This window comes from Spirosoma foliorum (assembly GCF_014117325.1).
GTDB classification, from domain to species: domain Bacteria; phylum Bacteroidota; class Bacteroidia; order Cytophagales; family Spirosomataceae; genus Spirosoma; species Spirosoma foliorum.
The window spans coordinates 6,858,716-6,974,058 of sequence record NZ_CP059732.1 but is presented as its reverse complement, the minus strand read 5'-3'; the positions used below and the strand labels follow the sequence as shown (position 1 = coordinate 6,974,058).

The following is a 115,343-nucleotide window of genomic DNA, read 5'->3' as shown; positions in this document are numbered from 1 at the left end:
TGTTGATTATCAACAATTACACCCGGTTTACTGGCAAGCGAAATGGTTGGCGTAGCTGGTACAATTGGAGTTTGTACATCAATAGCGGGTGATAAATAAGTATTGCCTACCTTATCTTTTAACACCGCCCGGTAAACACCTGGTTGATTAATAGTAATCGTTTGTGTCGATTGACCAGAATTCCAGGTATAAGATTTATATGAATTAGGCAAACTAAGTGTCAGATTACCGTTTGTAGCGCCACATGTAACGGCAATAGCTGGTTGTGGTAGAGGAGGTAATGGCCTGGAACTGGCAAAAAAGACCGAGTTTAGACTGGAAAACCAGGCTTGTGCCAAATCATTAAGTCCTTTATCGCCTGGATTATTGGTCGGACGGTTGCCAAAGTGAACAGCGTCAAAGCGAGGAATTTGAATATTGTCCGTAAAAGGACCCGCAAAAACGTTGTTATTGTAGGTATTAATAACATCGTTCTGTGCCTGAATAATATCCTGGCTTACCTGGCCGTCATTGTAAGATGATCTTGCCAGAACCCAGGCCGGATAACGCTCTGTATCAGCCCGTGTTTTATTGATAATATACTGCATATTATCTGAATAGTCTTTTCGGGTAGAATGTAGCGGAACGTTATCGGTTTCGCCCTGTTGCCACAATACGGCCCGCAAACCCTGAAGTGAGCAGTAATAACGAAGAGCAATTACTAAATTGGCGTAGGGCATGCCTGTAGGATAATTTTCATCAGGAGTACCGAGGGCAAAAATGTTTTTAGCCTGTACGCCATCAGCGCTGTCATGCCAGTTTTTAATCACTGTTCCGGCCCAAGCAGTATTAATAAATAGAACAGGAACACCATACTGCTTTACAATCAGATCACCTAGGGCTCCCCAACACCATGCACTTTGACCTCGTGGGCCAATAATTGATGTGGCACTAAGTTGTTGAAAAGATGGGGTTGGTGGATCTGCCAGCGAATTTGTGGTTATATTATTATAGGTTATGCAATTAACCCGATCGTCGCCGGCACCCAAAGCCCCATAGTCTTGAAAACCCTGTGCGTTTGATTGGCCCGTAATAATGAACACTTCACCAATACCAACTTTACGAACAACGTCAGAACTAACAATTACTCCCTTAACGAAGGCTTGGACTTCTAAGCGATACCAACCTCCTTTAGCCCGTATGGAGCCTTGAAAAAAGCCGCCCTGTGGATTTCGTTGAATTGTAGCCCAATCAGTATTTAGGCCTTGGCCAGTTTCTTCGGCCTGTACACGAGCTTGAATACTATCGACGGGCTGATAAAGGCTACCCGACAAATAGATGGTACTTGTGTTATCGTTTTCACGTTGAAATACAGCCCTACTCTCTGGATAGGTAATTTTTAGCACTTGACTGTTAGTCTGGGCTGTTACCTCCAGACTTAGTATAGTCAGTACTAACAGTATCAGATATACTGAAAAATAAATTTTGTTCATTTGATATCTATCAATAACCCGTTCTATGCCTAAAATGTCAATTAGTATGCATTATAGGTCAATCAATAGATGGTGCAAAAATCAGACCGCTCTAAAGTTGAGCACACTTTATTTACCAGAAGGCCTTCCCGGTAAAATGCAAATTTAAGGCTACTTTCTATGATTGAACGGTCATGACAGCATTAATATTACAATCCAAGGATAATTCGCTTGGAAACATCAAAGTCAGAAGCCTGAACGCGTAAAATATAAGAGCCTGACGGCATGCCTGTTAAGGTAAGCCGTTGCCGGTCTACAAAGGAGGGAACGTTGGTTGATAAAACCTGTTGACCTGTGAGGGTATAAACCGTAACGGTAGCGTTTGTTAGATTCTCCAAGGTCTCAATGGTTAGAATTTTATCGGGGTTTGGGTTTGGATAAACGCTTAGTCCTTTATTATTCGCATCAATCGAAAACGAAATTGGGGTTGATGGAATTGAATAACAGACCAACGTTTGGGAATAAACAGCGGATGAACGTGCTGTATAATTGCCTGATTTATTCGCTTTAATGATCGCTGTTTGAGTGGTTAATGAATCACTATCACGGCGCCAGCGAAATAGCGTTCCATTTGACGAGCTAACAGCCTCCAATGTATAAGTCCCAACAATATTCACCGTTGGCGGAGCTGGAAGTGCTCTTAATTCAACGGTTGTTGATCCCGATTGTGCCGATATACAACCATTTGCATCGCGCACCTTAGCTGTATAAATGCCCGCTTTCGAGGTTATGATTCGTTGAGTAGAATCGCCAGTACTCCAGAAAACAGTATAATTACCATCCACACGTAATGTAACCTGGTCTCCTTCACAAATGACAGGCGATGGACTCGCTAAAATGGTAGGAGTAGCTGGTAATGGATTAGCTTTTACCGTAATAGAAGAAGAATAGGGCGATAAGCAGCCATTAACATCAACAGCTTGGGCTGCATAATTCCCCGAGGTACCAATTGTAATTGCTTTATTCTGTTGTCCACTTGACCAGATAACATCGTATGGGCTATCGGCAACTAAAGACACCTGATTTCCATCGCAAAAGGTAGTCGCTCCGATTGCAGAGATAGACGGTATAGCTGGTAAAGGATTTACTTTGATTGTAAGGACATCAGATTGTTCGGATGTACAACCATATTGGTTCCGGGTGCGGACAGAGAAAGTACCTGATTGATTTAGCGTGATGCTTTGAGTTGTCTGGCCATTCGTCCATTGATAAGCCGTTTCTTGTGGAGCCGTTAAGGTAATTGTACGATCGGCACAAAAGGTCGTTGGTCCATTGGTTGTAATCACAGGCTTTGCAGGAACAGGATTTGCGGTTACAATAATCGTATTTGACGTTGCCGACGTACAGCCATTCTGATCAGTTACCGTCAGAAAATAAGAACCTGATGAGCCAATATTGACGATTTTATTTTTTTGACCATCACTCCAATTATACTGAACATTATCACTACTAGCCCGTAGTGCTGTATTGTCGCCAAAGCAAAAGGTAGTGGATTTGTCATTTGTAATTGTAGGCGTAGCAGGAAGAGGGTTTACGGTTACGTTAAGGACATTAGAGGTAAAGTCGCAACCACTAACATCTCGATAACGGACGTAATAATTGCCCGCTGAAGTGGTAGAGAGAGCCCGTGTTGTAGCAACAGTTGCATTGGTTGACTGATTTAACCAGGTTACATTATCATAACTACTAGTTAACGCTAAACTACTGCCAATACATACCGACGGTAAACGATTGTCGACAACTGAAGCCACTGGAGCATCCGATACATGTATTTGCCCCGAGAAGAATGTATTCCCCAGATTGTCTTTAATTTTAGCTTTGTATGTACCTGCTCCTTTTGTAATTGTATTGCCGGATTCTCCTGACTCCCACTGCACTGTTGAATAGTTACCATTAACAGTCAATTTTAAGGTATTATTACCCGCACAGGCCACTGATACCGTAGGCGCTAACGCTGCGCTAACAGGCGTCGCATTCTGAAAAAATGAGTCAGTTAAACTTGCATTCCAGGCATTAGCTACATCGACAAGCCCATTATAATCGAAATGTAGTCCTTCTGGATCATTCAGCGGATCACGTTTGCGCGGCACCTGAATGACATCCGTATTAGGGCCTGCATATACATTTGGTGTTGAACTAATAACCTGGTTCTGTGCCGCAATAATAGACGAATTTACACCAATCATATCGCCGTAACTAACACGGGCTACCACCCAGGCCATATTTCTATTATAATCCTGGCGAGCCTGATTAATGACAAATTTTAAATCATTGACGTATGAACTGGTGGGTGTACTGAAAATGTTATCCGTCTCTCCCTGATGCCAAAGGACAGAACGTACACCCAACATGTTTGCGTAAAATTGAAGTGCAATTTTAAGGTTAATATAAGGCTGTCGTGGGGGGTAAGCATCCCCATTATAAAGGCCATAAGCTGTTCCGCCATCAGGTGCACTTTCGCGCCAGTTTCTAACTGCTGTACCCGAAAATGCGGTATTAAAAAATAGGACAGGCACATTCAAGCGTTTAACTAAAATATCTCCTAACTGGCCCCAGCACCAACTTCCAACTCCCAAAGGCGCGATTGTGAAGCCTTGGGTGTTGTCCAACATTGTAAAAACAGGGGTTGGGGGGTCATTGGGAAAACCATCTTTTGGATACTGATAATTTACGCAGTTGACTCGGTCATTCTGAGGATTAGGGGCGTTCTGGTGAACACCCTGCGCGTTAGATTGGCCCGCTACAATGAACACTTCACCTATTCCGACGCGCTCAACGGTAGTTATATTTCCTACCTGTTGATCGCCATTCATCCCTCGAACATCAAGATTGTACCAACCACCGATTCCTGTTAAATCACCAGTAAATACACCCCCTGATGGCGCGGTCTGGATTGCCTGCCAATCTGTTGATGTACCCTGTCCATCTCTTGCTTGTAAGCGGGCTTCAATGCGCGTGACCACCGACGTGTAGTAGCCTGTAATTCGAATAGTCGCCTGATTTGAATTATTTCGCTGAAGAACGGCTCGGGTTGTAGGAAATGAAACCTGAATTTGTGCGTTTATTCCAAAAGATATAAACAGCAGAAACGCCGTACCACAAATCTTAAGAAAAGAGTTCATAATAATTAAAAACAGCCAAACTGATGGGTACAGATGGGCCGATCATGGAGTATCAGACTGGTTCAACAGTCGTCAGATTGTGCCAAATAAGATCTTTCAATTCATCCAAGCCTCGTTGACTAACCGAGGATATATAAGCTACAGGGACTTTTTTAGGAACATTGTTTTTGATTCTTTCCAGTGCTTCATCGTCAACCAAATCGGTTTTGGTGATGGCCAGAATCCGAGTTTTATCCATCAATTCAGGATTAAACTCGCGCAGTTCATTCAATAAGGTATTGTACTCCTGACGAACGTCTTCAGTATTAGACGGAATTAAGAAAAGAAGTATCGAGTTTCGTTCAATATGACGCAGAAACCGTAGCCCCAGTCCTTTCCCTTGAGAGGCACCTTCAATGATACCTGGAATATCAGCCATTACAAATGACTTATAATCTCTATACGCTACGACCCCCAAATTGGGGACAAGGGTTGTAAACGGGTAATCGGCAATTTCAGGTTTAGCCGCTGATAAGACAGATAAGAGAGTCGATTTACCTGCGTTAGGAAAACCAACTAAGCCAACATCAGCTAATAATTTTAACTCCAGTATAACCCACTCTTCTCGTCCTGGCTCTCCTGTTTGCGCATGATAAGGTGCCTGTTGAGTAGATGATTTAAAATGATCGTTACCAAGGCCACCTCGCCCTCCTGCAAACAGAATAATTTCCTGCCCATCTTCTGTAATTTCGGCCAGCTTTTCACTCGATTCTGGATCTCGGGCAATAGTACCCAGGGGTACCTCCAGAATTACATCTTCTCCTTCGGCCCCAGTTCTTCGACCACCCTCACCTGCTACACCGTTTCCTGCTTTAACGTGTTTACGGTATTTTAGGTGTAATAAGGTCCATAGCTGAGCATTTCCCCGAAGAATTATGTGGCCTCCCCGTCCTCCATCGCCCCCATCAGGTCCACCTTTGGGTACGTGTTTTTCCCGGCGAAAATGGACTGATCCAGCTCCGCCGGCACCTGAACGACAGTTTATTTTTACGTAATCAATAAAGTTTGATGAAGCCATAATATGCTGTTACCTCACGGTCGACTCTCTTCTATTTTTTGGCATATTGACTGGAAAATATCCTCAATATTACCGATTCCATCTATGGCCGCAAATTTTCCCTGTTGACTATAGTAGTCAGCAACGGGCATAGTTTCTTTATTATACACACTTACCCGTCGGCGGGCGGTGGTTTCGTCTTGATCGTCAGGTCGGCCAGATGTTTCGCCCCGCTTTAACAAGCGACGAATCAGCTCTTCATCATCAACGACCAGAGCAATCATTGTTGTTATGGGCGTTTGATAGTGACTCAACAATTCATCAAGTGCTTCGGCCTGGAGTACAGTACGCGGAAAGCCATCGAAAATAAAACCTGGAGCCGATTGATTCTCACGTAATTTATTTTCGATCATGCCAATTACTACCTCATTGGGTACTAAAAGGCCTTGATCCATTAATTGTTTGGCTCGTAAACCCAGTTCTGTGCCAGCAGCAATCTGCGAACGCAATAAATCACCGGTCGACAAATGAACTAAATTATACTTCTGAATTAACTTTTCGCTTTGGGTACCTTTTCCGGCTCCCGGCGGGCCAAACAGTACAAGGTTAAGCATCGGCGTTTTGGGGTAGTGTCGTGTAGTCAAAAAATTGCGCCCGCAAAGTTACGATACGCTCTGAAAAATAATAGCTATATTCATTGATAGTCATACTCTTTATGCTTGAAAATAAAAAAAGCGCAGGTTTTAAACCTACGCTTTTTTTATTTTCAAGCCAGAATATTCATTATTTACCGGCGACTTTCTTTTTTACAGGAGCTTTAGGGGCAGCTGGAGTAGCTGGTGCTGGAGCCGGTTTGGGCCCTTCCAGTGCCTTTTTCACATCGGCATCATTGGGGTCGAGCGCCAGAACTTTATCAAAATACTCCTTCGCTTTAGGTTCGTCTTTCTTTAAAATACTGAAGCCAGCCAGAGCTTTGTAAGAGGTAATTAAATATTTCTTATAGTCTGTTTTATCTGCTGGGTCTGGAGCTGTAGCCTGCTCAATGAATTTTTCATAGAGCGGTGTGGCTAAAGTGGCTCCTTTTTCTTTGTCGTTAGGATAAGCGTAGTAGTTAGAACCCGCACGGTAATAGTAAGCTAATGGATACTTCTTGCCGTCAGCTTCAATACGTTGTGCCATCTGGGCAAATGCTGAATCAGCCCGTAGGTAGTATTGTTGTTTTACCTGGCGAATCTGTGCTGTATCTGTTGCTGCTATTACGCTATCCCGACCAACGCGTGGTGCATATTGATAGCTGGAAAGACCTAACCATAAGAAGTCGTTGTTTTGCGGCTTTTTATCGGTTGCAATAGTCTTAGCGTAGTAAGTCGCAGCTTTGTCATAGCGTTTCGTTTTGTAATAACGCTCTCCAATTTCCCGATACAGGTTTTCGGTTGTATCCATTGGAGCCGCCTTTTCTAAATTAGCAATGCTAAGCGAATCACCTTCTGGTGTTCCTAATTGAGCATAAGCACGACCCAAATACTTATAGTCGTCAGACATTACCTTTTGAGGAGCAGTCGAGATAAACCGATTTAACGCTTCTACCGATTCGGTATTTTTGCCTAGAGCCGAATAAGCCCAGCCATACATCCGATCAATAATTGGATTATTGATTTTACCTTTCAGCTGATCCAGGTAAGAAATCGCACCCTGGTAATCTTGAGCCAGGAATTTATACCGAGCTACGTCAAGCAACAATTCAGGATCGGTAGTACCGCTTTTCTGAATGTATAACTCATAGTTTGTTGCAGCTGCTTTATAAGCCCGCGAATTCGCTAATGCATCAGCGTAAGCACGGTAAGTAGGAGCAAACTCAGCATCATTCTGAATGGCTAGTTTAAAATACTCCTGAGCTTTTGCGTAGTTTTTACCACGTAAGTACAAGCGACCAATTTTATAATTAGCCTCTGCTAGACTTGGTTTAGCAGCCAGCGCATTTTCGTACTTCGTAATAGCGTTGCCACCATCATTTTTCAAAAAGTAAGCATCACCCATGAGCATTTCAATCTCATCTTTTTGCTCACCTTTTTTGTCTTTTTCCTGAGCCAATGTCAACAATCGCAATGCTTCAGCTGGATCGTTTGTTTGGTCAGATAAGGTATACATCTCTCCGGCACGAATCAGAACAGCCTGATCTTTGCTCTTGGTTTGTGCAACGGCATTGTCAATCAGTGTTTTAGCTGCACTGCGGTCTTTTTTAGCTAGCGCTACGCCAGCAAGGCCAACGTTATTCAGTTGGTTTTTGGCATCGGCAGCAGCTCCTTTCTCAAAAACTGCTTTCGCCTTGTCAGGTTGACCGCTTCTGAGGAAATAATAACCGAGGTAAAACTGATTTTCAGCCGTAGGCGAACTGGTTGCTAATTTTGTTAGCTCTTGCTCTGCCTTAGTATATCGCTCAGCCTCGATATCCTGCAAGGCTGTTTTGAGATCCTGTGCCACTAAAGGAGTCGTTATGGTCGCCCCAACGAACAGGAAGGTCAATAGCGACTGCTTCTGGTTGTTCATCATGTACTTCAAGTTGGAAATGGAAAAAAGGTTATTGCTGATTAAACATTTGACAAAACTAAAAAATTGCGGTTAAACCAAAAAAACTTCCTCATTTTGTCAGGTTTATGACCCGATCGTATGGTATTCTAGGCCAAAGCCCCAATTTACGAATGATTAACGAGCCTGCATCCCGAGCTATATAATTTATCAACCCACCGCCTAAACCTGGGTGTGTTTCGCGGCTCAAGATATACACGGGTCTCCGTAATGGATAACGCTGCATACCTAAATCTTCCTGAAAGGGCTGAAAATAATCATCCCGTTTCGTCGGATTTGGTTTGGCTGATACGCCCATGACCCGAAGATCGCGAGCAAGATCAACAGAGAGCGGTTCATCACTATCACTAATCCAATTAACACCAATAAAACCAAGAGCTGATGGGTTTTTACGAACAAAGTCGATAACCTCCCGATTGGAATGCGTTGTGAAAATGCGTAACCCTGTAACGTCCTTGATGTTAAAAGTTTTTAATACAAACTCTAAATTACTAGAATTGTTATTATCAAACACCAGTGTAATCGGGCTATTTTGATTCCCACCACTTAGCTGTCCCCATTGTTTTACCTGCCCACTGAAAATACGTTGTAATTCAGACATGGTAATCAGGCTATCTGTATTGGCCTTGTTGATGATAAGCGCAACCCCATCAGTAGCAATTTTTTCGGCTGCTCCTTTTATTTTTCGTTGGTCAAGTACAGCCCGTTCATTTGGCTTTAGTTCTCTTGTCGTGAAAACGATTCGAGCACTATCCTGAAGCATCATATTGATGGCTTCCTGCTCAGGCTTGAAAACCACCTTGAAATGGGTATTGGGGTTAATTCCGGCATAAGCTTCGGTCAACTGAGTGACCAAAGGTTGAAATGATTCGTCGGCAGCAACAACGATACTACCGTTAGAGGGATTATCTAAGGGCGGTTTACCATTTCCGCAGCTCATTAATCCGAACAGCAACTCCTATAAATAGCAAAATTCGGTTAGTCATTTCCCTGAAAGCGTTGATAAGCACGATAGCCCCGGAAAGCGCCATAAATCAGCAGGAGAGCACCTAACCCGTAACGAAATGGGCCGGGTTCAGGTAACATCCCAAAAGACTGAGAGGAGGCAATCAGTCCGATGCCTCCTCCCATATATGCCAGCGAAGCCAATACTGAAATGTACAGCGTTAACTGCGCTGGGCCACTATTTTGTCTGCGCATAGACGAAATTATTCCAGCGTAAAGTTAATAGGCAGGTTGTACTTCACCCGAACTGGACGACCTGATTGTTTACCAGGGCGCCATTTAGGCATGCCTTTTACTACACGTTGTGCTTCTTCATCTGTACCGAATCCAAGACCTTTCAACACTTGAACGTCCTGAATACTACCGTCCGTATTTACTACGAAGCTCACAAATACACGACCTGAAACGTTTGCCCGTTGTGCAGCAGCTGGGTACCGTAGGTTTTTGCTTAGGTATTGGCCAAGAGCAGCCATACCACCACTAAATTCAGGCTGTTGTTCTACCACCGTAAAGATTTCCTCTTCTTTCGGAGCAGCTTCAACAGCAACCTCTACCTTGGTTGGAGCAGCTGTAGCTTCAGGAGCAGCAATAACTTCTTCAGCGTTAGGATCACCTTCCTGCGTTTTTTCAGCAGCTACGGCTTCCTTCAGTTCTTCAACAGCCGGTGGTGGCGTTTCTTCGGGTACTTCCTCATCCGGTTTTACTTCCGGTGGAAGGAATTTCACCGTGTTCACCTTTGGTAATTCTACCGGTGGTGGTGGCGGTGGTGGTGGCTCGTTCGGATCAATAGGTGGTGGTGGAAGTTTCATCAAGTCTACTTCTACCATCGCTTGCTCTTGTTTCTCCGGAGTTAAGGCACTGATGATTGTTGGAGAAAGTACGCCTAAGGTGAACAACACACCACCAATAATGAGGGCACGCGTTACCGCTTTAGGATACGATTTCCGCAGATCATATGCACCATACGCTTTATTCCGGTGGGCAAACACGATATCATCGAGTGTTGCCTGTGAATTAGTTTCTGCCATGGTGTTATGCGTCTAATTTTACTTTTTCTTTGAGAAGCTTTTTCTCATCTGGAGTCAGCACATCCACAAGGGCGTACCGCTTTAGTTTAGTAATGGCCATCTCATCCAGAACGTCAACCATGTTTTTATAGGTCGATTCTTTCGTTGGTTTGATAACGACTACAAACTTTTCGCCACCTACTTTTTTGGCATTTTCCATGAGAGCCTGACGAAACTCGTAGCCATAGCCAACCGTTTTCACTTCAGGATCCTCATTGGCGGCTTTTCCGAAAATGTAATGAGCCTTATTATCTTTCCCTAGAAAGATGGTCATTACATTGGATGCCTTGATAGGTTCCGTTTCCTCAGTTTTTGTTTTATCCGGCACGTTGAGCGTCATCGAGGATGGCTTGCTCAAGGTAGTGGCCAGAATGAAGAAGGTAATCAGGAGAAATCCCAGGTCAACCATGGGCGTCATATCCACACGGGTCGACGCTTTCTTGGAACGAACCTTACCACCATCATGCTTACCACCACCACCGCCAGTATTAATTTCTGCCATGTTTTCTTAACAGATTCGCGTGGTGAAAATCAAATTTAGTTGCAATCGCGTTAGCGCTCAATCAGGCTTCCAACCAGCTGGGGGAGCTTCCGTTCCCGTGATCAGGTTGAATTTGTTGATATTCTGCGCTTGCAGCGTAGCCAAAACGTTCTTGAATTCGGGGAATTTGGCGAGGTTATCACCTTTCAGCGCAATTCGAAGATTGTTATTAGCCTTACGGGCGTTGTAAACCCATTCTTTCAATTCATTCGTTGGACCTGCACCCGTCGTATCAGTTGGAATACCAGGTTGTTTTACTTTCGCCTGTTGCTCTTTCGGCATGTTCAGGTACGATTTCAGCTGATTGATTGGTAATCCAAAGTTCGACATCAGAGAGAATTCCTTCTTTTCGTTATTCGAGAAGGTAAGCCCTTTAGCGGCTGCAATGTTATCCAGCATAGCAATGCGGTTTTGCGCATTGTCAATACCGAAGTAAACTTTGCCGTCCCGACCAAGACCGATGGTCATGATGTCGCTATCAGGAACTTTAATTCCAGAGATGGACGAAGGGGTTTCGATAGCTGCGGCATCCTGCGACCGGAAATTGGCTGTTAGGATGAAGAACGTCAGCAATAGAAATGCCACGTCGCACATCGCCGTCATATCCACTGATGAACTAGCGCGTTTAATTTTAACTGCTGGCATGAGTTATTTTGTTTCTTCCTGCCCGATATAAACTCGGGCAGGTTGGTTAATGGACATCAACTGTGCTATCTCGGCTTAGTAGTGAGCCGCAAAGTTTTGCTGAATGCTCAGACCGATTTCATCGATGTTGTAGGTCAACACGTCGATACGGCTGGTGAAGTAGCTATACATGATCGTTGCAATAGCAGCTGTACCGATACCTAAAGCCGTGTTTACAAGAGCCTCAGAGATACCAGTCGACAGAGCACCTGTGTCAGGCTGTCCAGTTGCACCCATAGCTGCGAAAGCCCGGATCATACCAAGTACCGTTCCAAGCAGGGCGATCAGCGTCGAAACCGAAGCCAGCGTAGCAATGATGGTCAGGTTCTTTTCCAGCATTGGCAATTCAAGTGTCGTCGCTTCTTCTACTTCTTTCTGCAGGGCAACCAGTTTTTGTTCTTTGTTCAGTTCTGTGTCGGTAGCCAATTGTTGGTATTTTACCAGAGCAGTTTTAACAACATTACCGATCGAACCTTTCTGACGGTCGCACTCTTGGATGGCTGCAGCTACTTCGTTACGGTCAAGTTGGCTTTTGATTTTCCGAACGAAATCGTCAATTGAACCTGAACCATTAGCCCGGCCAATCGTGATGAACCGTTCGATTGAGAATACCAGTACTGTCAGAAAGCAAGTGAACAGAATTGGTACGATAAATCCACCTTTGTACACGGTACCGAAGTAATCGCCTGGAAGTGGTTCTTTCGTGTTGTCACCTTCCTGAAAGTGGCTTCCATCACCGAAGACAAACATGTACGTCAGGATACCGATGATCAGTAATACCGGTAAAACAAACGCAGGGTTTAAGCCACCTGATGAGGTCTTCTTTGGTGCCGGTGCTTTGGCAGGTGCTGGAGAGGGAGTTTGTGTTTTCATTGGAACTGGACTGTAGGGTTAAAATTAAAAGTTGGTTTACCCGGTAAAAAAAGTGAAAAATTTAGACTCTTTCGGTTCGTCCAGCTAAAAATTTAGTAGAAATACCGTCGAACCTCCACAAAAATATGTGTTTTCCGGCAAAAACCACACAATCCTATATGTCAAATCTTTCAATCGTATTGTAATACACCAATAAAGACTTGCACATATCCATTCTAGCAACTTTATTTTTTTGAGAAGCCAACCTGCTAAATCCTTATTTCTCAGAAATCGCCTATTAAGAGCGATCTGATTGCCTGGATTGAGGGCGTTTAGTATGGGGGAGCGTTGATCATAAAATAATTGTTAAGATTATAAAAAGGCCTCAGCAAGCGTTGTTGTGCCCTGTTTTATTATGGATGCAAGCGCTGGAGCAATTCCATAATTCTCTTAACAAAAATTAAGAAAAATTTTGTGCTAGCAGCCTGATGCAGTTGACACTTCATCCAGGGAAGCGGCCAAAAAAGAATTCCAGCGATTTGGGAGATGATAGGTAGGTAAAAGAAAAAGGAGACGCATTAGATACGTCTCCTTTTTTAGTCTGTCGGGAAGGCGGGATTCGAACCCACGACCTCTTGCACCCCATGCAAGCACGCTACCGGACTGCGCTACATCCCGAATTGGTGTGCAAAAGTAATGAATAATGGATAATGTACAATGAATAATGCTGAACCTCCGTCATTATTCGTTGTACATTATCCATTATTCACAGCTTATTTAATTCCTACCTGTACCTTGCCTAGCCGGTGGGGGAGTTGCTCCTCGTTGCTGTTGCATCGGGTTAGGGCCCTGTGGACCAAACCGTTGCTGCTGCTTAAACAACTGGAAACGTGTTGGAGCGGCAACACGTGGGAATGAATTATTTTCGGCGTCGATATCCGCGATTTCCTGGTAAGGATCAAGTGTCCACTGTGTTACTTTTTTGTTTGTGGTAATCACTTTCTTAATCGCTACGTCGTTGAAACGCCAGATTTCGGCTGGATAGCGCGCTACTGAATCGGTCCCATCTTCGAATTGCATCCGAATAATAACGGGCATCGGTACACCACCTTTATTTTTCAGCGACAACGTGTAGAAGTTTTGTTTGTCAGCTGTCTCGATAGCTTTCCGTTCATCGGCACTCAACGTGGCTAGGTAATCCTGATACTTTTTCTTGTCGGCCTCGGTAACGGCGTAAGGATCATAGCTGTTGTAAAAATCCTTCATGGTCGAATCTTTTGCCACAACTGTCTCACCTTTAGTAGCCGCATCGCGTTGTTTGCTGATGGTACCAGCCCGACGTTGTGCCTCGGCCCGTGCCGCTGCTTTGGTTATTTCAGGATTACCCGAATCGATCTGGAACCAGTCAACTTCTACTAAATCCTGGTCAACAGGCTCGACGCCATAGAACCAGCCTTTCCAGAACCAATCCAGATCAACACCAGATGCATCTTCTAAGGTACGGAAGAAATCGGCTGGCTCAGGCGATTTAAAGGCCCAACGACGTGCGTATTCTTTAAAAGCGTAATCGAAGAGGTCACGACCCATAACCGTTTCACGAAGAATGTTAAGCGCGGTGGCTGGTTTTGCATACGCATTAGGCCCAAGGCTAATTACGTTGTCGGACGAAGTCATGATGGGTGATAATACCGACTTATCCGACTTCATGTAATCAACAATGTACTGAGGTTCTCCCCGGCGACTCGGGAAGTTGTAATCCCATTCTTTCTCGGCCAAATATTGGCAGAAGGTATTCAAGCCTTCGTCCATCCAGGTCCATTGACGCTCGTCAGAGTTAACAATCATTGGAAAGAAGTTATGACCAACTTCATGAATGATTACCCCAATCATACCTGCTTTAACCTGATCTGTATAGGTGCCATCGGCTTCTGGGCGACCGCCATTGAACGAAATCATCGGGTACTCCATACCGCCACCAGCTGTAGCATGACAAGAAATAGCAACTGGATAAGGATATTTAATGGTCCGGTTACCGTACGATTTCAGCGTATGTTCTACAACGCGGGTTGAATACTGTCCCCAGAGTGGGTTGCCTTCTTTCGCATAGAATGACATCGACCAGATTTTGTGTCCGTCGCCGTAAACGTCGGTCTGCATGGCATCCCAGATAAAACGGCGGCTGCTGGTAAATGCGAAGTCGCGCACGTTTGAAGCAGAATACACCCACGTTTTCTTAGCTACTTTATCCGTTGGTTTAGTTTTCAGCGCAGCTTCAGCCTCGTCCTGGGTTACAATAACGACTGGCGTTTTGGATGTTGCGGCCTGAGCCAGACGCTTTTGCTGCGTCGCCGATAATACTTGCTTGTAGTTCTGGCACTCACCTGTGGCACCAACAATGTGGTCGGCAGGAGCAGTAATGGCAACTTTATAATTCCCGAAAATGAGCGTGAATTCGCCCTGGCCCAGGAACTGCTTGTTCTGCCAGCCATTTACGTCGTTATAGGCGCATAGGCGTGGAAACCAGTGAGCAATGAAATAGTTGTAGTTACCATCTTTCGGAAAAAACTCCAAACCGCTACGACCGTAGTACTCCGTGACGAAGTAATTCCAATCGATGTTGAACGAATAGCTGCCACCGGGTTTCAAACCTGCTGGAAGGTCGATCCGCATCATGGTCTGATTAATGGTGTATTTGAGCGCGGTACCTGTTTTGGTATCCTTTACCGATGTGATATGGTAACCAAACTTATCGGAAGCCTGCTGGCTGTTGCGCTCGCGAACCGAGGTGAGGTTTTGTAACTGAGCGAAACTCATGCCGCTTTCGTTAACACCACCAGTGCGGGTTACGCTGCCGATAGAGCCTTTCGCAAACAGATTCTGGTCGAGTTGGAGCCAGATGAAAGGGAGCTCATCGGTTGAATTGTTATGGTACGTAACGGTTTCCGAACCAATGATTTTCTGATTGGCATCATCAAGCTCGACTTTTATGTCGTAGTCGGCCCGGTTCTGGAAATAATCTTTACCAGGGGCACCAGAAGCCGTCCGGAAAGTATTCGGCGTAGGTAGCGTGGGGCCGAGCTGCTCAAAACGCGTATTAGCATTTTGCGTTGGAGCTTGCGGAGCCTGAGCTAATAAAACGGCTGACCATAAGCTAAGGCCAGTCATTAATACTATTTTTTTCATTGGCTGTTGTAGGTTAATAGAGATTGTTAGTTTCGGCCAGTACCTTGTCTGGCTGGTTGAGAAGTCGCTCCTCGTTGTTGTTGCATCGGATTAGGTCCTTGTGGTCCAAAGCGCTGCTGTTGTTTAAATAACTGAAAGCGCGTAGGCTGAGAAACGGGTGGAAACGAGTTGTCTTCTGTGTTGATATCCGCGATCTCGTAATAGGGGTCGAGCGTCCATTGCTTTACTTTCTTATTGGTCGCAATTACTTTTCGGATCGATACATCATTGAAACGCCAGATTTCGGCGGGGAAACGAGCCACCGAATCAGTCCCATCTTCAAATTCCATCCGTAGAATGACTGGCATTGGAATGCCGCCTTTGTTCTTGAGCGACAACGTATAAAAATTCGTACCGGCTTCGGCCAGTAAGCGCTCTTCGGCGGTTAAGGAAGCCAGATAGTCCTGATATTTCTTTTTGTCGGCTTCAGTAACTGCGTAAGGGTCGTATTGATTGTAGAAATCACGCATGGTGCTGTCCTGTGCCACCACGGTTTCATCTTTGCTTAAGGCGTCGCGTTGTTTGCTGATCGTATTCAACCGCTTTTGGGCAGCAGCGCGAGCTTCGGCTTTGGTGATATCAGGATTTTGTGAGCTGGCCTGAAACCAGTCAACTTTTACCAATGATTGGTCAACGGGTTGAACGCTGTAGAACCACCCTTTCCAGAAGAAGTCCAGATCAACACCCGATGCATCTTCCATCGTGCGGAAAAAGTCAGCGGGCTCGGGTGTTTTGAACGCCCATCGACGCGCGTACTCTTTGAAGGCGTAATCAAACAACTCACGGCCCATAATGGTCTCGCGCAAAATATTGAGTCCTGTGGCGGGTTTGCTGTAGGCGTTTGGTCCGAAAGTATTTCTGGGAATATTATCGGAACTGCTCATGATAGGGACTTGCAGCGTAGAATCCATTCGCATATAAGGCACAATCGATTGCGGATCGATGCCTCGTGCCGGGTAGTTGGCATCCCATTCCAGACAGGCCAAGCCTTCCAGGAAGCTGTTCAAACCTTCATCCATCCAGGACCATTGACGCTCGTCGGAATTGACGATCATTGGAAAGAAATTGTGGCCAACTTCGTGAATGATTACCCCAATAAGCCCATTTTTCGTACCAACAGAATACGTCCCATCCGCTTCGGGGCGGGCACCGTTAAAGCTAATCATTGGATATTCCATGCCACCAACGGGTCCGTGAACCGAGTAAGCTACTGGATATGGGTAAGCAATTGTCCGGCGCGAATAGGATTTTAAGGTGTGCGCAACAAGCCGGGTCGAATATTGGCCCCAGAGAGGATTACCTTCTTTTGGATACAAAGACATGGCCCAAACACGCTTGCCTTCTACATTCGGTTGCAGGGCATCCCAAATGAACTTGCGGCTACTCGCAAATGAAAAATCACGGACATTATCTGCTTTAAATATCCAGGTTTTTGTGCTCGTTGGTTTGCCTTTCTCGGCAGCTTCGGCTTCGGCCTGGGTGACAATAACCACTGGATTTTCACCAGGCTTATCACCTTTCCCTTTGGCTTCATTCCAACGCTTTATCTGGGTTGGTGTTAATACCTGAGCTGCATTCTGTAGCTCGCCTGTGGCTCCAACGATGTGGTCATTCGGGACGGTTAAGGCTAGTTTGTAGTTGCCGAAGATCAGGGTGAATTCGCCCTGCCCATAAAATTGCTTGTTCTGCCAACCCGTTACGTCGCTGTAAGCACACAGACGAGGAAACCACTGGGCTATTTCGTAGATGTAGTTACCATCTTTCGGGAAAAATTCATAACCACCCCGAGCGCCTGTACTTCTAACATCGACGATATTGAAATTCCAGTCGACCGAAAAGACTACGGATTTACCTGGGCTAACTGGCTGCGGTAAATCAATCCGCATCATCGTCTGGTTGATGGTGTATTTGAGGGGCTTGCCAGCCTGGTCGCGTACCGCCGTGATTTTATCGCCGTAATCTTTAGCCGCTAGTGTTGTGTTTGCAGTGAGTTGCTGGATACTGGCACCCTGTTCGGCGTTAATACTACTCGTCTGCGATGTTCTACCATCTACATCGGCCCGAAATGTGTTCTGGTCCAACTGGAGCCAGACATAAGGCAATACGTCTCCTGAATTATTGTGATACGTAATCGTCTCAGAACCGGTTAGTTTTTGCTTGGTATCATCAAGCGTAGCTTTGATGTCATAATCCGCACGGTTCTGGAAATAGTCTTTTCCAGGTGCTCCAGAGGCTGTCCGAAACGTGTTCGGGGTAGGTAAAATAGGCCCGAGTTGCTCAAAACGGGTATTGGCACGTTGGGTTGACGGTGGAGGGGCTTGCGCCTGGGCTGACCATGCAGGAATGGCTAAACCCGTCAGTAGCAAAATTATCTTTTGCATAAATTGGTTTATAGTTGTTGACGAGGAAGTAAAAATACGAAAAAAGAGGTTATCTAATTTGTATTGTGATAAGTGGAGCGTGGTAACCGCAAGAAAATGAGCTTACTGGAGTAATTTGCCCAAATACTCGTTGTTGATAATGAGCGATAGCGCCATGCCGGCTACAATACCGGATACAACGAGCGTCCAGCGTAGTTGGCTGGTACGGATGATATTAATAAGTATATATGCCAGCCCAAGAACAAGGCTAACGATAACCAGCTGCCCAATTTCCAGACCGAGGTTAAAGGCCAGCAATGGTGTCACAATGTCGGCCTCGTTGCCTAAGAGGCTGCGGAGGTAATTGGAAAAGCCCATGCCATGAATAAGGCCGAAGCTCAAAGCCAGCCCATAACGCCAGTAACGATTTGGTTGCTGAGCTGTGGATAAACGCGACTTGGATTTGGGTTCCCGAAAAAAGAAGTTCGTGATGGCCGTAATCAGAATGGTTATGGGAATGAGCAACTCAATCAGATCCGTTTTGTAATGAATGAGCTGGAGGGTTGCCAGTGCCAGGGTAATTGAATGACCAATCGTGAAAGCCGTTACCAGGATCAGGACTTGTTTCCATTGCTGGACCGTGTAGACGGCGCACAGGGCTATAACAAACAGAATGTGGTCGTACCCGCCAGGGTCGGTAATATGGTCAAAACCTAAGCGTAGATAAATCAGAAAATCATCCATGAAGTTTGATGAAGGGCAATATACTAAACGAAATAAATACGAGACTTACTGCACGAAAAAGAGAATGAATAATGGTGATTGACTAATTGATAATGGTTAATGAACAATGTATAATTGTATATAGATAGAAATTATACATTGTTCATTAACCATTATTCATTCTTTAAACCAATCGGCATACATGACGTAATTATTGGCCGTTCGGGCAAATACTTCGGCTTGTTCCGGCGAGACTGCTTTCAGGAATTTGGCGGGGTTGCCCGCGTAAATGGAACCAGGCGGAACGATGGTATTTTGGGTAACAATTGCCCCGGCGGCAATGATACTACCAGTGCCAATAACTGCCCCATCCATCACAATGGCTCCCATGCCAATCAAGACATTATCTTCTATGGTGCACCCATGAACAATGGCGTTGTGAGCAATGGAAACGTAGTTACCAATGATGGTCTTCGTTCGCTTATACGTACAGTGAATGACGGCTCCATCCTGAATATTGGTGCGATCGCCGATGGTGATCGAGTTGACGTCTCCCCGAATAACCGCGTTGAACCAAACGGTACAATCGCGACCCATGGTTACTTCGCCAACAATAGTGGCGTTATCTGCATACCAGCAGTTCTCGCCAAATACGGGGTGGATTCCCCGGACAGATTTAATCAGTGCCATACCGCAAAGATAGTTTGACGATTGGCGTTTATGGTTACCCCTAAGCACAGCAAATAAGGGACTGATTCACAGAACCAGTCCCTTTGTTATGCCAAAAATGGCTATTTACTTTTTGTCAACCTTATCAGCGGCTTTATCTAGCGAATCGCTAATGTCGTCAACAAGCTTATTGGCCTCTTTTTTCGCTTTATCAAAATCATCGGCGCTGGACCGTTGCACTTTATAGTATGCATCGGCTAGCTGGCGACGTTTGTCCTGCAAATCATTGATACGGTCTTCTCTTTTTTTGCGTTCCTTACGGCTTTCGTTTTTTACATCAGCTTTAGCGTCATCGATCTGATCGTCCAGCTTATCCATTTGTGCTGAAATGCGGTCCGTTAAGTCGCGACGGTCGCGATCTGATGCCCCGTTGCCAGATTGATCGTTATTCCGGCTATCGCTCCGGTCATCCCGACGCATGTCGTTGTTGTTATCAGTGCTTCGGTTATCGCGATTGTCAGAGTTGCTCTGATTGTTCCGATTATCCTGGTTTTGGTCAGAATTCCGGCGGTTATCCCGATCGTCGTTATTGTTCCGACGGTCGTCTGAGCGACGATTATCCCGGTCGTCGTAACGGCTATCAGTATTAGTCCGATTATCATCCCGACGGTCGTTATAATTATTCCGGCTGTCGCGGTCGTCGCGCCGATCTGAATTATTGTCGCTGTTCCGATCGTCTCGACGATTATCGCGATCCCGGTCCGACATCATTCGGTCATTATTGTTGTACGAATCCCGATTATCGGAGCGATTATTAGACGAATTCCGGTCATCGTATCGGCGGTCGTTGTACGAGTTATTATCGTTTCGATACCGATAGTTGTCATTATCTGACCGGCTGCTGTACGAATTCCGGTTATCGTCGCGCCGATTATCCCGGTCATCGTACCGATTGTTGTCATTGTAGCGATCATTCCGATTATCATACGAGCGGTCTCGGTCATTATACGAATCTCGGTTATCGTCGCGCCGATTATCCCGGTCATCATACCGATCGCGGTCGTCGCGACGGTTATCCCGATCATTGTAATCGTTGTAGCGGTTGTTGTAGGAGCTACCCGACATACGGCTAGGACGGTCGCTGTCATTATCGCGATAACTCATCCGGCTATCCTGCTCATCAGAAGACCGGTAAGGGTTTCGGTATGAGCTGCTGTTCCGCGAGTCAGAACTGCTCATTTGATCCTCGTCGTATGTCCGACCTTGTGAATCTCGATTATTGCGGGAGTTGCCTCTACGATCGCGCTGCACAAGATCTTCCCGACTGTTTTCTGAATTACCGTAAAGCCAGCGCTCCGTCGAAGCGCAGGACGATAAACCGACCATGGCTGTCAGCATGACGCCTACGACCCATATTTTCCTTTTCATAACGTTGTAGCCTTAATATTAATAACGTTGATTATTGATTGTGACTCGTATAACCAATGAAGTAAGGTAAATGTTGGCATTTAATTGTACCCACGGGTCCAGCCCGTGAATAACCCAGTAGACGTAAAACACGGACTAAAGCCTGTGGGTACAGTCTATTACAAACGAGCCATAATGACCGTGATGGCTTATACTGATAGGAATGGAAAGCTGCTCTCCTGATGGTTTGATCACTAGCAAGGCAGGAATGCCATTCTGATCTTTTTGTAGGTAGCTGTTGGCAGGAGGAATCGCTAAATAGTCGACACAATATTGCTGGATGTCTTCCTGAATTCGAGCGTTTTGATGCTGATAGGTGGAGTTACTGAACTGAATAATTTCCTGATGGAAAGTGAGTTCGGTATTCGCTAAAATGGCAACGGTAGCGATATGTTGAGGGCTAATGGATGATTTTGTCTGATAAGCCTTCTGATAAAAAACGGTCCCTTCGACCGTTTCCTCACTGAGTGATGTTATGCTGCAGATTAGTTTTTTTGGTGCAAACGCACGCTTTCCCGTTTCGCGAACGCTTACTTTATAAGCACTCTCTTTCATGCTCCAAAGCGTCCAGACCAGGCGCTCGGGATTGGAGGCTGACAGAATAAGGCCTTGTTCGTGAGTTGTAAATAGTTTCTCCAGAAAGCCCCTGCGCTGCCAGTTGCTTTCTCGTTTTGCTTGTGCTGTATCGACAATGTCATTGCCGATCATTTTTCGGCTAGCTTTTTCGTAATGATTTCGATGGCTGAACCAACGGTAAGCATTTGCTCCATCGACTCGTTGTCAATCTCGATATCGTAGGCTTCTTCAACATCCAGCGCAATATCGACCAGGTTGGCCGAATTGATTTTTAGATCCTTAATAAAGTCGGTGTCTTCAGTAATGTGCTCAAATGCCTGTTCATCCTGAACATAGGGCTTCACAATTTTTTTGAGTGTTTCGATTAATTCGTCTTTCGTTTGCATAGTTTGGTCAGGATTGAAATTTCTTTAAAATGACACATGCATTCACATCGCCGAAACCGAAGTTCGCCTTTGCAACTACCTGAATATCTTTATGAATGAGCTGTTGTGGAATTTTTTCAGGATTAATCAATGCCGAACTATCCGGATGTGGATCTTCTGAATTGAGCGATGGGTAAATAAACCCGTGATGCAATTCCAGAACAGCCCCCACGCATTCGATGCTTCCGGCGGCACTCAGGCAATGACCAACCATCGACTTCAGGGAATTAATCATGGGGAAATCATCTCCTCGTCGATTCAGGGCTTCACACCAGGCGCTTACTTCGGCAGAATCTTTTATGGTAGCTGTTAAATGCCCGTCGATCACGTCAATCTCTTTAGGCCGAACATTGGCCTGTTCAAGTGCTTTCTGGATACACCGTTTTACGGCAGCCGCGTTGGGCGCAGTCATAGAACCACCACCCCGCTGGCCACCTGAGTTGACATGCCCGCCAAGTACTTCGGCGTAAATGGTCGCATTTCGTTCCTGCGCACTAGCCAGCGATTCGAGTACCAAAGCTCCTGCACCACTGGCCGGTACAAAGCCGCTGGCGGTGGCACTCAAAGGTCTCGATGCTTTTTCTGGGGTGTTGTTATATTGATAGGGAAGCACGCGCATGGCATCGAACCCGCCCCAAATGTAAGGGCCATGATCATTGCAGCTACCCGCCAGCATCCGCTTAGCATGACCGTTGACGATTCGGTCGTAGGCCAGCCAAAGGGCTTCGGTACCGGTAGCACAAGCTGATGAATTGGCTGTAATTTGATTACCGAGCCCCAGCATGCCGCTCAGGTACGCACTAACCCCACTGGTCATGGTTTGCACTACAGCCGTGCTACCCAATCGCCGAACTTGCCCCTGGTCAACTTTATAGATGGACTCCCTGAGTTTGTCGATGCCTAAAATGCCAGTTCCAAAGACAATGCCACTTTCCCAATCGGGTTCATCGGTAGGCATGCTGAGGCCCGCGTTTTGCCAGGCTTCCATTCCCGCAATAACCCCATAAACGACCCCGCTGCTATTGAGTTGATGAAGTTGTAAGTCCGAAAAATACTGATGCTTGTGTGCGTCGGTTACGGGTGGAATTCCACCAACCTGACAGGAGAATTTCAGGTCGGCTAATTCCTGATGAAACGTGATGCCGCTTCGCCCTTGTTGAATGGCTTCCAGAAACAAAGGGACACCCACGGCATTAGGAGCAACGACCCCCAATCCCGTAATAACGACTCGATTACGCATACGTTTTCGGTTTCATCATACCTGAAATAGCGCCCCGGCAAACCAATTCGCCAGCGCTGTTTACCATTTCTACTTTACACTTCAACTTATGAAATCGAAAATAGTCTTTTGTGGACCGAACAGTAACCGTTTCGGTAGGGAGAACGGGTTTGTAAAAATCAATCTGGGTGGATGTCAAAGCAATATCGATATCGCTTTGCTGGGTTTCGGTCAACAAAAAAATACCCAGACAAACGACGCCTATCTGGGCCATTACTTCCGTCAAAATAACGCCCGGTGTAATCGGTTTATCAGCAAAATGCCCTTTGTAAAAATAGGCATCACTAGGAAACGTATAGCTGCCCTCAGCCCCGTTCTCGTCAATTGAATGCAGGTGATCGACAAACAGAAACGGTTTGCTATAAGGTAATTTCGAAAGGATATGGCCGAAGTTCTGCAATGGATATCGTTATTGAAGGTGTTCACCGCCGTTTACCGGAATCACCGCGCCGTTAATCCAGGCGGCTTCATCTTTGCATAGCAAATACGCTACATTGGCCACATCGGTTGCCTGAGTCAATCGAGAAAAAGGATTTCGTTGCTTGCTCATCGTAAGCAGCGCGTCAGAATCGGGAATCATGCGTAACGACGCCGTATTGGTAACGCCCGCCATAATGCAGTTGGCCCGAATCCCATACGGGGCCATCTCCAGCGCAATGCTCCTTGAAATGGCTTCAAGAGCCGCCTTGGCTGCTGAAACGGCCGCATAGTTTTTCCAGGCTTTGGTGCTGCCTTCGCTGGTAAAACTAAGGATACGGGCATCGGGAGCAAATAACGACCCGACCAGCAAGTCTTTCGTCCAATCGTATAAACTGATCGCCATTGCCTCGATCGTTAACTGGAAATCGTCGTGCTGAAGTTGCCGTTGATCATCGGAAAGCATAGGTTTCAGGTTTCCTTTGGCAATGCTGTGGATTAAGGCACGGACTTTTCCCTGTTCGCCCAGATGCGTCCGTAACTCAGCGATTAGAGTGCTTCGCTTTTCGGGATTGGTGGCATCGATATTGTATTGTTTGAGTAAAACGCCCTGGCTTTCAATACGGTTAAATTCGGCTTCTACAGCCGCCAAATCCGCTTTTCGGGTTCGATGGACAATGCAGATATTCATGCCGTGTTGGGCGAGTTTTTGAGCTGTTGCCAGTCCTAATCCAGAGCTGCCACCTAAAATAACCGCCCAATAGTTTTGATCGCCAAACTCTCTTACCATTTCAGTAAAACACGTTGCGCGGAAAAACCAGGACCAAAACTTAACATGAGTCCGTATGAATCTTTTGCTGGCTGTTTATCCATAAATCGCTCCAGTACATAGAGAACCGTAGCGCTCGACATGTTGCCATACAGACGTAATACCTCCTTCGTTTCATTAATATTCTTGCCCATCCGGCCGAAAATTTCCTGCACCACTTCCACAATTTTCCGACCACCCGGATGGAATATCAAGTGCGAAATTTCCTCAATAGTCAAGTGATTTTTCTCCAGAAATGGGTAGATGATGTCTGGAAAATGAGCGGCAATTGTATCTGTGACGGATTTATCCAACACCATTTGTAAACCCGTATTCGTCAAATCGAAGCCCATTAAATGGGTGGCTTCGTAGAAATGATACATCTCTTCGGCGACAACTTCTGGTCCTGTATCGGCATCGTCGGAAGAAAGCAATACGCAGGCGGCTCCATCTCCAAAAATAGCCGCACTGACAATATTGGCCATTGAGAAATCATCTAGTTGGAACGTGGCCGTTGGCGATTCGACCGCAATGAGGGCTGCCCTTTTTCCGGGATTCGCTTTTAGGAAATTCTTCGCGTAAATGATGCCTGAAACCCCAGCCGCACAACCCATTTCAGTAACGGGAAGCCGAACCACATCCTGCCGCATCTGGAGATTATTGATCAAATACGCATCCAGCGAAGGAATCATAATACCGGTGCAACTTACGGTAATCAGATAATCAATATCCGTGACGTTCCAGGTCGTTTTTTCGAGCGCATTTTTCAGCGCGATTTCAGCTAATTTTATTGACTCCCGACTATAAATAGCGTTTTTCTCAGCGAAGGAAGTTGTTGAAAAAACTTCATCAGGCCCCATTATCGAATAGCGCCGATCGACAGCCGCATTTTCAAATATCTTCTTTACTTTTCGCTGGAAACGCGTATCCTGGTCAACCAGCCAGGCGTCCAGAAATGGTAAAATGTCTTTTGTATCTCGCCAATGTTGAGGTAATGCTTTTGCTACAGACGTAATTTTTACAGGCATAGGTTTTTAATAATCCATTGATAGCGAAAAGCCCACTTCCAGGTAATACGGTATTCTCTTAGATACAGTTGCTTCGAGAATTTTTCTAAATCCTGTCTTTTAAAGCCGCGAAGAATAGAGGTAAGTCCATCCTCTCTGGACATATCGTTCAACTGAAAGACAAAACAAATGAGTTGAAAAAGTCGGTAAGCTAAAGCGCTTCGCTGTAAGTCATTGATAACTATGCCGAGTTTTGCTTTGTTTGTCAGCAGCGTCATTAATGAGACAATTTCCTGATCGGCAAAATGATGTAACGTTAAGGTACATACGGCAATGTCGTAGTTCAGATCTGCAAAGTCGCTATCGAATATATTCAGAACCGCATAGGTAATATCTGGATACGATTGGGAGAGCGTTTGAGCATGATTGATTGTGTATGCATTGGCATCGATACCCAGAATAGTAACGTTAAGTCCTTCTTTATGAGCGAAATCAGCAACGGCCCGACACATATCGCCGTTGCCACAACCGATGTCTATGATGGAAAGCGGCTTTCCTTTGGGCCAGTCTTTGGTTAGTTTTTTTAGACCGTCGAGCGTAATTTTATTGCCTCCCAGCCACTGATTGATCAGCGCAATTTTATCCAGCGCATCGCTTAATTCATGCCCAGTCAACGCAAAATCATCCATTATTTCTTCTTTGGCTGTGCGTTGAGAAGTATCTACTGGCATTGGCTTTCCTAAATTTGGTAAGTGACTGTTTTTGTGAATTCTGGTCAATTAACGGCTAATAAACTTCCATGTGTTTGTTTAATAATGAGCGGTAAAATAGCTGGCGTTAACTGAAGCCCATTCAAAAGAACTGATGCTGCCGTTGCATTTTGTAAGACAGATTGTAGTAATCGTCCTGCGGTTAATCTTGTTGTAAACTCCTTGTTCCAGGCATGAATATAGTATTTTTCTAAAGTAGCTCTGGTCATTTCGGGAGTATGCAAATAAGTGATCACTAATTCGGAACAGATTTTTGCACTATGAATGGCCATCGCCATGCCGTTGCCACACAATGGGTGAATAACGCCAGCGGTATCGCCACACATTAACAGGTGATTTTCTATAGGCTGCTTTTTAGAAAATGAAATCTGACTAATCGTTAATGGCTTATTGAATAAAGGGGTGGCCTTCGAAAAAAAATCCTTCAAAAAAGGGTTTTGGTTCATAACCTCATGCTGAAAACTATCAATGCTTTTATACTTTTTAAAACTGCTGTAATTAACCAGATAGCAAGCATTGACAATCCCATTTTCTACCTGACATAGCCCACAATATCCCCCCTGAAAATTATGAAGTGACACCAAATCTGACGGAAACTCGGCTCGATAATGAGCCTTTACGCCCATCCACGGAGATTCTTTCTCGATGAATGCTCGGTGCAAACGTTTATCGAGCGACGAGCGCTTGCCGTAAGCGCCAATAACCAGTTGCGCTGTATAGCTTTTGTCATCGGAAGTGGTAACTACAAAGGAGTCATTTGTGAACTGAACATCAACAACCTGTGCCTGGATACCCGTAACGCCCGATTCCAGCGCTTTTTTATAAAGCAGATTATCGAACGTATAGCGACTCAGCCCGAAGCCGCCCAATGGCAAGTTACTTTCGATGGTTTTTCCAGAAGCGGTACTGAATAGAAAGCGACTTAGCTGAGAAGGGTTGAACTCATTGACCGAAACGCCGAGCTGTTGCAGGTAGGGCAGTACTTCGTTAGAGACATACTCACCGCAAACTTTGTGCTGCGGATAGGCATGTTTTTCAATAAGTATCACGCGCACATTGGCCTGGGCAAGATGAATGCCTGCCGTTAACCCTGCCAAACCACCACCAATAATAAGTACGTCGGCATCGTAAGGCATAGGTAGACGATTTTGTGAAAGTTGATAAAGCTATTTGAATTAGAGAAAGCCCCACTAGGGGCGGCCTGTCAATAGCTTAGCAAAATCATGATTTAGTTAAAGCGCCGTAGGTGCGACCTATTTTTGCTTTTAGGTCGCACCTACGGCGCTTTAGCCAAGAAACTCATTATTTCTCTATTGACAGGTCGGGCCTAAGGCCCTAAATCAATTAGCTTCAAAGTCTTATTGATAACCATTGTATAGAGTAACATGTTTCGCTGAAATTACTTTACCACCACAACCCCTGCGCCGTTGTAACTACGATAATCGCTGCTGTACATTGCATCAGCCGAGACAGGGCCAACCACGAAGCGACCTTTGGATACCGCTCTGGTTAAATAATAAAATGTTCGCGTGGTGCCGGTGGCCGTGGTGTAAAAGTTAATCCGGTCGTCGCGCAGGTCGAAATAATCGGGGGCATCAGGCTTCTGAATCCAGGGCATATCGCGAGGTTCGGTCAGTCGTGGGTTTTCGACTTCGAGTCCCGCCGGTAGCAAGTCCGTTACAACAACATTTTCAATGTCTAGCCCATTTGTACTGGCGAGCGTGATTTTTACGACGACCAAATCGTTCTGCCGAATGGTACTAATCGATCGGCCTTCCCGATCAAGGTATTCCCGGCGAACGCGTAAACCGTTGTCTTCTTCGGCAATTTTCCCGCTAGCCGGAATCCCTTCACTCTGTCCGAAATAATAAACATTGCCAGACCCACTGGCTGATAGCGTAAGTGGCGCATTGGTTGGAACCCGTTTGATATTCAGCAACGCATCGTTCATGGTGCCCAATGATTTTCCGCCCGATGTCAACGTGGCCGTAGCGGTACTGCTAGCCGTTTGCCGAGCCAGTTTGCCCAGAGCTAGGAAAGCAAAAGCGGCTTCCTGAGTATTGAGATAGGTTGTTTGTTTCAACACACCTGACAGCTGTCGGGCGAGCGTTGGAATTTGCAAATTGTCGCTATCCGTATCCACAAGCGCATCGAGAACAAGCGCCAGATTCCGCACGGGCGACGCATAACTGCCACCTGTTTGATGCCCGGTTGTGTTATCGGTAAACTTCTTAGGTAACAGGGCCGAAAAACTACGGGTATCCCCAACGCGGAAGAAGGACGAAGCCAGTAGATAGCGACTGTCGGGCGTGAGTAAGCTGGCGTTTTGCTTGTAGTAATTCATGGCCGACCGGTTGGGTTTACCCGCGACAGCAAGCGCATAAAGTCCATAAATACTTGTGCGACTGGCCACTTTATGAATCGTGCGTCCACCAGTTTCATCGAAAGTGACAGCGTTTTCGGTAGCTGGGCTGTTGGTATAAGTTGTTAGGAAGTCGATGGCTGAACTCAATACAGATGGCCGAACATCATAGCCCGCTTCCTGCGCTTCGGCAAGGAAATGAACGGCGTATGCACTGGCCCATTCGTCAACGTTCGATTTTCCCGCTACGGCTGCCATTCCCGGCCACATCGTGAAGCCGCCATTGGGCGCCTGTTGGCTTTCGACCGTTTGAACTGCCTGCCGAACATTGGTTGCGGGATTCATATCGCTGTCGCCCGCCCGCACGAAATAGGTATTGCTGGCTAACTGTTTGGCCAAATCGGCGAAGTACAATTGCGGAAAGGCCTTTGAGATAGTTTGTTCGATACAGCCGTGTGGGTAGCCCAGTAAATACGACAATTCACGCCCATACTGTGCCACTGGTGATCGACTCAAGGTTACGCTGGCCTTCGCGGTACCCGGTAGGAAATTTCCTGCCAGTTGGAGGGTCTGCGACTTGCCACCCGCCACTGCGCCTGACACAGCTGTTTTCTGTAGTGAGGCTGCTGGCCGAACCGTAATATCCGTCGTTTCCGTAAATGTCTCGCCCAGTCCGTTGGCGGTTACCGTAATCGTTCCGGCCCCGATTGCCTGTTTGGCGGAAACACGGAAAACCGCCCGGCTTTCACGGCCGGGTTGAATAGTAAGTTTCTGAGAGCTTACACTATCCGCTACAAGCGGACCTGTCAGGCTTAATTTGGCGGTAATTGTAGCGGCCTGTTTTGTTGTGTTGCTCAGATTGACAGGAAGTTCAACCTGATCGCCGGGCGTCAGAAAGCGAGGAACGCCGGTACTAATGACAATTGGGTCAGCGACTTTCATATTGCTGTTCGATGACCCAAACGCGTTGTCTTTATAGGCAACAGCCATAATCCGCAGATCGCCTGAGAATTGCGGAATATCGACCGAAAACTCGGCCTCGCCATTAAAGCCAGTTTCTAAAATGCCGCTCCATAAAGCAACCAATCGAACCCGACCATTGCTAAGCGGGTTGACACGTTTTTCTAAATCATAGCCATCCCCCCCAACACTTGATGTCGACTTCAGCGATAGTTCAGGATAGAGTAAGGCATACAGGTCATGACTACCCACTTCGAGCGCGCGTTTCTGGTAGAAGAAGCCGTATGGGTCAGGCGTTTTAAAGTTTTTCAACTGCAAAATCCCCTCATCCACAACAGCTACGGTTACCTGCGCATTACTGGCCGTTTTAATCCGAATCGTCTGCTTCGTTTTCGAACGGGATTGCGTTACTGCCGTAATGGTTACAGGGAGTTTCGTGTCATCATCAGTCACCGAAACAGGAGCGAATCCGTGAGCAACTGTTAATGGAAGATTCGTATTGTCGATGGCGCGAATGAGCGTGGCCGTTACATAGACGTTTGGCAGGTGCTCACTCCCAACCGAGAAACTCCATTCGGCCGATTTATTGGTTGTGGTAAGCCAATGTTGTTCGAGCACCCGGTTCCGCTCAACGGTTACAAGCAGTTTTCCGTCGAAGGGTGCTTTGAAGAGAACCTTAGCTTTTTCGCCGGTTTTATAGGCTGGCTTGTCGAGCGTCATTAGTACTTGCCCTTCGGTACTTACTTCAAAAGACGACGCAGACGTGCTCCCATACCCATAAGCGTAAAAACCTGTAGCCGCGTAGTTAGTGCCACCAGGTCGCCGAACGCGAATTTCGTATTCGCCCGAAACGGTCGGCACATACCGAAAACTTGACTTTCCACCTTTAAAAATCAGCGAATTTGTATACACAGACTTCTCGCGTCGTTTGGTCGAATACTTTATGCGATCGCCGTCTTTCTCAATAACCGTCTGGTAATCATAGCGTATGACTTCTACGGAAGCAGAGGCCGAAGCTTTTAATGTTCCCGCAGGGTCGAGGGCGACAAGTTCCGCAGCAATGGGGGCGTTTGTCGCTACATATCGGTCGGGAAGGCGCACGCCGAAGAAGGTGTCCTGAGTCAACACATCCAGCCGTCGGAGTCGGTTAACGGGGCGGCCATTTTCGTCAAATACGGTCACAAAAAGTTTGGCTTCCAATACGCCAATGTCCTGATAAAGACCTGAAATGGGGAATTTCTCCGTGGCCTGCCCGTTGGCATTCGTGCGTCCCTGCCGAACTTCTTTCGGGAAAACATCTGGTTTGCCTGTCGCGTCTTCCTGCGTAGCTACTGCGCCATTGGGAATATCGAAGTCATACTCTTCAAACCCTTTTGGGGCAAAGGCTTTTCGCTTCAATTGCAACTCAATTTCATAGGCACGATCGGAAGCTGGAGGGCCAAACAAATTCATGGCCGTAGCTGAAAGCGTGATGGTCTGCCCCGATTTGTAGCTGGTTTTATCGGTTAGCACATCCACCTTTATTCGATCTGGAACGAACTCTTCAACGCTCACCAATTGCGAGGTTAACAGAACGTTGTTGGCGTTGAGGACCTCAACCGTGTAACTACCCGTTACGGCGGCTGGGTTAAGTGGCACGTCGGTAGCCACAGCCCCTTGTTTATTCGTGGTTTTACGGAATGCGCGTAGTTCACGGCCATTGGGCGTTAAAACGCGAATAAGCACCGGAATTTCGCCAACGCTTTGCCAGCTCTGCGACCGGATAACGGTGTTAAAATGAATGGTTTCGCCGGGCCGGTAAATATCACGGTCGCCGTATACGAAGGCATCAAAACCCGATTCGTTATCATATTTGCCTTCGACATTGAAGCGTGACGTTTCGACTTGTGTATCTGGCAGGAATAGGAAATTGAAGTCATCGGCGGTGCGGGCCGTAAGCAGTGCGATTTTGAAACCCGGTGCTTTTTCGGTCACCTTATCAAACTTGGCAAAACCACTACCATCGGTTGTGAGCGTGTAAACCGATTGGTTATTGTTGCTCACCAGTGTCACTTCAACCCCCTGAATAGGCTCGGCAGTACGGATGGAGTTGGCCCAGACCAGCACTTCATTTTTTGTCTCATGAGCAACAAGTCCAATGTCGGAGACCGACACTAACTGGCTGGCTTGCAGATAAGCTTCGTCTTTAGAGTCGACAGAAACCAGATAGACACCCCGGAAATTGTTATTCTGTTCGGGTAATGATAAATTCAACGCCGAAACACCCCGTACTTTAGGCAGATCGGTTGTTTCGACGGTTTTCTTGACGAGAACATCGCTTAAGTCACCTTGCTCGTCGTCGCTATAATTAAATGATCCTGATGGCCCCCACTCGCCATTGGCATTTTCCTTATAGTCTTCATAGCGATTATTTCGGAAGTAATTCAGGAGATTATTTTCGTACACTTTTGCTATTTTGACCTCTACTTTCGGCACGTTAACGATGTTAAGTCCAATGTTACGCGCCCCTTTCGACGACAAGTACAAGGCTTTTTTATTCGTAAACTGAATGCTGGCGGGCATTTTTCCGAAGAACAGATCTTTGCTGACGGGTTCTTCCAGCTTCGTGCCTAACACCCCGCGCATCTGATCGGTGAGTGTCAGAACGTAGGTGTCGGTTTCGTTGAAGTCCCCTCGAATGATGAATCCGTTTTCGGTGAGTTCGGCTGTGGTTTCAGCTTGTGGCTGAATCGTGTATAGCTTGTTAAGCTCTCCCGGTTGTAACTCCTGCGTCGTAATAACTCGCACTACGCCTTTATTATTCTCGAAACTCGTTTGTACATCCGTAACTTCTATTTTGTATCGAGACGGCAACGTACTGGTTTCTTCAATTGCTTCTTTGCTAACGTAGGCCGTGTTGGGCACTTTCAGCCCTTTGTCTAGTTTGATGGTTAACGGTTGTTCGTTCTTTTGGGCAGGCGCATTGGTCAGTGTAAGTGCCACTGAATTTTGCGCATTATTGGGCAGTGTTTGCGCCGTAAGTGGCTTATCTTCAGAAGAAACGCCCAGTTTTTCGGCTACTTCTGCCGATGAAACGGGGTAATTAAAATTAAGTCGGCTTTTAGCGACAGGCTGTCCGGTTTCGCGCGAGCGTGACCACCAGTTTTCGGTACTGGTGAGTTGGAGGTAAGGGGTGTGAAAGGCAATATCATCGCCCGAAATTTTTAAATCTTTTTTATCCGAACGCTTTACTAAATCATCGGTGAGTTCGGCGCGGTAGTCAGTTGCCGGATCAAAAGCCTTAGCAGGAGAAAAGACCAGCTCATTGGGAGCCGTCCATTTGAATTTTCCTCGAACAGCGGGAATGAAGCGAACATACTGAGTTGAGTCCCATTCATCGAACTGATTGCTTGGCCCAACATTTTTGTTGAATGTAAAAATCAGATTCTGTGTCTGCTGAACCTCATCCTCGAAATTGCGACCGACAACCGATACTTCGTTGAATGGCAGGCGGGAACACTGGAAAAGCAAAAGGGAAAAAAGGAGAAAAAGGCTTGTTTTCATGGGGTTATTGGAGAAGTGCCGAATATTAGCGAAAAACCCGTTCACATGGATGAACGGGTTAGCTTTCGGCAACTATATATACCTGAGAAAATGGACCTTATCTGTTCACTAGAATTTTATGTGTGCTTACTACCGCATTGGGGTAAACTGCACATTGGCGATTTTCCAGGTGCTTCCCTGTTTTACGCAAGTAAGCGCAAACGAAACGGTATTATCAAATCCATTGCCCTGAACGTTGCCTTTCGCTTTCCAGGTGCCAGTCATTACGGCGGCATCGTTGTTGTACTGGCGTACTCGTGTCCCAGAAACCGTGGCCGCATCAACCACAACATAGCCACCCCCAACGCCCTGTACCAGCATATCCCCTTCAACGGAACTACCATCGAAACTAACGAGGCTAAAGTCGGGAGTGAATAGTGACCCCAAGGTTTTGCTGTCTTCATCGAGCATAGCTTTGAAGAAGGCGTTGCCGAGCGCTGTCGGGTCTTGTGTAGGGTCCTGCTGGGCAAAGGTTGCCGTGGTGAGCAATAGAGAAGCGCACAAAATGAATAAAGTCTTCATGTATAAGGAATTGGGTTTTGTGTCGGAAAAGTCTTGATAAAATAGGAAAAAGCAAAATCAGGAAATGATTACTCATGCTGGACAAGAATGCGAATGTCGCTGCTTCGTCCTTTATCATCGGCGCACGAAATTTTTAACGCTCCCGGTCTGGGTTTGAAGAATACGGCTTCGGTTGGTTTGGCCTTGCTGTAGAGTTTATCATTCAAATACCAGAACACAGTTTGTACATCATTGGCCACCTGACAACTTAGCTCCATTTCGGCGGGTTGTTTTGGATTAATAAAATATTCGCTGCCATTCGTAAGACTTGTAATTTGCGGCCCAGCTTGCTCTGTGCTTCCAAACACCCGTTCGCAGGCTGGGTTGTGCGGAGGTACAACCTCGAATGGTATGTGCCGACTCTTATAAAACGCAATGATCTCTGGGGATAGATTGGGATAAGCCTTGCGAACAGCACCACTATCGGGTCGGCATTGTGTACAATAGGAAATTGTCCCCGCAGCATTCGTGAAAACAGCTTTCTGATGCTGACAATGGCGATACCTCGACACCCCCATGATGCAATAATCGGTCACTGGGTTTGTACAAAACTCACCCGGAATGTCGCCTGTTTCGGGACAGATAAGCCGCATCGATAGCTTGCTTGCATCTTTGGGCGCCTTGAACCATCCTGTCGGAGAATTGTAATCGAGGACGTTGAAAAGCTGGAATAGTAAAGGGGTTGCCGTGTTGGCACCACTAAGTTCGGGTACGCCAATTCCTGAAAAATTACCTACCCACACACCAATTGTATATCGTTGATTATAGCCTATGCTCCAGGCGTCTCGTCGTCCATAGGAGGTGCCGGTTTTCCAGGCAATACGCGGAAGATGATAGCTGTTATCGAAATTGTTAGGCAGGTCAGGCCGAGTGATTTGTGTAAGTGTGTGCGTGACGAGATAGGCGGCTTCTGGGGTCATAATATTTACCCCAGCCCCTAGCCCCCTCCCCTTGAAGGAAGGGGAGGGGGAATTAGTCAATTTGTGTTTATCCCCCTCCCCTTGTTTAAGGGGAGGGGTTAGGGGTGGGGTGAAAACCAGAGGCTCCCAATTCCCCCCATTCGCCAACCCGGCATACAGCCGCGTCATTTCTTCCAATGTCACCCCACAGCCGCCCAAAATCATGGAAAGTCCCAGTTCCTTTGCCTGTTTTTTTATCGCCGTAAACCCCGCTTTCTGAAGGGTTGACACCAGAGCTGGCGTACCCATTTCTTTTAAGAGAGCCACCGCTGGAATATTTAGCGAATTAGCCAGGGCAAATTCTGCCGTAACAGGGCCATTGAACCGACGGTCGTAGTTGTCAGGTTCGTAGCCGCCAAAATTGATGGGTACATCGGCGAGTTTAGTTTTGGGCGTAATGATACCCGCATCAAAGGCAAGTCCATACAACAGCGGCTTTAAGGCACTGCCCGGCGATCGTATTGCCCGTACTCCATCAACCTGACCACCGTCAAACGTATTAGTGAAATTTGCAGACCCAACATACGCAACTACCTCATGCGACAGGTTATCCACAATCAGCACCGCCGAATTGTGGATATTATACGCTCGAATCCGATCGGCATACCGCTGCACTACCTGCTCGGCAGTGGCTTGGGTAGCTGACTGTAAGGTCGACTGAACAATGGGCGTCGTTGGGTTTTCGGCATGCAGCCGTCGCGACAAATGTGGTGCTTGTTGTGGCGCTTCCCGCCGGTAGGCCGTGAGCGGCTCGTTTAAGGCATCCTCAATAGCTTCGTCGTTGAAAAGCTTGGCCGTACGGAAGCGGGCGAGCCAGCGGTTGCGCTCCTGTACGACAAGGGCATTTCGCACGCCTAATCGTAAACTCGACGGACGGTTGGGAATAATGGTTAAGGTGGTTAATTCGGCCAGACTCAGCAATACGGGCGGCTTCCCGAAATATAACAACGAAGCTGACTTAAGCCCTTCGATGTTGCTCCCGTACGGAATCAGGTTCAGGTACAATTGCAGAATCTCATCCTTCGAATAATGGACTTCCAACTGTAAGGCCCGAAACAATTCAATAAGTTTACTGCTGTACGTACGGTCGCGGGGTTCGAGAAGACGGACTGTTTGCATCGTGATGGTCGAGGCTCCCGATGTTCGCCGACCCGTCAGAAGATTTCGGGTGGCTGCTCGAAACATAGCAACCGGATTAAAGCCGGGATGATACCGGAAGTATTTGTCTTCTTTAAATAAAATGGCGTCGCGGAGCGTGGGGGTAATCTCGTTGAGTTCGGCATACATGCGCCACTTGTCGTCGCGGCTCAAAAAGGCATGTAAAATAGAACCATCACGGGCCGTGATGATTGTTGAATAAAGAACATTGGTAGAAACAGGGAAGAAAAAATCCAGGCTGAAAAAAATCAATAAGCCAGCACTAGCAGTTCTCACTACACGCGATTGCCAAAATCGTTTCCCTATTAGTTTACCTTTTTCAATAATCAACATGATAAGTCCGTGAAACTCTCTGTTTATTTGCACGTCTCACATAAAGAACAGGTTTACCGAGAACATACCTAAATCATGACCATTCAATTTTTCGGTGCAGCCCGTACCGTTACGGGCAGTAAACACCTACTAACAACTGCCAATGGCAAACAAATCTTGCTCGACTGTGGGCTTTTTCAAGGCATTAATACCGATGAACTGAATCAAGAGTTTGGCTTTGATCCGGCTCAGGTCGATTATATGGTGCTTTCTCATGCACACATCGATCACACGGGACTGATTCCACGCCTTGTTCGGCAAGGATTTAAAGGGCCAATTTATACAACCTCAGCGACCATTGACCTTTGCGAAGTGATGTTGATGGATAGCGCCCGCATTCAGGAGCGCGATCTTGAGCGGGTCAACGAACGACGCACCCGTCGGGGGGAGCCTGAGCTTGAAGCGCTGTACGATGAAAACGATGTGCAACACGCGCTCGATCAGATGAAACCGGTTCATTACGGTAGCCCGTTCGTTATTTGTGATGAAGTGACGGGCCTGCTAACCGATGCTGGCCATTTGCTTGGTAGTGCGTCTGTTAGTCTGACTATCCAGGATAACGGCATTGAAAAACACCTCTTTTTTAGTGGCGACATTGGTCGGCCAGATGATAAAATTCTGCGCTCGCCTGATACATTTCCTCAAGCCGACTATATCATTTGCGAATCGACTTACGGTGATCGGCTACATGAAGCTGAACCGGATATGAAAGCCCATCTGCTGAATATTGTTCGGCAAACCTGCGTAGAGAATAAAGGTAAACTTATTATTCCGGCCTTCGCAGTTGACCGCACGCAGGAGTTGATTTATGCACTCGATCAGTTGGAAAGCGAAGGACGACTGCCCAGACTACCAGTTTATATCGACAGCCCCATGTCGGTAAAAGCGACGCAGGTAATGCGCGATCATGAAGAGGATTTTAATCCCGACATTCTGGCTTATATCAAAAAAGACGGCGATGCATTCGATTTTCCCAATCTCCATTATGTAACGGATGTAAACGAATCGAAGGCGATCAATGACGATAAGGAACCCTGTATCATTATTGCGCCTTCGGGTATGGCCGAAGCCGGACGCATCAAGCACCATATTAAAAACAATATCACAAAACCCAACACGACCATTTTAATGGTTGGCTATGCGTCGCCTAACAGTTTGGGTGGAGCTTTAAAAAGAGGTGATAAAGAAGTAACGATTTTTGGAGAACGCTATCCGGTTATAGCGAAGGTTGCCATAATGGATTCGTTCTCGGCGCATGGCGATTATCGTGAGATGCTGCACTTTTTAAGCTGTCAGAATCCCGCTAGGGTCAAAAACGTATTTCTAGTTCATGGCGAATACGATAAGCAACTCGTTTGGAAGGGGCATTTGGAAGAGGCTGGGTTTCAGAATATCGAAATACCAGAAATGCGGCAGAAAGTAACACTATAAATTCCTGTGAACTAAAAGGCCCTCCATTTTTCGAAAAATGAAGGGCCTTTATTTATGAACTACACCGATTCGTCAGGTGAACCGAACTCGTGAAAAGCAATGGTTCAATACTACTCGATATACTTTGCCAAATTGTAGATAACACCAGCGCTTAAGCTGTTTAACTTCTTTAGGAATCAGTAATTTAATAGCCTTCGCTAATTCTTTTTCAAAGAGACCTTTATCAAAGCTCACCTTCTGAAGGATGGTTTTGATATATTCGAGCATAGAGAGCATAGAGAGAGCAAATTTGTTGTTTAGGAAGCTGATGGATATATAAAGAGGTTGACTGGTTCGTTCTTATATCGGTAACGACTTTGTGCTAAATTTGTTGCTTCAAAATAACAATGTTACTTGCAATATTCCGCAAATTTTTTGCATTATTTTTCTTGATTAGTTTATCTGTGTTTGGGCAAGTGCCTGATACAGAAATTACTATTGAATTAAGTCAAACTACTTTTCCTATTGAGCGGCCCTTCACAATTTCGGTTATTATTCCGAATAGCGAAAATCGGGCCGCTATTGCTTTTCCAGATATACCAGGCTTCACCAAAAAAGGGATTTCAACTAGTATATCGCCTAGCGAAGTTGCTGGAAAAACCATTACTAATCAAGTAATTACCCAAACTTATTTAGCCACTGCCCCAGGTCGTTTTCGACTGCCGCCGTTTGATATAGTCGTCAATAAAGAGACGATCCGCTCAGATGGAGCTATACTGCTTGTACAGCCATCGAAAGCGGCACTAGATCAAGCCAATACAGCCGCAGATATTATTGATGCCGCATCCGATAAATCCGCTTTCCTTTCGCTGCGAGCCTCTAAATCGACTGTTTATGCGGGAGAAGGCGTGTCGTTGACCTTAGCATTTTATATAGCTGATAATTACCCCTATGTACTGAGTTTTACCGCTCTGGATAAACAGCTACAGGCTATTGTCAAAAAAATTCGCCCCGCTAATTCCTGGGAAGAAAATGTTCCGATTGCTGAATTAAAACCCATTTCGATAACCATCAGAGGAAAGAAATTTCGGGAATTTCGTATTTATCAGTCCGTCTTTTTTCCGCTCTCAAATCAGGATGTAAAATTGCCAGCAGTAGCGCTTCAGTTGGCCCGACCTCGTCCCAAAATTGGCCCGCCTACGGCCCAGGAAGAAACTGTTACATTTACCAGTCGACCCATTACGATAGTCGTCAAATCATTGCCACCACACCCACTGCGAGGACGAGTGCCTGTCGGTACGTTTCAGTTGGAGGAGGGTTTGGAGCGACAAGGTGTTAGTATGGGTCAAAGCGTTCGCTATACATTTACGATACGGGGAGAAGGTAACATTACCACCCTCCCTGCGCCGACTTTATTAAGTGAAACAACAGAGTTCGATATATTTCCACCGGAAGAAAAACATACCAGTACCAATAATGGCTATGGAGTGACCGGGCATAAAACGTTCACTTATTTTATTGTGCCCCACCAAAATGGAGAGATTTCGTTGGCAAATCGATTCCAATGGGTTTACTTCGACCCCCAAACTGCACGATACGACACACTTCGACCGCAACTGCGTTTACAAGTGGGTAATAAAAAACCTGTTATTGGTGTTCAGGCATCAGTAAACAATAGCGTTTCGAGCGTAACCGGCGAAGCTTCCGCGGCAGCATCCACAGATAATTCGTTGTATGCGGGCATTGCCGAGATGGATAGTACCAATCAGCCAGTCAGTGTTTCAGTACTAATTAGGTCAATTGCTAATGTGTTGATCCTGATTATGTTGATAGGAATGATTTTCGTATTTTTTAAAAAACAGCATACTGAGTGATAAGCGCCTTGAGTTCAGTAGCTAGTACCCAACACGCATGAGCAGTACTTACGGAAGACTATTTAAGATTTCTACATTTGGTGAATCGCACGGGCCCGCTATTGGTGTTGTTATCGATGGATGCCCAGCTGGCTTACCCTTCGATACCGAATTTATTCAGCACGAACTGGAGCGCCGGAAACCTGGTCAGTCACGCATTACAACCCAACGACGAGAGGCCGACGAATTTGAGGTATTATCGGGTGTATTTGAAGGGAAGACACAAGGCACACCTATCGCCTTAATTATTCGGAATACCGATCAGCGGAGTAAAGATTACGGCCACATTGCCGAGCAATTCCGTCCTTCTCACGCCGATTATACGTACCAGACCAAATACGGGTCGCGTGATTATCGGGGTGGTGGGCGTTCCTCGGCCCGCGAAACAGCCGCCCGTGTAGCTGCTGGAGCTATTGCTAAATTGCTGTTAGCGCAACAAGGTATTCAAATCCAGGCATACGTTTCGCAAGTGGGTAAGCTCAAATTAGCGAAGCCATATCAGGAGCTTAATCTGGCACTCACCGAAGAAAATGCGGTCCGTTGTCCAGATCCCGAAATGGCTGAACAAATGTTCCAGTACATCGACGAAACCCGTAAACAGGGCGATTCAATTGGGGGAATTGTCGATTGTGTTGTAACGGGCGTTCCGGCTGGCTGGGGTGAACCCGTTTTCGATAAACTCCATGCCGAATTAGGGAAAGCGATGCTGAGTATCAATGCCGTAAAAGGCTTTGAATACGGGAGCGGTTTTGCTGGTGTGGAACTATACGGCTCGCAACATAACGACGAGTTTTATACGGATGCAGACGGTCGTGTCCGAACCAAAACCAACTTATCTGGGGGCATTCAGGGCGGCATCAGCAACGGGGAGGATATTTACTTTCGCACGGCTTTCAAACCCGTAGCAACCATTATGCAGGATCAGGATAGTGTAGATGTGCATGGCCAGGCGGTAACTGTTTCGGGCAAAGGTCGACATGACCCCTGCGTTGTGCCGCGTGCTGTGCCCATTATAGAAGCTATGGCTGCCCTAGTACTGGTTGATATGTATCTTCGTGATAAAGCTGCGCGGGTATAAAAATGCAGGTATAAGGTGAGCTGCTCACTTTTTCTTCATCACAGCCTGCATAATGGCGAAGCCTAAAAAGCCAAAGCCAAGTGCCTGAGCCAGAATACCACCTGATAGAAGAATGCCTGCCATATCTGGTCGGCTACTTTTAGCCCATGCTCCAGCCAGGATGAGTATAATGCCTGATATCCAGAAGCCAGCGGCTACTAAAATGAATTTGTTTTTGATCGTTATCATAGTACAATTAGCTTGACAAAGATATCGTATAAAAGCCTTTTGACGACGAAGTTGTTCCTGCGTTTTACCTTACTTCATATGGTAGCAATCAACTTGCTACCATTTTTTATTCACGCACAGCCCAACGGACAAACACGTTTTTCGTTCCATAGGGGCTTAATGGGAACCCAATTCAATGTTATCCTCTACGCACCTGATAGTACGGCAGCCCAACGTGCATATTCGGCAGTATCGGCTCGGATGGACTCGTTAAACCAGATTATGAGCGATTATATGGATGGCTCCGAAATTAATCGACTATCGGCCACGAGTGGCTCTGGGCAATGGGTTCCTGTATCTACTGATCTGTTCAATGTCTTAACGGAAGCACAAGCAATAGCCCGATTATCGAATGGGCGGTTTGATCCAACGCTTGGGCCGTTGTCGTTACTATGGCGTCGGGCCGTTCGTCGGAAAGAGTTTCCAAGTGCAAAAGAACGACATCGGGCCCGACGAGCGGTTGGCTATCAGTTGATGGAATTAGATAGTACGACGCACTCAGTACGATTACGTAGGCCCGGCATGCGGTTAGACGTTGGTGGTATTGGTCAGGGCTTTGCCATCGACGAAGCGTTAACCGTTTTGCATCGTTTCGGGATTCGTTCTTTCCTGCTCGATATTGGTGGTGATATTCTGGTAGGTGATCCACCGCCCAATTCGGCTGGCTGGCGTGTGGGCATTGGTTCTGCAAGTGCCGGCGATACGGATACAACTACCATTTTCCTTAAGAATGCGGCAATTACGACTTCGGGTGATGCCTACCGATTTCTGGAATACAACGGCCAACGTTACTCGCACATCATGAATCCGCGTTCCGGGCTTGGGTTGCACCATTTCGTTCGGTCTACTGTATTAGCTCCCGTGGGTTATCAGGCTGATGCCTTGACAAAGGTGTTCAGTGTGGCTGGACTACGTAAAAGCCGCCGGTTGATTCGGCGATTTCAAGGCGTCAAATTGCTGATTCTGGAGAACAAAAAAGGGAAGCTCCATAAATGGCAGTCGGCTCCGTTTTGAGGCTAGGCCTGATAAATGACAAACCGGACTATTCCTGTTCTGCATACGACACATTTTTGGTTGGTATCACTCGCTTAGGCTTTAATCCGTAGAGGATGCGCATCACGACAAAAGGACGGATCAGGAAGTGGTAAAGGCTAAACGTCAGTATAAAGCAGGTGCTAATCAGGACAATTAATTTCACGAAAATAGGGCTTTCCCACTGGACAATGTAATAGCCGGTTGCGACAATAATTGTCTGGTGAAGTATATAAAACGGATAAACAGCTGCTGTTAAATACACCAGTGTCCGGTTTGAAAAATTCAGATACCTCCGCGCAAACCCAACTACCGTCAGAATAATTGACCAGATATGTAATCCGTCAAAAAATCCATAGAGGTAGAGCGCTGTATTTTGCTCTTTCGGCAGTTCGACCAACCAGTAATATTTCCAGAACAAGACGACCAGGCAGACTACGGTTACTGCCAAAAAGTAATTTCGATATATTTCGCAGGTTTGCCAGAACGAGGGTAGGTCCGCCAGAAAATAACCAAGGAAATAAAACGTAATCGATGAATTGAACAGATACCAGTCATCGAATAAACTCCCCTGAACCGGCCATCGGATATACCAAAGAAAATAATAAACGATGAAGGGGATGGCCAGAGAAAGATTAGCCAATGGATGGCTGAAGAGCGGATTGAGCTTTTGCTTTATTCGCTGTAACGCGTTGATTTTCAATAAAGCGAAAACAGGCAAGAGTAAGATTGTAAACACAAAAAGATAGACCACAAACCACAAATGACTCCAGGTTAGTGTTCCTTCTGGGTACGGTGTTAAACTCCAGACGGTAGGGTAAAAATGCCAATACGATTCATTGATTTTGTGTTCCTGTAGGCGCTCAAAATAGACCTGAAGCGGAATCACGAAAAACATGGAGAATACTAAGGGGATGAACAGCCGAACAATTCGTTCCCCGAAAAATGCAAGGACCGACCGTTTCCGTAGCGAAAAACTAACCCCAACTCCCGAAATAAAAAATAGTAAAGGCAGCCGCCATTGGTGAAGCCAGATAATGAGTCGGTCGAGGAAGCGGGAGTGTTCAGTGTTTTTAATTTCCCAGCCAAACTGAACAAATGGCATGGAACAATGGAAGAAAATCAGAATCATGAAGGCTATAACCCTGATCCAATCGATATAATGTTCTCGTTGATGCTGAACGGTAGGCATACGTACAATAAGCTAACTAGTTAGCTGGTAGATGCATACATAATCCGCTCGGTTGCTTTGCCATGGGAAATAGTTCGCTGACCCTAAAACAGACAAGGCCAACTACGATGAACGCAGTTGGCCTTGTTGTTATATAGAGACGTGTAATTGTGCCTACAGTTTCTAGATTACACGGCTATCGTTTTGCCTGGAACGGCAATTGGATAGAACCCTTCTTTGTCTGGCAGGCTCTTAGGCATAGCATCCCAGGCTAGTGTTGTTGGGAAAAGATCAATTTGCGAGTTCAACGCTTCGTCCCACTTAACGACTTTACCAGAATAAGTGGCCATACGACCCATGATCGCCGTCATCGTGCTCTTCGCAACGCGCTCGGCATCGGCGAATTTATATTCGTTTTTCGCGATGGCTTCGAATAACTCGTCGTGTTCGATCTGGTAAGGGTTACCATCATTTTTCGCGTTGTAGCTAAAAATAGGTTGGCCATTATAACCCATCAACGCACTGGCTTTCTTCTCCATGCCTTCAACTTTCCCCTTCGTACCCAGGAACATTTCGTCGACTCGGCTATACGTGCCTTCGTAATGGCGGCATTGGCTATTGATGGTGGTGCCATCGGCATAAACGAAATCAACGATATGGTGATCGAAAATCTCGCCGTAATCTTTACCAACCCGAACCTGACGTCCACCTGTTCCCTGACAGGAAACGGGGTAGCTGTTCTTCACCCAGTTGGCTACGTCGATATTGTGAACGTGCTGCTCGTTGATATGATCGCCACAAAGCCAGTTAAAGTAATACCAGTTACGCATCTGGTAATCCATTTCGGTTTGACCCGGTTTGCGAGGCTTTTGCCAAACGCCACCGCTAACCCAATATACTTGTCCGCCAATGATATCGCCCAGCGCTCCATCGTGAACGCGTTTGATCATTTCGCGGTAACTTGGCTGATAACGGCGTTGTAAACCAACCACTACGTTCAGTTTTTTGCGCTTGGCTTCTTCCGCAGCCGCTAACACACGTCGAACCCCCGGCGCGTCGGTAGCTACGGGCTTTTCCATGAACACCTGTTTGTTCTGCCGAATTGCTTCCTCGAAATGGCTTGGACGGAAACCTGGAGGAGTGGCCAGAATGACCACATCGGCCAAAGCCATTGCCTGTTTGTAGGCATCGAAACCTACAAATTTGTGATCCTCTGGAACATCTACTTTCGGCGTTCCATCGGCGGCTTTCAGGCCGCGTTCGGTCAACGCTTTATACGCATCATCAAGACGATCTCGGAACGCATCGGCCAGGGCTACAATCTTAATATTCTGCTTTGTATTAAGTGCCTGCTGGGCAGCTCCTGTACCGCGTCCACCACAGCCAATAAGGGCTACTTTGATGGTATCATTTACCGAAAAATGAAAACGAGGTGCTGTGCGATTAGCTGCCTGTGCGCTAAAAGGCAGGCTACCCAACATGGCCCCACCTGCGAGCAAACCAGAAGCTTTTAAAAACTCCCGACGGTCTTGATTCGATTCTTGTGACATGATTTATAGAGAAAAAATATCGGTTGAGAAAGTTGTCTGTAGAAAAAGAACGCTTAAGATTGAATTTACTATTGGTGTTAAAAATAGGTTATTTTCAGGTGGTAGAGCAATGTGAAATAATTTATCAATGGCAAGAAATATTTGCACAAAACTCAGGTTTATCCGTATTTTTAGCGAGAAAGTAACTGGGGGTTACATAGCTGCACTTTTAATATCTTCTTATGAGAAAACTAATTACTTATTCATTGTTTTTCGGCCTTTTTACCTTAGTAAGCGCAGCTACATGGGCTCAGACTCGTGTTGCCGGAAAAGTGACCGATGACGCCAAGCATGGCGAACTTGTGGGAATTAACATTGCTGTAAAGGGCAAAGTAATTGGAACCATTACTGACCTGAAAGGTAATTTTTCCCTAACGACGAATACGCCAACCCCGTTTGTGATTGCTGTAACGGGCGTTGGTTTCCAAACGCAGGAATTCACGATTACCGACGATCGTACCGATCTGGCTATTTCCCTGAAAGAGCAGGTTATGTTAGGGCAGGAGGTTGTTGTATCGGCTTCTCGGGTGGAAGAAAGCGTACTGAAATCGCCGGTGTCGGTCGAGCGATTAGACATTCGCTCGTTTCAGTCGACACCATCCGCTACGTTCTACGATGCTTTGCAGAACATCAAGGGGGTAGATATGAGCACGCAAAGCTTAACGTTCAAATCGGTTAACGTTCGGGGGTTCGGTTCAAACGGAAATACGCGGGTTGTTCAACTGCTCGATGGAATGGATAACCAGGCACCAGGCTTGAATTTCTCCGTAGGTAACATCGCAGGAGTATCCGAACTGGATCTGGAAAGTGTTGAGTTATTGCCAGGTGCCGCTTCGGCGCTTTATGGCCCGAACGCCATTAATGGACTGTTGTTAATGAATTCGAAAAGCCCCTTTCAGTATCAGGGATTGAGTGCCTATGCCAAAGGTGGGGTTATGAGCGCCAGCAATCGGTCAACGGCGACTACGCCTTATTACGATGCCGCTTTCCGGTATGCCAAAGCATTCAATAACAAACTTGCTTTTAAAATAGGCGTGTCGTATCTGTCGGCAAAAGACTGGCAGGCGACCGATTACCGGGATCAAAGCTATTCGAATGGATTTACGCTCGATAATGGAACCCGAGCCAATAACCAGGGCTATGATGGTATCAATATCTATGGTGATGCCAGCGCCAACCTGTACTCAAATTTGTATGGTAACGGAACACCTGGAACGGGAGCCAATGGCACCTCGGCCATTTTGGGAGCGATTGCCACCACCCAGATTCCACAGGCAGGCAATGCAACTTTACCACAATTGACGGGGCTGACACCTCAGCAGATTTTTAACAACATCATTCCGAACCTGAATATTTCCCGGACGGGTTATCAGGAAAGCGATCTCGTACAATACAATGCCAGCAACCTCAAACTGAATGGGGCTTTGCATTATCGCTTGAATGATAACTTAGAAGCGATCGTTCAGGCAAACTGGGGAACGGGTACAACGGTGTACACAGGCGCTGACCGTTACTATATTAAAGGTTTCAAGCTTGGCCAGTACAAACTCGAACTGCGCGGTTCTAACTTCTTTGTGCGGGCTTATACAACCCAGGAACGCTCTGGCGACGCCTACGCAACCTCGACACTGGGTCAGGGGATTAATGAAGCCTGGAGTGGTAGTGCTGCGAAGTGGTTCCCCACTTATTTCGGATATTATGCCCAGAATGCGCTTACGGGTTATGCGGGAGCTTACTTAACCGCGCTTGGTTCTGGCCAGACACGTGATGCGGCATTAGCGGCAGCTCAGGCGTATTCCAACAGCCAGCAGGGAACTCTTTTGAATCAGGCTAGAGGAGCAGCCGATCAGGGACGCTTGATACCAGGGACGGCTGCTTTCCAGCAGGCATTTGATGCCGTAACAGGGAAACCTATTCCGGGCGATGCTACTGGCGTAGGGGCGAAGTTTTTAGACAAAACAAACCTCTACCACGCAGAGGGTATGTATAATTTCAATAAGCTGATCGATCCGAAAACCGTTGAGGTGATTGTCGGCGGAAACGTTCGGCGGTACGCGCTTAACTCGGAGGGTACTCTGTTTGCTCGTGATGAAAACGGCAAGGAATATACCATCGATGAATATGGCGCTTATGTTCAGGCTTCGAAAACGCTGGCTGATATATTGAAATTGACCGGCTCGTTGCGCTATGACAAAAACCAGAACTTTAAGGCGCAGGTAAGCCCTCGTTTTTCGGCTGTGTTGACGGTGGCCAAAGTCCATAACTTCCGGGCTTCCTTCCAGCGGGGTTTCCGTATTCCAACTACGCAGGATCAGTACATTGATTTAAATACGCCTTCGTATCACTTAATTGGTGGATTGCCTTTCCTGAAGCAACGGTATAATTTTTCGACCAGCCCTGTTTACACGCTTCAATCGGTTCAGGCTTTTGGTGCTACTCTGCAACAAGGTGGTACGGCAGCTTTACCACAAGCACTTGGCCTGTTGAAAACGTCAACCAATCCCGGCTATGATCCTGAACGCGTAGAAACCTACGAAGTGGGCTATAAAGGGTTATTAGGCAACAAGCTGTTTATCGATGCCTATTATTACTACAACCGGTTCCTGAATTTCCTGGGAAGCGAAATTGTGGTTCAGGGAAAAACGCCTGTTTCTGTGGCTGATCCTGCATCAACTTTGCAATTGATCAGTGGCTCAACTCGTACCGTCTATTCGTACCCTGTTAACTCATCAACACAGTTGAAAAATGCAGGTTGGGCTATCGGAGCTGACTATTTACTACCCGGAAATTATATGATCGGCGCTAACGTATCGTCGAACTACCTGATTGATCAGGATAAGATTCCAGCGGGTTTTGTCACGCAATTCAATACACCGAAGTATCGCTATAACCTGAGCTTCGGCAATCGGAACGTAGCAAGAACAGGTATTGGGTTCAATGTTGTTTATCGCGCTCAGGATTCGTTCTTGTGGGAGTCTAGCTTTGGCAATGCGGAGGCTACTGGTCGCCAGCAAACGATTATTCCAGCTTATGGCACACTGGATGCGCAGGTTAGCAAGAAACTTTCGGGTATCAAATCGATCCTGAAAGTGGGTGGTACAAACTTAACCGGTAAGCTTTATACGCAATCTTGGGGTAACCCCAGCATCGGTTCGATGTACTACATCAGCCTTACGTTCGATCAGTTGATGAACTAGGCTGATAAAGCCAATCGTAAAAGCCCTGTGGGCGATGTTATGGTATTGGGCCTGGCATCACTCACAGGGCTTTTTTGTATTTGTAAGTTCGATTAAGATCGAACTTTTAAGCGCTTTCTAAGCTTAGTCAAAAGAATACATCTTTCTTAACTTAGTCTGTTATCCAATACGCTATTGAGTAACACTACGCCTTCGAATCAACCTTCTCATACGGCACCGGCAGATTTACCTCGTAGCCTGACGCTTTTACAAGGCACCGCCCTGAACATGATCGATATGGTCGGTATTGGGCCGTTTGTTGTGTTGCCACTGGTTATCAAAACATTAGGCGGGCCCCTGTTTTTGTGGGCCTGGGTACTTGGCGCTGTTGTATCGCTGATCGATGCATTCATTTGGGCCGAATTGGGGGCCGCTTTCCCGAAGGCAGGAGGGAGCTATAATTTTCTCAAAATCTCCTATGGAGAGCAGAAATGGGGTAAGCTACTCTCTTTTCTGTACGTCTGGCAAACGCTCATTCAGGCGCCCTTGGTAGTTGCCTCAGGGGCTATCGGGTTCGCTCAGTATGCGTCTTACCTGATGCCACTGGATGAATGGCAACGAAAAGCTGTTTCAGGCGGAGTTGTGCTGATTATCATTGCCTTATTGTATCGAAAAATCGATTCCATTGGCAAAATTGGCTTAGTGATGTGGGGGGCTGTGCTGCTAACCTTAGGCTGGATTATTATTGGTGGTTTGAGTAATGCCCGAATTCCCTTATCAGAAACGCTTCAATCGATGGGTTCAGTGAGTGGAGGTATTTTAGCCGCTGGTTTAGGGCAAGCATCCGTCAAGACAATTTACTGTTATCTGGGTTACTATAATGTTTGCCATTTAGGGGGTGAAATTCAACGACCCAGCCGAAATATTCCCGTCAGTATGTTTATTTCGATTGTGGGTATTGCTGGTCTATATCTGCTGATGAATTTGAGTGTGGTAAGTGTAGTACCCTGGCAGATTGCGCAGGATAGCCAATTCATAGTCAGTACGTTTGTTGAAACACTCTACGGCGCTGGCGCTGCCCGACTTGCTACCGTTTTAGTGTTGTTGGTAGCCTTTTCATCGCTCTTTGCCGTACTGTTGGGGTATTCCCGTGTGCCTTATGCCGCTGCTGTTGATGGGCAGTTTTTTGGGATTTTTGCCAAGCTGCATCCAACCCGGCAGTTTCCGTATATGTCGTTGCTCTTTTTGGGTGGCCTGGGATTCGTATTCAGCCTTTTATTCCGATTGGGTGATGTAATCACGGCCATTCTGGCGATGCGGATTGTTATACAATTTGTTGGACAGGCCATTGGCTTGCTCCTGCTTCATCGCCGACGAAAGGCTACTGAGTTTCCCTTCCGAATGCCATTATATCCACTACCAGTAGTGCTGGCTATTGGCATTTGGCTCTTTATTTTCTTCTCAACCGGATTGACATTTATGCTATCTGGCTTAACCGTTATTGGGTTAGGTATTATCACATTCCTGATTTCGTCAGGAGTCCGGAAGCAATGGCCTTTTAGTGAGTAATGGTGTTTTTATATAAGGAGCCTGTTTAAACTTTTAGAAATAGTTGCCCAAGCAAGTGCTTTTGTCATTCTGACGAAGGAAGAATCTTAACGCTTCTTTACTTTCAAGTAAGGATAGTTTGAGATTCTTCCTTCGTCAGAATGACAAAAACTACGGTCAACGAAAAGCTAAAACAGACTAAGAACCAATCAACGGAACTACTTAAGCGCTTCCAGTAGAATCTCGGCCGGATGTTTGGCTTTACGACTCGTACCGTCTTTAATCTGATGGCGACAGGAAGTGCCCGGCGCAGCTATAATCACATCATCGGCAGCCTGACGAACGGTTGGGAACAGCACTAATTCGCCCACCTTCATCGATACCTCATAATGCTCAGCCTCGTAACCAAACGAACCCGCCATACCGCAGCAGCCCGATGGAATGAGCTGTACCGTATAATTTTTGGGCAGAGACAGAGCTTTCTTCCCCGGAACTAAGGACGACACCGCTTTCTGCTGGCAATGGCCATGAAGTTTAATTAGCCGTTTTTCGTCTGTAAACTGATCGGGCCGAATCCGGCCAGCGTCTAGCTCACGAGCTATAAACTCTTCAAAGGTCAGCGTATTTTCGGCCAGATGTTTGGCGGCTGGTATAAGCGATTCATCGACCAGATCGGGGTATTCATCCCGGAACGTTAAAATCGCAGACGGTTCTAATCCGACTAAAGGCGTTTCTGTGGTTACAACATCTTTCAGTAAACGGATGTTCTTCTCGGCCAACGTTTTAGCATACTTTAGCATACCTTTCGAAAGTGCTGCCCGACCGCTTTCGCCGTGTTCTGGAATAACCACTTCATAGCCTAAGCGCTCAAATAATTGAACCGCTTTTTGACCAACTTCAACGTCGTTATAATTTGTAAATTCATCGCAGAAAAGATAAAGCCGTTTGGCTCCCTGCGCTTTGTCTCTTGCTTCCTGCCCACGCCTATTCACCCAACGTTTTAAGGTCGTACTGCTCATCAAGGGCATTGTCCGATCTGGGTGAAAACCAACGACTTTGTTCGCAATTCGTCGGAGAGATGGAGTACCTAAAACGCCATTCCATGCCCAGGGGACAACCGATGCCAAACTTGAAAGTCGAGCAAAATTGGCAATTAAACGAGAACGTATAGGGATACCGTTAGTGTCGTAGTAATGTTGTAGAAACTCCGCTTTCAGCTTGGCTACATCTACGTTAGAGGGGCATTCATTTTTACAACCTTTGCACGACAGGCAGAGATCATAAACTTCTTTAATTTCCTGATGATCAAACCGATTCTCTTTGGGTGAGTGCGTTAACATCTCGCGCAGAATGTTCGCTCTGGCCCGCGTTGTATCCTTCTCGTTTCGGGTTGCCATGTAACTTGGACACATGGTTCCGCCAGAAGCCTGGGTTTTCCGACAATCGCCCGAGCCATTGCATTGCTCGGCATGTTGAAGTACATTTTGATCCTTATACCGGAAATAGGTTTGAAAGTCAGGTGTTTGCTGTCCCGCTTCGTACCGAAGGAAAGTGTCCATCGGGGGCGTTTCAACAATTTTCCCAGGATTAAAAATACCGTCGGGGTCCCAGGTATGCTTAATCTGGCGCATTAACTCGTAGTTATGAGCGCCCACCATTTGCGGAATAAATTCACCTCGCAATCGTCCATCACCGTGTTCGCCCGAGAGCGAACCATCGTATTTTTTGACCAGTGTGGCAATTTCTTCGGCAATCATCCGGTATTGCTGATGGCCTTCGGCAGTCTTAAGATTGATGATAGGTCTTAAGTGTATTTCACCTGACCCTGCATGGGCATAGTGCACGGCGTGCATGTTATGCTTGGTCAGAATCTCGTTGAAGTCGCGAATGTAGTCGGGGAGATCGGCAACATCGACGGTTGTATCTTCAATAACTGCAACGGCTTTCGCGTCGCCCGGAAGGTTCCCTAATAGACCTAGACCCGCTTTGCGTAAGTTCCAGATTTTCTTCGTATCGTCCCCAAACAGAAGCGGAAAATGGTAGCCCATTCCTGCCGCTCGCATGTCGGCTTCCATTTCGGTAGCCAACTGTTGAATTTCGGCTCGCGTATCGCGGGAGAGGTCAACGACCAGAATAATAGGGAAATGATCCGTTGGAGTTTTCTGAACGAAAAAGCTGTTTTGACGCTGCTCAGGGTTTGTGTCAGCCCGTTCCAGAATAATATCGTCGATTAACTCGACTGCGTAAGGCTTGTATTTTAAGGCTAGTAGAGTCGCTCGAAGGGCCTCATCGATGGAATGACAATGTACACAAACCAGGCCGCCTTCTTTGGGGGGTAAAGGAACTACATTCAGTTTAATTTCAGTAAGGAAACAAAGGGTACCTTCTGAACCAGCAATGAATTTCGCCATGTTGAATGGCTCACCTCCTGCTGTAAAGGGTTCCATGTCGAGCAGTGTGTCCAGCGCATAACCCGTATTCCGACGCTCAATGGTTTTCTTGGGGAAGTTCCGTCGGATTTCTTCCTGATTGGCCGGGTCAGATAAAATAGAGTTTGTCTTGAGCAGAATCTTACTCATCCGTGTCGCAGACCCGTTTTGGCGACTAGCCTCACTTACCTGCTTCGTTAATTCCCAGGTAGTGGTAGGGCCAAACTCGGCCTCAGAGCCATCGGCCAATAATGCCTTAACCGATAAGGTATGTTCGCGGGTAGATCGATAAACCACGGAATTAGAACCGCAGGAGTTATTCCCCACCATGCCACCAATCATAGCCCGGTTAGCCGTCGATGTTTCAGGTCCAAAATACAATCCGTAAGGCTTCAAAAACTGGTTCAATTCATCGCGGATAACACCGGGCTGCACCCGCACCCAGCGCTCCTCGGGGTTGATTTCCAGAATTTTGGTAAAATGCTTCGATACGTCGACTACGATCCCGCTGCCAACGACCTGGCCAGCCAGCGATGTTCCGGCTGTACGGGGAATCAGTGGTGTTTTATACTGATTCGCGTAGGCGATTAGAACCTTAAGATCATCAATCGTTTTAGGCACAGCAACGGCCGTCGGCATTTCCCGATACGCAGATGCATCTGTTGCGTATAGAGTCCTTTGCGTAAAATCATCGAAGAGATCGCCCGTAAGTTGGCTAGCTAAGTTTTTGAGGGATTCCGCACTCATAGAGACATAGCGGCTGATTATTTATCATCAGCCGAAAAAAACTTAGGCAAAATTAAATGTAAATAGTAGATTTTTTTTGCTGAGTCAATAAAAAATAATGACGATATTTTATTGGAAAATTTATAAATATGAACTCTTCCTTTTAATGTTAAGTGATTGATAATTAGAGAAATTAAATCATTGAAAAATTATAATTGCAGAAATAATTCAATTCAAATTAGCTTATTTAACATATATTATGATACAATTTTGACGGCAATTTACTTAATTTTAACCTCCTAGTATTTGTATTTTATGCCCAACATGATGTAATTCGCCAACTGGTTCAGGGTTAGGTTCTATAAATTCCTGCCAAGTTTCTACAATTATGACAATATGTATGTACTTTTTTTGCATGTAGATACATGCCTGTTGTGAAGGATATAATAGAGTAGTTAACCGTAAACCAGCAAATCACCTATCTCCAATTTTTACTGTAAACCTATGATGGACAAATCCTACAAAATGAACCGCTTCGGTGGCTACGTAGGTCAGGTTGGGTTTTCCCAGCCTAAGTCATTTAGTCAGAAGGCAGCGTTAAGCTTGATGACTATAATGGCAATGATACTGCTAGTGGGCAATTCAGTGGCCTGGGCACAGGGCCGTACTGTAACAGGTACCGTAACTGACCCAGCAGGCGCGTCGCTGCCTGGCGTAAGTGTGCAAATCAAAGGTACCCAACGTGGTACAAACACCGATGCAGAAGGTAAGTATTCGCTGGCCAACGTGCCCGACAATGCAACGCTTGTATTGAGTTTTATCGGCTATACTTCGCAGGAAGTAGCTGTAGGAAACCGCTCGGTAGTCGATGTTAAACTATCCGACGACACAAAAGCGTTGGAAGAAGTCGTTGTAGTTGGTTATGGTACAGCTAAACGCAAAGACTTAACAGGTTCGGTTGTACAGGTAACCGCCAAAGATTTCAATGCTGGGGTTAACCCCAACCCATTGCAAGCCATCCAGGGTAAAGTGGCTGGTCTGGTAATCACAGCTCCTTCTGGCGACCCAAACCAGGCGCCAACGGTTCGTCTGCGTGGTTACACGTCGCTGGCTGGTGGTAGCGATCCTCTTTATGTGGTAGATGGTATGATTGGTGTTCCTATCAGCACAATCTCTCCACAGGACATCGAGTCGATGGACGTACTGAAAGATGCTTCAGCTGCTGCCATTTATGGTTCGCGTGCTGCTAACGGCGTTATTCTGGTAACCACCAAGCGGGGTAAGTCGGGTAAAACAACGGTTACCTTTAATAACTATATCGGTATATCGGTTATATCGAACCGCCTGAATATGCTGGATGCTGATGGCTATCGTGCTGCTGTACGGTCGTTTAAAGGCGATTCTGCTCTGTTGGATGCACAACGTTTTCCTACAGGTAACAGCAATACCGACTGGATTAAGCAAATCACTCGGACGGCTGTGACGAACAACCATGACATTGCTATTGCTGGTGGTTCGCCAACGTTCAGCTACCGGGGTTCGTTAAACTACATTAAGAACCAGGGTATTGTTAAACGGACTGGTTTTGACCGGGTTACGGGCCGGATCAACCTCGACCAAAAAGCCTTCGACAATCGCCTGAATATCCAGTACAACCTGTCTTATTCGGAAACGAATAAAGATTTCCCGGATAACGGTGCGAACGGTGCGCCAAATATTAGTGGATCTGGTGGTTCAAATGGTATCCTTAACCGGGCATTAACCATGATCCCAACATTGCCTGTGCGCAATGCTAATGGTACCTATGCTGAAGTAGGTGGTAGCTTTGACTTGTTCAACCCTGTTGCCATGTTGGAAACCTCTACTAACAATGCTGTACAGCGTTACTTACAGGGTGGTGTTTCTTTGCGTTACGAAATTCTGGATGGTCTGATTGCTGGCGTAAGTGGACAATTGCAGCGCGATAACACAATTGCAGCGTTCTCTACAGATCCAACTGTTAAAGCGTATTCTGCTAACAATGGACGTGCAGGCCGTAGCTATACAGAAAGCAATACGAAGCTGTTAGAAACGACGCTTAGCTATACAAAAGGATTCGGAGCGCAGAGCAGCAACTTTAATATATTGGGTGGTTATTCGTTCCAGCAGTTTGATAACGATGGCTTTACTGCCGCTAACTCAGGTTTCGTTACCAGCAATGTTACATACGATAACTTAGGTTTAGGTTCGGGAACGTTAGTGAACCCATCTAACAACTATGCTGTCTCTAACCGGAACCAGTCGAAACTGATTTCGTTCTTTGGTCGGGCAACGTTGAACCTGAATGATCGGTATAACATTACCGCCACTGTTCGCCGGGATGGTAGCTCTAAATTCGGTGCGAACAACAAATGGGGTATGTTCCCATCGGTTGGTGCGGGCTGGACGATTACCAATGAGAAGTTCTTCCCCAAAAGCAATACGCTTAACTTCCTGAAACTGCGCGCTGGTTACGGACAAACTGGTAACTCAGAAGGTATTGCTCCTTACAACTCTATTCAGTTGTATGGTCAGAAAGGAACGTACTATGATGGTTCATTAGGCGACTTCCTGCCAGGTTATGGTATTACGCAAAACGCTAATCCGAACCTGAAATGGGAAGTATTGACAACTGCAAACGTTGGTTTAGATTTCCAACTGATCGGCGGTCGATTCAGCGGTACGCTGGAATATTACAATAAGCTGACGAAGGATATGTTGTATCCATATTCTGTACCAGCTGATGGGGTAACGTACTTTACAAGTGTTATTCTGGCAAACGTAGGTTCGATGCGTAACTCTGGTGTTGAATTCTCGTTTGGTGGCGATGTAATCCAGAAAGGTGGTTTCTCCTGGAATGCTCGGGCTGTTGCAGCGTATAACAAAAACACGATTGTTTCGCTCTCGAACGATCAGTTTAGCAATGGCTTGGTTCGTTTCAACCCATTTGGTGGTCGTGGTTTGTCTGATGTATATGCTTCTTACCTGACACCAGGACAGCCTTTGGGCGAGTTTAACAACGTTCCAACTTTTGTTGGTTACAACTCGGCTGGTCAGGTTCTGTTAAAAGCAGGTTCGGGTGATACTCCGGTAACGGACGTTTCTAAAGCAGATGCTGCTGTAGCTGTAGCTGCTGGCTCACCACTGAAACAAGGTAACCCTCAGCCATTCCTGAATGCGTCGTTTATCAACACATTCCGTTACAAAGGATTTGATCTGTATTTCCAGCTGCGTGGTACGTTTGGTAACACAATTCTGAACAACCTGCGGTCGAACCTGATGATTCCAGGATCGATTCTGGAGACGAACATGTTGAAAGACGTAACCACAATGCCGAAGGGTTATGGTATCAACGTGTTATCGACAAACTGGCTTGAAAGTGGTTCATTTGTTCGCTTCGACAACTGGCAAATTGGTTATAACGTGCCACTGCCTGCTAGCAAATACATCACCAATGCTCGTATTTATCTAGGTGGTAACAACCTGTTCATCATTACCAAATACAAAGGTATTGACCCTGAATTACAGGTAAAAGGTGATTTACCAAGTAGCACAACACAGGCTCCAAACAACGTTGGCTTAGATGCCTATGGTGTTTATCCTAAAACGCGTACGTTCCAGTTGGGTGTGAACTTGACGTTCTAACCTTGATTACGGCTCACAAACCGGATTAAATCCAAAAAATAATTCGGTTTGTGAAAACTGCTTTAATGAACACACCGTTAGTATAGAGCCTAGGCTTTAATGGTGTAATTAATTACCTATCAAAAACTTATATGCAACGAATAACCATAAAAGTGCTTTTGGGATGCTCGGCACTTATGCTGGCAGGTCAGTCTTGTACGAATCTTGACGAGACGACTTACGACGTTATCCCAACCAGCGGTACATTCGGTACGACGGCTGCCCAGCAGGCGGCTTTGATCGGACCATTATACAGTGGACTGGGCGATTACTACGGTAACCTCACCAACCTGAATACGACTACGGATGAACAGATTGTTCCAACCCGTGGTGGTGACTGGAAAGATGGTGATAACTGGGTGCGTTTGTACACACACACCTGGGACCCTGTTACGGACAACAACCAATTCAATGGCCCCTGGAACTGGTGTTATAACAACATCACGTCTATTAACCAACAGCTTGGTACCATTAAGGATGCTGGCGTTATTGCAGAGTTAAAAACACTGCGGGCGTTCTTCCACTACGAAGCAATGGATCTGTTCGGCAATGCAATCATTGCTGACCAGGTTTCGGCAGGTACGCCCAAGCAGAGTACCCGTGCTGATATGTTTGCCTTCGTGGAAAAAGAACTATTGGCGGCTTATCCAAACTTAAGCAGTACAGTAGGGGGCGCATACTACGGTCGTATGAACAAGTATGTGGCTGACATGATTCTGGCGAAAATGTATCTGAATGCACAGGTGTATACAGGTACTCCTCGTTGGGCTGATGCCATTACGCGTTGTAATAACATTATCAGCTCTGGTAAATATCAGATCGTTGGTGATTTCTTCAGCAACTTCGTAACGCAGAACCAGAACTCGGCAGAGATTATCCTGGCAACTCCATTTGACAAATCGAAGCGGACAGGTTTCCAGGTACAAATGCAGAACCTGCACTATTTGAACCAGTTGACCTATAACCTGGGTACAGCTCCCTGGAACGGTTTCGCGGCTGTAACGGAGTTCTATAACTCGTTCGATGACAAGGACATTCGGAAAAAAATGTGGCTTGTTGGTCAGCAGTATAAAGCAGATGGTACACCGCTGATGGATGATGCTATCCCGCTGGCTTTCACCCCAGAGATTCCATCGCTCGTTTTAGCTGCAGGGGCTCCTGGTCGTGTAGCCGGTGCTCGTAGTGTAAAATATCAGATTCAGACGAACAACACGTTCACTAGCCAGGATAACGACTTCGTCGTATATCGTTTAGCTGACGTTTACCTGATGCGTGCAGAAGCTAACTTACGTTTAGGTAATACGGCTACCGCTCTAACGGATGTAAACCTGATTCGTAAGCGTGCTGGTATGGCTGATTTTACGACATTGACACTGACCGACATGTTAGCGGAACGTGGTCGTGAAATGGCTTGGGAATATCACCGCCGTCAGGACCAAATCCGTTTCGGAACCTATGGCGATGCTAAACGCTTCAAAGCGAAGGATGCCGATAGTCACTGGACATTGTATCCAATTCCAAGAGATCAGCTGGCATTGAATCCAAACCTGAAACAAAATCCAGGTTATTAATCTTCCTTTTACAAGGCAAAAAGAGCAGGCTCATCTGGGCTTGCTCTTTTTGTTTTAGTGACTGATTAAAAGCCAATTAATTGGCCGGATATACCTGATCAACCTTCATAATTCGTTACATTTGCAGTCCCTTAAAAACGAAAATCGTCCTAAGTACTTCCTTCCCTATTGTTTACAAATACGATTTGTTTTTCATGTGCTTGTACCAATGCGTATCCTTTTAATCGTTCTGGCAATTGGCCTGTTTGTGGGCTGCCAGTCAAAACAACAGACGCCATCCGATCCACTGTTTCAGAAGTTGTCGCCCGACGAGACACACGTCAATTTTACGAACACGGTTACCGACGATAAGGATTTCAACATCTTCAATTATCGGAATTTTTATAACGGCGGTGGCGTAGCCATCGGCGATGTAAATAATGACGGTCTGGCCGATGTATTTCTGATCGCCAATATGGGCGAAAATAAACTCTATCTGAACCGAACTGTTCCTGGGCAGGGCAACATACAATTCGATGATATTTCGGCCAAAGCGGGTGTTGGTGGAAAACGAGCGTGGAGTACAGGCGCTACGTTTGCCGATGTAAATGGCGATGGACGACTTGATCTTTACGTTTGTAATGCCGGGAATCGCGATGGCGACGATCGGGCTAATGAGCTCTTTATCAATAATGGAAATGATGCCAATGGGGTTCCGACATTTACGGAACGTGCAGCCGAATATGGTTTAGCGGATCGGGGTTATTCTACGCACGCAGCTTTCTTTGATTATGACCGCGACGGCGATCTGGATATGTACCTGCTGAACAACAGCTTTATGCCTGTTGGTAAATTGGTATATGCAAACTTACGGGCAGAACGGGATTCGTTAGGAGGGCATAAATTCTTCCGGAACGATCAGGAGAAGGGCAAGCATTTTACCGATGTTAGTGAAAAAGCCGGGATTTACGGTAGCGTAATTGGCTTTGGCCTTGGCATCACCATCGGGGATGTAAATGAAGACAACTGGCCCGATATTTATATTTCCAATGACTTTTACGAACGAGATTATCTCTACATCAATAACCACGATGGAACGTTCCATGAGTCAATCAAGGAGTCGATGCCGCATACCAGTCTGTCATCTATGGGTGCCGACGTTGCTGACGTCAACAATGATGGCAAACTCGATATTTTCATAACGGATATGTTGCCCGGTAATGACCGGCGCTTAAAGCGTAATTCCAGCTATGAAGGGCACGATCTGGAGCAAATTAAGGTTGGTCGTGATTTCCACTATCAGTACATGCAAAATATGCTGCACCTGAATCAGGGAAATCAACCGGGTAATAATGGATTACCAACCTTTAGCGAAATCGCCCGTTTCTCGGGAGTTCAGGCGACAGACTGGAGTTGGGGCGCACTGATTTTTGATATGGACAATGATGGGCAGAAAGACATCTTTGTGGCCAATGGAGTTGCCAAAGACGTAACCGATCAAGACTTCGTAAACTTCCTGGCCGATCGCGAAAATATGGCTCAGATGGCCCGCCAGAGAGCCTTCAATTTTAAAGAGTTTTTGGATAAAACCCCGTCTGAGGCTATTCCCAATTATGCCTTTCATAATGATGGGAACCTCCATTTTACCAACAAAGCAGTTGATTGGGGCCTTTCGGAACCTGACTTTTCTAATGGTGCCGCCTATGGTGATTTAGACAATGATGGTGATCTAGACTTGGTTGTCAACAATGTAAATTCCCCCGTTTCGATCTATCAGAATAAATCGAGCGAAGAGCGCAAGGCAAATTATTTGAAAATAAAGCTGGAAGGAACCGGCTTCAACCGAAACGCCATTGGCGCCAAAGTATTCGTCTATCAGCCTGGTCGGATGCAATTACTGCAACAGATGCCCAACCGAGGGTTTGAATCGTCGGTCGACCTAAATCTAGTGTTTGGTCTGGGCGATAAACCTCAGATTGATTCGTTAATAGTCATCTGGCCGGACGATAAAAAGCAAATCTTACGCCAGCCTAAAACCAATCAACTATTGACGCTCCGTTGGGCCGATGCGAATCAGTTATGGAAGCCTTCTGTAATCCCTGCTCGACCTTATTTTCAGGACAATACAGCTGCTTCGGGATTGAGTTATTTACATAAAGAAAGCCCCTTTGTCGATTACAATCGAGATGCCTTATTAAAACAGCAACTCTCCACACAAGGGCCTGCGTTAGCTACCGGCGATGTAAATGGCGATGGTCTGGACGATGTGTTTCTTGGTGGCGCTAGTGGCCATTCGGGGCATTTATTTTTACAGCAACCCGCTGGGCGTTTTGTTGATAAAACGCCTGTTAGCATGAAACAGGATACAATTTCAGAAGCTGTCGACGCGGTTTTCTTCGATGCCGATGGCGATAAGGATCTGGATTTATACGTTGTATCAGGTAGCAATGAGTTTAATGCCGACTCAGAGGAATTACTGGATCAGCTTTACCTAAATGACGGGAAAGGCGGATTTACCCGTTCTGAAACAGGATTGCCTAACCTGAAGGCGAGTGGTTCCTGCGTAGCAGCCGCAGATTTTGATCAGGATGGCGATATTGACCTGTTTGTTGGTTCTCGACTAATTCCGAGTCAGTATGGGTATAATCCATCGAGCTACCTGCTTACGAATGATGGCACCGGGAATTTCAAAAATTACACTAAACGCTTTCTGGCAGATATTGATCAGCTAGGTATGGTTACCGGAGCAACATGGGCCGACCTGAACGGCGATAAGTATCCTGAATTGATTGTTGTTGGTGATTGGGAACCGATTCGGGTATTCGAAAACAAGCGGGGTAAACTAACTCAGAATCCAGAATTATCGATAAAGGATACCGAAGGTAAACCGTTGAAAACGAATGGCTGGTGGAATTGTGTAACCGCAGGTGATGCGGATGGTGATGGCGATCTGGATTTGGTCGTGGGTAATTTAGGACTCAATTCGCGCATTCGAGCTACGCAAACCGTCCCGGCTGAACTGTATGTTGGTGATTTTGATCATAACGGTACGCTGGAGCAGATTATAAATTGCGCCGATGAAACTGGCGAACTGTACCCAATGGTGCTGAAAAGCGATTTGCAGAAGGAAATGCCTACAATCAAGAAAAAGTTTATAAAGTTTGGTGATTATGCGGGCAAGAAGATTAATGAAATTCTGGATGAAGATCAACTGAAGCAGGCTCTCATCAAGCAATCGTTTATGGGTGAAACGGCTATCCTACTGAATTCGGGCAAAGGCGATTTAACATTTCAACCCTTGCCAACTGATGCTCAGCTATCAACCATTTGTAGTGTTGTCTTCACTGATTACGATCACGACGGCCGCACCGACCTCGTTTTAGCCGGTAATTTCTTAGACGTGCTTCCCGAAGTTGGTCGTTACGATGGTAATTATGGGGTCGTATTACGGAACCGGGGTAAAGCTGCTGACGGGCGTATGGCGTATGAGTCGATCAATCCGGCAGCCTCTGGTTTCTTTGTACGCGGTCAAGTTCGTCGTATGGCACGGCTTAAGCAGGGTCAACTTGTTCTGGCAAAAAATAACGACCGCGCGCAGGTCTTTACACTTATTAACAAGTAAATAGAATGGGGTTTACTATATGATGTATGATATAGGATGTCATTACTAATAACATTTGCTTGTTACATACATCCTATATTATACATCATACATCATCCTCCGTTCATCATTCATTATGGTGAAATTTATTGCTTTATTCCTAACGGCTGGTTTGTTAGCGCTGGCAGGTTGTAACTCATTCAAGTCAGAAAAACAGCTCTTTCAAGCACTCGACTCTACTCAAACGGGTGTTGGTTTTGTCAATCATCTTGTACCGAGCGAAAAATTGAATATACTCGACTACCTCTATTTTTATAATGGAGGAGGTGTATCGGCGGGTGATATCAACAACGATGGTTTGACGGATTTATACTTTGTATCGAATCAGGGAAAGAACAAACTCTATCTCAATAAAGGCAACTTTAAGTTTGAAGATATTACCGAGAAAGCGGGCGTTGCCGGTTTTTCGGATTGGCAAACAGGATCTACGATGGCCGATGTCAATGGCGACGGCTTTCTGGATATTTACGTTTGTGCCGTCGGGAATTTTCGAGGATTGGAAGGGGCCAATGAACTCTATATCAACAACGGCGATGGGACCTTTACCGAAAAAGCCGCTGATTATGGGCTGGATTTTACGGGTTTCTCAACGCAGGCCGCCTTTTTCGATTACGACCACGATGGCGATTTAGACTGTTACCTGCTCAATCATGCTGTACATACGTCACGTAGTTACGATCGGGTAACGGCGCGTAATCTTCGGAATAATGAGTCGGGCGATTATCTCTATAAGAACATGAGTGTGGAACAGGGAGTAGGGAGCAAAGCACCAGCCTCAGGTTCTAAGCGTTTTATAAACATTAGTGAACAGGCGAGCATTTTCGGTGCTGCAATGGGGTATGGCCTGGGTATATCGGTGGCCGATCTGAACAATGATGGCTGGGAAGACCTCTATATCTCAAATGATTTTCATGAAGATGATTATTACTACATCAATAATCAGAAAGGCGGTTTTACGGAGAGTGTAAAAAAAGCATTCCAGCATACCAGCCGTTTTTCGATGGGTAACGATGTTGCCGATGTCAATAACGATGGCTTTGCTGATGTGGTTACGCTTGATATGTATCCCGAAGATGAAACCGTCGAAAAATCATCGCTGGGTGAAGATCCGTTGGACATCTATATCTACAAGCTGGCCTATGGCTACATGAACCAGTATAGCCGAAACTGCCTTCAGCTAAACCTTTCGGGAAAGAAGTTTATGGAGGTTGGGGCTATGGCAGGCGTGGCAGCAACAGACTGGAGCTGGTCGCCTTTGTTGGCCGATTATGATAATGACGGTATAAAAGACCTGTTTATTTCCAATGGCATTGTCCATCGCCCTAACAACCTCGACTATGTGAAATTTGCTGCCGACGACTCCCTTCGGTATGCTATGGAAACGTCGAAATCGCTCGATGAACGCGCTATTAAGTTGATGCCGGAGGGTAAGTCTCATAATTATATTTATCGGGGTACTCAATCGCTCCGCTTCGAGGATAAATCGTCTGCCTGGGGATTCTCGGTGCCTAATTTCTCAAATGGGGCAGCGTACGCCGATCTGGACAATGATGGCGATCTGGATTTAATTACGAACAACATCGATGATCCTGCGGGCCTTTACCGCAATGAGGCAACCACAATTTTTCCCGACAATACGCATCTGACGGTTAAACTGAAAGGTGATGCTCCGAATACGTTTGGGGTAGGAGCGAAGGTAATTGCCAAATATGGCGGCTCGTCGCACGGCGATAGTTTGCAAGTACAGCAATTGATGCCGACTCGTGGTTTCGAGTCGTCGGTAGCGCCAGAACTGCTGTTTGGCCTCGGTAAACGAGACGTAATTGATTCATTGATCGTAATCTGGCCAAGCCAGCGAATGGAAATTCGTACGAAGGTGAAAACCAATCAGACGCTCACCTTAAAACAAACGGATGCCAAACTCGACGGCACGAATTATCGGTATACAGCCCCTGCTATTCATCCGCTGTTTGCCGATGTTACCACTGCCGATTCAATTCCGTACAAGCACAAGGAGAATAAAGAATATTACGATTATGTCCGTGAGCCATTAATGCCGTTTCAGGTATCGACAGAAGGGCCGCATTTGGCCGTAGGCGATGTAAATGGTGACGGTCTGGACGATATATATGCCGGAGGAGCTAAGTGGAAAGCGGGAAGTTTATTGCTGCAACAGACTGATGGAAAATTCAAGCCAGTTATGCAGGCCGATTTTGCCAAAGATTCAACGTATGAGGACGTCGATGCTGCTTTCTTCGATGCCGATGGCGATAAAGACCTTGATCTGTACGTCGTGTCGGGCGGTAATGAATTTTACGATAAAATGCCGGAGCAGTTCGACCGTCTGTACTTGAACGATGGGCACGGGAATTTCAGTCGCTCGGTCAATGCGTTACCGCCCATGTACGACAACAAGAGCTGTGTGCGCCCTCAGGATATTGATAAAGACGGCGATCTCGATTTGTTTGTAGGAGGCCGGGTTGTTGGGTTTGGCTACGGAAAATCACCGAACTCATACCTGTTGATCAATGATGGCAAAGGGCATTTCGCCGATCAAACGGATAAACTAGCCGAAGGACTTCGAAAAGCCGGTATGATTACCGATGCGGTTTGGGCCGATTATGATGGCGACAAAGACCTTGATTTAATTCTGGCTGGTGACTGGATGCCCGTTAAAATTTTCACGAATGACGGAGGGAAGTTTACCGAAAGTAAATCGATTCTGACCGATGAAACGCCATTAAGTGGCTTTTATCAGCGCATCATTGCCGCCGATTTCGACAAGGACGGTGATATAGATTTAGTGGCAGGTAATTTGGGAACGAACACCAAGTTCCGCAAAACGCCCGATTCGCAATTACGAATGTGGGTAAAAGATGTCGACAATAATCAAAGCTCCGAGCAGATCATTGCTTACAACCGAGGAAAAGAATGGTATCCGCTAGGCTTTAAAGACGAGTTGGGTAAACAAATGCCAAGCATTATCAACAAACGCTTCACCGATTATGTGTCATTTGCTGGGAAACCACTCAACGAAGTGCTAAAAGATGATGAACTGAAAGGAGCCGACGAATTTACTGTCAACCAGTTTGCGTCGGTTTATCTGGAGAATCAAAGCGGCCGGGATGGAGGTCCGAAATTCGTTGTGCATGAGTTGCCTATGATGGCTCAGGTATCAAAGTTATTCGCTCTTGAGGCTATTGATTTTGATCATGATGGAGACCTTGACGTGTTGGGCGGAGGAAATTTCTATGGAGTAAGTACTTATCAGGGACGCTACGATGCCAGTTATGGAGTGGTATTGCAGAATGATGGCAAAGGAGCGTTCACGGCTTTGTCGCCCATTGATGCCGGATTTTTGCTGAATGGTGAGATTCGTGATATTCGCCCCGTCCGAACAGCACAGGGACAATTAATTATGGTGGCTCGAAATAACGCAGGTTTACAACTATTTAAGCCATTGCTTTTGAAGTAATCGACAGGGGTGGACTTAGTTTCGCCCTAAATTTTCTACTAATTTTGTCGTAAGTCCATAGCCTTGTTCGGCTTCGATCATATAACTTGTTATTTAGCCATGAGATCTTTGTTTCGTTTTAGCTATATGCTAGGGCTTTTGCTGATTGGAGTTTCCAGTTGTCGTAAGCCCGTTCCCCCTGCCGAGTACAACGCTAAAGCAGCTAATGTTGAATACTACAACTCGGCTCTGAATAAACTTACTGAGGTTGTTGTGCACGACATTTTTTCGCCACCTGTTGCCAGCCGGATTTATTCGTATGCCAACCTGGCGGGTTACGAAGCCCTTGTGCCCTTCGATAAGCAATACGAATCGCTCGGTGGCAAACTGAAGCGCTTCCAGACTGGCCCACAGCCCGAAGCTGGGAAAGACTATTGCTTTCCGCTAGCTAGTGTACGCGCTTTTCTAACCGTTGCTCGTGCCCTGACATTCTCGGTCAATTTCTACGATGAATTTGAAAAGCCATTCTACGAACAGTATAAGAAAGATGGTGTTCCAGATGAAGTAATCGAACGCTCGATGGCCTACGGTGAAGCCGTCGCTAAACACGTTCTGGACTACGCGGCTAAGGATAGCTATAAACAGACGAGAGGATTTAAGCATACCGTTACAAACGAAGAAGGAACTTGGGTACCAACGCCCCCTGCTTATATGGATGCCGCCGAACCTCAGTGGAATAAGCTGCGCTGTTGGGCAATGGATACCTGTAGTCAGTTTATGCCTCCTCGTCCGCTTCCGTATAGCTTGGCTAAAGGAAGTCCTTATGAGAAAGAACTTGATGAGGTTTATCAGACAGGGAAAAAGCTGGATAAACAACAACAGGATATTGCTTATTTCTGGGACGACAACGCTTTTGTGATGAACGTAGCGGGTCACGTTATGTTTGCCAGTAAAAAAATGACACCGGGCGGACACTGGCTTGCCATTGCCCAAACGGTTGCGCGGCAGAAAAAGATGGACATGATGCACACTGTTGAAGCTTATGCGCTTACGTCATTTGCATTGAGTGATGGATTTATTTCCTGCTGGGACGAAAAATACCGGACCAAAACGATACGCCCAGAAACCGTTATCAACAAATTCATTGACCCCAAATGGACGCCATTTCTACAGACACCTCCGTTTCCGGAATACCCAAGCGGGCACAGCGTGATCTCGACGGCAGCAGCTACGGTGCTAACTGACTTGATGGGCGATAACGTCGCATTTACCGACTCTACAGAGTTTAAATACGGGCACGGTGTGCGGTCGTTCAAATCGTTCCGGGATGCTGCCGACGAAGCCTCAATCAGCCGTATGTACGGTGGTATTCACTATCGGTCTGCCTTAGTTAATGGCCAGCTAGAAGGTGAAAAAGTTGGCAAATGGGTGGTAGAGAAAATCCACGCCAGGAAAGGCACTGTAGCCAGTCGCTGAGTCTTGATTAAAATGATTTTAAAATAAACCGTTCACTAAGGGCGGTTTATTTTTTTATGTAACTAACGCTAAGTTAACGCGCTTAACTTTTGGTTTATGAGACTAACTATATTGCTATTATTTAGCTGGCTTCCTGGCTCAGCAGTTTGGGGCCAAACGGCGAAACCCGACACGTCTAAAAGGGCGCTGTATAACCAGCAGTATTATAAAATGACCCGCTCAACAGAGGATTCAACCCGATCAATCTTCAACTTTAAGGCGGCCCCGATTTATGTTCGCGCAACTCCTTTTTCAATCTATACGGGTGCTGGGAGCCCCAAAGACCGCATTGTGCAAAGCCTCGAAATTGGAAAATCGTTTAATGTAATCGATTTAGGTGTTGCCTTCGGCCGAAATTCCCTTCGACCGGATACGTCACTTTTTCTGGAAGGCAGAGTTACGATGGACGTTGCAAACTATGGCATATTTGCGAACGAGATGACTATAGGAGCAGGCCGTGTTTTCGATAAAGAAGGAAGCTTGATGCTTGAATTGACGTATAGCATCATTGCGCAGGTGGCCCCTCGACTGGGTATCGGTCTCACAACGGGTTACTACGATTTCAGCGGTGAGACAACCGATAGTTCTAAAACATTCTATGGTATTTACCTTCGGTTTGGCCTCTTGCGAACCGATTCTGGTGGCTTATTAGGGGGCATTGCCCGAGGGCGTGGACGGCCCGTTCGAATAGGACGACCTCATCGGCACGGTCGTTAGAAGATATCTGCCAGAAGGTCCTCTTATGAGTGGAAGACGCTCAAACTTGAAGGAATTGGTCTAGAGTTGAAGACCATTCAGATGCACTAAAAACTAGTTTGCAGTAGCTAAGAGCTTTTACATCCCGGCTACTGCAAACTACGTATTCTAACTTACCATTGAGCAAGCGGCAAATGAGCTGACTGGAGTTCCAATTCAACATCTTTTGAACCAATTGCCATTTTATTTAAGGCGATATAAATGGCTTTAACCGCATTTTCAATCCGCTCCCAGCCTTCTTCGCTTCGTAGATCAATACTGATCATTGTGCGGTCGTTTTGGGCCATAATTGTCAAATAAGTCATTGCGCCAAGTACAACTGCCGAAATTGCCTGCGTATCGGCACCTTTTACGAACGATAACTGGCTTACGAGCCGTGTCATTTCTTCGTCTTGTGCCCGAGCTGTTGTTTCGGCAATTGAATCATTTTCAATAACGCTAGCCTTCAGAACCTCACGGGCTGCCTTAAACGTACGGAAATAACGGTAGGTTTGAATTACTTGACGATACCAAATACGAGCTACGTCAGATTCATGCAATGGGCGGATTTGGTCTAATACAGCAGGAGTAAAAACTGGAAATAACTTTCCCATTTTTACATAATACTCGAGAAGACCTTCCATTCCGCCAAAGTATCTATAAATCAGGACTTTACTTACATTCGCTTTTTCGGCTACCCGGTTTACACCTACACCTTCTAAACCACGCTCTGCTATTACATCTTCGAGCGCTTCAACAATGCGTTGAGTGGTCTTCGAGCGGTTCCGTCTTATCTTTTCATCTTTCTCCATAATAATAGCATTCATTATAATTCACATATATGTCACCCCCTTTGACTAAAATCGATAATGAAAGTCACTTTAGTAAACTATTATCTGTCAGTCAATTAATAATGGTCGGTAGGTAATAACGTTTATAGGCCTAGTGAAAAATATAATTAGTTAAATAATTGGGTTTTTGCACGTACTGTGATAATCGGAATTTATTTATCACTAAAGTGGTCTTTTTTGTTGACTAAAGCCGATTTTATGCATCTTTCATGATTTTTGGCACGAGTGCTCATGTTTGCTAATAAGAAAATTTTATAGGAAAAATGCAAAAATGGGTCAGTATAAGAAAAGTGTTTTTTTTCTAGCGAAACAACAAATTATTTTATAATGATAAATTGATATACTGAATATGATCTTTTCGATACATACAGGTTTTTGGTATGTAAAGATGATCAAGTTGTTGTAGTTGAGTATATTGTTTCAACTAGGTTCTCAATGCGTATAGTGTGTAACAACTGCCATGATTTAGGTGTATTTGTAAGCCCACCATAACAATACTCCCTGCAAAGGCAATCTGCCCCATCGTAACCAGGCTGGAAAATCAAGGAAGCGGTCTGAGGTCGCCATGTATAGATTGGCCGGAAATATGGCCACCAATAATACCATAATCCCCCAGGCTGATAACGAACGCGTTGCTGGGAATAGTAAGCCAATCCCCAACAATACTTCGGCCACACCACTTAGCATGACCATCAAATTATGCGCTGGAATATAAGGCGGCATAATGGCCAGGTAAGTTTTGGGACTAATAAAATGATTTATTCCTGCAACGATATAGACCAAAGCCTGGAGGTATAAAAACACATTATTCATGCCAAAGCAGTTAACAATGAAAAACCCATGAATTGGTCGTCTACAATAGTAATAACGACAAATTGGTATTATTAGATTTACGGCCTAATAATATTATAAACTTAAGCGAACTAGATTGCTCATATTTAGTTAATTACATGCCCTACAAATCCTGCTTTGTTATCTAAAATTAGGCCACCACGACGGAAGCCTAAACCACAGGCTTCGCCAGCATAGAAAACCCCCGCCTGGTAGGTATGACCTTCTGAATCTTGAGGGAATTCGACGTATTGCTGGTATATTTTTGGGTAATCTCCGTAGTCTCCATCGGCAGCCAGACGCTCGCTTCCATCCATATTGATAATGCGAATGTTGGCTCCTTCCCGACCGAATAAAACCTTTTCAACACATGCTTTTCCCGCAAGTGGCTTCGTGTCAGTTTCCAGAAGTAATGGATGATTTGGATAAAGATCCCAGAGGATTTTTAGAATGTATTTCGATTGGAAGAGTAGTGTGTAAGCCGGATTTAAGACGACGGCCAAACGTTTTCTGACAATTTCAGTCAATAGCTTAACCAATTCAGGTTCATCTTCGGCAATGGACTCCCAGGGCACCAGTTTGAACCAGAAATCTAGTTTTTCGAACTGCCCATTTTTAGGGTTTTGCCAGAAAATGCCTTCCTCTGCCGAAAATTCAACGTTATCGATAAAGTCAAACTCAATATCAAAACCTGCTTCGCGAGCGGCTTCGCCCAATAAAGCCACATTCGTATCGTCTTCCGGGAAATCGCGTATGGCCGACAGAAGTAATGTGGGTTGTAGGTCGGGGTTTACAGCCAGTAGTTCTTCAAATTGACCCGTCAACGTTTCAAATACGGCATTGAATTGCTGGCTATCATCCAGCCCATTTGCTTTTAGGTGGGCGTACTGAACAACGGCCGTTTCGGGCAAACAAGTAGCTGTGTCGGCGTTAAATTCGATGAGTTTGATGGGTCGTCCATCGATACCACCAGCCAGATCAAAGCGGCCATAGAGATGAATATGGCGATCATCATCCCACGATAGTTTTATCAGCTCTACCAGATTCGCCGGAATACCCATTTCGGCAAAGCGATTTCCGTCAATAATATGCTGCCCTGCCGTTACAAACATCTCAAACAGTTCATTGACTGCGTCATAGTAAGCATCAGCTTCTTCAGCTTGCACCACTACGACTTCATTTGCCAGATAAGGTAGCGTATCTTGACCAAGCATCCAGTCCCAACCCAGATTTTGTAATTGGGTATCGGGTGATATTGTAAGTTTTCGAAGAGAAATCATGTTTTCAAGATTTACGCGAACCGAATGACGATTCTTACCAAAAACAATTCGTAATTCGTATCGTCCTGTAAATCTCGTTTATTCCTATGATCCGAATTACCTTATTTTCAATTAGTGTGTTACTGGCACTGACAATCGGTTCGGTTGCCGGACAATCGGCCAAAAAAACGGCCGCAGTACCCGTTATTTTTGATACGGATATGGGCCCCGACTACGACGATGTTGGTGCTATTACGCTGCTTCATGCCTTTGCCGATGAAGGACAGGCTAAAATCCTGGCGACTATTGCCAGTACCAACTATCCGAAAGTAACGCAGGTGCTGAGTGTGTTGAATACCTATTTTAATCGTCCAAGCACACCAATTGGCGTACCCAAAGGCGAAGCAGTGAGCGATAAAGACACGCAGCACTGGTCTGATACAATTGTAGCTCGCTATCCGCACAGTATCAAGTCGAATAGCGAAGTGCCAGATGCGGTTGCACTTTATCGACAGATTTTGGCTAAACAGCCTGACCATAGTGTAACGGTTATTACCGTTGGTTTTCTGACAAACCTGGCCAACCTGCTTGATTCCAAACCAGATCAATATTCTAAACTAACAGGGCGGGAGTTGGCTGTCCAGAAAATAAAACAGGTGGTCAGTATGGCTGGCAAATTCCCGACAGGGCGAGAGTTTAATGTATTCAGAGATACGCCAGCGTCGAAAACATTCTTTGCCAGCTGGCCAACGCCCGTTTTGATGAGTGGATTTGAAATTGGACAAAAAATTCACTCAGGCTTGCCGCTAACACAGAATAAAGCGATTCAGCATAGCCCTGTAAAAGATGTTTTTACAATTAGCCTGCCTAAAGCAAAAGAAGATGCAAATGGCCGGATGAGTTGGGATCAAACGGCTGTTCTGGTAGGCGTTAAAGGGTATGGTCCGTATTACACCGTGAAATCCGGTCGACTAACGCTAAATACCGATGGATCAAATGGCTGGGACGATTCGGGCAAGGGGCATCAGTATTTAATAGAAAAAATGCCCGTTTCGGAAGTTGAAGCGCTAATAAACAAGCTGATGCAACATCAGCCTAAAAAGCGATAAATGGTGGTTATAGAACCGCATCGGCGGACCGACTGATTTTTATGATTCATAGATGATTACATGGTGTAATAGCTTTGTCTTTATTGATAAACAAACATCATAATTGGTCTTAAAAATCATAAAAATCAGCGTTCTTTTATGACGGATAACGGACAAAAAAATGTTCTTATCGTATGACAGATTTACTAAAAGATGCGCTCCGTAAAGCAGCCATGTTTTGTGCTTATCAGGAGCGCACACAACAGGAAGTTCGTGAGCGACTGAAAGAGTGGGGCCTTATTGGCGATGATGCCGAAGAAGTGATCGCCGAATTAATTCAACAGAACTACCTGAATGAAGAGCGATTTGCCAAATCGTTTGCCGGGGGGGAAATTCCGGGTAAAAGGCTGGGGTAAGCGTAAGATCAAACAGCATTTGCAGCAGCGGGGTATTTCGGGTTATAATCTAGATCAGGCTATGAAAGAGATTGCCACTGATGATTATCAGTATACGCTTAAGGAATTGTTAGCTAAAAAACGGCAGAGTATTCGTGACGATAATCCATTGACTGTAAAGCAGAAGCTTGTGCGTTATGCCTTAAGCAAAGGTTACGAATCGGAGTTGATCTTTAGTGTTTTGAACGAAGACTAGATAAGCATTCCTATTGCTTTCGCCAGACAATTCCCGGTTCTTTGTGACTATGAATCCGCGAAAAGTTTCCATTATTTTAATCAACTATAATTCTCACCAGTTTACGTTCGACTGCGTTCATTCGATTGTTGAAAAGACAAAAGAGGTTGACTATGAGATAATTATTGTTGATAATAATTCAAAAAACGCGGATTACGAAGTCTTAAAATCAATTACAGACCAATCCAGAGTTCAGCTCATTCGTAGTCGGATTAACCTCGGCTTTTCGGGCGGAAATATGCTCGGGGTGCAATTCGCTGACCCCTTGGCCGACTATTATTATTTTCTGAATAATGATTGTGTACTGCGCACCGACGTATGCAGCCAACTAACTGCGTTTATGGAGGCTACATCCGACGCTGGTTTGTGCGGAGCGCAGATGTTTAATGGTGAAGGCGTACGCCAGATAACCTTCGGCTATTTGCCCACGCTCGGTAGCAAAATTCTGGGTCACGGCTTTGTTCGGATGCTACATCCAGAAATTTACCCACCCACCAAAAAGGTATATACCGGACCGATCCAAGTGCCGTTCGTAATGGGGAGCACCTTGTTTTTACGAGCATCGGCATTTAATAAAATTGGAGGCTTCGATGTGGCCCACTTTCTCTATGTTGAAGAAGAAGATCTAGCCAAGCGACTGCTTATAGCGGGCTTCAATACCTATTTGGTACCTCAGGCAGAATATGTTCACTTTACGGGGCAGAGTACGTCTCGTAACTACGACGTTGATAAGGAGTACTACATTTCACTTTTTCATTATTTCCGAAAATATCATTCCTGGCCAGCTCGGGCTTTATTTCGGGCATATTATTTTATTAAAAATGGCCGCAAGTTTCGGCAAGATCCTATATATGGTAAATTAGCCTGGTTTATTGGACGAGGTAGCCCCATGCGCGAAAGTTTGCGTTATAAACAAACTATCAGTTCAGAAAAGATAATCCCTTAAAATTCGTTAATCGAATAAGAAAACTCTATCCACAAAACATATCCAATAAAAATTATCAATGATAATTTCTCAACGTGTACTTAGTATATTTTTAGTTGTTCTTATTTTTTTAACGGGTCTTACGTATTTTTATCGAAATCCAACGGGCGATGATGCCTGGTTTGCCGAACAATCCTATTGGCTTCATAAAGACGGAATTATCCGGTCCGAATTTTTCCGCGGAATACTCGGATGGGAAAAGCAGCTATTCGCCAGCCATAAATTATTTCTAGCTTTTGGCGCGCTTCTATTCGATTTATTTGGCTATCATCTTCCCGTTATTCAGTTTGTCGGTTTAATTCCTTTCTGTGTTCTTATTGGTGAGTTATGCTTTTATATTTATCAAAAAGAGCATAGACTCAATTCGTGGCATCTTATTTTTAGTTTAGTCTTAGTTTTTTCAAATGGCCTATTGGTAAAAATGAGTTTTGAAAACCGGCCCGAACTTCTGGTTTCGGCTCTCGGATTTGGCTCATTTTTATGTATTCATCAGGCGAAGAAAAACAATATGAAAATTATTGCTGCTGCTATTTTGGCCGGTATGGCTATGCTTTGCCACCTGAATGGCGTTATTTTTCTTATAGCGGGCTTCTTTGTACTCGTTTATCAACGCTATTATAAACAGGCATTCCTATTTGCTATAGCAGGAGGGGCCACTGGGTTGCTTTATTTTCTAGATGTTTTTCTGGCTACCGACGGACTTGCACGATGGTACTATCAATTTAGTAATGATCCTGCTACGCGAGATGCTTTTGGATGGAAATCTAAACTGCTCGTTATGTTGACATACCCGGAAATGTTTTTTGAATCGCCGGAGCAGGCTGCTTTAACTATCGTTTTCGTCTATATTCTTATAAAACAGCGAAAATTTGTTAAAACCCTACCGAAACTAGTTAAAACATATTCTCTGACTGTACTTATAGCCTTCTGGCTTATCACTAAAGATGGGGCTGGTACTTATATGCCTATTTTTATGCCATTTATGTTTGTGTTCATTTATGAATTGTATAAAAGTAACAGCTTTAAAGATGTAGGATTTCAATTCGTTTTAGCTGTCTATTTTAGTATTGGCTTATACGGAATAATAGAAATTATTTATAAGAATTTTAGCCAGGAATATTTGCCTGTCGCTTACGAAAAATTAAGACCTTACCTCCCTTCGAAAAAAAGTGGCCTAGTGCCCTTAACATTTTTCTTTAACGAATATGATCGATATAGTCATTTGTTGAGTAGTGAGAATTATGTGCACAATTCCACAACAACGAATGATCCTTCTGCCCAAATGGCTGGATGGGCCCATCAGCATAAGGCTGATTTTATTTTAATGGATTATCAATTCAGGCCTGAATATTTTTATCCAGAACCAGGCAAACCTAGCTTGCCTTATTATAAACTCACCTATTTTGATAAACGATTTGCGATTTATAAAGCCAACGTCAAATAAAATGAATGGGTTATAACCAAGCTGTTTACATTTTCTGTCATTTCGACCGTAGGGAGAAATCTCGAGTTTAATTTATGAGTGAGTTGAGATTCCTCCCTACGGTCGAAATGACAGAAAGTAATTTCGATTTTATTCAAGCTCCCTTATTTCTGCAAGCCAAAGTATTCATAGAAATAGTCGGTGGATTTCAGATTTAACAGCTTTTGCCGATCCTTTACTAAATCGTCGTAAGTCAGCGCGTCAATTTGAGCGGGGGTATAATTCAGAGTTGATTCAGGTTTTTTTCGGGTAACAATGCCTAAGCCTTGATCGCAATCGAGCACGAATACAGTTAGGTCGGGACGTTGACTGCGAAGGTGAATAATGGTTTTCCAGACGTCACCGTTCCACTCGCCCACCTCCCAGTCCTCAAAACGCCCTGCCGCACCTGCTGTTTGTGGGTTACAATCGTGCATAATAATCACCCCATTATCATCCATGTAGTTGAGCGCGTTTTCTACATCCCGGAGTGCGAAATGATATTCGTGCATACCATCCACTAACGCCAATTGTAGTTTTTTACCAGCGAAGACCTGTTTGGCATCCTGCGCAAAAAAATCGTCGCTTGTCTTCTCGAAGTATTGATTGTTAAGATTGTAGGGATTCAGGATGGCCTTGCCAAATCGACGGCTGGCGTCGAAAATGAATTTCGGATCAACGGCGACCTTAAACGAACTCTTGATGCGAAAGAAAATATGGCCGTTTTCGACGCCAATTTCGAGGTAATTTTTAAAACTTTTCTGCCGCATCAGGGCCTGTATAATGTCTAATCGATTCATTCGGGGAGTAATAGCAGGATTAATAAAGAGTGATAACGCCTAAAAATAGAAAAGTCCCGGTTCTGAATCGGGACTTTTCTAGTAAACGCACGAATTTTATTTGAAAGATAATTTTTTAATTTAAAAGTACCTCAAGATAACTGTTAACTAGTAAGCCTGTTCCTTATTAAAAATCGGCATCGAATGTAATACCCTTAGGTTCTTCATTCACCACAATTGGTGCTGGATTGTCGGCATCCTGTGGTTGCGAAGCGGATGCTTTTGCGGCTTTAAACTTGGACATCACTTCGCCACGCTGGTATTCGCCTACGCGCTTTTCGAAGAAGTTGGTTTTGCCCTGTAACGAAATCATGTCCATGAAATCGAATGGGTTTGCTACGTTATAGATTTTACGCAAACCAAGTGTCACCAGCAAGTGATCGGCTACGAAAGCAATGTATTGTTTCATCAACTCAGCGTTCATGCCGATTAACGAAACTGGCAGTGCGTCGGCCACAAACTCCTGCTCAATTTCAACCGCATTGCGGATGATGTCGTAAATGTCCGACTCGGGTAATTTATTGACAATGTGATCTGTATACAACATACAGGCAAAATCACGGTGCAGACCTTCGTCGCGCGAAATCAGTTCGTTCGAAAAGGTTAAACCGGGCATCATACCCCGCTTTTTAAGCCAGTAAATCGAGCAGAACGAGCCGGAGAAGAAAATGCCCTCAACAACCGCAAAGGCAATCAGTCGCTCGGCAAACGTACCATTGTCGATCCAGCGTAAAGCCCATTCCGCTTTTTTCTGCACGCAGGGAATGGTGTCGATTGCGTTTAGTAACCGATCCTTTTCAACTGGATCTTTAATATAGGTATCAATGAGCAACGAGTAGGTTTCGGAGTGGATGTTCTCCATCATTACCTGAAAACCATAGAAGCACTTGGCTTCGGCATATTGTACCTCCGACAGAAAATTGACGGCCAGGTTCTCATTTACAATCCCATCCGATGCGGCAAAAAACGCCAGTACGTGCGAGATAAAGTGCCGTTCGCCATCGCTAAGATTATTCCAGTCCTTCATGTCCTGCCCGAGATCAATCTCTTCGGCAGTCCAGAACGACGCTTCGTGGGTTTTGTAGTATTCCCAAATGTCCCAGTGCTTGATCGGGAACAGGACAAAGCGACCTTTGTCTTCTTCTAAGATCGGTTCAATAACATCATTCTGTACCATATATAAGGTGTGCAGGCTATGCATAAAAGCCCAGTCGGATGATCGGGCTGAGTGGCTACTTATGTGTTGAATTCAGATTAACAAAATTAAGGATTCTGCCCGCTTGTGCAAGGTGACAAAGCCGGATACATGGCATTAGACAAATAGTAATTTTTTATAAGAGCAAGGCAGCCAGTAGATTATACCGCTGACGAATTATCAAGTTCTTGGAATAGTATAGCGATATGGCGCAAGGGTGCTTTTTCGGGGAGAATTAGTAGATCTGTTTTTAATAATTCCAAAGTGTACCCCAAACTCCTTGGGTTTTTATACATGTAGAGACGCGATCCTTCGCGTCTCCTATGCGCCAGCTATCATTTACATCTTAAAACCATCCGGCGAATGAGACGCAAAGGCCGGGCCGCCGGTGCGGTCGCGTTTCTACATGTATAATCCCTCTTTGTTTTCAGAATCTTGTGCCCATTGGACTGGATTATTTACAATGTATTGACGAATACGATTTAATTCATTGTCGTTACGGATAACACGATCATAGTAACGGGTTTGCCAGCCCAAAGGAATCTGATTAGTCGTAGCATAGGCTGTTACGCCAGATTTGAAGCCCCGTAAAGTTGAGGCTAGGTTTTCTTTTTGAGGCCCGAAGGTATTGGGCTTCCAGTCTGTGTAATCTGCTTTGTTGATAAAAAGAATGCCATGTAGATGATTTGGCATCAGTTGAAAAGCATCTAACTGAATAAAGGGTGAAAATTCAGGAATAGAGCGCCAACCATCAATGGCACGCTGACCGATAGTAGTAGGCTGAATAACAGGTTCGTCATCGACAATACCAATATCACCGAAGTAGTAATTCTTATTCTTCGTGCAAATAGTAATGAAATACGCACCATTGGACCCGTAATCATACTCCGATAACCGCGCAGGTTCGATCCGATAGTTACCTTGAAATTTAGTTTCGTCCATGATATTGTAGAGACGCGACCGCACCGGCGGCCCGGCCTTCGCGTCTCCTATGCGTCAGCAATTGTCAGTAAGTAATATTGTCAGCTCATAAGACGTATATGTATACAGTTGGTCATGGCAGGACGATGTTCTGGGAGAGTTACTGAGGTTGCGAATCAGATTGTTGCTGACGCATAGGAGACGCAAAGGATTGCGTCTCTACATAGAACTACCCCCACCTGTTTTACGTTGTTCTTTAGAATAAGCTAATCCAACGTGACGACAGAAGAAAAGCCACAACTTACTGATATTGACCTGACGGGATACGACCAGATTGAGGTCCTCGGTGCCCGTGAACATAATCTTAAAAATATTGATGTTACCATTCCCCGAAACAAACTGGTTGTCGTGACTGGCATTAGTGGAAGCGGGAAATCATCGCTGGCCTTCGATACAATTTATGCCGAGGGACAACGACGCTATATGGAGAGTTTTTCGGCCTACGCCCGCTCGTTTATTGGCGATATGGAACGGCCCGATGTTGATAAAATTAACGGACTTAGTCCGGTAATTTCAATCGAGCAGAAAACGACTTCCAAAAACCCACGCTCAACGGTAGGGACCACTACCGAGATTTATGATTTCTTACGACTGCTCTATGCCCGTGCAGGCGAAGCGTTTTCATATCTGACGGGGAGGAAAATGGAGCGCCAGTCGCAGGACCAGATTATTGACACCATTCTGGAGCAATATGCTGGTCAGAAACTAACGTTGCTGGCTCCCATTATCAAAAGCCGGAAGGGTCATTACCGAGAACTGTTCGTACAAATTGCCAAAACGGGCTATACCAAAGTGCGGGTAGATGGTGTCGTGCAGGACATTGCGCCGAAGATGCAATTGGACCGCTACAAAATCCACGATATTGAGATTGTTATTGATCGACTTGTGCCCAAAGTAGAGGATCGTTATCGGCTCAGCCAATCGATCCAGACGGCACTGAAGCAGGGGAAAGGTGCCATGCAAATGCTGGACGGATCGGGCCAGTTGGTTTATTTCTCGCAAAACCTGATGGACCCTGAGTCGGGTATCAGTTACGATGAACCATCGCCAAACTCCTTCTCGTTCAACTCACCTTACGGAGCCTGCCCGGTTTGTAATGGGTTGGGCGTAGTAGAGGAAATCACGGAAGAGTCGGTTATTCCTGATAAGTCACTAAGCATCAGTCGAGGTGCTATTGCGCCTTTAGGTGAATATCGCGAATTGTGGATTTTCAAGGAGATCGAAGCAATTTTGAAAAAGTACAAGCTGAATCTCACGACGCCCGTTGTCAAGTTTCCCGAAGATCTTCTCCACGCATTAATGTATGGCACGGAGGAAGAAGCAACCGTTCCTTCGAAGAAGTTTGTTGGCCGTGGCGACGGACCGGAAGATTACTACAGTTTTAAGTTCGAAGGAATTGTCAACTTCCTGAAACGGCAGCAGGAGAATAGTACCGATAAAATTCAGGAGTGGCTCAAGGATTTCATGGTCATAAAGCCTTGTCCTGAGTGCGAGGGTGCCCGACTGAAAAAAGAATCATTGTATTTCAAGATCGATCAGAAGAACATTTCTGAGCTAGCCCGGATGGACATCTCCGAGTTGACGGAATGGTTTACAGGCGTGGAAAGTCGTCTGACAGACCGTCAGAATGTAATCGCCAAAGAAATTCTGAAAGAGATTCGGAAACGCATCGGCTTCCTGCTTGACATTGGTCTCGATTACCTGACGCTTGATCGTCCGTTACGGACGCTGTCAGGTGGCGAAGCGCAACGTATTCGACTGGCTACCCAAATCGGAACGCAGTTGGTTGGCGTACTTTACATCATGGATGAGCCAAGTATCGGTCTGCATCAGCGCGATAACGTGAAACTGATTGATTCTCTGAAGAATCTGCGTGATTTGGGAAATACGGTTCTGGTTGTTGAGCACGATAAAGACATGATGCTCGAGTCAGACTTTATCCTTGACATCGGTCCCGGTGCCGGTCGACATGGCGGGCAGGTAGTTAACCAGGGAACACCTGAGGAATTCCTGAAAAATCAGTATGTCGGCGCGGCAGGTACAAGCACCACAGCTGACTACCTGAGCGGTCGACGGGCTATTGAAGTGCCCACCGAACGGCGGAAAGGAAATGGTAAATTCCTAATTATTAAGAACGCTACGGGTCATAACCTAAAAAACGTAACGCTGAAATTGCCCCTCGGTCGGATGGTGACGATTACGGGCGTATCGGGTAGCGGAAAGTCATCGCTGATTCACGAAACGTTGTTTCCGGTACTGAATCGCCATTTCTATAAATCGAAGCGTGAGCCGCTACCGTTCAAAACGGTGGAAGGATTGGAGTATCTGGACAAAGTCATTGAAGTTGATCAGTCGCCTATTGGACGAACTCCCCGCTCGAACCCGGCTACGTACACAGGTATGTTCTCGGAAATTCGGACGTTGTTTGCTGAACTGCCCGAAGCTAAAATTCGGGGATATAAACCAGGTCGGTTCTCGTTTAATGTGAAGGGTGGACGTTGTGAGGATTGTGAAGGTGCGGGTATGAAGAAGATCGAAATGGAATTTCTGCCCGATGTACATGTTATGTGCGAAACCTGCAAAGGCAAACGCTTCAACCGCGAGACGTTGGAAGTGCGTTTCAAAGGCAAATCGATTGCCGATGTGCTCGACATGACCGTTGAACAGGGCCTGGAGTTCTTTGCAAGCCAGCCTAAAATCCTGCGGAAAGTAACGACGCTGAACGACGTTGGGTTGGGTTATATCACGCTCGGCCAGCATGCAACGACGCTGTCGGGTGGCGAAGCGCAACGGGTAAAACTGGCTGAAGAGCTGTCTAAAAAAGACACCGGCAAAACCCTATATATCCTCGATGAACCTACTACGGGCCTGCATTTTCAGGACATCGCCCACCTGCTCGACGTGCTGAACAAGCTTGCCGATAAAGGAAATACAGTCCTGATTATTGAACATAATCTGGACGTTATCAAAGTCTCCGACCACCTCATTGACCTTGGGCCAGAAGGCGGTAACAAAGGCGGTAACATTATTGCCGAAGGACCGCCCGAAAAGGTAGCTGAAGTAAAAGGAAGCTACACCGGCAAGTTTTTAAAGATGGAGTTAGAAGGGCAAAAAACATAAAGAGGTTTTATCTTCGTTGGTCTTAAAACAACCTGCGAAAACAGCTTTATGCGTAACCCATTCTTTTATGTTTTGCTTCTTGTGTTAGTCGTTCTGGACGGCTGGCTTTTGGCACACCCCAACCTGATTGGTCAGGCTGGGGTGTTCTTTTTTGAATACTCGGCCATTGAAACCTTCCCGAAAGCGCTCGGAACGGTTTCGTTGGTGGTCGTTGTGGCTTCGGTAATAACCTGGCTGGTTGGCCGACTGAGTCAGCCTTTAGCGATAGGAATCACGATTGCGTTATTGGCAGCATCTGTTTACTATCTCTTCCAAAGTTTTTCTCAGTACAACACGGGTATTTATAAGCTTACGGGTGCTGGTTTCCGGGCAGGCGCTATTTTACTGCCGGGATTGGTTGCGTTAGTATTTGGGAAAGGTATATGGGACGTGATTTCGAAAAAGCGTAGTTGATGTATTTATTGATTGGGACGCCGACGTGGTGTGATGTCGGTTACTAATAACCGACAATTTAGGTTTCTCAAAACCTACCGGTATAAACAATAGGTTTTGAGAAACCTAAATTGTCAGATGTAAGCATCTGACACCACAAAAAGAGCCTCAATTGGCTCTTTTTTGCGTATTTTTGAGATTGATCGCTCACTTCCTCATGAACAAACTATACTTCTTGCTTCTCTATTTCCCAACAACACTCTTTGCGCAATCAACCTACCTCCTCCGCCCCGACCGCGTCTTCGATGGCGAAACCATGCACGAAGGATGGGTTGTGCGCGTAAAAGATGATAAAATTGAAGCGGCTGGTCCTGCGTCTTCGGTGCCGGCAACGGGTGCTGAAGTAGTTGATCTCAAAGGGACGACACTAACGCCTGGCCTGATTGAAGGGCATTCTCATTTATTATTACATCCCTATAACGAAACAACTTGGGACGATCAGGTTCTGAAAGAAGCCCGGTCATTGCGCGTAGCACGAGCAACCGTTCACGCTCAGAAAACGTTGCTCGCTGGTTTTACGACCGTGCGCGATTTAGGTACCGAAGGGGCTGATTATGACGACGTAGGTTTAAAACAGGCCATCAACAAGGGCATTATTCCGGGGCCGCGCATGATTGTTGTAACTCGAGCGCTTATTGCTACGGGTAGTTATGGTCCTAAAGGGTTTAGTCCAGATATTGATGTGCCGCAGGGAGCCGAAGAAGCTGATGGACACGATGCACTTATTCAGGCGGTTCGACGGCAGATTGGTAAAGGAGCCGATGCTATAAAAATCTACGCCGATTATCGTTGGGGATTAATGGCCGAAGCCCGTCCAACGTACACTATCGATGAAATCAAGCTTATTGTTGAAGTGGCTAAAAGTAGCGGTCGAGCCGTAGTGGCGCATGCGGGTACAGCCGAAGGAATGCGTCGGGCCATTTTGGGTGGCTGCGAAACGATAGAACATGGCGATGCCGGAACGCCTGAAATTTTTGCGTTAATGAAGCAGCATGGTACGGCACTTTGTCCAACCCTGGCGGCTGGTGATGCTACTAGTCAGTATCGTGGTTGGAAAAAAGGACAGGAACCCGAGCCGGAACGAATTAAACAAAAACGCATAACGTTTAAACAGTCATTAGACGCTGGTGTAACGGTTTGTGCCGGGGGCGATGTGGGCGTATTTAGCCACGGCGATAATGCGCGCGAGCTGGTCATGATGGTTGAGTATGGTATGAAACCTATCGATGTGCTTCGATCGGCTACATCTATAAATGCAGACGTATTTCATCTTGCCGATCGTGGCCGTATTCGTCCGGGTTTGCTGGCCGATCTGGTGGCTGTGGAAGGCGACCCCAGCAAAACTATTACTGATCTGCAACGAGTGCGAACCGTTTTAAAAGGGGGTATTTTTTACAAACGGTAACATGAAAAATGTATCCTATAACTTTCGTTTACAGCTTAATACAAACGTAATACGGCTTTTTTACAACAATTTCATCTGTCGTTTAGATTTTTGGGCTAATTTCGCCCGGACAGTCCCGCTTCGGCGTTTCGGATCAGCATAAAGGCTTGTTTCGTACCTATTCATCCTGATATGCACTAACCCGCAAATTATTACCTCTGTTAACTCTACCCTGTTATTGTATGGCAAACAACGCTGAATTAACTGTCGATGGCAAGTCCTATTCATTCCCAACATTGGAGGGAACAGAACACGAAAAAGCTTTTGACATTTCGAATCTTCGTGATCAGACCGGCTACGTTACGTTAGACCGGGGTTATAAAAATACCGGTGCTACAAAAAGTGCCATTACATTTCTTGATGGTGAACAGGGTATTCTACAATATAGGGGTTACTCTATTGAAGATCTGGCCGCAAAAGCCTCTTTCCTTGAAGTAGCCTATCTGCTTATCTATGGTGAATTGCCAACTCAGGAGCAGTTTTCAACGTTTGAGACAGCAATTCGTCGTCATACGCTAGTAAAAGAAGATATGCGGAAAATCTTCGACGGTTTTCCGGTTAATGCGCACCCAATGGGTGTTTTGTCGTCTTTAGTGAGCGCCATGAGTGCCTTCTATCCTGATGAAGAAGGCGATAAAGAAGATAAAACGGATCAGCATATTATTCGACTGCTGGCCAAATTGCCTACAATTGCCACCTGGTCGTACAAGCGTGCGCTGGGCCACCCGATCAACTATCCCAAAAATACCCTCGACTACATCCCGAACTTCCTGAACATGATGTTCTCGCTGCCGGTCGAAGATTACAAAGTTGATCCAGTAGTTGCTGAAGCGCTGAACGTTCTGCTTATCCTTCATGCCGATCACGAACAAAACTGTTCAACCTCAACGGTTCGGCTTGTAGGTTCGTCGCAGGCGAATATCTATTCGTCTATTTCGGCAGGTATCAGCGCTTTGTGGGGACCTCTGCACGGCGGAGCAAACCAGGAAGTAATTGAAATGCTTGAAGATATCAAAGCCGATGGTGGTGATGTGTCGAAATACGTTGACATGGCTAAGAATGCGAAAACAACGGGCTTCCGTTTATTCGGTTTCGGTCACCGTGTTTATAAAAACTTCGATCCTCGGGCAAGAATCATCAAGAAAGCGGCTGATGATGTACTGAGCAAATTAGGTGTTAATGATCCCGTGCTGGAGATTGCCAAAGGCTTAGAGGAGGCTGCTTTGCACGACGATTATTTCGTATCGCGCAAATTGTACCCGAACGTCGATTTCTATTCGGGTATAATCTATCGTGCATTGGGTATCCCAACCAACATGTTTACAGTGATGTTCGCTATTGGTCGTTTACCCGGCTGGATTGCACAATGGAAAGAAATGCGTGAAACGAAAGAGCCTATCGGCCGTCCACGTCAAATTTATACGGGCGAAACGCTACGCGAATTCGTTCCGATTGACAAACGCTAATTACCCAGCGTTCTATAGCTGGTAAGTTAATTTATAGATTCTGACTGAACGGCAGCTACACCAATAGCTGCCGTTTTAGTATTATAAGTCTTTCGTAAAAGTGGCCTAGAAGCCGTGCCACGGTTTATTTGAGCACTATCAAGGAACCGTGGCACGGCTTCTAGGCCACTTTTACGAAATAAAAAATTAGGCTACTCTACTGAGGAAAGACAAATTCTCCTCTGGAGTGACGTTAGTTGTGTTTAGATGTCATAAGCACGCCAAAAGGCGCTGACAATAAATAACCCATGCGAAATACAAACCTACTTCTTATTGTAATTCTATTGGCGTTGTTGAGTTGCGGGTCACCTGCTGTAAGCCCCGGTTCAATTCCGGGTGTTTATTCACTTAATTATTGGGGCCAGGTTACGGGAACCCGACAGGGCGTGGCTTTGCAGAATCCTCGTATTGCAGCATCCTCCCGGGTACCCTGTCGTCAGCATGCGTTTGATGTGACAATTACCGAATTTGATGATGAGGGCGATGTCCTGACAACACTGACGTTATTTAACATTCCGAAACGCGCATGCTCTCTGACAAAGTTTAAAGTAGATTACCAATCGCTTTATTGCGGTACCGATACCATCGGTAGTACATTCACGGCGAAAAGTGACAAACTACTTTGGGGCACCTATAAGCCTGTCATTAATGCCGAAACTCAGTTAAGTATTCAATCTTTCGATACGCTATCGGGCGAGATTCGAGGCACATTCAGCGTTAGAATGATTCCCGATGCAGCCGAAAGCACTGCCATACCTGCATTACTGCAAATTAAGAACGGAAAGTTTCTGACCAAATTGAAGCAGACTGACGGGACGTATAAGCTATAGAAGCTTTAAAACGAATCGTTTTTTTGTCATTCCGACACAAGGAGGAATCTCAATGTCCCTTATAAGTCAAGCTTAACCGGGCCACCGGAGCGGATTCCTCCTTGCGTCGGAATGACAAAAATCAACCGAAGCTTTCAACAAAAGACAGAGTTTAAACGGCTTTATAAACAAAAAAGGGCAGGAGTTTAGTCCCGCCCTTTTTGTAGTATTTATGGATGAATTAATCATCGATTTCTCCTTCGTCGTCGGCAGCGGTAGCAGCCAGAACGGGATCAACTAAGGCTTCGTCGTCTTCAGCGATTTTAGCCCGGATTTTACCTTCGATTTCGGCCATTAATTCAGGATTATCGAGAAGCAACTCTTTCACTGCATCGCGACCCTGTGCCAATCGGCTGGTGCCATACGAGAACCAGGAGCCTGATTTCTTAACGATCTCCATTTCGACAGATAAATCAAGGATTTCACCAACTTTCGAAATTCCTTGACCGTACATGATATCAAACTCAACAACTTTGAAAGGAGCAGCCAGTTTGTTCTTAACAACTTTCACTTTCGTGCGGTTACCCACAATGTTATCAGCACCTTCTTTGATCTGGCCAATACGGCGGATGTCAAGACGAACCGACGCATAGAATTTCAAAGCGTTACCACCTGTAGTTGTTTCGGGGTTACCGAACATCACACCGATTTTTTCACGCAACTGGTTGATGAAAATACAGCAGCAACCTGTTTTGTTGATCGTACCAGTCAGTTTCCGCAGGGCTTGAGACATCAAACGAGCCTGTAAACCCATTTTGCTTTCGCCCATTTCGCCTTCGATCTCCGCCTTTGGTACAAGCGCAGCAACCGAGTCAATTACGATGATGTCGATAGCGCCTGAGCTGATCAGGTGTTCAGCGATTTCAAGCGCCTGTTCGCCATTATCTGGCTGCGAGATAAGAAGGTTTTTGGTATCAATGCCCAGCTTTTCCGCGTAAACACGGTCGAATGCGTGTTCGGCATCGATGAAGGCTGCCAGACCACCAGCTTTCTGTGCTTCGGCGATGCAGTGCATAGTCAATGTAGTTTTACCTGACGATTCAGGTCCGTAGATTTCAACGACACGACCACGCGGCATACCGCCAATACCGAGGGCTAAATCTAACCCCAGCGAGCCAGTTGAAATAACCGGAACATCAACAACTTTCGTTTCACTCAGGCGCATTACTGTGCCTTTGCCAAACGCTTTGTCAAGTTTCTCGATCGTTGTTTGAAGAGCTTTTAATTTACTGTCATTAGCAGATGCTGTGGCTTGCGCCGTATCTGATTTCGCCATGTTAGGATGGTTGTTTAAACAGATAAAATTACCCAAAAATCGCCAATCTGCCAAACGGTTTTTGAAAATAATTGGGCCTTTTTAGCTATGGGTTTAGGTAGAAAAAATTAAATTAAAAAAGTCCGCCAATTGCCTTATTTTCAGGATGATTGACGGACTTTTTGAAGATAACTTAGACTACAGTGTTGAGTCGGCAGTAGCAGATTGCTGGGGCTGCTGTGCCTGCGATTGGGCAGGTTGTGGCTGACCCGGCTGGTAGCCCGGATATGCCGACCCATCGCCGTACGGACGAGCCGCTGGTCCAACCACTTCTACCTGAGTTATATAGTACTTTGTTTCGCCATTCCAGGGGAATTTCAGGATCTTCTCTTCGTAATGCAGCGTCACTCGCTGGCCCGATTTTACGGCATCGGTAATCTGTTTGGCTACCGCTTCATCTTTCACCGAAAAGTCGAAATATTGGGGAGTCAGTGAGCCCGTTTCACCCGAGAATCCACCAACGTTCAGAACACCTTCGTACGTTTTGAAGACAAAGCCGCGTCGACTGAATTTAGAAACGGTTCCGGCACGTTCGCCATCGCTATAGCTCCAACCCGTAAGGGCGTAGAGTACACCAAAAACGACCAGTAAAAACAATAGGAAATACAATAGCCCTCGCATAGGATATGGTTGATTTAGTTGCGCTTTTGAAGCACACAAATAGACAAAATTTTCTGATAACTTCTGTTCTGGCCTGTAAAGACCATGAATTATTCATTAAGTAACACACCAAACGCATTCCTGTTCTGAAGTTTTGCCCTGTATTTCGTTACTTTGCGGTTGATATGCTAATCGGCTTAAAGGCTTGGGTGTCAAATCCCAATAAACGAGTGAGCCAGACCGATAGACAAGTTCGTTATTAACTCCTTCTTATTTCTCTGCAATGAGTACCATTCAAAGCATTCATGCCCGACAGATTCTGGATTCACGCGGTAATCCGACCGTCGAAGTGGACGTCCGTACCGAAAACGGTTTTCTGGGCCGTGCTGCTGTGCCATCGGGCGCATCGACAGGCACCCACGAAGCAGTTGAGCTTCGCGACGATGACAAAAAGGTTTACGTAGGTAAAGGCGTTCTGAAAGCCGTTTCTAACGTTAACGAACTGATTTTCCCAGAGCTGGTTGGTATTTCGGTGTTTGAGCAAAGCATGATCGACAAAATTATGCTTGAGCTGGACGGTACATCCAACAAAGGCCGTTTGGGCGCTAATGCTATTTTGGGCGTTTCGCTGGCAGCTTCGAAAGCAGCTGCTCAGGAAGCAGGTTTGCCACTTTATCGCTACATCGGTGGCGTCAATGCCAATACCCTGCCTGTTCCGATGATGAACATCCTGAACGGTGGTTCACACGCTGATAACTCCATCGATTTCCAGGAATTCATGGTTATGCCTGCCAATGCGTCGACGTTCTCGGAAGCGCTGCGGATGGGTACCGAAATTTTCCATACGCTGAAAGGTGTATTGAAAAAAATGGGCCTTGCTACCAACGTAGGTGATGAAGGTGGTTTTGCGCCAAACATCAAATCGAACGAAGAAGCGATCCAGACGATCCTTCAGGCTATCGAGAAAGCAGGCTACCGTCCAGGCGAAGATGTTTGGATTGCTATGGATGCGGCTTCTTCGGAATTTTACGATGCCGAAGCGGGTGTATATCATTTCAAAAAATCGACTGGCGATAAACTGACTTCGTCGGAAATGGCTGGCTTCTGGAAAGATTGGGCTACTAAATACCCAATTCTGTCGATTGAAGATGGTATGGCCGAAGATGATTGGTCGGGCTGGAAACTACACACCGACGAGTTGAAAGGCACGAAGGTTCAACTTGTTGGCGATGACCTGTTCGTAACGAACGTAACGCGCCTGCAGGAAGGTATCGACAAAGGCATTGCCAACGCGATTCTGGTGAAAGTTAACCAGATCGGTTCGCTGACCGAAACTATCGATACGGTTAACCTGGCGAAACGCAATTCGTACAAAAACATCATGTCGCACCGTTCGGGCGAAACCGAAGATGCTACCATCGCTGACTTAGCGGTAGCGTTGAACACGGGCCAGATCAAAACGGGTTCGGCTTCGCGTTCTGACCGGATGGCGAAATACAACCAACTGCTTCGTATCGAAGAAGAACTAGGCGAAACCGCGTATTTCCCAGGACTTAAGTTTTAAATGTACAATGGATAATGAGTAATGGATAATGAACAAGGTTTACGCATTCATTATCCATTACTCATTATCCATTACTTGCTCCCATGCTCCAGAAAATCCTCCGCAAACTTGGCAGTTTCTACGTCGCTTCCGGCCTAGGGTTATTGCTATGGATGACGTTTTTTGACGCGAATGATTTGCCAACTCAAATCAGGAATTGGTGGACATTACATGAGTTAGACGGAGAGGCCCAGTATTATCGAGAACGGATCAAAACCGTAAAGACTGAACAACGGGAAGTACTGGGTAATGATCGACTACGCGAGAAATTTGCCCGCGAAAAATATTGGATGAAAAAACCAGGTGAAGATGTATTTGTCATCGTCGACGAACACAACGAGCCGCTAGAAAAGTAATTATGAATTATAAATGATGAATGATGAATGGTTTGTCAAGATCATCCATCATTCATCATTCATCATTATGATTTCTGTCCTCTTCGTTTGTTATGGCAATATCTGCCGGTCGCCGGTGGCGGAGGGTGTATTTAGGCAATTAGTGGCTGAAGCTGGGCTTGATAAGCAAATTGAGACCGATTCGGCCGGAACAGCCTCTTTTCACATCGGCCACCTTTCTGACAGACGCACCCGCGAGAATGCGCTCGAACATGGGCTTTCGCTAACGCATCGTGCCCGACGACTTACGGGCGATGACCTGGCCCAGTTTAACTACTTCGTGGCCATGGACGAAACCAACCTCGAAGCCATCGAAAAGTTGAACTATCGTAGCACGGGCCTATATACCAACGACAATATATTTTTGCTTCGGGAATTTGATCCAGATGTTAGCGATCAGCCCAACGTGCCCGATCCCTACTACGAAGGCCCTGAAGTTTTCGAGGAGGTTTATCAAATCGCCCTTCGCTGCTGTAGGCAGCTATTAACGTACTTAATTCAACAGCATAATCTTACTGAGTGAAAGAATGAACTTACCGGATGGTTTTCATTCTTTCACTCAGTCGCTCTTTCACTCATTAAAACATGAACAAAAAAGTCATTCTCATCATCCTCGACGGCTGGGGCATTCCGCTCAAGCCCGAAGTATCGGCTATTGAATCGGCACACACGCCGTTCATGAATTCGCTGTATCCCAAATATCCAAACAGCAAATTGGAAGCTTCGGGCTTAGCGGTTGGATTGCCAGCGGGTCAAATGGGGAACTCCGAAGTGGGCCACATGAACCTTGGCGCTGGTCGGGTTGTGTATCAGGATTTGGTGAAAGTCAACAAAGCTGTTGAAGAGCACACGCTTGATAACGAGCCTGTTCTGGTCGATGCGCTGACCTACGCTAAAAATAACGGAAAGAAAGTCCATTTTATCGGTCTGGTTTCTGACGGGGGCGTTCATGCGCACATTGAGCACGTGAAGGGCTTACTATCTATCACTCAAACCTACGGCCTGACAGACGTGTTCGTTCACGCTTTTACCGACGGTCGCGATACCGACCCGAAAGGTGGCGTAGGTTACCTGACGGATTTACAAGCGCACATGGCGGCTACGACGGGGCAAATTGCCAGCGTAGTTGGTCGATATTACGCCATGGACCGCGACAATCGCTGGGAGCGTGTGAAAGTAGCCTACGATGCGATGGTACACGGCGAAGGCGAAAAGATAGCTGCTGCCGACGTAACCAAGGCGTTACAGGCATCCTATGACGCTGGTGTGACGGATGAGTTTATCAAGCCGCTTATCGTTACAAATCCAGATGGGTTGCCGGTTGCCGTGATCGAAGATGGTGATGTGGTGCTTTGCTTCAACTTCCGAACCGACCGGGGCCGTGAAATCACACAGGCGTTAACGCAGAAGGATTTTCCAGAGCAGGGCATGAAAAAACTCAATCTGGATTACATCACAATGACCAAATACGACGACGAATTCGTTGGCGTAAAGGTCATTTTCGAGAAAGATAATCTGCAAAATACGCTGGGCGAAGTTATTGCGGGTGCCGGGCGGAAACAGATTCGGATTGCCGAAACGGAGAAATATCCTCACGTAACGTTCTTCTTCTCGGGTGGTCGTGAAGAGCCGTTCGCTGGTGAAAAACGGCTTCTTTGCCCATCTCCCAAAGAAATGGTAATTCGCGATGACCGGGGCGTAGAGATCACAATACCGGTGAAAACCTACGATCAGATTCCTGAAATGGCCGCTTATGATATTCGGAACGCAATCATCCCTGAATTGGAAAAAGAAGAAGTGGACTTCGTTTGCCTGAACTTCGCCAATACCGATATGGTGGGTCATACAGGTGTATTCGAAGCGGTCGTGAAAGCTGCTGAAACAGCGGACGCTTGTGCTAAAGCCGTTACAGAAACTGCACTGGCGCATGGCTACACAACCATTATCATTGCCGACCACGGTAATGCCGAATACATGACCAATGATGACGGTACGCCCAACACTGCCCATACCACAAACCTGGTGCCTTGCATTCTGGTCGATAAAGACTACCACCCAGAACTCAATGACGGTAAACTCGCTGACATCGCTCCAACAATTCTTCAATTGATGGGTATTCCACAACCACCCGAAATGGGCGGAGTGAGTTTGATTAACGGGTAGGATTTCTAAAAAGTATAAAAGCCGCACCTTTGCATTAGGGTGTGGCTTTTTTTGTAGCCTGGACGGCCACGTCTGGGTAATATAATTGTGTTATCGCCCGGACGTGGCCGTCCAGGCTACAGTAGTCAATTGCCCTGTTTGTTCTTTAGGAAGGATAAGCGATAAACTCGCGAACCCTTACCTAGTATGCAGATTGACAATTCGTTAAAACCTGCCGATCTCTCGGCAAAACTTGATCGATTCTGGGATCTTTCCGGCCAGAAAATAAACCTGATTGAAAACGAGTACGACGTAACAAAGGGCTCTCCTGTCTTTACAGTAGCTGGAAAATATTCGACACGTGGTTGGACAGAATGGACACAGGGATTTCAGTTCGGTTCGGCCATTCTACAGTTTGATGCTACAAACGACACTGAGTTTCTGGAAATAGGTCGCCAGAAAACGTTGACCGTGATGGCGCCACACATTAGCCACATTGGCGTTCACGATCACGGCTTTAACAATGTTAGCACCTACGGAAACCTGCTTCGGTTGATGCGGGAAGGCCGAATCCCGACCAATGAGTGGGAGGCCAATTTCTACGAATTAGCCCTGAAAATCTCTGGTGCCGTACAGGCCAGCCGCTGGACAACGGTTAAAACGGGCGGCTTTATTAGCTCATTCAACGGGCCACATTCATTATTTGTCGATACCATTCGCTCGTGCCGTGCCTTGGTGTTGAGCCATGCGTTAGGCCATGTCTTTCAGGGTGAAGGCGATGCGAAAATTAATCTGCTGGAACGCGCTTTACAGCATATGAAAGCCACTGCTGATTACTCAGTGTTTTATGGCGAAGGTCGCGATTCGTACGATCTCTGGGGCCGTACCGCTCACGAAAGCGTTTTCAATGTTAAAGATGGCAATTTTCGATGCCCCAATTCGCAACAGGGTTATTCGGGTTTCACAACCTGGACACGCGGTCTAGCCTGGGCCATGTGTGGCTTTGCTGAAGAGCTGGAATGGCTTGCCACTCGTGAAGATACCGAACTAGAGCCATTTGGTGGTCGAGAATTTATTGAGGCTTACATGCTCAAAGCTGCCACCGCCACTTGTGATTTTTACATCGACCACACGCCTACCGATGGCATTCCGTATTGGGATACGGGAGCACCAAACCTTCACTGCTTGGGCGATTACCTCAATCGTCCAGCCGATCCTTACAATGATTTCGAACCAGTAGACAGTTCGGCTGCGGCTATCGGCGCACAGGGATTGTTGCGCTTGGGGAAGTATCTGATGGATAAAGGCAACGTAGAAGCTGGGCAACGATACCATCAAGCTGGTTTAACGGTGCTAAATACCTTATTGGATGAGCCTTATTTGAGCACTAATCCAGAACATCAGGGCCTGATTTTACACTCAATTTATCATCAGCCCAATGGTTGGGATTATGTGCCAGCGGGAAGTAAAATTGCCAATGGCGAGTCGAGTATGTGGGGAGATTATCACGCTCGCGAAGTCGCACTATACCTGCAACGGATCATCCGTAACGAGCCTTACTACACGTTCTTTAACTGTTTGTCCTGATGAGCGAGAAATACAAACCCCAATTTCCGCGTATGGCGCAGTTAAAAACGGCTGTTGACCTGCGGAATTATCTGGAAAAGAACGACATCGATCTGCCGTTTGATGACGCGTTGTTGCCTCCAACTGAAAGCCCTTTCAACCGCCCAATTCACCTGAAGTCAGGCAAAACAATTGGTAATAGCCTTTGCATTTTGCCGATGGAAGGCTGGGATGGCACGACTGATGGGCGTCCGACAGATTTTACCCGGAATCGTTGGAAGAAATTCGCCATCAGTGGGGCCAAATTATTGTTCGGTTGCGAAGCTGTAGCCGTGTGCCATTCAGGAAAAGCCAACCCGAATCAATTGGTGCTAAACGACGAAACGTTTTCTGACTTCGTCGAACTGCGGGAACTGATTCTGAAAGAACACACGGAAGCATTTGGCCGCACAGACGATTTACTAATTGGCTTACAGCTAACGCATTCAGGGCGCTTTTGTAAACCGAAGAGCCACAAAGCCTTTGAGCCGAAAATACTGTATAGTCACCCGTTTCTGAACAATAGATTCGGAATGTCGGCTGATTATCCTACGCTTACAGATGAGGATATAGATCAAATCATCGAACAGTATATCGAAGCTGCTGTTTTGGCGCAAAAAGCAGGTTTTGACTTTGTCGATGTTAAACATTGTCATGGTTATCTGGGCCATGAGTTCCTGAGTGCGGTAAATAGAGAAGGGCGCTACGGAGGGTCATTCGAGAATCGGACGCGCTATTTGCGGAACATCGTCGCTGGTATTCGTCAGGCCGCGCCGGGGCTGGAGATCGGTATTCGGTTGAGCGCGTTCGATATGCTTCCGTTCAAGAAAAGTCCTGCTGGACCAGGTATTCCTGAACCGGCGGAACAATATCCGTTTGCTTTTGGTGGAAAATCGAATGGACTAGGCGTTGACTTAACCGAAACGAAAGCGTTTCTGGCACTGGCCGAATCACTAGGTATCCAGCTCGTGTGTATTACTGGCGGAAGTCCCTATTACAATCCGCACCTGATGCGTCCGGCATTGTTTCCGCCTTCGGATGGTTACCTACCTCCCGAAGACCCACTGTTGGGTGTAAAGCGGCAAATAGACGTAACAAACGAGCTAAAACAGGCTTTTCCCGAATTGGTGATTATAGGATCGGGCTACTCGTATTTGCAGGAATGGTTACCTAACGTAGCGCAGGCCGTATTACGAGCCGGTATGGCCGATAGCATAGGATTTGGTCGTATGGTATTATCCTATCCAACCATGCCTGCTGATATGATTACCGGCCATTCACTCGTCCGAAATCTGATATGCCGCACCTTTTCGGATTGTACGACAGCTCCGCGAAATGGCTTGATTTCAGGCTGTTATCCGCTAGATCCGCTCTACAAAAAAAGACCCGAAGCCGAGCAACTCAAAGCAATAAAAGAAAGTCTATAACATGGTTTGGTGGTGTCGGGTTCTCAAACCCGACACTCGTAATAAAATGGAAAAGTGTCGGGTTCGAGAACCCGACACCACTAAAATGAAACGAGTCGCACTAATTACAGGAGGCAGTCGGGGTATTGGATACGGCATCGCTGAACAACTGGCCGATGCTGGATTCGATCTGGCAATCAACGGTGTTCGACCAGAAGAAGCTGTTCATGAGTCTCTTGAGGCTTTGCGACAACGGGGAAGCGATGTGATTTACTGTCAGGGCGACATTGCTTCGACACAAGATCGGGCAACCATGCTACAGCGTATCATGGCCCATTTCGGCCGCTTAAACGTATTAATTAATAATGCGGGTGTAGCGCCTAAAGAGCGTCGCGATATTCTGGAAGCAACCGAAGAAAGTTTTCACTATGTGCTGTCTACTAATCTGCAAGGTGCTTACTTTCTGACGCAGGCTACGGCCAACTGGATGATTAAACAGAAGGCCGACCAACCAGATTTTTGGGGCTGTATTATTAACGTTTCGTCAATTTCGGCCACGGTGGCCTCAGTTAATCGGGGAGAATATTGCGTCGCGAAAGCGGGTCTCAGTATGGCAACCCAACTATTTGCTGCCCGACTCGGAGAGTTCGATATTCCCGTTTATGAGGTTCGACCGGGCGTTATAAAAAGCGATATGACGGCGGGTGTGACGGCGAAATACGATAAGCTGATTGAAGATGGTTTGTTTGTTCAGCCACGCTGGGGTCAACCTAAAGATGTTGGTCTGGCGGTCGCTGCGCTGGCTCAGGGTAGTTTTCCTTATTCGACCGGTCAGGTCATTATGGTTGATGGGGGAATGACGATACCAAGATTATAAATGGTTTACGGTATTTGGTTTATGGTTTACGGTAGGCTGGCGCGTCAGCAAATAATGTGCCAGCCTACCGTAAACCATAAACCAAATACCGTAAACCCAAAACTATTTCTAAACCAATTTAAACTCATGGACTCTAAACCAGTTTCCCGGCGCTACGTACTCAAGGCAGGCGCTGTTAGTTCGCTGGCAGCTATTGGCCTGCCCACTTATATTCCGGCACATGCGTTCGGGGCCAACGATCGCGTTCGAATGGCCGTCATCGGCGTTAATGGTCGCGGTAAAGACCATATTCAGGGCCTATCGAAACAGAAAGATGTGGAAGTCGTCACTCTCTGCGATGTGAGACAGCAATGTGCTACAGGAAAGAGCTGCAGAATTTGAGAAGAAATACAACCGGAAAGTTCAGATGGTGGATGATCTTCGGAAAGTCTATGATGATAAAAATATTGATGCAGTAAGCATTGCTACACCCAATCACTGGCATGCGCTGGCGGCTATTTGGGCGTGTCAGGCGGGAAAAGACGTTTATGTAGAAAAACCGGGTGCACACAATCTTCACGAAGGCCGTAAGCTCATCGAAGCAGCTACCCGCTACAACCGGATTGTTCAGCATGGCGTACAGTTGCGTAGCTCGGTGGCCATTCAGGAAGCGATCAAGCACCTGCGCGATGGTCTGATTGGTAACGTATATATGGCGCGGGGACTAGTTTTTAAATGGCGCCCTGATATTGGTAATAAAGGCACTTCGCCCGTTCCGTCTGAACTGAACTGGAATATGTGGCAGGGGCCAGCACAGGAAAAAGAATTCAGCAAAAACTACGTGCATTACAACTGGCACTGGTTCTGGGATTATGGTAACGGCGATATCGGAAACCAGGGAATTCATGAAACTGACCTTTGCATGTGGGGCCTGGACGTAGGACTGCCCGAAGAAATCACTTCGTCAGGAGGCAAATTCCTATGGAAAGATTGTAAGGAAACACCGGAAACGCTCACATCCGTTTACAAATATCCGTCATCTGGTAAAGTAATTCAGTTTGAGGTTCGTCCTTGGATGACTAATAAGGAAGACGGTGTTGAAATCGGTAACCTGTTCTACGGCGACAAAGGCTACATGGTTATTAATGGTTACGATGACTATAAAACCTTTTTGGGGAAAGAGCGAACACCCGGCCCAGCGCGAAAAGAAGGTGGGGACCACTACGCCAACTTTATCGAAGCCGTTCGGGCGCGGGATAAATCGAAACAGAATGGTCCCGTTGAAACAGCACATTTAGCATCGGGGATTGCTCACCTTGGCAACATCGCTTACCGCTTAGGCCGTACGCTTCATTTTGATCCTAAACACGAAGTTTTTACAGGCGATAAAGAAGCGAATCAGATGCTTACCCGCAAATACCGCGCTCCGTTTATCGTTCCCGAAAAGGTATAAAATAAAGTCTTGACTTAAAAACCTATAAGGTCTCAAAGACCTTATAGGTTTGCCTTGCTCTCAATCCTTACCTTCCCAATGAAGCCATTAATAACACATGAATCAACGGTAGCAAATCGTACGGTTATCAGCCAACTTATGCAATTGCCTGTGCTGGTAGCTGCCCTTGGCTATCTGGTCGATATGTACGACCTGTTTTTATTTAGCGTTGTGCGGGTACCGAGCTTAAAAGCATTGAACTTTGATGGAGACAGGCTACTCAGCGAAGGTCTTTTTCTACTCAACATACAGATGGCCGGGATGTTGGTTGGCGGTATTTTCTGGGGTATTCTGGGTGATAAAAAAGGACGACTTTCGGTGCTCTTTGGCTCGATTCTACTGTATTCGCTGGCCAATATTGCCAATGGGTTTGTTACCTCACTGGATCAGTACGCTCTATTACGATTCGTTGCTGGGGTTGGCCTGGCGGGTGAATTGGGGGCAGGAATTACCTTAGTAACGGAGATTTTGCCAAAGCAGATTCGTGGCTATGGCACCACGCTTGTGGCTACGATGGGCGTATTAGGCGCGATTCTCGCTTACTTTGTTGCTGACCTATTCGATTGGCGAATCTCTTATTTTATTGGTGGAGGTTTGGGGCTGCTACTCCTGGTCCTGCGATTCAATGTACTGGAGTCCGGCATGTTTGCAAAAGTCAAACAACGGGTTTTGCCGCGGGGAAGTATACTCATGCTGGTTTCTGACAAACAACGATTAACCAAATACATCCAGTGTATTCTCGTTGGTTTGCCCATCTGGTTTGTCGTTGGTATTTTAATTACGTTCTCCCCCGAGTTTGGAAAAGCACTCGGCCTGAGTGCTCCAGTCATCGCTGGAAAAGCAGTCATGCTGACGTTTTCGGGACAGGTGTTAGGGGATATTGTGAGCGGGTTACTGAGCCAGTCGATGCAAAGCCGGAAGCGCGTTATTCGGCTATTTATGCTCGTTTCGTTGGTATTTATGCTCGTCTATTTGCTAGCTCCCATAAAGGATATCACGCTCTTTTATGTCGTCTGTATTTGTCTCGGCTTCGCGAATGGTTACTGGACGTTGTTTGTAACGATTGCTGCCGAGTTGTTTGGAACTAATCTCCGGGCCACAGTTGCAACGACTATTCCAAATTTTGTGCGAGGAGCCACCATTCCCCTAAGTGCACTCTTTACGCTCTTAAAGCCCTCGCTGGGAACAATTTATAGTGCACTAACGGTGGGTGTTCTAACGCTGGCTGTTGCGTTGATCGCCCTTACGTTTCTGGATGAGACGTTTAAGAAAGATCTGGATTATGTTGAGGAAGAATAGCTAACTGTAAAAAAGAAGTGGTGTCAGGTTTTCGAACCTGACACCACTTCTTTTTTACAGTTAGCTATACCAATATTACATATCAAACAGCAAACGAGACGGATCTTCCAGGATTTGCTTCACGCGAACCAGGAAGCTAACCGACTCTTTCCCGTCGATGATGCGGTGATCGTATGACAGAGCCAGATACATAATTGGCCGAACTACAATCTCACCATTCACAACTACAGGGCGCTCAACAATGTTGTGCATACCTAAAATCGCCGACTGAGGAGCATTGATGATTGGCGTCGACAGCATAGAGCCGAATGTACCCCCGTTGGTAATTGTGAACGTACCACCCGTCATTTGATCGATGGTCAGTTTATTGTCACGAGCCAAGCCCGCCAGACGAACGATTTCTTTTTCAATTCCGGCAAAACTCAACTGCTCGGCATTCCGAATAACCGGCACTACTAAGCCCCGATCGGTCGAAACGGCGATTGAAATATCGCAGAAATCATTGAAAATCATCTGATCGCCATCGATCTGCGCGTTTACCGCTGGGAAATCTTTCAGTGCAACGCAAACGGCTTTAGTGAAGAACGACATAAAGCCTAGACCCACACCGTTTTTCTCCTTGAACTTGTCTTTGTATTTGTTCCGTAAGTCCATAACGGCCTTCATGTCTACCTCGTTGAAGGTAGTTAGCATGGCTGTTTCGTTCTTAACGGCCACTAACCGACGAGCAATAGTCCGACGGAGCGAAGTCATTTTCTCGCGACGCTGACTGCGAGCACCGGCGGCAACAGGAGCTGGTGCTGGCGCAGGAGTTGGCGTAGCAGGTTTTGGCGCTGTTGGCTGGGCAGCAGGAGCGGCAGGCTGTGCTGGAGCTGGCGATGCTTTCAGGGCATCTTCTTTCGTAATACGTCCACCGACACCGCTACCCTGAACTTGCTGGGTACTAACACCTTTTTCGTCCAGAATTTTAGCCGCAGCGGGTGATGGGTAATGAGCTGCGTATCCGTTCTGTCCGTTAGATGGAGCCGTTTCTGCTGCTGGTGTACTCGCTGCAGGTTGAGGTGCTGGCGTAGCGGCTGGGGCTGAAGCGCCTGCACCCACTTCAATTTTGGCAATTAAGGCACCAATTGGAAGTGTTTCACCTGCCTGTGCCATAATCCGGAGCGTTCCGGCAGCTTCGGCAGGGAGTTCAAACGTGGCTTTATCGGATTCAAGTTCGCACAACACTTCGTCGAGCGCGACTTGATCGCCATCTTTTTTGCTCCACGAAGCAATCGTAACTTCCGTAACCGACTCACCGACAGCCGGAACTTTCATTTCAATAACACTTGAAGCGCTACTAACTGGAGCTGCCGCAGGCTCGGCTGCTGGTGCCGGAGCTGCTTGTTCAGCAGGTTTAGGCGCTTCGGCTTTGGCAGGTTCGGCCGTTGGGGCAGGAGCAGCTGCGCCATCGCCATTATCAATTGTACAAATACTGGCACCAATAGGAAGCACATCTCCCTCCTGAGCCAGAATATGCAAAATACCATCCGCTTCGGCCGTCAATTCAAACGTAGCCTTGTCGGAGTCGAGTCCACAAAGAACATCGTCCATTTTTACCTGATCACCTTCTTTTTTGTACCAGGTGCCAACAGTTACTTCGGTAATGGATTCCCCCACAGGAGGGATTTTCATGTCAACGGCCATATAAGTTAGTAGTTAGTCGATAGTCATCAGGCAATAGTGATCAGCAAAAATACTAATGACTAGTAACAGACAACTATCGACTGATTTTTATTCAAACGCTCTCCGAACGATATCGGCTTGTTCCTGAGTATGAATTTTTGGGTAACCAGTGGCGGGTGAAGCCGCAGCTTTACGCGAAATAATTGGCAGATTCAGGCCTACACGTAACAAATAAGTCCAGTAACCCATGTTTTCTGGTTCTTCCTGTACCCAGAAACGTTCTGCTTTTTTGTATTTTTCCAGTACAGCTTCCAATTGCGTTTTCGACAAAGGAGCTAACTGTTCCAATCGAACAATCGCTACATCATCGCGCTGATCGGTTTGCTGTTTTTCGAGTAGGTCATAATAAATTTTACCCGTGCAAAGCAGCACACGTTTTACTTTCTTCGCTTGTGCGTAGCTATCGTCGATTATTTCCTGGAAAGAACCTTTCGTCAGATCCTCGAGCGGAGATACACACTTTGGATGGCGTAACAACGATTTCGGCGACATGATGACCAATGGTTTCCGGAACGGCCAGGCCAATTGTCGACGCATGATGTGGAATAAGTTGGCCGGCGTTGTGACGTTAGCTACGGTCATATTGTATTCCGCGTAGAGCTGCAAATACCGCTCAGGGCGAGCATTTGAGTGTTCAGGACCTTGTCCTTCATAGCCATGCGGCAACAGCATGACAACGCCATTCTGAATGCCCCATTTCGATTCCGCAGCCGCAATGAACTGGTCGATAATCAATTGAGCGCCGTTTGAGAAATCCCCAAACTGAGCTTCCCAGATAACCAGGGCATTAGGCGTAGCCATCGCATAACCGTACTCAAAGCCTAATACACCATACTCTGATAAGAGCGAGTTATAAGCCTGAAACTTCGGCTGTCCTTCTTTAATAAAGTCGAGCGATGAATAGGTTTCGTTTGTTTCAGAGTCGTGCAATACCGCATGACGGTGTGAGAACGTACCGCGTTGTACGTCCTGACCACTCAACCGAACCGGGTTGCCTTCGAGCAAAATAGAACCATAAGCCAGCAACTCAGCCGTACCCCAGTTAACCATTTTGGTGTCCGTCAACATCACCTGCCGATCTTTCAGCAACTTGTCGATCTGCTTCAGGGGTTTAAACCCTTCAGGAAGCTTAACCAGTGCTTGTCCGATCGTTTCTAAGGTTTCTGCTGGAATACCTGTTTCGGGCGATTTCTCGAAATCGACGGGTTCACTGAAACGCAACGAAGCCCAGTCGCGATCCAGACGGAGTTGTTTGTACGGAATCTCCGCTTTTTGCTTCACGCGGTCGAGCCGGTCCTGCAATTGCTTTTTGAACTCCGTATCCATGCGTTGTGCCAGTTCGGCATCTACATCACCCCGTTTGATCAGCAGGTCTTTATAGATTTCGCGTGGGTTCTGGTGCTTATCGATGATGTTATACATCGTTGGCTGTGTAAACTTCGGCTCGTCGGACTCATTGTGTCCGTAGCGTCGGTAACAAACCATATCGATAAATACATCCCGTTTGAATTTCTCACGGAATTCAACGGCCAGTTTGGCGCAGAAAATAACGGCTTCTGGATCGTCGCCATTCACGTGGAAAACAGGCGCGTCAACGATCTTCGCGATATCCGAACAATAGATAGACGACCGCGCATCTTCGAAGTCGGTGGTGAAGCCAATCTGGTTGTTAATCACAAAATGGACCGTTCCGCCAGTTTGATAACCTGCCAGTTTAGCCATCTGTGTTACTTCATAAACAATGCCCTGACCAGCCACAGCGGCATCGCCATGAATCAGGATCGGCATTATTTTCGTGAAGTCACCTTTGTATTCTTCATCGGCTTGCGCCCGTACGAATCCTTCAACAACCGGGTTCACCGCTTCTAAGTGCGATGGGTTCGGGGCCAGTTTTACGCTGATCTGCTTGCCCGATTTGGTTTCGGTCAGGCTTGAATAGCCCAGGTGATATTTAACGTCACCGTCGCCATGAACCTCCTCAGGTACGTTTCCTTCAAATCCATCGAAAATGGATTCGTACGATTTGCCCAGAATATTGGCCAGTACATTTAAGCGTCCGCGGTGTGCCATCCCAATCATCACTTCCTCAACGCCCATATCGGCAGATAGGCTAATGATCGTATCGAGCGCTGGGATCGTTACCTCACCCCCTTCGAGCGAAAAACGCTTCTGCCCCAGGTATTTTGTAGCCAGGAAGTTTTCGAAAACGGTGGCTTCGTTGAGCTTTTCGAGAATACGTTTTTTCTCATCGAGCGAAGGCTCAAAAACGAGCGCTTCTTTCTCAATTTTATTTCGCAACCAGTTTTTTACATCCAGCTCCCGAATATACATGTACTCGAACCCGATCTCGCCCGCGTAAATCTTGCGCAGCGACTCCATAATGACACGCAGTGTTGCTGGCCCAATACCGAGCAGCTTGCCTGAGTCAAATACGGTATCTAAATCGGCATCGGTAAGGGCATAATCCGGCAGATCGATACGAGGCTGGCGGTCTTTGCGCGCTTTAAGTGGATTGGTTTTCGCCAGTAAGTGGCCTCGCGACCGGTATGCCTTGATTAAACTAGCCACCGAAACTTCTTTTTCGGCGTGAGTGGCATCTACTGGTTTACTAGCCGTAGCTTGGCCATTGCCGTTTGCTGAAACTCCATTTGGAGTCGCTGCGGCAGGTTTGCCTGTTGTTTCTTCTCCGTAGGTCAGAGAAAATTCAAATCCTTTAAAAAATTGCTGCCAGCTTTCATCAACAGATTGCTGGTCCTGCTTATAAGCTTGGTAGAGTTGATCTACGTAAGCCGCATCGGAATTGGCTATATATGAGTACTGATCCATGACGGGGGACTCGTCGTTGTTTTTGACTTGCAAAGGTAGCGTATTCAGTTTCAGAGTTAGCCCAAAACTTATTGTTTTTATCCTACTGATTGCTGATAATCGCTCCTTTATGTATACAACAACTAAAAAATTAATTTTATTACCAAAAAATGATTTTTCACCAGAGAACGGTTAACGGTTATTTTCTACAACAATCGCACCAGTAGAGTAAGGTGTTATCGACAAAAAACATCTCATTCGATCTGTTTTTTAAGCTTCATTTAATTCACATGATAAGGTATTAGAATGGATTAGCTAAGTAGGCCAAACGGCATATTAGCTACTACACTGGCATCTTGTCATCGACGGCTGTGTATATTTGACGATAAATCGTGTCCGAAATCTGCTTATGACCGTTGGTCCCGACGTTACCTATCAACCCACTACTTCTTCAGCCCACCGATGGCAACGCGCCCTGGGAATTCGACCAGAAGAAGGTCGAACCGTGCGGTTATTTTTTATTCATAATTTTCTGTTAGGCATTGGTACTATTCTGATCTATGTAGCATCCAATGCCATTTTGCTTGAGAATCACCCCGAAACCAGTCTGCCTGTGGCCTATGTGGTTGCTGCCTTGGGTATGATTGGCGTGGGAAGAATATATGCGTATTACGAGCATCACCTGGCCTTGCGCAGCCTGGCAGTACGAGTACTGCTGGCTGCGGTGGTCATGACAGTGGTACTCGGAATATTAGTGATTGTGGGGCATTCGGTAGCCGCTGCCGTAGCGATCATGACGGGCTACCGGATCATTTATTTATTAACAAATCTTGAATTTTGGGGTGTTTCAGCGGTTGTGTTCGATACACGACAGAGCAAACGCCTGTTTGGTGTGATCAGCTCGGGCGATATGCCCGCTAAGGCGTTAGGGGCCATTCTGGCGGCTTTGGTGCATGCCCATGCTGATGTACTTCGACTGTTGATAGTGGCCTTTGGGGCATTTCTGGCAGCACTTTATATTGTTCACCTAACTATCCAGTCGCACGATGTGCACGCACCACATCGCTCCGATAGGGCAGTTGGCCGCGAGCCTTCCCGGCTGATTGGTAAGCGCTTTGGAGGGAGCGAACTCATTTTTTATATGTGTTTGAGTTTGGCTGTGCTGGCCGCTGTGGCTACCGAAATCGAATACAATTTCTTCATTAATGTAAAACACCGATTTCATGATCAAACGGATGTGATTCGGTATGTGAGCTACGTACTGGCCCTGACGTATGGCGTAGCTATGTTGGTCAAGCTGCTTCTGTCGCGGCAGGTACTCGATAAATTTGGCGTACAACGATCATTGCTGGTTCTACCCTGGGTCGCTTTGATTGGGCTGGCTGGCCTGATTGTAATGCATTATACCGCCACGAGTGAGACTGTATTGCTTGTTTATTTCTGTGGTCTTTATTTAGTGTTTGAAGTAGCTCGTCGGGCGTTATTCGATCCTGTATTTCTGGTATTGTTTCAGCCTTTGTTACCTCCACAACGGCTGAAAGGTCATACACTGGCCAAGGGGTTATATGAGCCAGTTGGGTTAGGGGTAGCGGGCTTTCTTATTTTTGTTTTTCACACAACCCTCGAATCAGGTGGTGCACTGGTTTGGGTTGCCTTGCTGGCTGGGGCCATCTGGCTGTTGCAGCATACTTATAAACGCTACCTGCTCGAATTGAATGATGCCATTGGGCGCCGGTTTCTGGAGAGCGATCAATTAGCTATGCCAACCGTAGCGCAGGCAAGTCTGATCCAGCAATTGCAGAGTCCGAAGCCAGAAGATGTGATTGTGGCCATTGGCTGGCTCGATGCCCATAAGCCGAGCGAACTGAGTCAGCGGATTCCTGTTTTACTGACGCATGCCGATGCCAATGTTCGCCGACGAACGCTGGCTACCATAACGCATTCAAATCAGCCCGCGCCCAATAAACAGTTAATGCACATTGCGCTGGCCGATTCTGAGCCGTCTTTGCGGCAACAGGCGTCGTATCTGTTAGGTCGCCGAATTAACGTGGAACCATCAGAATTGGCTCCGCTCATCAATCATACCGATCTGAACATTCGGCTGGGGGCTGTTAAAGGCGTGTTAGAACTAAACCCACACGATTCGCCTGCTCAGGCAAGTTTGCGGCAATTGGCTACCGATAAAGATCCCGCTCATCAACAACTGGCGCTGAACCTAATTGCGTCTTTACACCTGAATGAGTTTGCCCCACTTGTTAGTGAACGACTAACCAGTTCAATGCCCGATGTGAAGAAGGCGGCTATCTCAGCGGCTGGCCATCTGTCGAATAAAGAACTGACTCAATACTTACTAGATAACTTAACACACGAAACCATTGGCCGGGCTGTTGTCCAGGCGTTGAAAACACGCGGTCCTGAGCTGATTCCGGCCTTGCGTCGGGTTCGGCAGTCCACAAAAGATCAGTTGGTGATGGAGCGGATTGCCGCCATTTGCGGGGCTATTTATTCGCCCGAAAGCCGCCATCTGCTGAATGAATTAGCTCAGGAGCATGATTTACAGGTGCGTGGCGTAGCGCTGCGTGCCTTACGGCGTTTCCCTAACGAACCCGACGATGATGCGATATTCCGGGCTTTGATGCATGAGGAGGTTTTGTTGGCCCAACGACTGATGCACGGTAGTTTGACAGATGCTGATTTGACCGAGACGCTTGATTACGAATTGTCGGTCGTGCTTCAGCGATTGTTTGATATTCTGACGCAACTCTATGATTCAGATACGATTGCCGGAGCCCGTATGGGGGTTAATCACCCTGCTCGCGAGCGTCGGGCCAATGCGCTCGAAATGCTCGATAACCTAATTCCAAGAGCTACCTATCAAACCCTGCAAGTTCTGGTCGACGATTTGCCCCGACCCGAAAAGGTTCGTATTCTTGATGTTGAACTGGGCGCGTTTCAGGAGCCTGAATCGATTCGGGCGTTTATCCTACGAATGGGCGAAACTATTTTCTCTGCCTGGACAGTAAGTGTTGCTTTGCGGAGCTTGCCTGCCAACGAAGCGTTAGCGGCTCAACAATCATTAGCGTCTCGTTTTTCTGCCTTATCTCCTTTGCTTATGAGTCATTCAACCCATTCGACCGACCAGATTGCCGCCTACGATCGTGTCCTGCTATTAGCGCAAACCAGTCTGTTTTCGCAAACGCCCGAAAATGTGTTGGCCAGCATAACGCCGATTATGAAAGAGGAGCAGCATCCGGCTGGCGAAACCATTTTCCATAAGGGCGATCTGGGCTCTGGCATGTATGTAATTTACTCGGGCGAAGTAGTCATTCTGGATGGCGAAACGGAGTTGGCTCGTTTTGGGCGAGGAGATTTCTTTGGCGAACTGGCTTTGCTGGACACCGAATCCCGATCCGCTACTGCCGAAGCCGTTACAGATATTCGGCTACTGCGGATCGATCAGGATGATTTCTTCGATCTGATGGAAGAGCGGGGCGAAGTATTGCGGAGTATCGTCAGAAGTTTATCGGGGCGCATTCGGCGGCAGAACGAACTCATTGCTCGTCAATCGGTCAATACTAACAAAGAGCAGGTATGAATTGGCACGATGGCGAATCATTTATAGCGATTGGTATAGCTGCTACCGTAATTCGCTATCTCCGACGGTTTCTGGAGACGGAAAAACGACTACCCGGCTGGGATAGATACCTAAAGCAGACATGGCTTACGGGATTGATCCTGATGGCGCTCGGAGAGATATTTCCAGACCCCTGGCTAATCTGGTATGAGCTGATCATTATTTTTTCGATCGTCTATACCATCTCCCAGCTCTATGAATTCCGACCTGCCCGAACGCTACTACTGGCTATTGGTCCTTATGCCTTTGTGCTCATTTTTAAGGACTTACTAGAGCATTTAGCGCCTAAATTCTATAAAGCCAACGATGACTATGTCGATTCGACTTCTACCTTTGCCATCATCTGGTTTCTTACGTTTGTTGTTATTGCCTACAACCAGAAAAAGTCGTTGGCCAAAGCGCAGCTAGAGCACGAGAAGGAGCTTGAGCAACGGCGTATTATTGAAGCGAAGAAGAACGAACTGGAATACCTGGTTGCCGAACGAACGGCCGAAATTACCCGGCAAAAAGAAGAACTGGAGCAAACGGTTACCGAATTAAAGGCGACGCAGAACCAACTGATTCAGAGCGAGAAAATGGCATCGCTAGGGGAGCTCACCGCCGGAATTGCCCACGAAATCCAGAATCCACTCAATTTCGTTAATAACTTCTCGGAGGTCAGTATTGAGCTTATTGATGAATTGACCGAAGAGCAGGCCAAATCGGATCGTGACCACGAACTGGAAGCAGAATTGCTGACTGATCTCAAACAGAACCTTCAGAAAATTAGTCATCATGGTGGGCGGGCTTCGTCTATTGTAAAAGGCATGCTTCAGCACTCCCGCGCCAGTACGGGTCAGCGCGAACTGACCGATCTGAACGCGCTGGCCGACGAGTATCTTCGGTTAGCCTACCACGGCTTACGTGCCAAAGACAAAGCGTTCAATGCCACGTTGAAAACAGAATTTGATACGTCGCTGGGCGAAATCAGTATGATTCCTCAGGACATTGGCCGGGTGCTACTGAACCTGTTTACCAATGCATTTTACGCCGTTCAGCAACGTCAGAAAAAAGGGGAGGACGCTGGTTATCAGCCCACGGTGACGATCAGTACCCGTTGTGCCAATGAAGAAGCCGTCGTTACGGTCAGCGATAATGGGACTGGTATTCCGGAAGCGGTGGTGCAAAAAATTTTTCAGCCCTTTTTTACGACTAAACCGACGGGTGAGGGTACTGGTTTAGGGCTGTCATTAGCCTATGACATTGTGACCAAAGGGCATGGTGGAACGTTGGAGGTAGCGAGTAAAGAAGGAGAAGGAACAACATTTACCATAACATTGCCAGCCTGATCATCGGGTTGACACTAATCTTATGCCGATTCGCCTACTGTTAGTTAGTCTGTTATTCTGGCTGAGCGTATCGAGCGTACAGGCGCAGGATTCGTTGCGAACAGCGTTGCGTACTCAACTGGCCAGTCATCTACGGGCAGATACCGTTCGGGTGAACCGGCTAAATGAGTTGGCCTATTTAGTTCGGGGGGATGACCCCAAACAGACCGTTGCGCTGGCGCAGGAAGCATTGGCCTTATCCCGAAAAATCCAGTACCCGTGGGGCGAAGCTATGTCCCTCTATGAGTTAGGCATTGGGCATGACACCTATCGAGATTTCCACAAAACGCTTCCTTACTTAAACAAATCGCTGGCGTTATTTAAGCGCCTGAACGACCGGATCGGGATGGCGCGTGTACTAAGCCAGATTGGTTGGTTTTATACGCAACGGGGTGATTATGTATTGGCGCTCACACACGATTTACAGGCTCAGCGACTAGCCGAAAAATCCGGTAACCTGAAAGTGCTCTCCACCACGACGGCCCGTCTGGCTACGTTATACATTACACTGGCTGACTATCAGCAGGGTTTAACTGTTTTATCGTCGGCTATTCAACTGTTCGAACGGGCAAATGACCAGGAAGGAATTTGCCGATCGTTGAACGGCTTCGGGGAGCTTTATCGGCTTCAGGGAGATTTTGACCGGGCCGAGCGCTATTATGATAAGGCGATCCGGCTGGCGCAGGCATTGAATAGGCCTCGTCTGGCGGCTCAGGCCGAAAGCAATCTGGCAGCCGCTTATGTAGCGCAGGGAAACTACAATGAGGCACTTCGTACCGCCCATCGCGCGTTGATTGTACTAACAAAAATACCAGAAACGGAGGTGGTTGTCTGGACTTATACTGTATTAGCCAGGGCCTATCTCAAAAAAAATCAGCCCGATAGCGCGCTGGCATACGGCCTTCGCAGTTGGCAATTAAGTCGGCAAATTGGGAATAGGGAGTCATCGCGAGATGCCAATGAGATCCTGGCGGCAGTATATGCCGACCAACATAAGTATGCCGAAGCGTACGCTGCCCAGCAAAAATACATTGCTTATGTTGATACACTGTCTGGGCGAAATACGCAACAGCAACTGGCACTCCTTCAATACAACTATGGCCTGGCCGAAAAACAAACCCAGATTGCTCTGTTGAAAAAAGATAAAGCCTTGCAGATGGCCATGGCACAACGGCAACGGCAGTTGCTGCTTGGAGCACTTATTGGCATAGGCTTAGTGTTAGGGGTGCTTTTTTTGATGTACCGTAATAATCGCCAGAAGCAGAAAGCTAACGCTGTTTTACAACAGCAAAAGGCCGAAATTCAGGCCCAGCGAGACCAGACAAATCAGGCACTGGCCGAATTGAAATCAACGCAAAATCAGCTAATTCAAAGCGAAAAGATGGCTTCCTTGGGAGAGCTTACCGCTGGGATTGCCCATGAAATTCAGAATCCGCTCAATTTTGTCAATAACTTTTCGGAGGTATCTGTAGAACTGGTTCAGGAAGTAAGGGAAGAACGGAAGAAAGGGCCTGATCGGGACGAAGAACTAGAAGATGAGCTATTGACCGATTTGACAAACAATCTCCACAAAATCAGTCAGCACGGTAATCGAGCATCGGCCATTGTAAAAGGAATGCTGGAACATTCCCGCAAAAGCACAGGGCGTAAAGAGCCAACCAATGTAAACGCGTTGGCCGATGAATATCTGCGATTAGCTTATCACGGTTTGCGAGCCAAAGACAAGACATTCAATGCCACGTTGAAGACGGATTTCGACACGTCATTGGGTGAGGTTAATGTTATTTCTCAGGACATCGGTCGGGTATTGTTGAATCTGTTCACCAATGCGTTCTATGCCGTAAACCAACGCCAGACCGTAGAGACAAGGCATGCCTTGTCTCTACCTGAACCCTATCAACCTACCGTAATGGTTTCGACCAAAAAAATAGGTAATCAGGCAGTGGTTACTGTGAGCGATAATGGGACCGGTATTCCAGAATCGGTGGTGCAAAAAATATTCCAGCCCTTTTTTACAACCAAACCCACCGGCGAGGGTACCGGCTTAGGTTTGTCGCTGGCATATGATATTGTAACTAAAGGACATAACGGCACATTAACCGTAGAAAGTAAGGAGGGCGAAGGCACAAAATTCGTAATTTCCCTTCCTGCTTAAGATACAGATTAGATGATGGAGCTTAGGTAGAAACAATAGTATTTTGCCAATAACTTAATCAACTAACTTATGTACAACCTGTATCTCGTTACATTATTTACCTTCCTCATTCATCTCACTAGTTTTGGACAAGCTCCCCCTCCTCAAGCAACCCCACCAGCCCAAACGGATGTAAGCGAACGCGTTCGGCAGTTAGAAGAAAATCAACGCTTTGCCGATCAGGGCTTAGCCAAAAGTGTCGATGATTTATTATGGTATCAGAAATTGGGTGATGTGGCCGTTATCGATAAGGTGCGATATGCCAGCAAGCCGCCCCATGTAATCAAAAATCCGACTGGGCAAGGAGCTAACAATCCGGTCGTGATTCCAGCGTATACGTTTGTTTCCCGGAAATTTGCATCGACTAAAAAATTGCCGCTTCTCATTTTTGTACACGATGGTATTCACGGCGACTTTAGTACACTTTATGCACACGTTGTTCGTGAATTAATCGACCAGGGATACATGATTCTAGCGCCGGAATATCGGGGGAGTGTTGGCTACGGCGGAGCCTTCTACAATCAAATCGACTACGGCGATTACGAAAATGACGACGTATTGGCCGGGAAGCGATGGGCTGTTGAAAACATGCCCCAGGTTGATGCGGATCGGGTTGGTATTATTGGCTGGAGTCACGGCGGTATGATTACCCTGATGAACATCTTCGATCATCCCGAAGACTATAAAGTAGCCTATGCGGGTGTACCTGTTACCGACATCATTGCCCGATTGGGTTATAAGCCAGCTAGTTACCGAACCATATTCTCGGCGGCTACCCACATTGGCAAAGACCCATCAGATAATGTCGCTGAATACCGCCGTCGGTCGCCGGTTTGGAATGCACAGAAATTAAAAACGCCGTTGCTGATTCATACCAATACGAACGACGAAGATGTAAATGTGCTGGAAGTTGAATCGTTGATCAATGCCTTAAAAGCGCACGAGAAAAAGTTCGAGTATAAAATTTATCAGGATGCTCCGGGTGGGCATAGTTTTAATCGACTGGATACCAAGCTGGCACGTGAGTCAAGAGAGGAGATTTATAAATTTCTGGCTAAGTATCTAACACCACCTGCTGCTGTAAAATAAGCGTGGTTTTTCATTCTCGCCGGGTTAAAACCCGGCGCAAAAACACAGAATTGATCAGATGCGCCGGGTTTTAACCCGGCGAGAATGAAAAAATATCGGCTACTGGCCTAAAAACTATGAAACGACTCTATCGCTTTAGTTTGCTCTTTTGGGTAGTAGGGCTTCTAACAGGAATAATTGCTACTGCGCAGGATAGTACGAAAACCGCTGGCTCACCAACGTCGACGCTCTTATTTGATCGTGAGGATGGGTTGGAATTCACCTTGACGACCAACCTGCGGACACTGATGAAGGATAGAGGGGAAAAAACAGCCGCTCATCCGGCTGTCTTAAGTTATAAGGATGGTAGTAAGACGGATAGTATTCCGCTTACGCTGAAAGTGCGAGGTAACTTCCGACGTAGTAAGGTAAATTGTTCCTTCCCGCCCTTATTGGTAAACTTTCCGAAGAAGAAGGTAAAAAATACGCTGTTTGCGAATCAGAATAAGCTGAAACTGGTCACGCATTGTCAGCTCGAAGAATGGATAGTGCGGGAGCATCTGGTTTATAAGCTTTATAATTTGCTGACCGATTTGAGTTTCCGTACCCAACTGGTTCGGGTTACGTATGTCGATTCGTTGGGTAAACGCGCTCCCGAAACACATTGGGGCTGCCTTCTCGAAGACGAGGGTGATCTGGCTAAGCGAAACGGAGTTACCGCCAATACCCTGAAGCAAACAAACATGGGTTATGCCGATACGCTCAGCATGGCCACGGTAGCGGTGTTTGAATACATGATAGGCAACACCGACTGGTCGGTGCCTTATTTACACAACATCCGGTTGTTTGCGAATGGAATATCAAGCTCGCTACCCGTGCCGTACGATTTTGACCACGCCGGAATTGTGGAAGCATCCTATGCCAAGCCTGCCGAACAGCTCGATATTATTTCGGTAAGAGAGCGAGTTTATCGGGGACCAATTTATTCGATGGACGTTTTTCTACAGGTCTTCGATAAGTTCAATCAGGTAAAGCCGCAGATGTATGCGTTGTATCAAAACGATAGCCGACTGGATAAGGCCTACGTAAAGCGGACGCTTAAGTATCTGGACGATTTCTATGCGCTGATCAATAAACCAATACTGGCCCAGACCAAATTTAAGCAGAATGCCAAGTCGGGCATTGCGGTTAAAAGCTCAAAAGGGGTTAGCTATAATAAGTAGTGATCAAGGCGATTACAGCCGAGATGACAACAATCGAGAAGCCAATCATAAAAAACTGATAGGCAAATTTGAGCAATCGGTATTTTCTGGAAAGTACCTGACCCTGGGCGTAGATGTTATCAATCAGGCTGTTGTAGAGATCATCGTCGTTGCCAAGTAACGTACGCAGTTTCTGGCGATACTCGCTGCGGGAAAGCTGGGAATAGTAACCGAAGAACAGAAGATCAATCGGGCGATCGGTCTCCACATTGCCTCGTTTTTTTAGTGGCGAAATGGTAGGGTTCGTCGCCAGGAGCGAAACGATGATCGTAACCAGACAGACTGCTAATAACAATAAGCTCGGAATAAGCAGATTGGCGGGCGCGTCGAATTTTCGAGCGTAGGTAGAAATGGTGATAGAAATGATGATGGCGTTGATCGAAATCATCAGGTTAGCTTTTCGGTCGGCCATTTCGCTAAGCTTCATATGGTTCGACATCGTAGTCCGAAATAAGGTTTCTACGCCCTTACTCGCCTTCTTACCCTTGTCTTTTTTTGGCTTATGAATTGGTAAACGATCAAGTTCAGGTATGCCAGCAGAAGGACTTACTTCTGAGTCGATAGGGGCCTCTTGTGGCGTTGGAGACATGAATAGCGGTTGTTTAGCAGTAAGTTTACAAATCTATGACAACATTTTCTAGAACATACCGCCGGAAGTCGTCCCAGAAAGTCGGTATCTATAAAAAGCCTGCCTTTTGACCGCCAGACCGTGTTAAATTTGTTGTTATGTTACGCGTAGTAACCTGGGGTAGGTTGATGCCTAAGGCAAAATTTCTATCTTTGATTTATACCCTTCCCGTATTATGATGAAAGTTTTAGTGGTCGACGATGAGCTAGATGTAAAAGATTTGTTTCTACAGCGGTTTCGTCGCGAAATTCGAAATTCAGAATTGAAGTTAGACTTCGCTAATTCTGGCGAAGAAGCTCTTACTTACCTGGCTGGTCATTCATCGGAAGTTATATTGATCCTATCCGATATCAATATGCCCGGTATGAGTGGCTTTGAGTTATTACGCCACATCCGGCAGGATTTTAAGACTCCTCCGCCACCCGTTGTTATGATGATTACAGCTTATGGCGACCCTGAGTCGCAGGAGCAGGCCGTTAAATTGGGAGCCAACGATTTTCTGACAAAACCACTCGACTTTACGGTTCTCAAACAAAAACTGAACGATTTAGCATGAATGCCAAGATATTGGTGGTTGATGACGAAACGGACCTTGAATTGCTGATTAAGCAAAAGTTTCGAAGACAGATTCGAGAAAAGAAATACGAATTCATCTTTGCCCATGATGGCGTCGAAGCGCTGGCAATGCTCGCAGATCAGCCTGATACAGATATGGTGCTGACGGACATCAACATGCCGGGCATGGATGGTCTGACGCTGTTGATTAAGTTGCAGGAAAACAACCCAATGCTTAAAGCGGTAATCGTGTCGGCTTATGGCGACATGGACAATATCCGCACCGCAATGAATCGGGGAGCCTTTGATTTCGTGACCAAGCCGGTCAATTTTGAAGATCTGGAATTGACCATGGAAAAAACGATGGAGTATATTAAGCAACTCCGTCAAACGTTGCAGGCGATCAAAGAGAACAACATTCTTCGGATGTACGTCGATGAATCGGTGCTGACGTTTATGAATAAGCCCGAATTTGAAGCGTCTCTTTCTGCCAGTGAGACTGTAGTGGCAACGGTTTTGTTTATTGACATCTGCGGATTTACGGCCATTTCGGAGCGCGAATCACCCGATACGGTTGTTCGGTTAGTGAATCGGTATTTCGATGTGATGGTTAAGGAAATTCTCGGGCAGGGTGGTTACGTCGATAAGTTTATGGGCGATGCCGTCATGGCTGTTTTCCGGGGTGAGTACCACTTTGATCGCGCCATCGAAGCCGCGCTGGCTGTACGGACGCAAATTGCTACGCTCAAGGATAGTCTGGCGAATAACCCTGATTATCACCCACAAGTATCGATTGGGATCAATACGGGCGAGATGGTATCGGGAAATATCGGCTCCACAACCCTCCGCCGATTGGACTATACCGTAATCGGAGATGCTGTGAACACAGCTCAGCGCCTGCAATCGGCAGCACAGCCTGGTCAAATTGTGATTACAGAAACGGCTCAGCAGGAAATCGCCGAGTCGTTCACCTGCGAACGCATCGGCGAAGTGAAGCTGAAAAACAAAGCAGAACCGGTTGTTATTTATAATGTAGTGGGCTGATTTTAGATGTATGATGTAATATGTATGATATATGATGTAAGGTGTATTCGTTCGCGTCAGCTACATCATATATCATACATACTACATCATACATCTCTCTATTCTTCTGCCAGCGTTCTGGAGATGTTCATGCGGTAGACGCCTATAGCGGGAAGGGCAGCAGCCACTAAGCCGATTAGAATGGCGACGCCTAACAAAATCCATTCTTCGGGCAGAATACCAAACGAGGCTAAGTTGTAGTGATAGTCTTCGGAAACACTGTTTGAAAATAGCCACAGGCCAACCCGGCTGACCAGGATTCCCAAGCCAAACCCAATCAGGGCGAGTACTAAGCCTTCCAGTAGGAGCATACCAAATAACTGCGCGCGTGTGGCACCCATCGAAAGCATAAGCGCCATTTCGTAGCGTCGTTCTTTCAGCGAATTATAGAGTGACACAAATACGCTGATGCCTGAAATGAGCATAATTACGATAGCCAATCCCCGCAAGGTTTCGATACCTACACCCAGCAACGAAAACAGCCGGTTGATCTCAATATTCGGCAACGCTGCCTGGAGCTTCGAGTTGGTATTGATTCCACGCGCCAGCATCATACCCATCGGATTCCGAAACTTGATGAGCATACTGGTAATCTCATGTGGAGCTTCTTCGTGCTCTGCCTCATGATCTTCATGCGCTTCTGCTTCCTCGTGATGTTCCCCGCCTTCTTCATGACCATGATCATGGATGGCCCATATGCTCGAAAGGGGCGTCAGGATGAGCTGGTCGGTAACGGTGTTGGTTGCATTCAGAATGCCGACAACCTTATATTTGGTGTCGGCGTGAACCTCGCCATCCTGATCTAAACCGTGTGATCCAGAGAAGGTATCCCCAAGTTTTAAGCCCGTAACAGCGGCTACCCGAGGACCAATAACTACTTCCAGATTCTGCTGGAACAACTTGCCCTGGGCAACGGTAGCTTCGAAGTGATCGAGGTATTTTTTGTTCGTTCCTACAATCCGAAACGAGCGGTAGTTGTCGCCCATTGATAACGGAATAGCCGTTTTGATCATTGGGTTGCGCGTCAATCGTTCGGCCTCGTCGAGCGGAATATTACCCACTGGTGAATCAATCTGATAGATGCTCGATAGAATCAGTTGTAAGGGGCTTCCTTTGGCACCCAGCACCATATCGATGCCTTTTATATTTTTCCGAAACTGATCGTCTAATTGCTTATTCAGCAACAACAGCAGCGAAATAATCGTGATGCCAAAGGTCATCAGCAATCCACTCAGAAAACTGCTGAGGGGCTTATCTTTTAGATTACTCCAACTAATTCGGAAAAGATTCATACTAAACGAATTACGATTTACGAGGAACGATTTACGATGTACAAAGAAAGGATTTCTCTGCGTCCTTTGCGTTTAAAAAATCATTATAAATCCAGCTTGAAATGGTGGCTGGCAATATTGAATCGTTTGTTCAGGTAGAGTCGATGGGCATCGTAACGTGCTGGGTTCTGACCCGAATCGAGCGACACACATTGGCAATTCGACTGTTTCGCCTGGCCAATCACAAAATCGACTAAAGCACCCGCATATCCTTTGCCACGCCCTTCGGGTAACGTCGAGAGATCGTCGATGTAAAGGGTTTTGCCGCTGTACAGAAAATTCAGGTACCGATAACCCGTTACGGCAGGCACCGTATCGTCTGGATTCTCA

General features: G+C 46.3%; 80 protein-coding genes, 1 tRNA gene and 2 pseudogenes (2 of these 83 running past the window's edge). 37 read left to right on the top strand and 46 right to left on the bottom strand.

All coding sequences use genetic code 11. The features are described from left to right. The 28 genes from H3H32_RS29295 to pbpC all read right to left on the bottom strand — a co-directional run. On the bottom strand, nucleotides 1–1,472 hold the 5' portion of the coding sequence (locus H3H32_RS29295) for a sialate O-acetylesterase (RefSeq protein ID WP_309547118.1). Its footprint begins 610 nt before the window's first position; only the first 1,472 of its 2,082 coding nucleotides appear in the window; it begins with the start codon at nucleotides 1,470–1,472; its stop codon lies off the left edge, out of view. Between the two features lie 188 nt (nucleotides 1,473–1,660). Further along, on the bottom strand, nucleotides 1,661–4,633 hold the full coding sequence (locus H3H32_RS29290; protein WP_182459267.1) for a T9SS type A sorting domain-containing protein: 2,973 nt from the start codon (nucleotides 4,631–4,633) through the stop codon (nucleotides 1,661–1,663). A 52-nt stretch (nucleotides 4,634–4,685) separates the two neighbouring features. Continuing rightward, on the bottom strand, nucleotides 4,686–5,690 hold the full coding sequence (gene obgE / locus H3H32_RS29285; protein WP_182459266.1) for a GTPase ObgE: 1,005 nt from the start codon (nucleotides 5,688–5,690) through the stop codon (nucleotides 4,686–4,688). 14 nt (nucleotides 5,691–5,704) lie between these two features. Further along, a complete protein-coding gene (locus H3H32_RS29280) occupies nucleotides 5,705–6,283 on the bottom strand; it encodes an adenylate kinase (RefSeq protein ID WP_182459265.1) in 579 nt (192 codons plus the stop codon). 169 nt (nucleotides 6,284–6,452) lie between these two features. After that, nucleotides 6,453–8,219: a tetratricopeptide repeat protein gene (locus H3H32_RS29275; RefSeq protein ID WP_182459264.1), complete on the bottom strand. Its 1,767-nt coding sequence runs from the start codon at nucleotides 8,217–8,219 to the stop codon at nucleotides 6,453–6,455. Nucleotides 8,220–8,307: 88 nt separating this feature from the next. Beyond that, nucleotides 8,308–9,195, bottom strand: coding sequence for a PstS family phosphate ABC transporter substrate-binding protein (locus tag H3H32_RS29270; protein ID WP_182459263.1), 888 nt, complete (start codon nucleotides 9,193–9,195; stop codon nucleotides 8,308–8,310). A 38-nt stretch (nucleotides 9,196–9,233) separates the two neighbouring features. Then, nucleotides 9,234–9,455 (bottom strand): hypothetical protein, encoded by a 222-nt coding sequence (locus tag H3H32_RS29265; protein ID WP_182459262.1) that lies wholly within the window; start codon nucleotides 9,453–9,455, stop codon nucleotides 9,234–9,236. 8 nt (nucleotides 9,456–9,463) lie between these two features. After that, nucleotides 9,464–10,288 (bottom strand): energy transducer TonB, encoded by an 825-nt coding sequence (locus tag H3H32_RS29260; protein ID WP_182459261.1) that lies wholly within the window; start codon nucleotides 10,286–10,288, stop codon nucleotides 9,464–9,466. Nucleotides 10,289–10,292: 4 nt separating this feature from the next. Further along, nucleotides 10,293–10,829 carry an ExbD/TolR family protein gene (locus H3H32_RS29255; RefSeq protein ID WP_111346199.1) on the bottom strand — a complete coding sequence of 179 codons (537 nt, stop codon included), beginning with the start codon at nucleotides 10,827–10,829 and terminating at the stop codon, nucleotides 10,293–10,295. A gap of 57 nt (nucleotides 10,830–10,886) precedes the next feature. Next, nucleotides 10,887–11,513, bottom strand: coding sequence for an ExbD/TolR family protein (locus H3H32_RS29250; protein ID WP_182459260.1), 627 nt, complete (start codon nucleotides 11,511–11,513; stop codon nucleotides 10,887–10,889). Between the two features lie 75 nt (nucleotides 11,514–11,588). Next, complete coding sequence (locus H3H32_RS29245) at nucleotides 11,589–12,425, bottom strand: MotA/TolQ/ExbB proton channel family protein (protein WP_182459259.1); 837 nt, start codon at nucleotides 12,423–12,425, stop codon at nucleotides 11,589–11,591. A gap of 583 nt (nucleotides 12,426–13,008) precedes the next feature. Continuing rightward, a tRNA-Pro gene (locus tag H3H32_RS29240) sits at nucleotides 13,009–13,082 on the bottom strand. 99 nt (nucleotides 13,083–13,181) lie between these two features. Further along, a complete protein-coding gene (locus H3H32_RS29235; RefSeq protein ID WP_182459258.1) occupies nucleotides 13,182–15,587 on the bottom strand; it encodes a M1 family metallopeptidase in 2,406 nt (801 codons plus the stop codon). A 26-nt stretch (nucleotides 15,588–15,613) separates the two neighbouring features. Next, on the bottom strand, nucleotides 15,614–18,007 hold the full coding sequence (locus H3H32_RS29230; protein ID WP_182459257.1) for a M1 family metallopeptidase: 2,394 nt from the start codon (nucleotides 18,005–18,007) through the stop codon (nucleotides 15,614–15,616). A gap of 102 nt (nucleotides 18,008–18,109) precedes the next feature. Further along, a complete protein-coding gene (locus H3H32_RS29225; protein WP_182459256.1) occupies nucleotides 18,110–18,730 on the bottom strand; it encodes a HupE/UreJ family protein in 621 nt (206 codons plus the stop codon). 156 nt (nucleotides 18,731–18,886) lie between these two features. Further along, entirely contained in the window at nucleotides 18,887–19,399 is a 513-nt protein-coding gene (locus H3H32_RS29220) for a gamma carbonic anhydrase family protein (RefSeq protein ID WP_182459255.1), read from the bottom strand. Nucleotides 19,400–19,504: 105 nt separating this feature from the next. Beyond that, nucleotides 19,505–20,806: a sll1863 family stress response protein gene (locus tag H3H32_RS29215; RefSeq protein WP_182459254.1), complete on the bottom strand. Its 1,302-nt coding sequence runs from the start codon at nucleotides 20,804–20,806 to the stop codon at nucleotides 19,505–19,507. 135 nt (nucleotides 20,807–20,941) lie between these two features. Then, complete coding sequence (locus H3H32_RS29210) at nucleotides 20,942–21,553, bottom strand: 4'-phosphopantetheinyl transferase family protein (RefSeq protein ID WP_182459253.1); 612 nt, start codon at nucleotides 21,551–21,553, stop codon at nucleotides 20,942–20,944. Beyond that, complete coding sequence (locus H3H32_RS29205) at nucleotides 21,550–21,807, bottom strand: acyl carrier protein (protein ID WP_182459252.1); 258 nt, start codon at nucleotides 21,805–21,807, stop codon at nucleotides 21,550–21,552. The genes H3H32_RS29210 and H3H32_RS29205 overlap by 4 nt, the downstream gene beginning before the upstream one ends. Before the next feature lie 7 nt (nucleotides 21,808–21,814). After that, entirely contained in the window at nucleotides 21,815–23,086 is a 1,272-nt protein-coding gene (locus H3H32_RS29200) for a beta-ketoacyl-[acyl-carrier-protein] synthase family protein (RefSeq protein WP_182459251.1), read from the bottom strand. Continuing rightward, entirely contained in the window at nucleotides 23,079–23,525 is a 447-nt protein-coding gene (locus H3H32_RS29195) for a 3-hydroxyacyl-ACP dehydratase FabZ family protein (protein WP_182459250.1), read from the bottom strand. Before H3H32_RS29195 ends, H3H32_RS29200 begins: the two co-directional genes overlap by 8 nt. A 9-nt stretch (nucleotides 23,526–23,534) precedes the next feature. Then, the gene (locus H3H32_RS29190) at nucleotides 23,535–24,332 is read right to left on the bottom strand and encodes an SDR family oxidoreductase (protein WP_182459249.1); all 798 of its coding nucleotides are present in this window, start codon (nucleotides 24,330–24,332) and stop codon (nucleotides 23,535–23,537) included. Continuing rightward, nucleotides 24,326–25,378, bottom strand: a complete 1,053-nt coding sequence (locus H3H32_RS29185) for a type III polyketide synthase (protein ID WP_182459248.1) — start codon at nucleotides 25,376–25,378, stop codon at nucleotides 24,326–24,328. The genes H3H32_RS29190 and H3H32_RS29185 overlap by 7 nt, the downstream gene beginning before the upstream one ends. Beyond that, nucleotides 25,369–26,088 carry a methyltransferase domain-containing protein gene (locus tag H3H32_RS29180; RefSeq protein ID WP_182459247.1) on the bottom strand — a complete coding sequence of 240 codons (720 nt, stop codon included), beginning with the start codon at nucleotides 26,086–26,088 and terminating at the stop codon, nucleotides 25,369–25,371. The genes H3H32_RS29185 and H3H32_RS29180 overlap by 10 nt, the downstream gene beginning before the upstream one ends. A gap of 44 nt (nucleotides 26,089–26,132) precedes the next feature. Then, on the bottom strand, nucleotides 26,133–27,263 hold the full coding sequence (locus H3H32_RS29175) for an NAD(P)/FAD-dependent oxidoreductase (RefSeq protein WP_182459246.1): 1,131 nt from the start codon (nucleotides 27,261–27,263) through the stop codon (nucleotides 26,133–26,135). A gap of 263 nt (nucleotides 27,264–27,526) precedes the next feature. After that, nucleotides 27,527–32,992 carry an alpha-2-macroglobulin family protein gene (locus tag H3H32_RS29170; RefSeq protein ID WP_182459245.1) on the bottom strand — a complete coding sequence of 1,822 codons (5,466 nt, stop codon included), beginning with the start codon at nucleotides 32,990–32,992 and terminating at the stop codon, nucleotides 27,527–27,529. Nucleotides 32,993–33,121: 129 nt separating this feature from the next. After that, nucleotides 33,122–33,553: a nuclear transport factor 2 family protein gene (locus tag H3H32_RS29165; RefSeq protein WP_182459244.1), complete on the bottom strand. Its 432-nt coding sequence runs from the start codon at nucleotides 33,551–33,553 to the stop codon at nucleotides 33,122–33,124. Between the two features lie 68 nt (nucleotides 33,554–33,621). Further along, nucleotides 33,622–36,042: a penicillin-binding protein 1C gene (gene pbpC, locus H3H32_RS29160; RefSeq protein ID WP_182459243.1), complete on the bottom strand. Its 2,421-nt coding sequence runs from the start codon at nucleotides 36,040–36,042 to the stop codon at nucleotides 33,622–33,624. A 75-nt stretch (nucleotides 36,043–36,117) separates the two neighbouring features. Here pbpC and H3H32_RS29155 point away from each other — a divergent pair, with 75 nt between their 5' ends. Next, nucleotides 36,118–37,512, top strand: coding sequence for an MBL fold metallo-hydrolase RNA specificity domain-containing protein (locus tag H3H32_RS29155; RefSeq protein ID WP_182459242.1), 1,395 nt, complete (start codon nucleotides 36,118–36,120; stop codon nucleotides 37,510–37,512). 72 nt (nucleotides 37,513–37,584) lie between these two features. On the opposite strand, the gene H3H32_RS37625 is transcribed toward H3H32_RS29155, so the two are convergent. Beyond that, entirely contained in the window at nucleotides 37,585–37,788 is a 204-nt protein-coding gene (locus H3H32_RS37625) for a hypothetical protein (RefSeq protein WP_240543529.1), read from the bottom strand. 152 nt (nucleotides 37,789–37,940) lie between these two features. Here H3H32_RS37625 and H3H32_RS29150 point away from each other — a divergent pair, with 152 nt between their 5' ends. Both H3H32_RS29150 and aroC read left to right on the top strand, forming a co-directional pair. Then, entirely contained in the window at nucleotides 37,941–39,365 is a 1,425-nt protein-coding gene (locus tag H3H32_RS29150) for a BatD family protein (protein ID WP_240543528.1), read from the top strand. A gap of 37 nt (nucleotides 39,366–39,402) precedes the next feature. Beyond that, a complete protein-coding gene (gene aroC / locus H3H32_RS29145) occupies nucleotides 39,403–40,482 on the top strand; it encodes a chorismate synthase (protein WP_182459240.1) in 1,080 nt (359 codons plus the stop codon). A gap of 24 nt (nucleotides 40,483–40,506) precedes the next feature. Here the strand turns inward: aroC and H3H32_RS29140 are convergent, their stop codons facing one another. Beyond that, complete coding sequence (locus tag H3H32_RS29140; protein WP_182459239.1) at nucleotides 40,507–40,710, bottom strand: hypothetical protein; 204 nt, start codon at nucleotides 40,708–40,710, stop codon at nucleotides 40,507–40,509. Between the two features lie 78 nt (nucleotides 40,711–40,788). On the opposite strand from H3H32_RS29140, the gene H3H32_RS29135 reads away from it, so the two are divergent. Then, on the top strand, nucleotides 40,789–41,763 hold the full coding sequence (locus tag H3H32_RS29135; RefSeq protein WP_240543527.1) for an FAD:protein FMN transferase: 975 nt from the start codon (nucleotides 40,789–40,791) through the stop codon (nucleotides 41,761–41,763). Nucleotides 41,764–41,791: 28 nt separating this feature from the next. On the opposite strand, the gene H3H32_RS29130 is transcribed toward H3H32_RS29135, so the two are convergent. After that, nucleotides 41,792–42,973 (bottom strand): acyltransferase family protein, encoded by a 1,182-nt coding sequence (locus H3H32_RS29130; RefSeq protein WP_182459238.1) that lies wholly within the window; start codon nucleotides 42,971–42,973, stop codon nucleotides 41,792–41,794. A gap of 167 nt (nucleotides 42,974–43,140) precedes the next feature. Next, nucleotides 43,141–44,502: a Gfo/Idh/MocA family protein gene (locus tag H3H32_RS29125; protein WP_182459237.1), complete on the bottom strand. Its 1,362-nt coding sequence runs from the start codon at nucleotides 44,500–44,502 to the stop codon at nucleotides 43,141–43,143. Between the two features lie 221 nt (nucleotides 44,503–44,723). On the opposite strand from H3H32_RS29125, the gene H3H32_RS29120 reads away from it, so the two are divergent. Both H3H32_RS29120 and H3H32_RS29115 read left to right on the top strand, forming a co-directional pair. Further along, nucleotides 44,724–47,738, top strand: a complete 3,015-nt coding sequence (locus H3H32_RS29120) for a TonB-dependent receptor (protein WP_182459236.1) — start codon at nucleotides 44,724–44,726, stop codon at nucleotides 47,736–47,738. Between the two features lie 174 nt (nucleotides 47,739–47,912). After that, nucleotides 47,913–49,286, top strand: coding sequence for an APC family permease (locus H3H32_RS29115; protein WP_182459235.1), 1,374 nt, complete (start codon nucleotides 47,913–47,915; stop codon nucleotides 49,284–49,286). Nucleotides 49,287–49,483: 197 nt separating this feature from the next. Here H3H32_RS29115 and H3H32_RS29110 read toward each other — a convergent pair whose 3' ends face one another. Next, nucleotides 49,484–52,441 (bottom strand): FAD-binding and (Fe-S)-binding domain-containing protein, encoded by a 2,958-nt coding sequence (locus tag H3H32_RS29110; protein WP_182459234.1) that lies wholly within the window; start codon nucleotides 52,439–52,441, stop codon nucleotides 49,484–49,486. A 483-nt stretch (nucleotides 52,442–52,924) separates the two neighbouring features. Between H3H32_RS29110 and H3H32_RS29105 the strand changes: the two genes are divergently transcribed. The 6 genes from H3H32_RS29105 (at nucleotide 52,925) to H3H32_RS29080 (ending at nucleotide 67,019) form a co-directional block, all read left to right on the top strand. Beyond that, entirely contained in the window at nucleotides 52,925–56,083 is a 3,159-nt protein-coding gene (locus H3H32_RS29105) for a SusC/RagA family TonB-linked outer membrane protein (protein WP_182459233.1), read from the top strand. Nucleotides 56,084–56,214: 131 nt separating this feature from the next. Further along, nucleotides 56,215–57,693, top strand: a complete 1,479-nt coding sequence (locus H3H32_RS29100; RefSeq protein ID WP_182459232.1) for a RagB/SusD family nutrient uptake outer membrane protein — start codon at nucleotides 56,215–56,217, stop codon at nucleotides 57,691–57,693. A gap of 208 nt (nucleotides 57,694–57,901) precedes the next feature. After that, nucleotides 57,902–61,294, top strand: coding sequence for a VCBS repeat-containing protein (locus H3H32_RS29095; protein WP_182459231.1), 3,393 nt, complete (start codon nucleotides 57,902–57,904; stop codon nucleotides 61,292–61,294). Nucleotides 61,295–61,409: 115 nt separating this feature from the next. Beyond that, nucleotides 61,410–64,808, top strand: a complete 3,399-nt coding sequence (locus tag H3H32_RS29090) for a VCBS repeat-containing protein (protein WP_240543526.1) — start codon at nucleotides 61,410–61,412, stop codon at nucleotides 64,806–64,808. Nucleotides 64,809–64,907: 99 nt separating this feature from the next. Beyond that, complete coding sequence (locus H3H32_RS29085) at nucleotides 64,908–66,263, top strand: vanadium-dependent haloperoxidase (RefSeq protein WP_182459230.1); 1,356 nt, start codon at nucleotides 64,908–64,910, stop codon at nucleotides 66,261–66,263. A 96-nt stretch (nucleotides 66,264–66,359) separates the two neighbouring features. Next, nucleotides 66,360–67,019 (top strand): hypothetical protein, encoded by a 660-nt coding sequence (locus H3H32_RS29080; protein WP_240543525.1) that lies wholly within the window; start codon nucleotides 66,360–66,362, stop codon nucleotides 67,017–67,019. 152 nt (nucleotides 67,020–67,171) lie between these two features. Here H3H32_RS29080 and H3H32_RS29075 read toward each other — a convergent pair whose 3' ends face one another. The 3 genes from H3H32_RS29075 to H3H32_RS29065 all read right to left on the bottom strand — a co-directional run bounded on the left by H3H32_RS29075 (nucleotide 67,172) and on the right by H3H32_RS29065 (nucleotide 69,999). Next, nucleotides 67,172–67,864 carry a TetR/AcrR family transcriptional regulator gene (locus H3H32_RS29075; RefSeq protein WP_182459229.1) on the bottom strand — a complete coding sequence of 231 codons (693 nt, stop codon included), beginning with the start codon at nucleotides 67,862–67,864 and terminating at the stop codon, nucleotides 67,172–67,174. A gap of 489 nt (nucleotides 67,865–68,353) precedes the next feature. Then, on the bottom strand, nucleotides 68,354–68,701 hold the full coding sequence (locus H3H32_RS29070) for a DoxX family protein (protein WP_182459228.1): 348 nt from the start codon (nucleotides 68,699–68,701) through the stop codon (nucleotides 68,354–68,356). Between the two features lie 125 nt (nucleotides 68,702–68,826). After that, entirely contained in the window at nucleotides 68,827–69,999 is a 1,173-nt protein-coding gene (locus H3H32_RS29065) for a glutathionylspermidine synthase family protein (protein WP_182459227.1), read from the bottom strand. An 86-nt stretch (nucleotides 70,000–70,085) separates the two neighbouring features. Here H3H32_RS29065 and H3H32_RS29060 point away from each other — a divergent pair, with 86 nt between their 5' ends. From H3H32_RS29060 to H3H32_RS29045, 4 genes and pseudogenes are all read left to right on the top strand, one after another. Continuing rightward, the gene (locus H3H32_RS29060; protein ID WP_182459226.1) at nucleotides 70,086–71,087 is read left to right on the top strand and encodes a nucleoside hydrolase; all 1,002 of its coding nucleotides are present in this window, start codon (nucleotides 70,086–70,088) and stop codon (nucleotides 71,085–71,087) included. Nucleotides 71,088–71,260: 173 nt separating this feature from the next. After that, nucleotides 71,261–71,717 (top strand): annotated as a pseudogene (locus tag H3H32_RS29055) (regulatory protein RecX). A 49-nt stretch (nucleotides 71,718–71,766) separates the two neighbouring features. Next, nucleotides 71,767–72,702: a glycosyltransferase family 2 protein gene (locus H3H32_RS29050; RefSeq protein WP_182459225.1), complete on the top strand. Its 936-nt coding sequence runs from the start codon at nucleotides 71,767–71,769 to the stop codon at nucleotides 72,700–72,702. 58 nt (nucleotides 72,703–72,760) lie between these two features. Continuing rightward, on the top strand, nucleotides 72,761–74,185 hold the full coding sequence (locus H3H32_RS29045) for a hypothetical protein (protein WP_182459224.1): 1,425 nt from the start codon (nucleotides 72,761–72,763) through the stop codon (nucleotides 74,183–74,185). A 143-nt stretch (nucleotides 74,186–74,328) separates the two neighbouring features. Here the strand turns inward: H3H32_RS29045 and H3H32_RS29040 are convergent, their stop codons facing one another. From H3H32_RS29040 to H3H32_RS29030, 3 genes are all read right to left on the bottom strand, one after another. Next, entirely contained in the window at nucleotides 74,329–75,003 is a 675-nt protein-coding gene (locus H3H32_RS29040; protein ID WP_182459223.1) for a class I SAM-dependent methyltransferase, read from the bottom strand. A gap of 166 nt (nucleotides 75,004–75,169) precedes the next feature. Further along, on the bottom strand, nucleotides 75,170–76,219 hold the full coding sequence (locus H3H32_RS29035) for a ribonucleotide-diphosphate reductase subunit beta (RefSeq protein ID WP_182464515.1): 1,050 nt from the start codon (nucleotides 76,217–76,219) through the stop codon (nucleotides 75,170–75,172). Nucleotides 76,220–76,639: 420 nt separating this feature from the next. Further along, nucleotides 76,640–77,179, bottom strand: coding sequence for a transposase (locus H3H32_RS29030; RefSeq protein WP_182459222.1), 540 nt, complete (start codon nucleotides 77,177–77,179; stop codon nucleotides 76,640–76,642). 255 nt (nucleotides 77,180–77,434) lie between these two features. Here H3H32_RS29030 and uvrA point away from each other — a divergent pair, with 255 nt between their 5' ends. The 5 genes from uvrA (at nucleotide 77,435) to H3H32_RS29005 (ending at nucleotide 84,609) form a co-directional block, all read left to right on the top strand. Beyond that, nucleotides 77,435–80,338 carry an excinuclease ABC subunit UvrA gene (gene uvrA / locus H3H32_RS29025; protein ID WP_182459221.1) on the top strand — a complete coding sequence of 968 codons (2,904 nt, stop codon included), beginning with the start codon at nucleotides 77,435–77,437 and terminating at the stop codon, nucleotides 80,336–80,338. Between the two features lie 48 nt (nucleotides 80,339–80,386). Further along, nucleotides 80,387–80,791: a hypothetical protein gene (locus H3H32_RS29020; RefSeq protein WP_182459220.1), complete on the top strand. Its 405-nt coding sequence runs from the start codon at nucleotides 80,387–80,389 to the stop codon at nucleotides 80,789–80,791. A 196-nt stretch (nucleotides 80,792–80,987) separates the two neighbouring features. After that, a complete protein-coding gene (locus tag H3H32_RS29015; RefSeq protein WP_182459219.1) occupies nucleotides 80,988–82,235 on the top strand; it encodes a metal-dependent hydrolase family protein in 1,248 nt (415 codons plus the stop codon). Between the two features lie 221 nt (nucleotides 82,236–82,456). Next, nucleotides 82,457–83,740 (top strand): citrate synthase, encoded by a 1,284-nt coding sequence (locus H3H32_RS29010; protein ID WP_182459218.1) that lies wholly within the window; start codon nucleotides 82,457–82,459, stop codon nucleotides 83,738–83,740. A gap of 287 nt (nucleotides 83,741–84,027) precedes the next feature. Next, nucleotides 84,028–84,609, top strand: a complete 582-nt coding sequence (locus tag H3H32_RS29005; protein WP_182459217.1) for a hypothetical protein — start codon at nucleotides 84,028–84,030, stop codon at nucleotides 84,607–84,609. 220 nt (nucleotides 84,610–84,829) lie between these two features. On the opposite strand, the gene recA is transcribed toward H3H32_RS29005, so the two are convergent. Further along, complete coding sequence (recA, locus tag H3H32_RS29000) at nucleotides 84,830–85,924, bottom strand: recombinase RecA (RefSeq protein ID WP_182459216.1); 1,095 nt, start codon at nucleotides 85,922–85,924, stop codon at nucleotides 84,830–84,832. Between the two features lie 177 nt (nucleotides 85,925–86,101). Beyond that, entirely contained in the window at nucleotides 86,102–86,584 is a 483-nt protein-coding gene (locus H3H32_RS28995) for a DUF8785 domain-containing protein (protein WP_182459215.1), read from the bottom strand. A gap of 262 nt (nucleotides 86,585–86,846) precedes the next feature. On the opposite strand from H3H32_RS28995, the gene eno reads away from it, so the two are divergent. From eno to H3H32_RS28950, 9 genes and pseudogenes are all read left to right on the top strand, one after another. Further along, entirely contained in the window at nucleotides 86,847–88,127 is a 1,281-nt protein-coding gene (eno, locus tag H3H32_RS28990) for a phosphopyruvate hydratase (RefSeq protein ID WP_182459214.1), read from the top strand. 83 nt (nucleotides 88,128–88,210) lie between these two features. Then, nucleotides 88,211–88,522, top strand: a complete 312-nt coding sequence (locus H3H32_RS28985) for an FtsB family cell division protein (RefSeq protein ID WP_182459213.1) — start codon at nucleotides 88,211–88,213, stop codon at nucleotides 88,520–88,522. Between the two features lie 67 nt (nucleotides 88,523–88,589). After that, the gene (locus H3H32_RS28980) at nucleotides 88,590–89,084 is read left to right on the top strand and encodes a low molecular weight protein-tyrosine-phosphatase (protein WP_182459212.1); all 495 of its coding nucleotides are present in this window, start codon (nucleotides 88,590–88,592) and stop codon (nucleotides 89,082–89,084) included. Between the two features lie 62 nt (nucleotides 89,085–89,146). After that, nucleotides 89,147–90,724, top strand: a complete 1,578-nt coding sequence (gene gpmI / locus H3H32_RS28975; RefSeq protein WP_182459211.1) for a 2,3-bisphosphoglycerate-independent phosphoglycerate mutase — start codon at nucleotides 89,147–89,149, stop codon at nucleotides 90,722–90,724. 186 nt (nucleotides 90,725–90,910) lie between these two features. After that, entirely contained in the window at nucleotides 90,911–92,290 is a 1,380-nt protein-coding gene (locus H3H32_RS28970) for a glycoside hydrolase family 88 protein (protein ID WP_182459210.1), read from the top strand. Beyond that, on the top strand, nucleotides 92,290–93,735 hold the full coding sequence (locus H3H32_RS28965) for an oxidoreductase (RefSeq protein ID WP_182459209.1): 1,446 nt from the start codon (nucleotides 92,290–92,292) through the stop codon (nucleotides 93,733–93,735). The genes H3H32_RS28970 and H3H32_RS28965 overlap by 1 nt, the downstream gene beginning before the upstream one ends. Before the next feature lie 85 nt (nucleotides 93,736–93,820). Next, nucleotides 93,821–94,591: a 3-ketoacyl-ACP reductase gene (locus tag H3H32_RS28960; protein WP_182459208.1), complete on the top strand. Its 771-nt coding sequence runs from the start codon at nucleotides 93,821–93,823 to the stop codon at nucleotides 94,589–94,591. Between the two features lie 126 nt (nucleotides 94,592–94,717). Continuing rightward, nucleotides 94,718–96,023, top strand: a pseudogene (locus tag H3H32_RS28955) (Gfo/Idh/MocA family protein). Between the two features lie 78 nt (nucleotides 96,024–96,101). Further along, on the top strand, nucleotides 96,102–97,361 hold the full coding sequence (locus H3H32_RS28950) for an MFS transporter (RefSeq protein ID WP_182459207.1): 1,260 nt from the start codon (nucleotides 96,102–96,104) through the stop codon (nucleotides 97,359–97,361). A gap of 75 nt (nucleotides 97,362–97,436) precedes the next feature. Here H3H32_RS28950 and odhB read toward each other — a convergent pair whose 3' ends face one another. After that, the gene (gene odhB / locus H3H32_RS28945) at nucleotides 97,437–99,047 is read right to left on the bottom strand and encodes a 2-oxoglutarate dehydrogenase complex dihydrolipoyllysine-residue succinyltransferase (protein ID WP_182459206.1); all 1,611 of its coding nucleotides are present in this window, start codon (nucleotides 99,045–99,047) and stop codon (nucleotides 97,437–97,439) included. Between the two features lie 87 nt (nucleotides 99,048–99,134). Then, entirely contained in the window at nucleotides 99,135–101,912 is a 2,778-nt protein-coding gene (locus H3H32_RS28940) for a 2-oxoglutarate dehydrogenase E1 component (protein ID WP_182459205.1), read from the bottom strand. 388 nt (nucleotides 101,913–102,300) lie between these two features. Here H3H32_RS28940 and H3H32_RS28935 point away from each other — a divergent pair, with 388 nt between their 5' ends. The 5 genes from H3H32_RS28935 to H3H32_RS28915 all read left to right on the top strand — a co-directional run bounded on the left by H3H32_RS28935 (nucleotide 102,301) and on the right by H3H32_RS28915 (nucleotide 111,377). Next, nucleotides 102,301–105,486, top strand: a complete 3,186-nt coding sequence (locus H3H32_RS28935) for a cyclic nucleotide-binding domain-containing protein (RefSeq protein ID WP_182459204.1) — start codon at nucleotides 102,301–102,303, stop codon at nucleotides 105,484–105,486. Next, nucleotides 105,483–106,853, top strand: coding sequence for an ATP-binding protein (locus H3H32_RS28930; RefSeq protein ID WP_182459203.1), 1,371 nt, complete (start codon nucleotides 105,483–105,485; stop codon nucleotides 106,851–106,853). The genes H3H32_RS28935 and H3H32_RS28930 overlap by 4 nt, the downstream gene beginning before the upstream one ends. A 22-nt stretch (nucleotides 106,854–106,875) precedes the next feature. Further along, on the top strand, nucleotides 106,876–109,047 hold the full coding sequence (locus H3H32_RS28925; protein WP_182459202.1) for a tetratricopeptide repeat protein: 2,172 nt from the start codon (nucleotides 106,876–106,878) through the stop codon (nucleotides 109,045–109,047). 69 nt (nucleotides 109,048–109,116) lie between these two features. Then, on the top strand, nucleotides 109,117–110,175 hold the full coding sequence (locus tag H3H32_RS28920) for an alpha/beta hydrolase family protein (protein ID WP_182459201.1): 1,059 nt from the start codon (nucleotides 109,117–109,119) through the stop codon (nucleotides 110,173–110,175). A 116-nt stretch (nucleotides 110,176–110,291) separates the two neighbouring features. After that, nucleotides 110,292–111,377 (top strand): hypothetical protein, encoded by a 1,086-nt coding sequence (locus H3H32_RS28915; RefSeq protein ID WP_182459200.1) that lies wholly within the window; start codon nucleotides 110,292–110,294, stop codon nucleotides 111,375–111,377. Here the strand turns inward: H3H32_RS28915 and H3H32_RS28910 are convergent. Then, complete coding sequence (locus H3H32_RS28910) at nucleotides 111,361–112,005, bottom strand: Pycsar system effector family protein (protein ID WP_182459199.1); 645 nt, start codon at nucleotides 112,003–112,005, stop codon at nucleotides 111,361–111,363. The genes H3H32_RS28915 and H3H32_RS28910 overlap by 17 nt on opposite strands. Before the next feature lie 214 nt (nucleotides 112,006–112,219). On the opposite strand from H3H32_RS28910, the gene H3H32_RS28905 reads away from it, so the two are divergent. Both H3H32_RS28905 and H3H32_RS28900 read left to right on the top strand, forming a co-directional pair. Next, nucleotides 112,220–112,600: a response regulator gene (locus tag H3H32_RS28905; protein WP_182459198.1), complete on the top strand. Its 381-nt coding sequence runs from the start codon at nucleotides 112,220–112,222 to the stop codon at nucleotides 112,598–112,600. Beyond that, on the top strand, nucleotides 112,597–113,643 hold the full coding sequence (locus H3H32_RS28900) for an adenylate/guanylate cyclase domain-containing protein (protein WP_182459197.1): 1,047 nt from the start codon (nucleotides 112,597–112,599) through the stop codon (nucleotides 113,641–113,643). Before H3H32_RS28905 ends, H3H32_RS28900 begins: the two co-directional genes overlap by 4 nt. A 98-nt stretch (nucleotides 113,644–113,741) precedes the next feature. Here H3H32_RS28900 and H3H32_RS28895 read toward each other — a convergent pair whose 3' ends face one another. Together H3H32_RS28895 and H3H32_RS28890 are read right to left on the bottom strand one after the other, a co-directional pair. Further along, nucleotides 113,742–114,974 carry an ABC transporter permease gene (locus H3H32_RS28895; protein ID WP_182459196.1) on the bottom strand — a complete coding sequence of 411 codons (1,233 nt, stop codon included), beginning with the start codon at nucleotides 114,972–114,974 and terminating at the stop codon, nucleotides 113,742–113,744. A gap of 83 nt (nucleotides 114,975–115,057) precedes the next feature. Continuing rightward, nucleotides 115,058–115,343: the 3' portion of a GNAT family N-acetyltransferase gene (locus tag H3H32_RS28890; RefSeq protein WP_182459195.1), read on the bottom strand. Its footprint extends 152 nt past the window's final position; the window shows 286 of its 438 coding nt (coding positions 153–438); its start codon lies beyond the right edge, outside the window; it ends in the stop codon at nucleotides 115,058–115,060.

Bases quoted from the DNA above. Each gene is read 5' to 3' on its own strand.
- H3H32_RS29290 (WP_182459267.1), bottom strand. From the start codon at position 4,633: ATGAACTCTTTTCTTAAGATTTGTGGTACGGCGTTTCTGCTGTTTATA.
- obgE (WP_182459266.1), bottom strand. From the start codon at position 5,690: ATGGCTTCATCAAACTTTATTGATTACGTAAAAATAAACTGTCGTTCA.
- H3H32_RS29280 (WP_182459265.1), bottom strand. From the start codon at position 6,283: ATGCTTAACCTTGTACTGTTTGGCCCGCCGGGAGCCGGAAAAGGTACC.
- H3H32_RS29275 (WP_182459264.1), bottom strand. From the start codon at position 8,219: ATGATGAACAACCAGAAGCAGTCGCTATTGACCTTCCTGTTCGTTGGG.
- H3H32_RS29270 (WP_182459263.1), bottom strand. From the start codon at position 9,195: ATGAGCTGCGGAAATGGTAAACCGCCCTTAGATAATCCCTCTAACGGT.
- H3H32_RS29265 (WP_182459262.1), bottom strand. From the start codon at position 9,455: ATGCGCAGACAAAATAGTGGCCCAGCGCAGTTAACGCTGTACATTTCA.
- H3H32_RS29260 (WP_182459261.1), bottom strand. From the start codon at position 10,288: ATGGCAGAAACTAATTCACAGGCAACACTCGATGATATCGTGTTTGCC.
- H3H32_RS29255 (WP_111346199.1), bottom strand. From the start codon at position 10,829: ATGGCAGAAATTAATACTGGCGGTGGTGGTGGTAAGCATGATGGTGGT.
- H3H32_RS29250 (WP_182459260.1), bottom strand. From the start codon at position 11,513: ATGCCAGCAGTTAAAATTAAACGCGCTAGTTCATCAGTGGATATGACG.
- H3H32_RS29245 (WP_182459259.1), bottom strand. From the start codon at position 12,425: ATGAAAACACAAACTCCCTCTCCAGCACCTGCCAAAGCACCGGCACCA.
- H3H32_RS29235 (WP_182459258.1), bottom strand. From the start codon at position 15,587: ATGAAAAAAATAGTATTAATGACTGGCCTTAGCTTATGGTCAGCCGTT.
- H3H32_RS29230 (WP_182459257.1), bottom strand. From the start codon at position 18,007: ATGCAAAAGATAATTTTGCTACTGACGGGTTTAGCCATTCCTGCATGG.
- H3H32_RS29225 (WP_182459256.1), bottom strand. From the start codon at position 18,730: ATGGATGATTTTCTGATTTATCTACGCTTAGGTTTTGACCATATTACC.
- H3H32_RS29220 (WP_182459255.1), bottom strand. From the start codon at position 19,399: ATGGCACTGATTAAATCTGTCCGGGGAATCCACCCCGTATTTGGCGAG.
- H3H32_RS29215 (WP_182459254.1), bottom strand. From the start codon at position 20,806: ATGAAAAGGAAAATATGGGTCGTAGGCGTCATGCTGACAGCCATGGTC.
- H3H32_RS29210 (WP_182459253.1), bottom strand. From the start codon at position 21,553: ATGATCGGCAATGACATTGTCGATACAGCACAAGCAAAACGAGAAAGC.
- H3H32_RS29205 (WP_182459252.1), bottom strand. From the start codon at position 21,807: ATGCAAACGAAAGACGAATTAATCGAAACACTCAAAAAAATTGTGAAG.
- H3H32_RS29200 (WP_182459251.1), bottom strand. From the start codon at position 23,086: ATGCGTAATCGAGTCGTTATTACGGGATTGGGGGTCGTTGCTCCTAAT.
- H3H32_RS29190 (WP_182459249.1), bottom strand. From the start codon at position 24,332: ATGGTAAGAGAGTTTGGCGATCAAAACTATTGGGCGGTTATTTTAGGT.
- H3H32_RS29185 (WP_182459248.1), bottom strand. From the start codon at position 25,378: ATGCCTGTAAAAATTACGTCTGTAGCAAAAGCATTACCTCAACATTGG.
- H3H32_RS29180 (WP_182459247.1), bottom strand. From the start codon at position 26,088: ATGCCAGTAGATACTTCTCAACGCACAGCCAAAGAAGAAATAATGGAT.
- H3H32_RS29175 (WP_182459246.1), bottom strand. From the start codon at position 27,263: ATGCCTTACGATGCCGACGTACTTATTATTGGTGGTGGTTTGGCAGGG.
- H3H32_RS29170 (WP_182459245.1), bottom strand. From the start codon at position 32,992: ATGAAAACAAGCCTTTTTCTCCTTTTTTCCCTTTTGCTTTTCCAGTGT.
- H3H32_RS29165 (WP_182459244.1), bottom strand. From the start codon at position 33,553: ATGAAGACTTTATTCATTTTGTGCGCTTCTCTATTGCTCACCACGGCA.
- pbpC (WP_182459243.1), bottom strand. From the start codon at position 36,042: ATGTTGATTATTGAAAAAGGTAAACTAATAGGGAAACGATTTTGGCAA.
- H3H32_RS29155 (WP_182459242.1), top strand. From the start codon at position 36,118: ATGACCATTCAATTTTTCGGTGCAGCCCGTACCGTTACGGGCAGTAAA.
- H3H32_RS37625 (WP_240543529.1), bottom strand. From the start codon at position 37,788: ATGCTCTCTATGCTCGAATATATCAAAACCATCCTTCAGAAGGTGAGC.
- aroC (WP_182459240.1), top strand. From the start codon at position 39,403: ATGAGCAGTACTTACGGAAGACTATTTAAGATTTCTACATTTGGTGAA.
- H3H32_RS29140 (WP_182459239.1), bottom strand. From the start codon at position 40,710: ATGATAACGATCAAAAACAAATTCATTTTAGTAGCCGCTGGCTTCTGG.
- H3H32_RS29135 (WP_240543527.1), top strand. From the start codon at position 40,789: ATGGTAGCAATCAACTTGCTACCATTTTTTATTCACGCACAGCCCAAC.
- H3H32_RS29130 (WP_182459238.1), bottom strand. From the start codon at position 42,973: ATGCCTACCGTTCAGCATCAACGAGAACATTATATCGATTGGATCAGG.
- H3H32_RS29125 (WP_182459237.1), bottom strand. From the start codon at position 44,502: ATGTCACAAGAATCGAATCAAGACCGTCGGGAGTTTTTAAAAGCTTCT.
- H3H32_RS29120 (WP_182459236.1), top strand. From the start codon at position 44,724: ATGAGAAAACTAATTACTTATTCATTGTTTTTCGGCCTTTTTACCTTA.
- H3H32_RS29110 (WP_182459234.1), bottom strand. From the start codon at position 52,441: ATGAGTGCGGAATCCCTCAAAAACTTAGCTAGCCAACTTACGGGCGAT.
- H3H32_RS29105 (WP_182459233.1), top strand. From the start codon at position 52,925: ATGATGGACAAATCCTACAAAATGAACCGCTTCGGTGGCTACGTAGGT.
- H3H32_RS29100 (WP_182459232.1), top strand. From the start codon at position 56,215: ATGCAACGAATAACCATAAAAGTGCTTTTGGGATGCTCGGCACTTATG.
- H3H32_RS29095 (WP_182459231.1), top strand. From the start codon at position 57,902: ATGCGTATCCTTTTAATCGTTCTGGCAATTGGCCTGTTTGTGGGCTGC.
- H3H32_RS29090 (WP_240543526.1), top strand. From the start codon at position 61,410: ATGGTGAAATTTATTGCTTTATTCCTAACGGCTGGTTTGTTAGCGCTG.
- H3H32_RS29085 (WP_182459230.1), top strand. From the start codon at position 64,908: ATGAGATCTTTGTTTCGTTTTAGCTATATGCTAGGGCTTTTGCTGATT.
- H3H32_RS29080 (WP_240543525.1), top strand. From the start codon at position 66,360: ATGAGACTAACTATATTGCTATTATTTAGCTGGCTTCCTGGCTCAGCA.
- H3H32_RS29075 (WP_182459229.1), bottom strand. From the start codon at position 67,864: ATGAATGCTATTATTATGGAGAAAGATGAAAAGATAAGACGGAACCGC.
- H3H32_RS29070 (WP_182459228.1), bottom strand. From the start codon at position 68,701: ATGAATAATGTGTTTTTATACCTCCAGGCTTTGGTCTATATCGTTGCA.
- H3H32_RS29065 (WP_182459227.1), bottom strand. From the start codon at position 69,999: ATGATTTCTCTTCGAAAACTTACAATATCACCCGATACCCAATTACAA.
- H3H32_RS29060 (WP_182459226.1), top strand. From the start codon at position 70,086: ATGATCCGAATTACCTTATTTTCAATTAGTGTGTTACTGGCACTGACA.
- H3H32_RS29050 (WP_182459225.1), top strand. From the start codon at position 71,767: ATGAATCCGCGAAAAGTTTCCATTATTTTAATCAACTATAATTCTCAC.
- H3H32_RS29045 (WP_182459224.1), top strand. From the start codon at position 72,761: ATGATAATTTCTCAACGTGTACTTAGTATATTTTTAGTTGTTCTTATT.
- H3H32_RS29040 (WP_182459223.1), bottom strand. From the start codon at position 75,003: ATGAATCGATTAGACATTATACAGGCCCTGATGCGGCAGAAAAGTTTT.
- H3H32_RS29035 (WP_182464515.1), bottom strand. From the start codon at position 76,219: ATGGTACAGAATGATGTTATTGAACCGATCTTAGAAGAAGACAAAGGT.
- H3H32_RS29030 (WP_182459222.1), bottom strand. From the start codon at position 77,179: ATGGACGAAACTAAATTTCAAGGTAACTATCGGATCGAACCTGCGCGG.
- H3H32_RS29020 (WP_182459220.1), top strand. From the start codon at position 80,387: ATGCGTAACCCATTCTTTTATGTTTTGCTTCTTGTGTTAGTCGTTCTG.
- H3H32_RS29015 (WP_182459219.1), top strand. From the start codon at position 80,988: ATGAACAAACTATACTTCTTGCTTCTCTATTTCCCAACAACACTCTTT.
- H3H32_RS29010 (WP_182459218.1), top strand. From the start codon at position 82,457: ATGGCAAACAACGCTGAATTAACTGTCGATGGCAAGTCCTATTCATTC.
- H3H32_RS29005 (WP_182459217.1), top strand. From the start codon at position 84,028: ATGCGAAATACAAACCTACTTCTTATTGTAATTCTATTGGCGTTGTTG.
- recA (WP_182459216.1), bottom strand. From the start codon at position 85,924: ATGGCGAAATCAGATACGGCGCAAGCCACAGCATCTGCTAATGACAGT.
- H3H32_RS28995 (WP_182459215.1), bottom strand. From the start codon at position 86,584: ATGCGAGGGCTATTGTATTTCCTATTGTTTTTACTGGTCGTTTTTGGT.
- eno (WP_182459214.1), top strand. From the start codon at position 86,847: ATGAGTACCATTCAAAGCATTCATGCCCGACAGATTCTGGATTCACGC.
- H3H32_RS28985 (WP_182459213.1), top strand. From the start codon at position 88,211: ATGCTCCAGAAAATCCTCCGCAAACTTGGCAGTTTCTACGTCGCTTCC.
- H3H32_RS28980 (WP_182459212.1), top strand. From the start codon at position 88,590: ATGATTTCTGTCCTCTTCGTTTGTTATGGCAATATCTGCCGGTCGCCG.
- gpmI (WP_182459211.1), top strand. From the start codon at position 89,147: ATGAACAAAAAAGTCATTCTCATCATCCTCGACGGCTGGGGCATTCCG.
- H3H32_RS28970 (WP_182459210.1), top strand. From the start codon at position 90,911: ATGCAGATTGACAATTCGTTAAAACCTGCCGATCTCTCGGCAAAACTT.
- H3H32_RS28965 (WP_182459209.1), top strand. From the start codon at position 92,290: ATGAGCGAGAAATACAAACCCCAATTTCCGCGTATGGCGCAGTTAAAA.
- H3H32_RS28960 (WP_182459208.1), top strand. From the start codon at position 93,821: ATGAAACGAGTCGCACTAATTACAGGAGGCAGTCGGGGTATTGGATAC.
- H3H32_RS28950 (WP_182459207.1), top strand. From the start codon at position 96,102: ATGAAGCCATTAATAACACATGAATCAACGGTAGCAAATCGTACGGTT.
- odhB (WP_182459206.1), bottom strand. From the start codon at position 99,047: ATGGCCGTTGACATGAAAATCCCTCCTGTGGGGGAATCCATTACCGAA.
- H3H32_RS28940 (WP_182459205.1), bottom strand. From the start codon at position 101,912: ATGGATCAGTACTCATATATAGCCAATTCCGATGCGGCTTACGTAGAT.
- H3H32_RS28935 (WP_182459204.1), top strand. From the start codon at position 102,301: ATGACCGTTGGTCCCGACGTTACCTATCAACCCACTACTTCTTCAGCC.
- H3H32_RS28930 (WP_182459203.1), top strand. From the start codon at position 105,483: ATGAATTGGCACGATGGCGAATCATTTATAGCGATTGGTATAGCTGCT.
- H3H32_RS28925 (WP_182459202.1), top strand. From the start codon at position 106,876: ATGCCGATTCGCCTACTGTTAGTTAGTCTGTTATTCTGGCTGAGCGTA.
- H3H32_RS28920 (WP_182459201.1), top strand. From the start codon at position 109,117: ATGTACAACCTGTATCTCGTTACATTATTTACCTTCCTCATTCATCTC.
- H3H32_RS28915 (WP_182459200.1), top strand. From the start codon at position 110,292: ATGAAACGACTCTATCGCTTTAGTTTGCTCTTTTGGGTAGTAGGGCTT.
- H3H32_RS28910 (WP_182459199.1), bottom strand. From the start codon at position 112,005: ATGTCTCCAACGCCACAAGAGGCCCCTATCGACTCAGAAGTAAGTCCT.
- H3H32_RS28905 (WP_182459198.1), top strand. From the start codon at position 112,220: ATGATGAAAGTTTTAGTGGTCGACGATGAGCTAGATGTAAAAGATTTG.
- H3H32_RS28900 (WP_182459197.1), top strand. From the start codon at position 112,597: ATGAATGCCAAGATATTGGTGGTTGATGACGAAACGGACCTTGAATTG.
- H3H32_RS28895 (WP_182459196.1), bottom strand. From the start codon at position 114,974: ATGAATCTTTTCCGAATTAGTTGGAGTAATCTAAAAGATAAGCCCCTC.